The 115,343-nt window shown below is 36.1% G+C and carries 91 protein-coding genes and 5 tRNA genes (2 of these 96 only partly in view); 42 read left to right on the top strand and 54 right to left on the bottom strand.

Going from position 1 to position 115,343, the window contains the following annotated elements:
• The 11 genes from argH to RBH94_RS07880 form a co-directional block, all read right to left on the bottom strand.
• On the bottom strand, positions 1–171 hold the beginning of the coding sequence (gene argH, locus RBH94_RS07930) for an argininosuccinate lyase (RefSeq protein WP_307883112.1). The gene continues 1,104 nt to the left of window position 1, outside the view; the window shows 171 of its 1,275 coding nt (coding positions 1–171); its start codon is at positions 169–171; the stop codon falls past the left edge of the window.
• Positions 172–206: 35 nt separating this feature from the next.
• Complete coding sequence (locus RBH94_RS07925) at positions 207–1,274, bottom strand: M20 family metallo-hydrolase (RefSeq protein WP_307883111.1); 1,068 nt, start codon at positions 1,272–1,274, stop codon at positions 207–209.
• Position 1,275: 1 nt separating this feature from the next.
• Positions 1,276–2,058 carry an acetylglutamate kinase gene (gene argB, locus RBH94_RS07920; protein ID WP_188223940.1) on the bottom strand — a complete coding sequence of 261 codons (783 nt, stop codon included), beginning with the start codon at positions 2,056–2,058 and terminating at the stop codon, positions 1,276–1,278.
• Positions 2,051–2,989, bottom strand: coding sequence for an acetylornithine carbamoyltransferase (locus tag RBH94_RS07915; protein WP_307883110.1), 939 nt, complete (start codon positions 2,987–2,989; stop codon positions 2,051–2,053). The genes argB and RBH94_RS07915 overlap by 8 nt, the downstream gene beginning before the upstream one ends.
• 20 nt (positions 2,990–3,009) lie before the next feature.
• The gene (gene proB / locus RBH94_RS07910) at positions 3,010–3,774 is read right to left on the bottom strand and encodes a glutamate 5-kinase (RefSeq protein WP_307883109.1); all 765 of its coding nucleotides are present in this window, start codon (positions 3,772–3,774) and stop codon (positions 3,010–3,012) included.
• A gap of 2 nt (positions 3,775–3,776) precedes the next feature.
• Complete coding sequence (locus RBH94_RS07905) at positions 3,777–4,973, bottom strand: glutamate-5-semialdehyde dehydrogenase (protein WP_307883108.1); 1,197 nt, start codon at positions 4,971–4,973, stop codon at positions 3,777–3,779.
• A gap of 51 nt (positions 4,974–5,024) precedes the next feature.
• Positions 5,025–6,164 (bottom strand): aspartate aminotransferase family protein, encoded by a 1,140-nt coding sequence (locus RBH94_RS07900; protein ID WP_307883107.1) that lies wholly within the window; start codon positions 6,162–6,164, stop codon positions 5,025–5,027.
• 1 nt (position 6,165) lies between these two features.
• Positions 6,166–6,957, bottom strand: coding sequence for a pyrroline-5-carboxylate reductase (gene proC / locus RBH94_RS07895; RefSeq protein WP_188223935.1), 792 nt, complete (start codon positions 6,955–6,957; stop codon positions 6,166–6,168).
• 24 nt (positions 6,958–6,981) lie between these two features.
• On the bottom strand, positions 6,982–7,965 hold the full coding sequence (gene argC / locus RBH94_RS07890) for an N-acetyl-gamma-glutamyl-phosphate reductase (RefSeq protein WP_307883106.1): 984 nt from the start codon (positions 7,963–7,965) through the stop codon (positions 6,982–6,984).
• Between the two features lie 69 nt (positions 7,966–8,034).
• Positions 8,035–9,213 carry an argininosuccinate synthase gene (locus RBH94_RS07885; protein ID WP_307883105.1) on the bottom strand — a complete coding sequence of 393 codons (1,179 nt, stop codon included), beginning with the start codon at positions 9,211–9,213 and terminating at the stop codon, positions 8,035–8,037.
• A gap of 8 nt (positions 9,214–9,221) precedes the next feature.
• Complete coding sequence (locus tag RBH94_RS07880) at positions 9,222–9,839, bottom strand: GNAT family N-acetyltransferase (RefSeq protein ID WP_188224024.1); 618 nt, start codon at positions 9,837–9,839, stop codon at positions 9,222–9,224.
• Between the two features lie 649 nt (positions 9,840–10,488).
• Here RBH94_RS07880 and RBH94_RS07875 point away from each other — a divergent pair.
• The 3 genes from RBH94_RS07875 (at position 10,489) to RBH94_RS07865 (ending at position 16,754) form a co-directional block, all read left to right on the top strand.
• The gene (locus RBH94_RS07875) at positions 10,489–13,272 is read left to right on the top strand and encodes a TonB-dependent receptor domain-containing protein (RefSeq protein ID WP_307883104.1); all 2,784 of its coding nucleotides are present in this window, start codon (positions 10,489–10,491) and stop codon (positions 13,270–13,272) included.
• Positions 13,273–13,389: 117 nt separating this feature from the next.
• On the top strand, positions 13,390–15,294 hold the full coding sequence (locus RBH94_RS07870) for an alpha-L-fucosidase (protein WP_307883103.1): 1,905 nt from the start codon (positions 13,390–13,392) through the stop codon (positions 15,292–15,294).
• Between the two features lie 71 nt (positions 15,295–15,365).
• The gene (locus tag RBH94_RS07865; protein ID WP_307883102.1) at positions 15,366–16,754 is read left to right on the top strand and encodes an alpha-L-fucosidase; all 1,389 of its coding nucleotides are present in this window, start codon (positions 15,366–15,368) and stop codon (positions 16,752–16,754) included.
• Between the two features lie 78 nt (positions 16,755–16,832).
• Here the strand turns inward: RBH94_RS07865 and RBH94_RS07860 are convergent, their stop codons facing one another.
• On the bottom strand, positions 16,833–18,425 hold the full coding sequence (locus tag RBH94_RS07860; protein ID WP_307883101.1) for an NADP-dependent glyceraldehyde-3-phosphate dehydrogenase: 1,593 nt from the start codon (positions 18,423–18,425) through the stop codon (positions 16,833–16,835).
• Positions 18,426–18,715: 290 nt separating this feature from the next.
• On the opposite strand from RBH94_RS07860, the gene RBH94_RS07855 reads away from it, so the two are divergent.
• Positions 18,716–20,281: an arylsulfatase gene (locus RBH94_RS07855; protein ID WP_307883100.1), complete on the top strand. Its 1,566-nt coding sequence runs from the start codon at positions 18,716–18,718 to the stop codon at positions 20,279–20,281.
• A 54-nt stretch (positions 20,282–20,335) separates the two neighbouring features.
• Here the strand turns inward: RBH94_RS07855 and RBH94_RS07850 are convergent, their stop codons facing one another.
• From RBH94_RS07850 to ilvD, 6 genes are all read right to left on the bottom strand, one after another.
• On the bottom strand, positions 20,336–20,797 hold the full coding sequence (locus RBH94_RS07850) for a PLD nuclease N-terminal domain-containing protein (protein ID WP_307883099.1): 462 nt from the start codon (positions 20,795–20,797) through the stop codon (positions 20,336–20,338).
• A 144-nt stretch (positions 20,798–20,941) separates the two neighbouring features.
• Entirely contained in the window at positions 20,942–22,207 is a 1,266-nt protein-coding gene (gene ilvA / locus RBH94_RS07845; RefSeq protein ID WP_307883098.1) for a threonine ammonia-lyase IlvA, read from the bottom strand.
• 40 nt (positions 22,208–22,247) lie between these two features.
• Complete coding sequence (ilvC, locus tag RBH94_RS07840) at positions 22,248–23,723, bottom strand: ketol-acid reductoisomerase (RefSeq protein WP_188223927.1); 1,476 nt, start codon at positions 23,721–23,723, stop codon at positions 22,248–22,250.
• Positions 23,724–23,732: 9 nt separating this feature from the next.
• On the bottom strand, positions 23,733–24,272 hold the full coding sequence (gene ilvN, locus RBH94_RS07835) for an acetolactate synthase small subunit (RefSeq protein ID WP_188223926.1): 540 nt from the start codon (positions 24,270–24,272) through the stop codon (positions 23,733–23,735).
• Positions 24,273–24,285: 13 nt separating this feature from the next.
• On the bottom strand, positions 24,286–26,019 hold the full coding sequence (gene ilvB / locus RBH94_RS07830; RefSeq protein WP_307883097.1) for a biosynthetic-type acetolactate synthase large subunit: 1,734 nt from the start codon (positions 26,017–26,019) through the stop codon (positions 24,286–24,288).
• A gap of 54 nt (positions 26,020–26,073) precedes the next feature.
• Positions 26,074–27,759 carry a dihydroxy-acid dehydratase gene (ilvD, locus tag RBH94_RS07825; RefSeq protein ID WP_307883096.1) on the bottom strand — a complete coding sequence of 562 codons (1,686 nt, stop codon included), beginning with the start codon at positions 27,757–27,759 and terminating at the stop codon, positions 26,074–26,076.
• Positions 27,760–28,391: 632 nt separating this feature from the next.
• Here ilvD and metK point away from each other — a divergent pair.
• Together metK and RBH94_RS07815 are read left to right on the top strand one after the other, a co-directional pair.
• Positions 28,392–29,645 (top strand): methionine adenosyltransferase, encoded by a 1,254-nt coding sequence (metK, locus tag RBH94_RS07820; protein WP_307883095.1) that lies wholly within the window; start codon positions 28,392–28,394, stop codon positions 29,643–29,645.
• Between the two features lie 77 nt (positions 29,646–29,722).
• Positions 29,723–31,090, top strand: a complete 1,368-nt coding sequence (locus tag RBH94_RS07815) for a S9 family peptidase (protein ID WP_307883094.1) — start codon at positions 29,723–29,725, stop codon at positions 31,088–31,090.
• A 51-nt stretch (positions 31,091–31,141) separates the two neighbouring features.
• On the opposite strand, the gene RBH94_RS07810 is transcribed toward RBH94_RS07815, so the two are convergent.
• Both RBH94_RS07810 and RBH94_RS07805 read right to left on the bottom strand, forming a co-directional pair.
• Positions 31,142–31,223: transfer RNA gene (locus RBH94_RS07810), tRNA-Tyr, on the bottom strand.
• 137 nt (positions 31,224–31,360) lie between these two features.
• Positions 31,361–32,179, bottom strand: a complete 819-nt coding sequence (locus RBH94_RS07805; protein WP_307883093.1) for a GLPGLI family protein — start codon at positions 32,177–32,179, stop codon at positions 31,361–31,363.
• Between the two features lie 231 nt (positions 32,180–32,410).
• Between RBH94_RS07805 and RBH94_RS07800 the strand changes: the two genes are divergently transcribed.
• From RBH94_RS07800 to RBH94_RS07785, 4 genes are all read left to right on the top strand, one after another.
• Positions 32,411–33,199, top strand: coding sequence for a hypothetical protein (locus RBH94_RS07800; protein WP_188223920.1), 789 nt, complete (start codon positions 32,411–32,413; stop codon positions 33,197–33,199).
• A 4-nt stretch (positions 33,200–33,203) separates the two neighbouring features.
• Positions 33,204–33,818 carry a deoxynucleoside kinase gene (locus tag RBH94_RS07795; protein WP_307883092.1) on the top strand — a complete coding sequence of 205 codons (615 nt, stop codon included), beginning with the start codon at positions 33,204–33,206 and terminating at the stop codon, positions 33,816–33,818.
• A gap of 31 nt (positions 33,819–33,849) precedes the next feature.
• Positions 33,850–34,701 (top strand): phosphatase PAP2 family protein, encoded by an 852-nt coding sequence (locus tag RBH94_RS07790; protein ID WP_307883091.1) that lies wholly within the window; start codon positions 33,850–33,852, stop codon positions 34,699–34,701.
• A 139-nt stretch (positions 34,702–34,840) separates the two neighbouring features.
• A complete protein-coding gene (locus RBH94_RS07785) occupies positions 34,841–37,369 on the top strand; it encodes a DPP IV N-terminal domain-containing protein (protein ID WP_307883090.1) in 2,529 nt (842 codons plus the stop codon).
• Between the two features lie 66 nt (positions 37,370–37,435).
• Here the strand turns inward: RBH94_RS07785 and RBH94_RS07780 are convergent, their stop codons facing one another.
• Both RBH94_RS07780 and RBH94_RS07775 read right to left on the bottom strand, forming a co-directional pair.
• Positions 37,436–39,817: a sodium-translocating pyrophosphatase gene (locus RBH94_RS07780; RefSeq protein ID WP_307883089.1), complete on the bottom strand. Its 2,382-nt coding sequence runs from the start codon at positions 39,815–39,817 to the stop codon at positions 37,436–37,438.
• A 130-nt stretch (positions 39,818–39,947) separates the two neighbouring features.
• The gene (locus tag RBH94_RS07775; protein ID WP_188223915.1) at positions 39,948–40,472 is read right to left on the bottom strand and encodes an inorganic diphosphatase; all 525 of its coding nucleotides are present in this window, start codon (positions 40,470–40,472) and stop codon (positions 39,948–39,950) included.
• A 253-nt stretch (positions 40,473–40,725) separates the two neighbouring features.
• On the opposite strand from RBH94_RS07775, the gene RBH94_RS07770 reads away from it, so the two are divergent.
• Together RBH94_RS07770 and RBH94_RS07765 are read left to right on the top strand one after the other, a co-directional pair.
• Positions 40,726–42,954, top strand: coding sequence for a M1 family metallopeptidase (locus RBH94_RS07770; protein ID WP_307883088.1), 2,229 nt, complete (start codon positions 40,726–40,728; stop codon positions 42,952–42,954).
• A gap of 98 nt (positions 42,955–43,052) precedes the next feature.
• A complete protein-coding gene (locus RBH94_RS07765) occupies positions 43,053–43,583 on the top strand; it encodes a hypothetical protein (RefSeq protein ID WP_307883087.1) in 531 nt (176 codons plus the stop codon).
• 74 nt (positions 43,584–43,657) lie between these two features.
• Here RBH94_RS07765 and RBH94_RS07760 read toward each other — a convergent pair whose 3' ends face one another.
• The 6 genes from RBH94_RS07760 to RBH94_RS07735 all read right to left on the bottom strand — a co-directional run bounded on the left by RBH94_RS07760 (position 43,658) and on the right by RBH94_RS07735 (position 53,754).
• Complete coding sequence (locus tag RBH94_RS07760; RefSeq protein ID WP_307883086.1) at positions 43,658–45,088, bottom strand: TolC family protein; 1,431 nt, start codon at positions 45,086–45,088, stop codon at positions 43,658–43,660.
• 10 nt (positions 45,089–45,098) lie between these two features.
• Positions 45,099–48,344 carry an efflux RND transporter permease subunit gene (locus tag RBH94_RS07755; protein ID WP_307883085.1) on the bottom strand — a complete coding sequence of 1,082 codons (3,246 nt, stop codon included), beginning with the start codon at positions 48,342–48,344 and terminating at the stop codon, positions 45,099–45,101.
• A 20-nt stretch (positions 48,345–48,364) separates the two neighbouring features.
• Positions 48,365–49,450, bottom strand: coding sequence for an efflux RND transporter periplasmic adaptor subunit (locus RBH94_RS07750; protein WP_307883084.1), 1,086 nt, complete (start codon positions 49,448–49,450; stop codon positions 48,365–48,367).
• A gap of 227 nt (positions 49,451–49,677) precedes the next feature.
• The gene (locus tag RBH94_RS07745) at positions 49,678–50,070 is read right to left on the bottom strand and encodes a hypothetical protein (protein WP_307883083.1); all 393 of its coding nucleotides are present in this window, start codon (positions 50,068–50,070) and stop codon (positions 49,678–49,680) included.
• Between the two features lie 147 nt (positions 50,071–50,217).
• Positions 50,218–52,713 carry a DUF5686 and carboxypeptidase-like regulatory domain-containing protein gene (locus RBH94_RS07740; RefSeq protein ID WP_307883082.1) on the bottom strand — a complete coding sequence of 832 codons (2,496 nt, stop codon included), beginning with the start codon at positions 52,711–52,713 and terminating at the stop codon, positions 50,218–50,220.
• Between the two features lie 63 nt (positions 52,714–52,776).
• Positions 52,777–53,754: a pyruvate dehydrogenase complex E1 component subunit beta gene (locus tag RBH94_RS07735; RefSeq protein WP_188223911.1), complete on the bottom strand. Its 978-nt coding sequence runs from the start codon at positions 53,752–53,754 to the stop codon at positions 52,777–52,779.
• Positions 53,755–53,911: 157 nt separating this feature from the next.
• Here RBH94_RS07735 and RBH94_RS07730 point away from each other — a divergent pair, with 157 nt between their 5' ends.
• From RBH94_RS07730 to RBH94_RS07710, 5 genes are all read left to right on the top strand, one after another.
• Positions 53,912–54,658 (top strand): electron transfer flavoprotein subunit beta/FixA family protein, encoded by a 747-nt coding sequence (locus RBH94_RS07730; protein ID WP_307883081.1) that lies wholly within the window; start codon positions 53,912–53,914, stop codon positions 54,656–54,658.
• Positions 54,659–54,680: 22 nt separating this feature from the next.
• Positions 54,681–55,640 (top strand): electron transfer flavoprotein subunit alpha/FixB family protein, encoded by a 960-nt coding sequence (locus tag RBH94_RS07725; protein ID WP_307883080.1) that lies wholly within the window; start codon positions 54,681–54,683, stop codon positions 55,638–55,640.
• A 121-nt stretch (positions 55,641–55,761) separates the two neighbouring features.
• Positions 55,762–56,394, top strand: coding sequence for a bifunctional nuclease family protein (locus RBH94_RS07720; protein WP_307883079.1), 633 nt, complete (start codon positions 55,762–55,764; stop codon positions 56,392–56,394).
• A 23-nt stretch (positions 56,395–56,417) separates the two neighbouring features.
• On the top strand, positions 56,418–57,941 hold the full coding sequence (locus tag RBH94_RS07715; protein ID WP_307883078.1) for a NupC/NupG family nucleoside CNT transporter: 1,524 nt from the start codon (positions 56,418–56,420) through the stop codon (positions 57,939–57,941).
• 133 nt (positions 57,942–58,074) lie between these two features.
• Positions 58,075–58,899, top strand: a complete 825-nt coding sequence (locus tag RBH94_RS07710) for a thymidylate synthase (protein WP_307883077.1) — start codon at positions 58,075–58,077, stop codon at positions 58,897–58,899.
• 69 nt (positions 58,900–58,968) lie between these two features.
• Here RBH94_RS07710 and RBH94_RS07705 read toward each other — a convergent pair whose 3' ends face one another.
• Positions 58,969–59,265: an isoamylase early set domain-containing protein gene (locus tag RBH94_RS07705; protein WP_188223903.1), complete on the bottom strand. Its 297-nt coding sequence runs from the start codon at positions 59,263–59,265 to the stop codon at positions 58,969–58,971.
• 304 nt (positions 59,266–59,569) lie between these two features.
• On the opposite strand from RBH94_RS07705, the gene RBH94_RS07700 reads away from it, so the two are divergent.
• The 5 genes from RBH94_RS07700 (at position 59,570) to lspA (ending at position 64,640) form a co-directional block, all read left to right on the top strand.
• Complete coding sequence (locus RBH94_RS07700; protein WP_307883076.1) at positions 59,570–60,466, top strand: dihydrofolate reductase; 897 nt, start codon at positions 59,570–59,572, stop codon at positions 60,464–60,466.
• Positions 60,467–60,533: 67 nt separating this feature from the next.
• Positions 60,534–61,478 (top strand): DUF6807 family protein, encoded by a 945-nt coding sequence (locus RBH94_RS07695; RefSeq protein ID WP_307883075.1) that lies wholly within the window; start codon positions 60,534–60,536, stop codon positions 61,476–61,478.
• A 69-nt stretch (positions 61,479–61,547) separates the two neighbouring features.
• Complete coding sequence (locus RBH94_RS07690; protein WP_307883074.1) at positions 61,548–63,104, top strand: NAD(P)/FAD-dependent oxidoreductase; 1,557 nt, start codon at positions 61,548–61,550, stop codon at positions 63,102–63,104.
• A gap of 98 nt (positions 63,105–63,202) precedes the next feature.
• Complete coding sequence (gene fabD / locus RBH94_RS07685) at positions 63,203–64,084, top strand: ACP S-malonyltransferase (protein ID WP_307883073.1); 882 nt, start codon at positions 63,203–63,205, stop codon at positions 64,082–64,084.
• A gap of 34 nt (positions 64,085–64,118) precedes the next feature.
• Complete coding sequence (lspA, locus tag RBH94_RS07680; protein WP_307883072.1) at positions 64,119–64,640, top strand: signal peptidase II; 522 nt, start codon at positions 64,119–64,121, stop codon at positions 64,638–64,640.
• Between the two features lie 91 nt (positions 64,641–64,731).
• Here the strand turns inward: lspA and galE are convergent, their stop codons facing one another.
• The gene (gene galE, locus RBH94_RS07675; RefSeq protein WP_307883071.1) at positions 64,732–65,754 is read right to left on the bottom strand and encodes a UDP-glucose 4-epimerase GalE; all 1,023 of its coding nucleotides are present in this window, start codon (positions 65,752–65,754) and stop codon (positions 64,732–64,734) included.
• A complete protein-coding gene (locus RBH94_RS07670) occupies positions 65,747–66,901 on the bottom strand; it encodes a DegT/DnrJ/EryC1/StrS aminotransferase family protein (RefSeq protein WP_307883070.1) in 1,155 nt (384 codons plus the stop codon). Before RBH94_RS07670 ends, galE begins: the two co-directional genes overlap by 8 nt.
• A gap of 165 nt (positions 66,902–67,066) precedes the next feature.
• On the opposite strand from RBH94_RS07670, the gene RBH94_RS07665 reads away from it, so the two are divergent.
• Positions 67,067–68,302: a 3-deoxy-D-manno-octulosonic acid transferase gene (locus RBH94_RS07665; protein WP_307883069.1), complete on the top strand. Its 1,236-nt coding sequence runs from the start codon at positions 67,067–67,069 to the stop codon at positions 68,300–68,302.
• A gap of 137 nt (positions 68,303–68,439) precedes the next feature.
• The gene (locus RBH94_RS07660) at positions 68,440–68,844 is read left to right on the top strand and encodes a hypothetical protein (protein WP_307883068.1); all 405 of its coding nucleotides are present in this window, start codon (positions 68,440–68,442) and stop codon (positions 68,842–68,844) included.
• A 74-nt stretch (positions 68,845–68,918) separates the two neighbouring features.
• On the opposite strand, the gene xylA is transcribed toward RBH94_RS07660, so the two are convergent.
• The 7 genes from xylA to RBH94_RS07625 form a co-directional block, all read right to left on the bottom strand.
• A complete protein-coding gene (gene xylA / locus RBH94_RS07655) occupies positions 68,919–70,244 on the bottom strand; it encodes a xylose isomerase (RefSeq protein WP_307883067.1) in 1,326 nt (441 codons plus the stop codon).
• A gap of 12 nt (positions 70,245–70,256) precedes the next feature.
• On the bottom strand, positions 70,257–71,744 hold the full coding sequence (locus tag RBH94_RS07650; RefSeq protein WP_307883066.1) for a xylulokinase: 1,488 nt from the start codon (positions 71,742–71,744) through the stop codon (positions 70,257–70,259).
• A 1-nt stretch (position 71,745) separates the two neighbouring features.
• A complete protein-coding gene (locus RBH94_RS07645) occupies positions 71,746–72,732 on the bottom strand; it encodes a GntR family transcriptional regulator (protein ID WP_307883065.1) in 987 nt (328 codons plus the stop codon).
• Positions 72,733–72,866: 134 nt separating this feature from the next.
• On the bottom strand, positions 72,867–74,930 hold the full coding sequence (locus RBH94_RS07640; RefSeq protein WP_307883064.1) for an arylsulfatase: 2,064 nt from the start codon (positions 74,928–74,930) through the stop codon (positions 72,867–72,869).
• A gap of 10 nt (positions 74,931–74,940) precedes the next feature.
• Positions 74,941–77,553 (bottom strand): alkaline phosphatase D family protein, encoded by a 2,613-nt coding sequence (locus RBH94_RS07635; RefSeq protein WP_307883063.1) that lies wholly within the window; start codon positions 77,551–77,553, stop codon positions 74,941–74,943.
• A gap of 245 nt (positions 77,554–77,798) precedes the next feature.
• Positions 77,799–79,016, bottom strand: a complete 1,218-nt coding sequence (gene dinB, locus RBH94_RS07630) for a DNA polymerase IV (RefSeq protein ID WP_307883062.1) — start codon at positions 79,014–79,016, stop codon at positions 77,799–77,801.
• Positions 79,013–81,997, bottom strand: coding sequence for a DNA polymerase III subunit alpha (locus RBH94_RS07625; RefSeq protein WP_307883061.1), 2,985 nt, complete (start codon positions 81,995–81,997; stop codon positions 79,013–79,015). Before RBH94_RS07625 ends, dinB begins: the two co-directional genes overlap by 4 nt.
• 55 nt (positions 81,998–82,052) lie before the next feature.
• Between RBH94_RS07625 and RBH94_RS07620 the strand changes: the two genes are divergently transcribed.
• The gene (locus tag RBH94_RS07620) at positions 82,053–82,829 is read left to right on the top strand and encodes a helix-turn-helix domain-containing protein (protein ID WP_307883060.1); all 777 of its coding nucleotides are present in this window, start codon (positions 82,053–82,055) and stop codon (positions 82,827–82,829) included.
• Positions 82,830–82,874: 45 nt separating this feature from the next.
• On the opposite strand, the gene RBH94_RS07615 is transcribed toward RBH94_RS07620, so the two are convergent.
• The 5 genes from RBH94_RS07615 to mutS form a co-directional block, all read right to left on the bottom strand.
• Positions 82,875–82,958 (bottom strand) — tRNA-Leu (locus RBH94_RS07615).
• Between the two features lie 26 nt (positions 82,959–82,984).
• Positions 82,985–83,056 (bottom strand) — tRNA-Gly (locus RBH94_RS07610).
• Between the two features lie 213 nt (positions 83,057–83,269).
• Positions 83,270–83,353 (bottom strand) — tRNA-Leu (locus RBH94_RS07605).
• Between the two features lie 26 nt (positions 83,354–83,379).
• A tRNA-Gly gene (locus tag RBH94_RS07600) sits at positions 83,380–83,451 on the bottom strand.
• A gap of 119 nt (positions 83,452–83,570) precedes the next feature.
• A complete protein-coding gene (gene mutS, locus RBH94_RS07595) occupies positions 83,571–86,183 on the bottom strand; it encodes a DNA mismatch repair protein MutS (protein ID WP_307883059.1) in 2,613 nt (870 codons plus the stop codon).
• Positions 86,184–86,307: 124 nt separating this feature from the next.
• Here mutS and RBH94_RS07590 point away from each other — a divergent pair, with 124 nt between their 5' ends.
• From RBH94_RS07590 to RBH94_RS07580, 3 genes are all read left to right on the top strand, one after another.
• Positions 86,308–86,847, top strand: coding sequence for an RNA methyltransferase (locus RBH94_RS07590; protein ID WP_307883058.1), 540 nt, complete (start codon positions 86,308–86,310; stop codon positions 86,845–86,847).
• 76 nt (positions 86,848–86,923) lie between these two features.
• Positions 86,924–88,468, top strand: coding sequence for a glycoside hydrolase family 28 protein (locus tag RBH94_RS07585; protein ID WP_307883057.1), 1,545 nt, complete (start codon positions 86,924–86,926; stop codon positions 88,466–88,468).
• A 78-nt stretch (positions 88,469–88,546) separates the two neighbouring features.
• Positions 88,547–88,960: a hypothetical protein gene (locus RBH94_RS07580; RefSeq protein WP_307883056.1), complete on the top strand. Its 414-nt coding sequence runs from the start codon at positions 88,547–88,549 to the stop codon at positions 88,958–88,960.
• On the opposite strand, the gene folK is transcribed toward RBH94_RS07580, so the two are convergent.
• Entirely contained in the window at positions 88,957–90,087 is a 1,131-nt protein-coding gene (folK, locus tag RBH94_RS07575; RefSeq protein ID WP_307883055.1) for a 2-amino-4-hydroxy-6-hydroxymethyldihydropteridine diphosphokinase, read from the bottom strand. The two genes, RBH94_RS07580 and folK, sit on opposite strands and share 4 nt — an antisense overlap.
• Positions 90,088–90,157: 70 nt before the next feature.
• Here folK and RBH94_RS07570 point away from each other — a divergent pair, with 70 nt between their 5' ends.
• The 4 genes from RBH94_RS07570 to rpsU all read left to right on the top strand — a co-directional run bounded on the left by RBH94_RS07570 (position 90,158) and on the right by rpsU (position 94,952).
• Complete coding sequence (locus RBH94_RS07570) at positions 90,158–90,862, top strand: queuosine precursor transporter (protein ID WP_188223881.1); 705 nt, start codon at positions 90,158–90,160, stop codon at positions 90,860–90,862.
• A 121-nt stretch (positions 90,863–90,983) separates the two neighbouring features.
• Positions 90,984–93,641: an AsmA-like C-terminal region-containing protein gene (locus RBH94_RS07565; protein ID WP_307883054.1), complete on the top strand. Its 2,658-nt coding sequence runs from the start codon at positions 90,984–90,986 to the stop codon at positions 93,639–93,641.
• Positions 93,642–93,861: 220 nt separating this feature from the next.
• A complete protein-coding gene (locus tag RBH94_RS07560; RefSeq protein ID WP_188223879.1) occupies positions 93,862–94,725 on the top strand; it encodes an RNA polymerase sigma factor RpoD/SigA in 864 nt (287 codons plus the stop codon).
• 32 nt (positions 94,726–94,757) lie between these two features.
• On the top strand, positions 94,758–94,952 hold the full coding sequence (rpsU, locus tag RBH94_RS07555; RefSeq protein ID WP_188223878.1) for a 30S ribosomal protein S21: 195 nt from the start codon (positions 94,758–94,760) through the stop codon (positions 94,950–94,952).
• A gap of 78 nt (positions 94,953–95,030) precedes the next feature.
• Here rpsU and RBH94_RS07550 read toward each other — a convergent pair whose 3' ends face one another.
• Positions 95,031–95,825 (bottom strand): DUF2797 domain-containing protein, encoded by a 795-nt coding sequence (locus RBH94_RS07550; RefSeq protein WP_307883053.1) that lies wholly within the window; start codon positions 95,823–95,825, stop codon positions 95,031–95,033.
• 138 nt (positions 95,826–95,963) lie between these two features.
• Here RBH94_RS07550 and RBH94_RS07545 point away from each other — a divergent pair, with 138 nt between their 5' ends.
• A complete protein-coding gene (locus RBH94_RS07545) occupies positions 95,964–97,481 on the top strand; it encodes a GH3 auxin-responsive promoter family protein (protein ID WP_307883052.1) in 1,518 nt (505 codons plus the stop codon).
• 234 nt (positions 97,482–97,715) lie between these two features.
• Here the strand turns inward: RBH94_RS07545 and clpX are convergent, their stop codons facing one another.
• The 7 genes from clpX to RBH94_RS07510 form a co-directional block, all read right to left on the bottom strand.
• Positions 97,716–98,948, bottom strand: a complete 1,233-nt coding sequence (gene clpX, locus RBH94_RS07540; protein WP_188223875.1) for an ATP-dependent Clp protease ATP-binding subunit ClpX — start codon at positions 98,946–98,948, stop codon at positions 97,716–97,718.
• Positions 98,949–99,023: 75 nt separating this feature from the next.
• Positions 99,024–99,698, bottom strand: coding sequence for an ATP-dependent Clp endopeptidase proteolytic subunit ClpP (gene clpP / locus RBH94_RS07535; protein WP_188223874.1), 675 nt, complete (start codon positions 99,696–99,698; stop codon positions 99,024–99,026).
• 152 nt (positions 99,699–99,850) lie between these two features.
• The gene (tig, locus tag RBH94_RS07530; RefSeq protein WP_188223873.1) at positions 99,851–101,185 is read right to left on the bottom strand and encodes a trigger factor; all 1,335 of its coding nucleotides are present in this window, start codon (positions 101,183–101,185) and stop codon (positions 99,851–99,853) included.
• A gap of 233 nt (positions 101,186–101,418) precedes the next feature.
• Positions 101,419–101,760: a phage holin family protein gene (locus RBH94_RS07525; RefSeq protein ID WP_188223872.1), complete on the bottom strand. Its 342-nt coding sequence runs from the start codon at positions 101,758–101,760 to the stop codon at positions 101,419–101,421.
• Positions 101,761–101,867: 107 nt separating this feature from the next.
• The gene (locus RBH94_RS07520) at positions 101,868–103,169 is read right to left on the bottom strand and encodes an energy transducer TonB (RefSeq protein WP_307883051.1); all 1,302 of its coding nucleotides are present in this window, start codon (positions 103,167–103,169) and stop codon (positions 101,868–101,870) included.
• Between the two features lie 134 nt (positions 103,170–103,303).
• On the bottom strand, positions 103,304–104,068 hold the full coding sequence (locus tag RBH94_RS07515) for an alpha/beta fold hydrolase (RefSeq protein WP_307883050.1): 765 nt from the start codon (positions 104,066–104,068) through the stop codon (positions 103,304–103,306).
• A 6-nt stretch (positions 104,069–104,074) separates the two neighbouring features.
• Positions 104,075–104,791, bottom strand: coding sequence for a pyridoxine 5'-phosphate synthase (locus tag RBH94_RS07510; protein ID WP_307883049.1), 717 nt, complete (start codon positions 104,789–104,791; stop codon positions 104,075–104,077).
• A 90-nt stretch (positions 104,792–104,881) separates the two neighbouring features.
• Between RBH94_RS07510 and RBH94_RS07505 the strand changes: the two genes are divergently transcribed.
• From RBH94_RS07505 to murI, 8 genes are all read left to right on the top strand, one after another.
• Positions 104,882–105,541: an acetoin utilization protein acuB gene (locus RBH94_RS07505; RefSeq protein ID WP_307883048.1), complete on the top strand. Its 660-nt coding sequence runs from the start codon at positions 104,882–104,884 to the stop codon at positions 105,539–105,541.
• 5 nt (positions 105,542–105,546) lie between these two features.
• On the top strand, positions 105,547–106,431 hold the full coding sequence (locus RBH94_RS07500) for an NAD kinase (RefSeq protein ID WP_307883047.1): 885 nt from the start codon (positions 105,547–105,549) through the stop codon (positions 106,429–106,431).
• A gap of 99 nt (positions 106,432–106,530) precedes the next feature.
• Positions 106,531–107,217, top strand: coding sequence for a DUF6089 family protein (locus RBH94_RS07495; RefSeq protein ID WP_188223866.1), 687 nt, complete (start codon positions 106,531–106,533; stop codon positions 107,215–107,217).
• A gap of 1 nt (position 107,218) precedes the next feature.
• Positions 107,219–107,959: an isoprenyl transferase gene (locus tag RBH94_RS07490; protein ID WP_307883046.1), complete on the top strand. Its 741-nt coding sequence runs from the start codon at positions 107,219–107,221 to the stop codon at positions 107,957–107,959.
• Complete coding sequence (locus RBH94_RS07485; RefSeq protein ID WP_374047731.1) at positions 107,931–110,543, top strand: outer membrane protein assembly factor; 2,613 nt, start codon at positions 107,931–107,933, stop codon at positions 110,541–110,543. The genes RBH94_RS07490 and RBH94_RS07485 overlap by 29 nt, the downstream gene beginning before the upstream one ends.
• A 311-nt stretch (positions 110,544–110,854) precedes the next feature.
• Positions 110,855–111,811, top strand: a complete 957-nt coding sequence (locus RBH94_RS07480) for an OmpH family outer membrane protein (protein ID WP_307883044.1) — start codon at positions 110,855–110,857, stop codon at positions 111,809–111,811.
• Positions 111,812–111,848: 37 nt separating this feature from the next.
• Entirely contained in the window at positions 111,849–112,355 is a 507-nt protein-coding gene (locus RBH94_RS07475; protein ID WP_188223862.1) for an OmpH family outer membrane protein, read from the top strand.
• 67 nt (positions 112,356–112,422) lie between these two features.
• Entirely contained in the window at positions 112,423–113,202 is a 780-nt protein-coding gene (gene murI, locus RBH94_RS07470) for a glutamate racemase (RefSeq protein WP_307883043.1), read from the top strand.
• Between the two features lie 31 nt (positions 113,203–113,233).
• Here the strand turns inward: murI and RBH94_RS07465 are convergent, their stop codons facing one another.
• Positions 113,234–113,755 (bottom strand): gamma carbonic anhydrase family protein, encoded by a 522-nt coding sequence (locus tag RBH94_RS07465; RefSeq protein ID WP_307883042.1) that lies wholly within the window; start codon positions 113,753–113,755, stop codon positions 113,234–113,236.
• Positions 113,756–113,771: 16 nt separating this feature from the next.
• A complete protein-coding gene (locus tag RBH94_RS07460) occupies positions 113,772–114,776 on the bottom strand; it encodes a type IX secretion system membrane protein PorP/SprF (protein ID WP_307883041.1) in 1,005 nt (334 codons plus the stop codon).
• A gap of 147 nt (positions 114,777–114,923) precedes the next feature.
• On the opposite strand from RBH94_RS07460, the gene RBH94_RS07455 reads away from it, so the two are divergent.
• Positions 114,924–115,343, top strand: partial view of a NifU family protein gene (locus RBH94_RS07455; RefSeq protein WP_307883040.1) — the 5' end (the start) only. Its footprint extends 483 nt past the window's final position; the window shows 420 of its 903 coding nt (coding positions 1–420); it begins with the start codon at positions 114,924–114,926; its stop codon lies off the right edge, out of view.

Below are 115,343 nucleotides of genomic sequence, written 5' to 3'. Positions count from 1 at the left end.
TTGCTCTAACTCAATAGTAGTTAAAATACCAATTTTATGAAGCATCTTGGCATGTGCTTTTGATGCAATTACATCGTATTTCGCGATGTGAATATCTATTTCTCTATCGTTACCAACCGTAAACTGTTCTATTTTTTTATCGATTGATATCCCCTTATCCCAAAGTTTCATCCTTTAAAAGTTTATTTGTTTATGCGTTGAATTGTTTAAACAATGACACGGTTTAATAATTCAATGTAAATATCTATACCTTCTTCAATTTCATTTAGATAAATAAATTCATCTGCCGAATGCGAACGTGTACTATCTCCAGGCCCTAACTTTAACGACGGACAACTTAATACCGCCTGATCTGATAATGTTGGTGACCCATAAGTTGTTCTCCCCATAGCAACTCCTTCTTTTACCAATGGATGATCCACCGGAATACATGAAGAATTCAAGCGCAGACTTCTCGGTTTTATACTTGAACAAGGCGATTGGGTTTGTAAAATTTCGGCTATTTCAGCATTACTATAGGCGTCATTTACACGAACGTCAATTACTAAATCTACATGACCTGGCACCACATTATGCTGTGAGCCTCCATTAATTTGTGTTACCGTAAGTTTAACATCTCCTAAAGCTTCAGAGCTCTTTTCAAACTTAAAATCTTTAAACCATTGTAACACTTCAATCGTGTTATAAATTGCATTATTATCGTTAGGGTGCGCCGCATGACTTGGTGTTCCGTTAATAACCGCATCGAACACGACTAAACCTTTTTCGGCAACGGCCAGATTCATCAAAGTTGGTTCACCAACAATCGCCACATCTACTTTAGGAATGATAGGCAACATACTGTTTAACCCGTTTGGTCCGCTACTTTCCTCTTCCGCGGAAGCGACAATAACCAAATTGTATTTTAAATCTTCTTGATTATAAAAATAGGTAAACGTCGCGATTAACGATACCAAGCAACCTCCGGCATCATTACTTCCCAAACCGTATAATTTACCATCTTCAACAATAGCCTTAAACGGGTCTTTTGTGTAAGCACTGTTTGGCTTTACAGTATCGTGATGCGAGTTTAACAACAAGGTTGGTTTACTATCATCGAAAAATTTGTTAACCGCCCAAACATTATTTTGAGTGCGTTTGTAATCTACTTTATATTTTTTGAACCAATCTTCAACAAGCAATGCTGTCTGGTCTTCCTCTGATGAAAAAGACTGTGTTTCTATTAGTTGTTTTAATAGATGTATCGCATTGTTTTTTAATTCTACTTCCGTCATTTTATAGTGTTATGGTTGTAAAATTATCATTTTCCTGGGTCAACATCGAGGTATTTCCCATATTTATGCTAGATACCCCATTATTTAGCGCATCAAAACAATTTTCTAATTTTGGTAACATACCATCGGCAATGATGCCTTGCTCGAGTAATTCGCCATATAATTTGGTATCGATATGTTTAATTACTGAATTTTTATCCTTTATGTCTTCCAACACGCCATTTAATTCAAAACAGTAATAAATAGATGTCTCGTATAAGGCGCTCATTCCAATAGCAATTTGCGAGGTGATGGTGTCTGCATTGGTGTTTAATAACTGCCCTTTTCCATCGTGAGTAATCGCACAAAATACGGGTGTAAAATTAGCTTCAATTAATTTATTAACCGAATTATAAGCCACCGATTTTACATCGCCAACAAAACCAAAATCGACCTCTTTTACCGGGCGTTTATCTGAAGTAATACTGTTAGCATCAGCTCCTGTTAACCCAATAGCATCAATATTTAAGGCTTGCAACTGGGCAACAATATTTTTATTCACCAATCCGCCATAAACCATGGTGATGACCTCTAAAGTTTCGGCATCGGTAATACGGCGACCGTTAACCATTTGAGATTCTATCCCTAGTTTTGAAGCGATATGTGTAGCACGTTTACCACCTCCATGCACTAAAATTTTCTTTCCTTCTAACTTTGAAAACAATTTTAAAAAGGCCTCTAAAGCTGAAGCATCTTCGATAATGTTCCCTCCTATTTTTACTATGGATAGTTTTTCTTTAGGCATTTTCTAATATTTTCTTTAGTACTAATTGCGCTGCATAAGTTCTATTATTCGCCTGATGAATCACGATTGAACTATCACTATCCAACACCGCATCTTCAACAATAACATTACGTCTTACCGGTAAGCAGTGCATAAACTTAGCATCACCTAATTTTTCTTTAGTAATCATCCAACTAGGGTCGGTATTGACTACTTTCCCATAATCTTCATAACTACTCCAATTTTTCACATAAACAAAATCGGCATCTTTTAAAGCTTCCTCCTGATTGTGAATTATAGGTGTATCGCCGACAATATCAGGTGATAAATCATACCCCTCAGGATTAGTAATTACAAAATCGATATCCATTTTCTGCATGGCTTGTGTAAAACTGTTCGCTACAGCGTGCGGTAAAGCTTTAACATGAGGTGCCCAGCTTAACACTACCTTTGGTTTATCTTTTTTCTTGTGTTCCGAAATAGTAATCGCATCGGTTAGTGCTTGTAACGGATGTCCCGTTGCACTTTCCATATTCACTAACGGCACTGAAGCATATTTTTTAAAGGCTTTTAACACCTCTTCACTTTCATCTTTTACCTTATCGGTTAACGTTGGAAACGCTCTTACAGCAATAATATCGCAATATTGCGACACCACTGCTGCGGCTTCTTTAATATGCTCGGCAGTATTTCCATTCATTACCGTACCATCTCCAAATTCTATACCCCAGGCATCTCCTGAAACATTCATTACAATAGGATTCATACCTAAATTTAATGCCGCTTTTTGAGTACTTAACCGCGTACGTAAACTTGAATTAAAGAACAACAAGCCAAGGGTTTTATTTCGTCCTAATTCCAAGTGTTTTAACGGGGTTAATTTTAATGCTTTAGCTTCCTCAATCCAAGAATTGATGTCATCGATATCGTGTATGGAGGTGTAATGTTTCATTTGTGTGTGTTTTATTTATTTTATTTAATCTTGGTGAATGGCACTTTATTATCGAAAGCATTAAGTATAAAATTATCTTCCAGTCCGTTTACTATCCAAGTTTCAATATTTGCTTTTTTAGCTACTGCAGCGGCTTCAATTTTAGATTGCATGCCTCCGCTACCATGCGATGATTTTGAATTTACAACTTCACTTGTTAAGGTTTCAAAATCTTCAACTGACTCTATCGTTTCAGGCGTACCATTCTCCATAGATTCCTTAGTATAAATGCCGTTAGTATTGGTTGCTATTATGAATAAATCGGCATTTAAAAGTGATGCAGTTAAAGCGCCTAATTTATCATTATCTCCAAATTTAATTTCGTCGGTAGCGACGGTATCATTCTCGTTAATAATCGGGATGTAATTATTATTTACCAACACATTAATAGTATTAACAATATTGGTTCGGCTTTCCTTTTTTTCGAAATCGGAATACGACAATAAACACTGTGATGTTAATAACCCGTATTCTCTGAAAATTTCCTGATAGATTCTTATTAAATGTGGCTGACCTATAGATGCTAACGCCTGTTTTACAAAAACATCTTTTTGTTTGCTTTCCAATTTCACAAACTGCTTCGCCACAGCAATAGCACCCGAACTTACAATAACAAATTCGCAGCTATCTTTTAACTGCGCCATCTGACTTGCCAAGTCTTCAATTTTTCCTCTGGAAATATTATCGGTTTCTTTAGTAAGCGTATTAGAACCAACTTTAAGTAATATGCGTTTCTTTTTCTGCATGCCTATCTTATTTGTCCGTTACCGTGAACATACCACTTGTTCGTCACTAAATGCTGCAAACCTATTGGACCACGTTGATGTAATTTATCAGTACTAATCGCCAATTCGCCACCAAGCCCTAACTGTCCTCCATCGGTAAAACGGGTTGAAGCATTATGATAAACCGCTGCAGTATCAACATTTTCCATAAATACTTTAGCCTCATCTTCATTAGTTGTAATTATTGAAGAGGAATGCCCTCCGGAATATTTATTAATCATCGCAATAACATCCTGTGTTGAACCGATTTCGGCGATAGCAATTTTAAAATCTAAAAATTCTTGGTACCAGATATCATCTGATTCAATTGGCTCAACACCTTCAAACTTTACTATATTTTCATCACCTAAAATCTGAACCTCAAAGGTTTTTAATTCCGAAATTAATGTAGTTATGAAGCTTTCCTTTTTAGGAAGATTGGCATCTATTAAAACTTTATCAAGTGCATTGCACGCTGAAATTTTAGCTGTTTTCGCATTGATAATTACCTTTAAAGCAATATCCAGATCGGCTTCTTTATGCACATACACAAAGTTATTTCCGCGTCCGCTGATAATTACCGGACAGGTCGCATGCTCTTTTACAAAAGCGATAAGACGCTCACCACCACGAGGCACAATTAAATCGACTTTTTGTGTTGGTTTTTCTAAAAACGCCTGTGTTTCCATTCTATTAAATTGCAAATATTCTACCCATTCTGTCGACGCTCCATTATCTTTTAAAGCCTCATGCCATAATTCGACAATTTTTAAATTCGAATTGGTAGATTCCTTCCCTCCTTTTAGTAGAATTTTATTTCCAGATTTAAAAGCAATACCAGCTGCCTCAACAGTAACATCGGGGCGTGATTCGTAAATAATTAGCACCGTGCCAAACGATGCTGTTTTATTATACACCTGCATGCCATTATTATGCTTAAAACTAAAACGTTCTACACCAACGGGGTCTTCCTGTGAAGCCAAATGCGTTACCGAAGCAATCATTTCGTCTACTTTGGCATCGTTCACTTTTAAACGATCATACATTGAAATGTCATCGCCTTTATAAGCTTCCAAATCTCCCTTGTTTATTTCTATAATGGTTTTTCGTTCTTTTTCAAGAAGCTCAGCCATTTTTAGCAATACAGCGTTTCTAGTTTCAATTGATAATAAGGTATTCATCTTTTCCTTTCTTATGTCATTTCTTAAATACAGAAATAACAAGTTATTTTATTACACTTCAACCGCTTCAAGTTCCTTTTTTAAGGCCTTGAAAAACTGATCGATATGCTCTTTTTTAATTGTTAATGGCGGCAAAATTCTCAGTAAGTTTTTATTTGAAGCCCCACCAGTAAAAATGTGGTGATCGTAAATTAATTTCTTTCTTAAATCGCCCACTTCAAAATCGAATTCTAAACCAAGCATCAAGCCGCGTCCTTTTATATTTTTTATCTGTGGAATAGTTTTGGCAACCGAAATAAAATACTCAGACATCGCATTCACGTTGTCGATTAATTGTTCTTCCTCAATGGTATTTAAAACCGCTAAACCTGCAGCACAGGCTAGATGATTTCCACCAAACGTGGTTCCTAACATCCCATATTTTGCTTCAATACTTGGGTGAATCAAGATTCCTCCTATTGGAAAACCATTCCCCATACCTTTTGCAACTGAAATCACTTCCGGAGTCACATTATAATGCTGAAATGCGAAAAATTTCCCCGAACGCCCGTAACCCGATTGCACCTCATCGGCAATAAAAAACGTATTATTCGCTTTACAAAGAATATCCACCTGCTCATAAAATTCGGCAGTAGCCTGATCTAATCCACCAACACCCTGGATAAATTCCACGATAACAGCACAAACATCGCCTTTTTCTAATTCAGTTTTTACACCTTCAATATCGTTTAATTCCAGAATAGTTACTTCCTGTTGTGCATTGATTGGCGCTATAATATTAGGATTATCGGTTGCTGCAACAGCCGCCGATGTGCGTCCGTGAAACCCATTTTTAAAAGCCACAACACGTGACTTTCCGGTTTTAAAAGAGGCTAACTTTAAAGCATTCTCATTCGCTTCAGCTCCTGAGTTGCATAAAAACAAGTTGTAATCTTTACATCCTGAAAGGGTTTCTAATTTATCAGCCAATTCAACCTGTAAAGGATTTTGAATCGCGTTAGAATAAAACCCTAATGTTGATACCTGATTAGTAATCGCATCAACGTAATTCGGGTGTGCATGACCAATAGAAATTACGGCATGACCTCCGTAAAGATCAAGATACTCCGTGTTATTTTCATCGTAAACATGGATTCCTTTAGCTGAAACCGGCGTTACATTATATAATGGATAAACGTCAAATAATGGCATTTTAATTCTTTTTAATTTGATTAATTTTTTCGAATGAAGCTACAATTCCCTGAATCAAGGCTGAGCTTAACCCCTGGTGCTCCATAGCATTTAAACCTTCAATAGTACAACCACTTGGTGTGGTTACACGATCTATCTCCTGCTCCGGATGTTTACCACTTTCAATTAACAAACTGGCTGCGCCGTAACAGGTTTGTGTTGCTAATTCATGCGCTTCATGCGCTTCGAATCCTAATTGAATAGCACCTTGGGTTGTAGCACGAACCAAGCGCATCCAAAAAGCGATTCCACTAGCGCAAATAACAGTTGCTGCCTGTATTAGTTCCTCTGGAATAACCAATGTTGTCCCCATCTGATTGAAGATATCCTGAGCTAAGCTCACTTTATCCTGAGCTTTATCATTAGCCGCAATACAGGTCATGGATTTGCCAATTGAAATTGCTGTATTTGGCATGACCCGCATGATGTTTTTATCGCTACCAATAATACTTTCAATTCTTGGAATTTCTACACCAGCTGCGACAGAAATAACAATGTGTTTCTCAGTAATTTTATCGGAGACGTCTTCAAGAACTTTATCGATATGCTTGGGTTGCAAAGCAAAAATAACAATGTCCGACTGTTCTACAGCCAACGCATTATCATTAGTAATTTCTACATTATTCAAGTTTTTAAATGCCTCTAAGCTACTCGCTTTTCGACTACTTAAATACAACGAAAATGTGTTGCTTTTAATCAGCCCGTTTGCAATAGAGCTTCCTAAATTTCCTATACCGATAACTGCTATTTTCATCCGTTCGTTGCTAGTGATTTGTTTTTAAAAATAAGTCGCTTTTAAATTCAACCCTGTGGTCTCCTCTAACCCAAACATTAAGTTCATATTCTGAACCGCTTGCCCGGAAGCGCCTTTTAATAAATTATCTATGATACTCGTAATTAATAATTTTCCGTTGTGCTTATGCAAGTGAATTAAACACTTGTTAGTGTTAACCACCTGTTTTAAATGCAGAACATCGTCGGAAACAAAAGTAAATTCAGCATTATTATAAAACTCTGAATAAAGTGTTTTTGCTTCTTCTACTGAACCTTCAAAATCAGTGTACAACGTTGCGAAAATCCCTCTTGAAAAATTCCCTCGGTTTGGCATAAACAAAATATCAGAATCAAATCCGTTTTGTAATTGTTTTACCGACTGATTAATCTCTCCTAAATGCTGATGCGTAAAAGGCTTGTAATACGAAAAGTTATTATCACGCCATGTATAATGCGTTGTTGCAGATAGCGATGTTCCTGCTCCCGTAGCTCCGGTTACCGCATTGATATGTACATCATTATTCAATAACCCACCATTCGCCAATGGCAACAATCCTAATTGAATAGCTGTTGCAAAACAGCCTGGATTTGCAATATAATTGGCTTTCTCAATAGCTTCCTTTTGTAATTCCGGCAAGCCATAAACGAAAGTTTTCCCATCAAACACTTTATCGGCTTCTAACCTAAAATCGTTTCCTAAGTCAATAATTTTTGTGTTTTCAGAAAAGGTATTTGCTGATAAAAATTTCACCGAATTACCATGCCCCAAACACAAAAACAACACATCAACATCTGGATTGACTGTATCTGTAAATTCTAAATCTAGAGACCCCACAAGATCTTGATGCACTTTACTTATTTTATTTCCTGCGTTAGATGTACTGTATACAAAGTTTAGTTCTGCTTGCGGGTGATTAATCAATAATCTAATCAATTCCCCGGCAGTATACCCTGCACCACCAATAATTCCAACCTGAATATTTTTCATTTTTATTTGTTTTTCAACCATTTGATTGAGTTGCTGAAACGAGTTCAGTATCTCAAGACTGGGTTATATTTAGTTTGAATTTACCTGTTGATAAATTTTGTTCTGGTTTCCGAAAATTTTAATAAATCCTTTAGCCTCATCAGCTGTCCATCCTTTATTTTCTTCACCGTAGCTTCCAAATTTCGCACTCATTAAATCATGCTCTGATGAAATACCATCTAAAGTAAAGTGATAAGGTTTTAATGTTACTGTTACATCACCGCTCACTTTGTCCTGACTGCTTTGTAAAAAGGCTTCCATATCTCTCATTACAGGATCTAAATACAAGCCCTCATGTAAATGCATCCCGTAGAAACTTGCTATATATTCTTTATGTTGTAATTGCCACTTGGTAAGCGTGTGCTTTTCTAATAAATGATGTGCCTTAATAGTAATTAATGCTGCCGCGGCCTCAAAACCTACACGCCCTTTAATACCAACAATCGTATCACCCACGTGAATATCTCTTCCAATAGCATACGCCGAGGCCAAATTGTTTAAGGTTTCAATATTGATCTCTGGATCGTTTTCAATACCATTAACAGCTACCAGCTCTCCTTTTTCAAAGGTTAATTTCACTTTTTCTTCCTCGGAATGTTTTAACTGAGATGGGTATGCTTCACTTGGTAATGGTTTTTCAGACGTTAAAGTTTCTGAACCTCCAACACTAGTTCCCCAAAGTCCCTTGTTGATCGAATATTTCGCCTTTTCCCAAGACATATCGATACCATTAGCTTTTAAATAATCGATTTCTTCCTGTCTTGTTAATTTTTGATCTCTAATTGGTGTGATGATTTCAATCTCTGGTGCCAGCGTTTGAAAAATCATATCAAAACGCACCTGATCGTTACCAGCACCTGTACTACCATGAGCAATATACTCGGCATCAATACTTTTTGCGTATTCGATAATTTCAATGGCTTGAATGATACGTTCTGCACTTACAGATAATGGATACGTGTTGTTTTTCAATACATTTCCAAAAATTAAGTACTTCACTACTTTTTGATAAAAGGTTGCAACAGCATCTATATTTTTATAGGTTGTTACCCCCATTTTATAGGCGTTTGCCTCAATTTTATCTATCTCGGCTTTGGTAAATCCGCCAGTGTTTACACTTACAGCATGTACATCATATTCTTTTGATAGGCTTACGGCGCAATATGAGGTATCTAACCCGCCACTATAGGCAATTACTAATTTTTTCATCTGTTATATTACTTTTGATCTTTTTTTTTTAAGAACATGGTTTCTTTGATATGTTTTAATCTGTTGAAAACCTTTTCTTTTACTTTTTTATGTTTTTCTTCTTTTGCTTTTGGGTCGTAAAGCATACCTGTACACAAACACATTTTTCTATTAGTTCGTGTTAACACATCGTAGTTTCTACAAGTTTGACAGCCATCCCAAAACGTAGAATCATCGGTTAGCTCTGAAAATGGCACGGGCTTATACCCTAAATCGCTGTTCATTTTCATTACAGCTAAACCGGTTGTTATACTGAATACTTTAGCATCAGGAAATTTTGTTCTAGAGTGCTTAAAGATTTTATGCTTTATCTTTTTTGCCAAACCTACGTTCCTGAAATCAGGATGTACAATTAACCCTGAGTTAGCCACAAACTTACCATGCCCCCACAGCTCTATATAACAAAAGCCCGCAAACTTATCTCCTTCAAGAGCAATAACAGCGTTGCCGTTTTCCAACTTTTTTGTGATATACTCAGGAGTACGCCTAGCAATACCAGTCCCTCTAACAGCGGCTGATTCTGCAATGGTTTCGCAGATAATTTCTGCATACTTAGTATGTGATTTATTGGCAATTAATACCTCAATGTTTTTCATAAACCAATCTAGGTTATAAATAAAATATTATGATTTAAATTTTGTTGCTTGTCTTTTGAATCCGAATAAAATTAATAGAATTTAGCCTAAAATAATAATATAACACTTTGAAAGTGAGTTAAACTTAGGTAAACTAAAATGGATTCTTTTCTCTTGGAGAAGCAGGGCACACCTACCTCAAAAATATATATTAAACCCTCAAGGGGCGGCGAAAACGACGTGCAGGAATAAAAGTGTTAAATAACATGCTCAAGAAGTGAGCATTAATTTCTGTAATAATATAATTTGTCGTTTTCATAATAGTAACTCTAAATCGTCGGCCTAAGCCCCTTTCGTTAACTAGATGGTACAATATTACATAATTTTTTTAAACTAAAACAAAGCCCTTTACAAAAAGGTTAGATTTTTATAGAAAAATTATCAAAACACCCTATATTCATTTTTTTACATCACAAATAACTTACTACACGGCAATTTCATTGAAAATTCCTCAAAAAAACACATTCAAACACCCCTTAACCACCTTAAATTTTAAAGGTAAAATTGACCAAATTATCATATGGGTTTATTTATATATTTGTTTCTTGACAACTAACCACAAACTCTAACTTAAAACTACGTGAAAAACAGCATACTTTTTTTGCTTTTTGTTATTTTCTATCCCTTAAAAATAACATCTCAAAATCAAATTACTATATCTGTAAAAAACAGTAAAGGAATAGATCTTAAGGAAGCAAAAGTAGACTTTTCGCCTTCTGTATCTTCTTCTATTTTTAGTACAAAAGATGCCTATAAGTTGATAAACATTCCCAATGGAACCTATTTTCTCTCCATAAGTCATTTAGGCTATAAACCAGCAGTGGATTCCATTAAAATTAACAATAAAGATTTAAAGTTATCCTATATTCTAGAGGACGATTTACTAAACCTCGAGACTGTTGTGATTACTGGAAATTTCAACGCCAAAACCAAATTAGAATCCAGCACTTCTATTAGTTCTCTGGACCAAAAAGAGTTATCAAAAATCGCACCTCGCGGAACAGCTCAAATTCTTCAAAATATTCCAGGTCTGTTTACCGATGCTTCTGCAGGCGAAGTTTTCACAAAGGTTTACACACGCGGTATTTCGGCATCTGCTGAAGACGATATGGGCTGGTACTACGTTTCTCTTCAGGAGGACGGATTACCAATAAGCCTTGTTCAGCATTCTTACTATGCGCCTGATTTGTTTTTTAGAAACGATATAACAACATCAAAACTCGAAGTCATTAGAGGCGGAAGCTCTTCTATTACAGCTATGAATGCTCCCGGTGGTATTTTTAACTTTATCTCTCATAAAAAAAGAAATGCTTTAGGCGGAGATATTCAACTACAATCAGGCATTCAAGGGAATAACAATATGTTTTACAGAATCGATGCTTCTATTGGTAGTCCTATAGGAAACAACTGGTATTTGAACACCGGTGGACACTACAGACAGGATGATGGTGCGAGAAATACCGATTTCACATTTAGTAAAGGAGGGCAGTTTAAATTCAACCTTTTAAAAGAAAATAGTCGAGGCTATTTTAAATTCTACGGAAAACTTCTAAACGACAAAACCAATCGTTACACGGGTGTTGCAGCAACAAATTGGAGGAATCCGCAGCCTGCTTTCGGACAAAGTTTTAAATCGACTGCCTTAATGATGCCCGAATTTAACACTTCTATTCCGGATGGCAGAAACTTATCTTCATCAAATAATTTTAATCCAGGTGAAGGTTTACATGCGCAAGATTACACATTCGGTATAGACCTATCTCAAAAGCTAGGTAAGAACTGGACGATTAAAAACAATATTAAAATTTCAGCTAAAAATGCCAACTGGCAAACATCTATTAGCAATGCTTTTGTTTCTTTAAGCAATCCGTTAGCCTACTTTATAACAGGTGCACAATTCCCCATAGGTCAGATTGTTTTTAGAAATGCTCAATCTGGAAATGAATTAGCCAGAATAGACAATAGTGGCATTTTAAACGGCGAACCATTTCAATATTTAACAGAAGGTCGGCTTCCTAACGATGCCATTATGGGCACATCAACATGGCTGAAAGACAATGAAACCGATGAATTAATTCAGCAACTTACCTTAAAAAAGCAATTTGAAAACCACAATTTAAATTTCGGATTTGCCTCAGGGTTATCTAATACTGCTGTTTTTACGCAAGGTAGTTTTGCTTTCGTAACCTATGAAAACAATCCAAGAATGCTAGCTGTTACTTTAGAAAACCCAAATGAACCAACAATTGCATTGTCCGATGAAAACGGAGTTAGTAATTTCGGTGGTTTGTTCTTTGGGAATAGCAGAGCGAACATAACACAACTGGCAACCTTCGCAAATGATTATTGGAATATTTCAAATAACCTGAGCTTAGACCTCGGACTTCGATTTGAATCTATTACACACAAAGGCAGCAATGACCGCTATGAACCATTTTCGCAAGATGGCGGCTTGGACGACAATCCTAATACCGATTACGACAACAGTGTTTTAACACCAACTGGCAATATAGACTCATTCAATTACACCTATAATTACATCTCCTATTCAGCAGGAATTAATTATAAAGCTTCTAACAAAACAGCACTTTTCACTCGACTTTCAAGTGGTAACAAAGCCCCGGAATTAAATTACTATTTCAATAATTTCTCCAACACTCCAATAAACAGAAAAGGCGAAATTCAGAAAATAAATCAATTAGAACTGGGGTTAAAATCAAGTTTAACCAATTTTTCAATTGCAGGAACTTTGTTTTACAGTCAGCTTAATAAAATTGGAGCATCTAACTTTGAATTTGATGAAACTACCAATGCTGTTTTTTACACCCCTATGCAGTTTAACAGTTCAAAAACAATAGGTTTGGAATGGGAAAGTATTTACTCGCCTTTAAAGAACCTGAAATTCCTATTCAATGGAACTCTTCAAAACCCTAAAACAAAAACATGGACTATTTACAATGCCAATGGAACAGCCGATACTGAAGACGATAGTATAACCAATTACTCAGGAAATACACTTCCATGTAATCCAACCGTCATGTTTAATCTAAGCACGGAATATGAATTTAAAAACATTTCCAGTTTTGTTAAATGGCAATTTATGGGAGAAAGAGAAGCTAACGTGGCTAATGCTTTTCAACTACCTGCTTATAGTATTTTTGATTTTGGAATGACATATAAAATATCAAACAATATTTCAACCAGTTTACTTATTACCAATCTTTTTAATTCAGAAGGTTTAGCCAATTTTTACGGAGCCAATAGTTTTGGAGCCAGTGCCAACGGAATTACAAAAGAATTTATTGAAACCAATCCTAATGCCAGCTTCATTGTAGTACCAGTATTACCAAGAGGTACATTTTTAAAATTAAACTACAAAATTTAATAGATGTTTGCTCTTATAAAAAATAAGATTTAATAGTAAAAATTAAGGGTAAATACATTTAACTAAGTAATAATATTGAACCTAATACTTTAAACACTCTCGAACCAATTAAAAATTATGACAAAACAACTTATACCCCTTATCTTTCTTTTAATTTGTTCTTTCCATTCAATCAACGCACAATGGTCTATACGAGGAAATAAAACCTATAAAAATGCAAGATGGAACCACATTCAATTTTTTAGCGAAGAAGAATGGGATTCTAGTAATTTTGCTTCTGAAAAAGACATGCAATGGTTTAATGATGCTAGATACGGCATGTTTATCCATTTTGGTCTTTCAACGTATATTAAAAAAGACCTTAGTTGGGGCATGTGCTACACAAGAAAAGCGCCTGATGGAGGCCATGGCCCTATTGCAGACTCCGTTTGGGTTACCTATCCTGAACACTTTAAATTTGAAAATTTCGACGCCAAAAAGTGGGTTAAGATTGTCAAAGATGCAGGCATGAAATACATTGTAACCATTGCAAAACATCATGACGGATTTCATATGTGGGATACAAAATATTCCGATTTCAAAGTTACAAATACGCCTTTTGGTAGAGATTACCTCAAAGAAATCGCCGATGCTTGCCATGAAGCGGACATGAAATTCGGAATTTATTATTCACAACGCGATTGGTATCACCCAGATTATGCACCTATAGACACAACGTTGGTTGTTCGTCAAAAAGAAGCTCCTTATTTTCATGCTAAGCCAGGCGTTGAAAAAGTCCTTCCCGGGCCTACACACGATAAATACAAAGCATATCAATTTAATGTGGTTAAAGAATTGTGTTCGAATTACGGGAAGGTGGATGTCTTTTGGTTTGATGCTTCTTGGTGGGGTGGTATGTTTACGGCCGATATGTGGGATTCTGAAGCATTAACCAGAATGATACGTAAATTACAACCAGGAATTATAATTAATAATCGCGCTTCAATTCCCGGAGATTTCGATACACCTGAACAAAAAATTGGCATGTACCAGGAACGCCCTTGGGAAAGTTGCATTACATTAACTCACTCCTGGTCTTATTCTGGAACACCACCAAAATCAAAGGAAAAAATCATAAAAATGATAACATCTACAGCCTGCGGAAATGGCAACATGCTTTTAAGTTGGGGTTCACAATGGAATGGTGCATTTGATGATGTCGAGGTCGAACGATTGGAAGAAGTTGGCCAATGGATGAAAACCTACGGACAATCTATTTACAATACTAAAGGAGGCCCTTGGTATCCTCAAAAATGGGGAGGGAGCACACACCAAGACAAAACCATTTATTTACACATTACCGACAAATCGCTTAATTCATTAAAGCTACCTGCAATTCCTTCAAAAATAAAAAAAGCCCAATTACTTACAGGTGGAGAAATAAGTTTCACTCAAAACAAATCGGAAATTGTTTTTAATCTTTCAAAAGCAAACAAAAACGAAGAAACCATTATTATCGAGCTTACATGCAAAAAAACAATTACCGAAATGACTGGAGACGCTATGTCTAACTCGTTATTTTCAGACCCTTTATACGGTCATGTTATTTCAGATAATGCGACCTTCACATTAAGTTCACAATCACAGGAAGATGATTCCTCTTTCCATAATTTATTATTTTCAAATAAACTATTTAACAGCCCTTTTGCTTTTCATAGTAAAGAAGAAAAAGAAGCTTTTGCAATTATAGATTTAGGGAAAAATTATCAAGTTAAAGGTCTCGATATCTTTAATCAGAAACATTATTTAACAAAGAATCTTAATTTTAGTGTATCTGTTTCAATAGATGGCGAGAACTGGAACAAAATTGAAGATAAAAAAGGAAGCTTTTATCATTGGGAAGTTCCGGTAACCCAATTTAATGCCGGTATTGAATTACCAGGAATTAAAGGGCGATATATAAAAGTTTCTGTAGAGTCCTCCTCTACTGCGGCCCTTCATTTAAAAAAATTACAAGTTTACGGTTCTGAAATTAATGAATAAAAAACTCAGGAATATCTAAAATTGAAACGTATTAAAAACAAAACCAACCTTAATTCTTTAAAATATATTACATGACCCTTATAAAATCCACTTTATTTCTTTTATTTCTTTCAATACAAGTGCTGGTAGCACAAACCGAAGTTCCAATTCCAACACAAGCTCAATTAGAATGGCAAGATGCCGAATTGGTTGCTGTTTTTCACTACGATCTTCATGTATTCGATAACAAACAATACAACCAAAAAATCAACAGAATTACACCGGTTGAGGACATCAATATCTTCAACCCTGAACAACTTGATACCGACCAGTGGATTAAATCGGTTAAAGATGCTGGTTGCAATCTAGCCATTCTTACAGCTACTCATGAAACTGGTTTTGCCTTGTACCAAAGTGATGTTAACCCGTATTGTTTAAAAGCCGTAAAATGGAAAGATGGCAAAGGCGATATTGTAAAGGATTTTGTTGAATCTTGTAGAAAATATGGCGTAAAACCAGGTATTTACATAGGTATCCGCTGGAATTCGTTCTATGGTATTCACGATTTTAAAGTACAAGGAACTGGCTCATTTGCCGAGAATCGCCAAAAGCATTACAACCGTATGTGTGAAGGTATGGTAGACGAGCTTATGTCTCGTTATGGCGATTTGGCTATGGTTTGGTTCGACGGCGGGGCTCATGGTCCGGAACAAGGTGGAGCCGACATTTTACCTATTGCTGAAAAGCATCAAAAAAATATTATTTTTTATCACAATACGCAACGCGCAGATATTCGTTGGGGTGGCAGCGAATCTGGAAAAGTACCTTATCCTAGTTGGGGCACTTATCCATTTCCGTACTCGCATTCTACCAATCAAAAGGTCATTTTTAAAAACAATTTCGAGTTATTAAAGACAGGAGATCCTGATGGCAAATATTACATGCCAGCCATGAGCGATGCCCCGCTTAGAGGTTATAACGGGCGCCATGAATGGTTTTGGGAACCGAATGACGAAGAACATATTTTCCCTTTAGAACACCTAATGGAAATGTATTACAACTCGGTTGGTCATAACAGTTCGCTTATTTTAGGCATTACCCCAGACCCGAACGGACTAATTCCTGAGCCTGATGTAGAACGTCTTAAGGAATTTGGAGATGAAATCAATCGGAAGTTTTCAAACCCGGTTGGAACAACATCTGGGAACAAATCTAAACTATCTATAAAGCTTCCAAAAACTCAAAACATTAATCAAATTGTCTTAGCTGAAAACATTGCCAATGGCGAACGTGTGAGAGCCTTTATTTTAGAAGGAAAAACTAAGGATGGATGGCAAACTATTTTTGAAGGCTCTTGTATCGGACATAAATTCATCCACAAGTTTGATGGGATGAATGTTTCACAAGTGCGTTTAAAAATTACTGAATCTAAAGGAAATCCTGAAATTAAATCTTTTGAAGTTTTCAGCACTGAAAACTAAAACTGTATTCTATACAAAACAAAAAAATCGAGGGTTTAAACCCTCGATTTTTTTTTTCATCTGATTGTATCATATATTTTACAAAATATAATCAGTACTTATAAAATTAGACACTTTTTTATCTAAAAGCTCATTTAAAATAGCTCTGTTATAATCATTGTCTTTAGAAGCGACAAAAGTTCTTATAGAGAATGAACGCAAAGCATCATTTACACTTAAAGTTCCTGAAGCCGAATCCTTTCTTCCTGTAAACGGATAAACGTCTGGCCCTCGCTGACAAGAACTGTTTAAATTAACACGACAAACCAAATTCACCAACGTATCAATTAACGGGGCTAAGGTATGCACATTTTTACCAAATAAACTTACCTGTTGTCCGTAGTTCGATTCAGCCATATCATCTAAAGGTTCTTCAATATCGGAAAAAGACATCACTGGAATTACAGGTCCGAATTGCTCCTCCTGATACACGCGCATCTCTTTATTCACCGGATAAAGCACCGCTGGATAAATGTAATTCTCGGTCGTTTCACCTCCTTTTTCATTTAATATTACAGCTCCTTTTTCTTTAGCGTCATCAATCAACTCCTGAATATATGCTGGTTTTTCCGCTTCTGGTAAGGGAGTTAATTTAACACCATCTTCCCATGGGTTTCCAAATTTCAACTGATCGACTTTATACGAAAAACGTCTGTTAAACTCTTCCGCTACCGACTCATGAACATACACTACCTTTAATGCGGTGCAACGTTGCCCATTGAAAGATAGGGTTCCTGCAATACATTCTTCAACAGCTAAATCTAAATCAGCATCCGGTAATATAATGGCCGGATTTTTTGCCTCCAGTCCTAAAACCATACGTAACCTGTTCCCTTTTGGGTGTTGTGACTGTAGGGCGTTAGCCGATTTACTATTTCCTATTAATGCCAACACATCAATTTTTCCAGACTTCATAATTGGCGCGGCCAAAGTACGACCACGACCATAAACAATATTCACCACACCTTTTGGGAAACTACTTTGAAAAGCTTCTAGCAACGGACTTATTAACAAAACGCCGTGTTTAGCAGGTTTAAAAATTACCGTATTCCCCATGATTAATGCAGGGATAAGTAATGAAAACGTTTCGTTAAGCGGATAATTATATGGCCCTAGGCACAAAACTACTCCTAATGGTCCACGTCGAATATGCGCATAAACACCATCGTTCTTTTCAAATTTTGCAGAATCGCGATCAATTTGTTTATAAGCTTCAATGGTATCGTAAATATAATCTACAGTTCTATCGAATTCCTTTTGCGAATCTGGTAGATTCTTTCCAATCTCCCACATTAACAGTTTTACAATTTCTTCGCGCTTGGTCTTCATTTGCTCCACAAACTTGGTCATGCAAGCAATTCTATCAATCACTTTCATTGTTGGCCATAAACCTTGTCCCTTATCAAAAGCATCTAAAGCTGAATTTAATGATTCCATAGCTTCTTTCTCCCCTAAATTAGGCACGGTACCTAGTAAAGTTGGCTTATAATTTTCGGTTGATGATATTGTAGAATACACTTCGGCCATATCACCATGCCATTCTTTTAACTCGCCAGACACGAGATAACTATTTTGATGTGTGAGTGCAGTTATTTTATATTCTTCAGGTATTTCAGAAAATTTCGTCTTCATATTCAAAATTATTTTCGTTTAAAAACTATGATTAAAGGTACTTATATTTTGATGAAAAGCATTTCAAAATCTTCACATTACCCTTAAAAATATTGCATTATTAACATTAAATTGAAACCTCAAAAAAATAGACAGGGCTATAACGTTTTCGGCTAAAAAAAAAGCAATAAAAAGACAAAGGAAGCTCCAGAGTGTAAAAATGACTAAATAATCTACTTTTATAAACAAAACAACTAATAACTTATGGTATAAAAAAGCGTTAATTTACATTCAAACAAAACAACCACCACATGTATTTAAAACTAAGCATATATTTTTTTGCTATCATTTCATTAATATCCTGCAATTCTAAAAAGCGAACACCCGAAGAAAACAAACCTAACATTATTTACATTCTAGCCGACGATTTAGGCTATGGAGATATTGGCGCCTACGGACAGGAAAAAATTGAAACCCCAAATATTGATTTATTGGCAAAAAACGGTATGCTGTTCACACAACATTATAGCGGTGCGCCTGTCTGCGCTCCGGCACGATCATCATTACTTACCGGAACTCATATGGGACATTCCTATATAAGAGGGAATGATGAATGGCAACGTGGAGAACCTGGCGATGTATGGAACTACCGTAAAGTAGCTGCCGACTCAACCTTAGAAGGTCAGCGTCCATTACCAACAAACACCGTGACCATAGCCAAGCTTTTAAAGCAAGCCGGCTACACGAATGGTATGTTCGGAAAATGGGGATTAGGAGCTCCTCACACCCAATCTATTCCAACCACCATGGGCTTCGATTACTTTTTCGGTTATAATTGTCAGCGTCAGGCACACACATATACCCCATTACATTTATATGAAAACGACAATCGTTACCACTTAGACAACGACACCGTAGCACCAAGCACAAAACTTGACAAAGATGCCGATCCAAACGATCCTGCGAGTTACAGTAAATACAACCAACCGTATTACGCTCCTGATGTTTCTTTTGACAAAATGATTGGCTTTGTTGACTCAGTGGAAAAGGATAAACCATTTTTTATTTACTGGGCATCACCTATTCCGCACATGCCATTGCAGGCTCCTAAAAACTGGGTTGATTATTACATTACGAAATTTGGAGACGAAGAACCTTATATTGGGAAAAAAGGCTACTTCCCTAATCGTTATCCGAAAGCAACTTATGCCGCCATGATTTCCTATTTAGATGAAAACATAGGAAAGCTAATTTCACATTTAAAGGAAATAGGTGAATACGAGAACACACTTATTATATTCACTTCCGATAACGGCCCAACTTATAACGGCGGTACAGATTCCCCTTGGTTTGATAGTGGCAGACCTTTTAAAAGCGACTACGGTCGTGGTAAAGGCTTTGTTTATGAAGGCGGTATTCGCGTGCCTATGATTGCTTCATGGCCTGGAAAAATTAAACCAAACACCACTACCGATCACATCTCTGCGTTTTGGGATGTTATGCCAACATTTTGTGATATCGCTAAAATTGAAACACCTAAAAACACCGATGGTATTAGTTTCTTAAACACGTTAATTCAAAACAAAACTCAGGAAGAACATAATTATTTATACTGGGAGTTTCCTGAGTATAGCGGACAAGTAGCTGTTAGAATGGGGAACTGGAAAATGATTTGGAAAAACATTAAAAAGGGAAATACCGAAGTGGAACTGTATGATCTAAGCAAAGACATAACAGAAGAACTTAATGTAGCTGATGCTCACCGGGAAATCATTAAACACTTCTACGCTATAATAAAAGAAGAACACAGTACCCCTGAAATAGACCGATTTAAAATTGAAGCCGTAGAAAATCTAGTAAATAGTAATCATCAATAAAAAAAGAGCGGTTTTAAAAACCGTTCTTTTCTATATTGGAAATAATAGAACAAGTTAAACCTTACCATTTTTCCCGATAAAGAAGTATAATACCGCTCCTAAAATAGGCACCATAATAATTATGATTGCCCAAACTAACTTATCTATATGATTTTTAAAATTAGAATTCATCAAATTATATAAAGCTAGAATAGTAAAAAGTAGAGGAATAATGAAAATAATGATAAATGGTAGCACCCCCATAACTAAACTTTTAACTTCCCCTGTTTTTATTATGTAATTCAATGGTGGTTTATTAAACTGATGTTCTGAAACTGCCTTTAAAACTTCATGTTCATTAACACCATTTTCAAATAAAATTTGAATTTGCCTGTCTGATGGACTAAGAAATAAAAGCGCTTTGTTTTTATTTATAATTTCAATTTTACTTACCAACTCCTCAGAATTAATAATTTCACTGAATTCTTCAAGTTTAACTGTTTTAACAGAAGTCTCACATCCTAAAAAAGTTAACATTAAACAACAAAACAATGCCGTTAAAAACCTTATATGCATAATAAAAATAAATTTACGACTTCAAAGTATAAAGATTTATCCTACACAACAAGTTTCTGTTAAAATTTTAAGAAAAAAAGAGCAGTTTTTAAAACCGCTCTTTTTTTATACTAGAAACTGAAATAAATCAGGTTTGTTATTTAAGTAATCCCCAAAGAAATTACGTTGTTTCATTTTGGAAATTAAAGGTTCCAGATCCTCGGATGTTTTTAGCTGAATACCAACTACTGCCGAACCATTCTCTCGATTGGTTTTTTTGGCATATTGAAAAAAGGTAATATCGTCGTTTGGCCCCAAAATATCGACCACAAATTCTCTTAACGCTCCTGCTCGTTGTGGGAACTTGACGATAAAATAGTGTTTCAGGTTTGCATATAATAAAGCTCGTTCTTTAATTTCGGCGGTGCGGGTAATATCGTTATTACTACCACTTACTACACAAACCACGTTTTTACCTTTAATTTTTTCTGTATAGAAGTCTAAGGCCGAAATACTCAACGCACCTGCCGGCTCAACCACAATGGCATCCTTATTATAAAGTTCTAAAATGGTTTCACAAACTTTACCTTCCGGCACCGTAATAACATCATGCAAGTTTTCCTTGCAGATCTCAAATGTTAAATCACCCACACGTTTTACTGCTGCCCCATCAATAAATTTCTCAATCTCATCTAATTCGGTATTAACCCCATTTTCAATTGAGGTTTTCATAGATGGCGCTCCTTCCGGCTCTACGCCAATAATTTTTGTGTTTGGAGATAAAGTTTTAAACACCGTTGACAACCCAGAAGCTAATCCGCCACCACCAATAGCGATAAAAACATAATCAATAGGTTCTGTGGCTTGTTCTAAAATTTCAAGTCCGATAGTGGCTTGCCCTTCAATAACCTTTTCATCATTAAAAGGGTGTATAAATGTTTTTTTAAGCTCCTCACATTCTTTCATTGCGGCGTTATTAGCATCGTCGAATGTGTCACCAATAAGCTTAATTTCAATATAATCTTCACCAAACATTTTAACCTGCTGAACCTTTTGATTTGGCGTAGGCGCAGGCATATAAATACTTCCCTTTATTTTTAATAATTTACAAGATAATGCTACACCTTGTGCATGATTTCCAGCACTGGCACATACCACACCATTAGCCGATTCTTCGGCCGTTAACGAACTTATTTTATTATAAGCCCCGCGGATTTTATACGAACGTACCTGCTGTAAATCTTCACGCTTTAAAAAGATGTTAGCATCAAATTGTTTTGAATACCTAAAGGCAGGGCCTAAAGGCGTAACTGCCGATACCTTTTTAATGGTATCGGCAGCTACTTTTACATTATCAATACTAGGAAAATATGTCGTTTTCCCTTTTTCCATAAATGTTTTATTTAATATCTCGCTTTCGCGAAATTATCGATTAAACGATTGGCTTCATAGCCGTCATAGACGCTCTTAAGAACGAACCGATTTTTTCAACTGGATGCTCTCTTAACGCTTTATTAACTGCTATTAACTTCGCGTTATCTACACCTTTTCCGTTATCTTTAGCATAGGCTTTACCAATAACGTCAGTATCAATTTTTGTCATGAAATCAGCTAATAATGGCTTACAAGCATGGTCGAATAAATAACAACCGTATTCTGCAGTATCAGAGATTACGCTGTTCATTTCGTATAATTTACGTCTTGCAATTGTGTTAGCAATAAGCGGTGTTTCGTGTAACGACTCGTAGTAAGCAGATGCATCGATAATACCAGAATCTGTCATGGCTTCGAACGCTAATTCTACACCAGCTCTTACCATAGCCACCATTAACACGCCGTTATCGTAGAACTCTTGTTCAGAGATTTCAACATCTCCAGCAGGTGTTTTTTCGAAAGCTGTTTCTGCAGTAGCCGCTCTCCAAGTTAATAATTTCTCATCACCGTTAGCCCAGTCTTCCATCATACCGCTAGAGAAACGTCCTTCCATAATATCATCCATATGTTTTTGGAATAACGGACGCATGATATCTTTTAATTCTTCTGAAAGTTCGAATGCTTTAATTTTAGCTGGGTTAGAAAGTCTGTCCATCATGTTAGTGATACCTCCATACTTAAGACCTTCCGTAATAGTTTCCCATCCGTACTGGATTAATTTAGAAGCGTAACCAGCATCAATTCCTTTTTCAATCATTTTATCGAAACAAAGAATAGATCCTGTTTGTAACAATCCACATAAAATGGTTTGCTCACCCATTAAATCTGATTTTACCTCAGCAACGAACGATGATGCTAACACACCTGCTCTATCACCTCCAGTTGCAGCAGCATAAGCTTTGGCCTGATCCCATCCTTTTCCTTCTGGATCATTTTCTGGGTGAACAGCAATAAGTGTTGGCACACCAAAACCTCTTTTATACTCTTCTCTTACCTCTGAACCTGGACACTTAGGTGCTACCATGATTACAGTTAAATCTTCACGAATTTGAGTCCCTTCTTCAACAATGTTGAATCCGTGAGAATATGATAATGTTGCTCCTTGTTTCATTAAAGGCATTACCGCTTTTACAACATTAGTGTGTTGCTTATCTGGAGTTAAGTTTAATACTAAATCTGCTGTTGGAATTAACTCTTCGTATGTTCCTACATTAAATCCGTTATCTGTTGCATTTACATAAGAAGCACGCTTTTCTGCAATAGCTTGTGGTCTTAATGCATAAGAAATATCTAATCCAGAATCTCTCATGTTTAACCCTTGGTTAAGCCCTTGCGCACCGCATCCTACGATAACAATTTTTTTGCCTTTTAATGCATTTACACCATCTTCAAATTCTGAAGAGTCCATAAATCTACACTTCGATAATTGGTCTAATTTATCTCTTAACGAAAGTGTGTTAAAATAATTTCCCATTTTTAATTTCTAGTTATTATGATTATTGAATGCCATAAGCATATCGGTTACTCTCATTTCGTCTTTTGTTACTGCAATACGTCCGGCACGTACAAACTGCATAATTCCAAACACATTTAAATCTCTACGTAAAGACTCTATTTCGTGTCTTCTACCCGATTTTTCTAAAACAAAAAACTCTTTATTTACGGTAACAATTCTTGAATTGCTATCCTTAATTATATTTTGAATTTGTGGCTCTTCGAATAATAAAGCCGACTTAATTTTAAACATACAAGACTCGGTGTAAATCGTTTGCTCATCGGTATGATAGTACGCACGAATCACCTCTACTTGCTTTTCAAACTGTCTCACTATTTTCGCAGCCTGAGCTTCTGTAATATTAACAACAATAACAAATCGAAACACATCATCGATTTCAGATTGCGAGGTTGTTAAACTTTCAATATTAATATGTCTACGCTGAAAAATTGCCGAAACGCGGTTTAACAAACCAATGTTGTTTTCGGTATAAAGCGATATCGTATATGATTTTATTTCTTCGTTCATTCTTTCTGATAATTTAGCTTAAACGTACATCTGAAACCGAAGCTCCTGTTGGCACCATTGGGAATACATTATCTTCTTTTTCAACGCAAACCTCAAGGAAATATGAATTTTCTGAAGCAATCATTTCTTTAATCGCATCGGCTAACTCTTCTCTCTTACTAACACGCTTTGCATCTATATGATACCCTTTTGCAATAGTTACAAAATCTGGGTTAGTCATTTCAGTCGACGCATAACGCTTATCGAAGAATAACTGTTGCCACTGACGTACCATCCCTAAGAATTCGTTGTTTAATACCACAATTTTAACCGGTACTTTGGTTTGGAAAATGGTTCCTAACTCCTGAATATTCATTTGGTAACCACCATCACCAATAATAGCAACAACCTCACGATCTGGCGCACCCATTTTCGCTCCAATAGCAGCTGGTAACGCAAATCCCATTGTTCCTAAACCACCTGAAGTTATATTACTTTTCGTCACCTTGAAATCAGCATAACGGCAAGCAATCATTTGGTGCTGACCAACATCAGAAACGATAGCAGCTTGGCCTTTAGTTTCTTCATTAATTTGTCTTAACACTTCCCCCATAGTTAAACCTTCTTTAACCGGGTGAAGATCATTTTTAATTACTTTTTCAAACTCAATAGCGTATAAATCTTTAAACTCCTGCAACCAAGCATCATGAGATTTCGCTTCTAAAAGAGGTAATAGTTGAGCCAAACTATCTTTAGAATCACCTATTACAGCCACATCGGTTTTTACATTTTTATCAACCTCTGCAGGATCTATATCAAAGTGAATAACCTTAGCTTGTTTTGCGTAAGTATCTAATTTTCCAGTAACGCGATCATCAAATCGCATCCCTATCGCGATTAACACATCACATTCATTGGTCAATTTGTTAGGCGCATAGTTTCCGTGCATTCCTACCATACCAATATTTAACGGGTGAGACGTTGGAATAGCCGAAGCTCCAAGAATCGTCCAAGCGGATGGTATACCAGCTTTTTCAACAACAGCTTTTAATTCTTCTTCTGCCTTCCCTAAAATAACACCTTGCCCCCATACAATCATAGGTTTTTTAGCTGCGTTGATTAAATCGGCAGCAGCCTGAACATCGGCTGGATTGGTTTTAGGCACAGGAATATAACTGCGAACACCTTTACATGGTTCGTATTCAAAATCTAATTGCCCCATTTGCGCATCTTTAGTGATATCGACAAGTACTGGACCCGGACGACCGCTCTTAGCAATATAAAAAGCTTTAGCTAAAGCTTTTGGAATATCTGCAGCTTTCGTTACCTGACAATTCCATTTAGTAACCGGTGTAGAAATACCAACGATATCGGTTTCCTGAAACGCATCACTTCCTAACAGATGCGAAAACACCTGACCAGTAATACATACTAAAGGCGTAGAATCGATTTGAGCATCGGCAATACCGGTGACTAAATTCGTAGCTCCCGGCCCTGAAGTTGCCATCGCGACCCCTACTTTACCTGAAATTCGAGCATAACCCTGAGCAGCGTGAGCCGCTCCTTGTTCGTGCCTCGTTAAGACGTGATGAATCTGTTCTTGGAACTTGAACAATTCATCATAAACAGGCATAATAGCTCCTCCCGGATATCCGTAAAGGATGTCTACACCTTCTGCAATTAAGCTTCGTACAACAGCTTCGCTTCCTGAAATACGCATTGTTTTACTTGCCACTTCTTGTGTTTTGTTTTCAGTTTGTGTATTCATAATTCACAATTTATATATGTGATATTCCCGCTTTCGCGGAAACGAAATTTCTAGTTAAAATGCGTCAGTTACACAGCCTTTTGAAGCTGAAGCTACCGATCTTGCATACTTATATAATATTCCTTTTTTGTGCTTTAATTCCGGAGCTACCCAAGCTGCTTTACGCTTAGCCAGTTCCTCTTCAGAAATTAACACATTAATAGAATTATCTTCTGCACTGATTCTAATACGGTCTCCTGTTTCTACTAAACCAATAGCACCACCAGTTTGCGCTTCAGGCGTAATGTGTCCCACCACAAATCCGTGAGTTCCTCCTGAGAATCGACCGTCTGTAATTAAGGCTACGGATTTCCCTAAACCGGCACCCATAATTAAAGAGGTTGGCTTTAACATTTCCGGCATACCAGGACCACCTTTAGGACCTACATAACGGATAACAACCACATCTCCTTTAGCTACTTCTCCGTTAGAAATACCAGTATTCGCAGCTTGCTCTCCATCATAAACCACCGCTTTACCTTCAAACACTAATCCTTCTTTTCCTGAGATTTTTGCTACTGCACCTTCTTCAGCTAAGTTTCCGTAAAGGATTTGTAAGTTACCTGAAGATTTTAAAGCTTTATCGGTTGGATAAATAACATCTTGTTCATCTTCAAACTGAAGCGGCTCAACATCTTTTAAATTTTCAGCTAAAGTTTTACCGGTAACGGTCATACAGTCGCCGTGTAAATACCCTTTATCTAATAAATATTTCATAACGGCAGGTGTTCCACCAATACCGTGAACATCTTCCATTAAGTATTTACCACTCGGTTTTAAATCGGCTATTAACGGCGTTCTATCGCTAACACGTTGGAAATCTTCTAAGGTAAATTCTATATCTGCAGCATGCGCAATCGCCAAGAAGTGTAATACCGCATTGGTAGATCCTCCAAGTGCATTAACAATAGCAATAGCATTTTCAATAGATTTTTTAGAAATGATATCTAAAGGTTTTAAATCTAATTCCAATAAATTTTTAATAGCAACTGCCGTTCTTTCGCTTTCCGATAGTTTGTTTGGATTCTCAGCTGGAATAGATGAGTTGTAAGGTAATGCAAATCCCATACATTCAATCGCTGAAGCCATGGTATTTGCTGTATACATTCCACCACAAGCTCCAGCTCCCGGAATCGCGCTTTTTATAATTTCTCGGTATTCTTCCTCATCAATCTCTCCAGCTACTTTTTGCCCTAAAGCTTCGAATGCCGATACAATATTTAATTTTCTTCCTTTATAATTTCCAGAGGCAATGGTACCGCCATACATCATAATCGACGGACGATTTAAACGTAACATCGCAATAACAGCACCTGGCATATTTTTATCACATCCTACTACAGAAATAAGCGCATCGTAACTTTGTGCATTCACAACTGTTTCAATAGAATCTGCAATGATATCGCGAGAAGCTAAAGAATAATTCATCCCTGACGTTCCCATGGAAATACCATCACTTACACCAATAGTATTAAACCCTAAACCGACTAATCCCGCAATATTACACTCAACCTTGACCTCATCTTTAAGGCTGTTTAAGTGCATATTACAAGGGTTACCATCGTAACCTGTACTTGCAATACCCACCTGAGCTTTTTTCATATCCTCATCGGTTAACCCTACCGCATACAGCATAGCCTGTGAAGCTGGTTGAGATTCATCTTGCGTAAGTCGTTTACTGTGTTTATTAAGTTCTTTCATTTTTATTAAAGATATTCTACAATCTATCCTTTATTATATTTAATACTTTATATTTTTAAGATTTACTCTATAAATAATCTAACTTCTAAATTGAGTTTCGAAATTAAACCTTTAGGTTTTTAATTCTCATTTCCTTTAATTTTAAAGGTTAAATCCACTGCATTAAAAAATTATTTAAATAATTGATTTACAGTTTTTTAACAAGAAAATTTTATGATGTCCAAAAATTAAAATAATCGCATAAAAAAAGCCTTCCAAAACGGAAGGCTCTTAATATTTATACAAATGTTTTAACAATAGCCTTCCTATCCTTGCGAAATAATCACAATGACAATAATAGAAATGCTAATTAAAATCTGGTTTCTCATAATTCTTGAACAACAAATATTTAAAATATTTATTTAACCACCAATTAAATCCTTAAAAAAAACAAAACTAATTCTCTATTCCTTATTATTTTTTTACTTTTGCCCTCGAAAATTAACAGAGGAAAGATTTGACTGATTGCAACCTCTTTGTATAAATTCTGATTTATAAACATTTAAAAACGAATTATGTACAAGCAAAAATGCTAAAGGCAGTGTAAACTTCCTTCGACGTTATCCGTCAAATCTTAGTATAAAAATAGTTTTATGGCATATTTATTTACTTCGGAAAGTGTTTCTGAAGGCCACCCAGATAAGGTCGCAGATCAAATTAGCGACGCTTTAATTGACAATTTTTTAGCTTTTGATAAAGAGTCGAAAGTAGCATGCGAAACACTTGTAACAACAGGACAGGTTGTTCTTGCCGGAGAGGTAAAATCACATACCTATCTTGATGTTCAAAAAATTGCCAGAGACACCATTAATAGTATTGGGTATACTAAAGGCGAATATATGTTCGACGGCAACTCTTGTGGGGTATTTTCTGCAATACATGAGCAGTCTGACGATATTAACCGAGGTGTAGACCGTGCTTCAAAAGAAGAACAAGGTGCAGGAGATCAGGGAATGATGTTTGGTTACGCCACTAACGAAACCGAAAATTTCATGCCCTTGGCTTTAGATTTATCGCACCGCATCTTAAAAGAGCTTTCAGATTTACGTCGTGAAAATGACGAAATCACCTATTTAAGACCCGATTCTAAAAGTCAGGTAACTATTGAATATAGTGATGACAACATTCCACAGCGTATCGATGCTATTGTTGTTTCTACACAGCATGACGATTTCGGTGACGATGATACCATGTTAGCTAAAATTAGAAAAGATATCGTAGAGATTTTAATTCCTAGAGTTGTTGCTAAATTACCAGAACAAATTCAGGTCTTATTCAATGACGATATTAAATACCACATTAATCCGACTGGTAAATTCGTAATTGGAGGGCCACACGGTGATACCGGACTTACTGGCAGAAAAATTATTGTGGATACCTACGGTGGAAAAGGCGCTCATGGTGGTGGGGCATTTTCAGGAAAAGACCCAAGTAAAGTAGATCGTAGTGCCGCTTATGCGACGCGTCATATTGCTAAAAACTTAGTTGCTGCTGGTGTTGCCGATGAAATTTTAGTACAGGTTAGTTATGCCATTGGTGTTGTTGAACCAATGGGTATTTTTATTAACACCTATGGTACTTGTCCGTTTAACATGACCGACGGTGAAATCGCTGAGAAAGTTTCTGAAATTTTCGATATGAGACCATTCGCTATAGAAGAGCGTTTAAAACTAAGAAACCCTATTTATAGTGAAACGGCTGCTTACGGACACATGGGACGCACTAATGAAACCATTACCAAAACCTTTACTCAGCCAACTGGCGAAAGCGTTACTTTAGATGTGGAATTATTCACATGGGAAAAATTAGATTATGTAGATCAAGTGAAAGAAGCTTTCAATTTATAATCTGCAATTCGTTAATAAAAATTAAAAAACTCCGTAACTTTAAACTTACGGAGTTTTTTATTCCTTCAATTTTAATCATGCTACAAAAACTAACCCTCCTACTTATTTCAATAATCACCTTAACGTCGTGCGCTACGAAAAAAACATGGTTAAGCGATAACGCGCAACGAGAAATCACCTTTAAAACCCACGAATCTAAATCGCCCGTAAAGGATGTTAACGGCCATTATTTAACCATTGTTTATCTTGAAAATTTGGGATTTGAAAAGCTTGGAGGTTACACCAATTCTGAAAATGTAAAATGGTTACTTAACGAAGGCTATCGCGTTATCGAACTAAATTACAAGAAGAATCCAGAAGCCATTGGTTCCAAAATCAATAAAGACATTATAGCTATCAACAATGCTTTAGCAAAAGGTGATTTTTGTGGATTTACCGATTGCTCCATAATTCAATCTTATATTTTATTTGAAGGCTACCGCATAAAACGAAACATTCCTTATTTTAAAGACGACCCTACGGTTTATAACCGACCTGACCAATACACCGAAGGCGATATGCTGAATATGGACATCATCTACCCGGCCAACCCTTCAAAACCAGTGCCGACTATTTTATCCTTTTCATATAGCAACAGCTATGCAACGTTTGATAAAGAAAAAAACACATTAACCAACATCCACAAAAACTTCAGAACGTTTTTACCTTATACATTTGCAGGCTTTAACGATTCATTTTTGGAAGGGACACCAGCACACGGTATGGCCTGGGCAATCGCCGATCACCCCAAATACTGCTCTTGGGGAAGTGGCAAACCTGCAGGAGGTCCAAACGACACCTATAAATCTTACGAAACCAACCCAGATACAGCACAAAAAGTAAAATCTGCTATTCGTACTTTACGTAACTTAACTCATGAATTAGAACTTTCTGAAAATATTGGAATTTATGGATTCTCCCGTGGTTCTACGGCCGGTTCCATGGCAATAGGCGACAAATCGGTTCCTTTATTTGAAAATGCAGGCTTTAATATTGGAGTTTCAGACGATGTGCAAGTCGCTGCGCTTGGCCCTGGTGTATTCGATTATACTCAAATCTATAATACGCTTGACGATGGTGATGGCAATTTAGAACTGCGCTGCCCTTGGGCTTGGGGAGATTTAGAAGATAATTATGAACTATGGAAAAGTATGGGATCTGAATATCTTGTTGAAACATCTTCAACCGCTCCAGTTTTGTTTTTTTACAACACGACAGATGATGCATACTATCAAGACCAAATACAACACCTAAAAACAAAACTAGATAAACTTGGTGTACCAAACCAGACCCTTACCGATTACGGAACGGGTCATGCGGTGCCGCAAAGAGAAAAGGATTTAGAAACGTTATATACATTCTTCAAACAGTATTTAAATCCTCCGACTGTAGTGCTTAAAAATTAACAGAAGTCTATAAAATAAAAAAGCCTGCTTAATGCAGGCTTTTCAGTTTTGTGGGAAGAGCAGGATTCGAACCTGCGAAGACATAGTCAGCAGATTTACAGTCTGCCCTCGTTGGCCGCTTGAGTATCTTCCCAAAACCGGGTGCAAATATATATTAGTTTATTAAACTACACAACACAAATTTCATGCTTTTTCAAAAAAAATATTCAACCTCATAATTCACAAGGATTTAAAAATTATTTTTTTTCAAAAAATCGAAATATTTATTAATTAAAATCTACGTTGACCCTCGCGAGATCTAAATTGCATACGCATTTCGTCTGTTTTTTTCTTAACCAGTGCTTCGTAATCTGCTTTAGTGATCTCCTTTCCATCTGAAGGAATTTCAATTTCAACTTTTTCCTCTGGATTCATGACTATTTTAGAACAGTATAATGTTTTATTATCAACCGTAATTTCTAGTATTAATCCTGGTAACCCCCAATAATCTTCTGGCCCTTGATTTACCGGAATTTGCAAAGAATACCACGCTTCAATTTCTACTTCTCTGTTAGCCGGCACCTCTTCTCCTTCTTCTCCTTGCTCCGGCGGCCTTCTAAAACTTCCTGGTCCTACATTTGGAATATCACGCTTGGCAGTCGCCTTAAAACACATGTAATCCCCTATCTTTTTTGTTTCACTGCCCATAACCCAGTTATGTTTAGGTAAATCATCTTTTATTAAAAACTGTTTACCAAAAAACTCCTGATCCTGAACTAACTTTTGATCTTTAACATTCTTGTATTGTGGTCCTGGCGTAAAACTATTCATCATACCTCTCCATCGTCCTCCGCCTGAAGATTCTTTTTCAACTTCTTTATAAAAGGACTCTACTTGATTAAAGGTCAAAATAAAAGTATTATCGAAGATTTCTTTCATCCGTTCAATGCGTCGTTTAATGCGCTCAGGATCTTCATTTTCTCCAAATGCAGACGCATCTATTTCTCGGGAAGAACTATAATAAGCAATACCTTGAACATCCTTTTGCGCCCAGGATATTACTGAAGTAAGTAACACCGAAGCGAAAGTCAGAATTTTTAAATGTTTCATTTTCATAAGTTGATATTTTATTTGAAAAGTTAACAATAGACCTTAATTAAAGTTGAGTTTATTTCTTCTTAGATATCAAAAATAAGATTAAGTTTAATTACACTATGTTAAATTATAACTAAAAACTTAATAGAGAGAATGCCATATAATTTAAAATACAACCAAATAATCCTACCAAAAACCATCTGATTGTTAAAAACATTGGTCGTTTTTTGTATTTTTGATTTCTACATGAAAAATTTAATATATCTAATTGCCTTTTTATCACTCTCAATATATTCTCAGGAATTTGTTGAGACTTCGTTTATAAAAGATACGCATCTGGAAGCCGATAGATTTGTGAGCGTCTCAAGTTTTGATGCTACGTTTTATATTTTCGATAATGTTTTATTTAAAAAGGAAAAAAACTCGAAAGGCATTGATGTTGGTTACAACAACTTCCAACTAGGCGACATTACTTCTGTAAACACCTTCAACCCGTTAAAAATTAATTTGTTTTACAAAGACTTCAACACGGTTATTATTTTAGACAACCGCATGGCAGAAATCTCCAAAATCGATTTTAATGCTTTAGAAGAACAAAAATACGTGACCCATGTTTCTACGGGTTATGACAACACCATTTGGGTATTCAACCAAAACAACCAACAATTAGAGCTTTTCGACTACAAAACGAAAACCACACGTGCAAAATCAATGCCTATACAAAGTAATGTGTTAGACATAAAAAGTAATTACAACACCTGTTGGGTACTTACCGAAAAGTTTCTGTATATCTATAATTACTTTGGTAGTTTAGTTAAAAAAGTGAAGAATAAAGGCTACACCTCCTTCGAGCAAAGCAATGAAAATCTATTCCTAAAAAAAGGCAATAAACTCTTTTATTTAAAAAACGAATCTGATAATTTTATCCCTATTAAATTGCCAAATTTAATGATAAATGCGTTTTTCGTAACCAACGAAACCTTGTATATTTACGATAACGAAACCCTACATGAATACCAAATAAAAACCATCTAACGCTATGCATATTGCTATTGCCGGAAATATTGGCGCAGGAAAAACCACACTCACAAAATTACTCGCAAAACATTATAATTGGGAAGCACAGCTGGAAGATGTTGTAGATAATCCGTACTTAGACGATTTTTACAACCAGATGGAACGTTGGAGTTTTAACCTTCAGGTCTACTTTTTAAATAGCCGTTTTCGTCAGATTTTACAAATTCGCGAAAGCGGAAAAGATATCATTCAAGATCGAACCATTTACGAAGACGCTCATATTTTTGCACCTAACTTACATGCTATGGGCTTGATGACCAATCGCGATTTTGAAAATTACCGCTCCCTTTTCGAATTGATGGAATCTCTAGTTCAAGGACCTGATATTTTAATTTATTTACGCAGTTCAATTCCTAATTTAGTATCACAGATTCAAAAGCGCGGTCGTGAATACGAAAACTCGATAAGTATTGATTATCTAAGCCGACTTAACGAACGTTATGAAGCCTGGATACATGGATACAATAAGGGTAAATTATTAATTATAGATGTTGATAAATTAGATTTCGTTTCCAACCCTGAAGATTTAGGCTATGTTATTAACACGATTGACGCTGAAATAAACGGCTTATTTTAGTATTTTTGCGCCCATAATTATTATTAATATAATGTCGGCAGCAAAAACTTTAGCTCTTTTAGTTGTTTTTATTTTCAGTACAATTACAACTACTCAAGCACAGAAAGACTCAACAAATACAAAAGAAAAAGGTCACATATGGCGAAACCTTAAATACGACGGTGGCTTTGTTCTTAAAAGTGTAGGCAACGGTTTCACACAACCTTTACGTTGGCAAAAGAAAGACTTTTTAACTGCAGCCGGAATTATTGCGGGTACAGGCTTACTTTATGCAGCAGATCATGATGCTCATACCTATTTTCTTGAACAAAATGAAAATGCACCTCAAGTATTAAAAAAATTTGGCTGGTACTTTGGTAGCCCTCAAAACTTCTTTATGGTCTCGGCAGGTATTTATGGATTTGGTCTTTTAACCGATAACGAAAAAGTACGCGAAACCGGCGTATTAATTATTGGTTCGGCAGTAACTTCAGGCATTATTCAAACGCTATCCAAAAATATTGTGGGACGTGCGCGCCCGACCGATGGTGACAGAAATGATTTCGACATGTTTTCTAAAGAACCTGGATACCATTCTTTTCCTTCGGGGCACACTATTTTATCGGTTTCTATGGCACACGCCATTGCCAAACAATTTGATAATATTTGGGTGAAAGCCGGTATTTATGCCGTTGGTTCTATTGCGCCTATATCCCGTTTATGGGCCGGGGCACATTGGCTTAGTGATGTAGGGCTTGGCTACGCTATTGCTATTGTGACTGTTGATGGTGTAGACAACTTCATGAAGAAAAAATCAGCTTATTCATACGCAAATCAAAACGACAAAATTAGTTGGCAATTTAAAGCCGGTTATGGGACTTTAGGAGTTGTGGGAACGTTTTAAAATGAAAATTTTCAATTTAACTCAGCATTTCGGATAAATTATAACACTATTTATAAGGTTTTTAACATTTAATTACCACTTTTAAGCGGATTGAATATATATTTTCGTGGCTTCATAAAAAATCTGTCGATCTTAAACCATGAAAAAAATTACCTTATTTTTTATGTTAGCCGTACTTGCTAACACCTCCTTTTCCCAGGAACAAAAGGAAAACCTAACACCAACCCCCAATTACAAATTAGCCACTAAATTTTCTCCTAGAAATCTTGCCAAAATGGTGCACTCTACAGCGGTGCAACCACACTGGTTGGAAAGTGGGAATCGTTTTTGGTACCAGTATAAAACTTCCGAAGGCTCTAACTATTATATTGTAGATGCCGATAAAAGAACTAAAAAGAAGCTGTTCGATAATGCAAAAATGGCAAAGTGGTTAACCGAAATTACTAAAGACCCCTACGATGCCAAACACCTGCCTAAATTCAATTTTGAATTTGTTGATAACGACACCGCTATCCGTTTCAAATTAACATCGAATGAAGAAGTTGAAATTGTTGAAGAAAAAGACAAGAAAGAAACAGATTCTACACAAGCCGATTCTACCAAAACTAAAAAGGAGAAAAAGAAAGCTCCTAAAATGGAGAAGAAAAAATATTTTCTTGAATACAAATTAGGATCTGATGGTTTAACCATTTTAGAAAACGAAAAGGAGAAAAAAGAACCTTGGAAAAAATGGGCAAACGTATCGCCGGACAGTACCGTAGTTTTATTCTCTAAAAACCACAACCTGTATTGGATGGATAAAGAAAACTTCCTTAAAGTTGTAAAAAACGAAAAAGATACGACCATTGTCGAAAACCAGTGGACCACCGACGGCGAACGCTATTTTGGATACGGTGGTAGCGACAAGGAAGAAAGCAACCCTACGAAACCTGCAGACACTACCAAACGAGAAGCTATTCGTGGTTACTGGTCTCACGACTCTAAAAAATTCGTATTTGCAAGAAGAGATTCAAGACATATTAAAGATTTATGGGTAATCAACTCGGTTGCAAAAGGACGTCCTGAACTTGAAACTTATAAATACCACATGGCAGGCGAACCAGAGTTCTACAAAACCAGCGTTTTAATCTTTGATATGCCTTCAAAAGATGTCACTACGGTGCAGTTAGACAGCACGGTTCAACAAACTATTGGTATTTATTCACATCAATACAAAAAGACCGATAAAAGTGAACACAAACCCCGTTTATTACTATCCGAAAAAGATAAGATCTATTTCAGTACGGTAAGTCGCGACCGAAAACGCTTAGATATTCAAGTTGCCGATATCAATACAGGGGAAGTAAAAACCATAATTGAAGATCACTTTAACACCTATGTAGACAAGAAAAACATCGTATTATTAAATAACGAAACTGAGATTCTACACTGGTCTGAACGCGATGGCTGGGGACATTTCTACCTGTATGATGCTAACGGAAAATTAAAAAATCAGGTGACCTCAGGAGAATTTCATGTTGATGATTTTAAAGGTATCGATGAAAATACACGTACCGTTTATTTTGTAGCTACAGGGGTAAATAAAGATGAAGACCCGTATTACGAGCATTTATATAAGGTAAACCTTAACGGAAGTGGACTTAAATGCTTAAACGAAGGGGATTACAATAACAGCATCGATTTATCGGATTCTAATCTTTATTTTGTTAACAATTATTCAAGAGTTAACAGTACACCAAAATCAGAACTTAGAAACAGTAACGGATCGGTAATTTTAGAATTAGAAGAAGCCGACTTATCACAACTTATGGCGGCAGGTTACAAATTCCCTGAACCATTTAAATTGAAAGCAGCTGATGGCATTACCGATTTGTATGGTGTTATGTACAAGCCTTACGATTTCGATGAGACTAAAAAATATCCGATTTTAGAATACGTTTATCCTGGTCCGCAAACTGAAGCCGTAAACAAATCGTTCTCGGTAAGCATGCACAACACCGATCGTATGGCACAAGTTGGATTTATTGTGGTCACTGTTGGTAACCGTGGTGGTCATCCGGCGCGTTCTAAATGGTATCACACCTATGGCTACGGAAACCTTAGGGATTACGGTTTAGAAGACAAAAAATATGTTGCCGAGCAATTAGCTGATAAATACAATTATATAGATATTAACAAAGTTGGAATTTACGGTCACTCAGGTGGTGGATTCATGTCTACTGCCGCCATGTTAGTATACCCAGACTTCTTTAAAGTTGCAGTTTCTTCTGCCGGAAACCACGATAATACAATCTATAACAGCTGGTGGAGTGAAACACATCATGGTATTAAGGAAGTTATTGGAGCTAACGATAAAATTTCATATAAATACAACATTGATAAAAACCAATCGTTGGTAAGAAACTTAAAAGGAAAACTAATGTTAGTTACTGGTGATATTGACAACAACGTACACCCAGCATCTACAATCCGTGTAGCTGATGCGCTAATAAAAGCTAACAAACGTTTCGATTTTATGGTTATGCCAGGACAACGTCATGGTTTTGGCCATATGTATGAATACTTCTTCTGGTTGAAAGCGGATTATTTCAGTAAATATCTTTTAGGTGTTGAAGTAACCGATACCGATATTAAAGAAATGAATATCGATGTCCCTAGAAAATATTAAACAGCTTTAAAGCAATAAAAAAGCCGCATATGTAATGCGGCTTTTTTATTTATTATAAGTTGAAATTTAGTCTCCGACTTCAACCTCTACTTCTTTTACTACATTTTTTACAACAATGTGATCACCTGACTTATCTCCTAAAGCTTCCACATTTGCTTTCACCTCATCCTCAGTTCCTTCAAAAGTATCATATGATGTTGATGTTTCTCCGTTAGCAGTTGTCACTGTTGTCACCACAGCCTTCACAGAACCATCATCATTTTTGGTCATGTTTACTTTTACTTCTTTAGCAATCTCAACCTGATTCGTAACATAAGCTGTTTCTCCATCTACTGATAAGGCTATACTAGGTGCAATAACTAAGGCTACAACCGACATTAATTTCAGCAAAATATTTAGTGAAGGCCCTGAAGTATCTTTAAACGGATCTCCAACCGTATCACCAACTACAGCAGCTTTATGCGCTTCTGTACCTTTTCTTCCTTGCTCCTCTATCGTCTTTTTAGCGTTATCCCAAGCACCACCAGCATTAGACTGGAAAATCGCCATAAGTACACCACAAGTTGTTACCCCAGCTAATAAACCGCCTAACATTTCAGCTCCACCAATAAAACCAATAGCTACAGGCACTGCAATAGCTAAAAGCCCAGGTAAAACCATTTCTCTAATTGATGCCTGCGTTGAAATCGCAACACATTTTTCGTATTCTGCCACACCATCGGCTTCATCAAATATTTTTCTATCAGCTTCAGAGGCCTTGCTCATATCTGAATCGTATTTACGCATCACTTCTAAGGCCGCCTTCAACTGAGGGATATCTCTAAACTGACGACGTACTTCCTCAATCATAGCCATGGCAGCACGACCCACGGCATTCATAGACAATGCTGAAAACACAAATGGCAACATACCTCCTACTAATAACCCAGCCATAATATCCGGTTGAGACACGTCGATAGCCATTACATTCGCCGTTTTCATAAAGGCTGCGAATAAAGCTAAAGCTGTTAAAGCTGCTGAAGCGATAGCAAATCCTTTTCCAATCGCTGCTGTTGTATTTCCAACCGCATCTAATTTATCGGTACGCTCACGAACTTCGCTTGGCAATTCGGCCATTTCGGCAATACCACCAGCATTATCAGAAATAGGTCCGTATGCATCAACTGCCAACTGAATTCCTGTGTTAGCCAACATCCCTACTGCTGCAATCGCAATACCATATAAGCCTGCAAAATAATGAGACACTAAAATTGCTGCTGCTATTAAAATAATTGGAATCGCTGTAGACATCATTCCGATACCCAAACCAGCTATAATATTAGTTGCCGAACCTGTTTCAGATTGTTTTACTATAGAATTTACGGGCTTCTTTCCTGTACCTGTATAGTATTCGGTTACTTTTCCAACCGCTAAACCAGCAATTAACCCGGCGATTACAGCTATAAAAACTCCAGTTGCTCCATTTGGCAACCCTTCAGCGCCTTCAGGGATTAACGCATTAATAATAAAATACGATGCTACAACCATTAAACCAGCCGAACCAAATTCTCCAATATTTAAAGCGGTTTGTGGATTTCCGCCGTCTTTTACTTTTACAAAGAAGGTACCTATAATAGACATAACAATACCTACGGCAGCTAAAACTAACGGAAGATAAACCGCTCCCAATCCATTAAAATCAGGTGTGATAATAAAAGCACCCAATACCATGGTTCCGATAATGGATCCTACATACGATTCAAATAAATCGGCTCCCATTCCGGCAACATCACCTACGTTATCACCAACGTTATCGGCAATCGTCGCTGGGTTCAACGGATGATCTTCAGGAATTCCTGCTTCGACTTTACCTACCAAATCGGCACCTACATCGGCTGCTTTGGTGTAAATACCTCCTCCTACACGTGCAAATAAAGCAATAGAAGAGGCCCCAAGAGAAAATCCGGAAAGGACATTAAGCACTTCACTAATTCCCCAGCCCATTTCACTATAAATCATAAAAAGGCCACTTAATCCAAGAACACCAAGCCCTACAACACCAAGCCCCATAACGGCTCCACCAGCAAAAGCAACTTCAAGCGCCTTACCTAAAGAGGTTCTGGCTGCACTGGTAGTTCTTACATTGGCTTTGGTGGCTACTTTCATTCCTATAAAACCTGCTAAAGCAGAACAAATAGCACCAACAATAAATGAAACCGCAACCATACCGTTCGAACCGGCTTCTGCACTCCCTTTAAAGTAAAGCAAGATGGCTACTGCGACGACAAATATTGATAAAATTTTATATTCAGCTTTAAGGAAAGACATAGCTCCATCGGCTATATTCTTGGCTATTTTAATCATTTTTTCACTACCCTGATCCTGCTTGGAGACCCAGGCACTTTTAATAAATACAAACGCTAATGCCAAAACTCCGAAAAGCGGTAAAAAGCTCACTATTAATTCCATATTAGTTTATTGGTTTTATGTTAATATATTTTTTTATTCTGCTAAAAGTAGGAAAATATAAGTGATAAAAAAAGCCACCTTTTGTTAAAGATGGCTTATTATTTTTACGTTATATTATTAATCTAATATTTTAGATTGTAAAGGTTCTTTTTTTCTTGTGATCGCTTTCTTCGTAACGCTTCACACACTCCTGATAAATTCTAACAGCATCGTCTGCATTACCCCAACCACCAGTATCAACTTTTTTCTTTTCTAAGTCTTTATAAACCTGAAAGAAATGCTCGATTTCTTTTAAACGGTGCGGATTTAAATCACTAATATCCATCTTTTTACTCCAAATTGGATCTGAAACAGGAACACAAATAACTTTCTCATCCGGACCTTTTTCATCGGTCATATAGAAAACTCCAATAGGTCTTACTTCCATAACAACCATAGGATATGTTGGCTGATGCCCTAATACTAAAACATCTAAAGGATCCTGATCTAACGCTAAAGTCTCAGGAATAAACCCGTAATCGCCTGGATACATCATCGATGAAAACAACATGCGATCAAAACGGATTTTGTGTAATGTAAAATCGTATTCGTATTTATTTCTACTTCCCTTAGGGATTTCTATTAAAACATCAAATGTTACTTGTTCGTTACTCATTATATTTGTATTTGGTCGTGCAAATGTACTGAACACTTATGCATTTAACAACAAAAGGTTAGTATTTATAATGATAATTTAAGGTTAAACGTTTGAACTCATTTTCTTTAAATTCCAAACTTAATTTTATCTCCTTTATTTTACGGGAAAACCTCACCTAGCTCAAGTATAATGCAAAAGCTGAGAGTTTTTAACATGACAACTCAAACTATTTATTATCTTGTCATTCATTTGTGACTAACTTTAAATATTTATGCGTTTACATTACTTATTACTATTGCCTGTTTGTGCTATTTTTTCTGCACAAGCACAGACACAACCATGGCAAGGCAAATTCGAACCAATCGATAATATGATTGCTCCGCCAAACTCCTACCGAACAGCTAGTGGTGCTCCAGGAAGAGAATACTGGCAACAGCGAGCAGATTATAAAATCAAGGCTGAAATTGATGAAAAAACGAACATTTTAACTGGCGAAGAAACTATTACCTATTACAACAATTCTCCGGACGACTTAACTTACCTTTGGCTTCAACTGGAGCAAAACGTTAATAAAAAAGAAAACCCCGATTTTGGAGATGTTCGAGGCGGTGTTTCCGATGGTATGAATAGCCGACAAATGCAATTTCTCACAAGGCCTATAGAGTTTCCTGCAGGTTATTCCATTAAATACATTAAAGACACTTCTGGCAACACACTTAAAGCTTTGGTAAATAACACCATGATGAAAGTTATGCTTAACACTCCTTTGAAATCGGGTGAAAGCCTAACTTTTTCTTTAGGATGGTCTTACCCGATTACAGACCGAAGCATGTTTTTGTTAAGTCGTGAGGGCTACGAATATTTCCCTGAAGATGACAACACCATTTATTTAATTGCACACTGGTTTCCAAGAATGGCCGTTTATAACGATACCGAAGGCTGGCAAAACCAACAGTTTAGACGTCTGGGTGAGTTTGCTTTAGAATTTGGCGACTACGATGTAGAAATTACAGTTCCTGAAGACCATATTGTTGCAGCAACTGGCGAGCTACAAAACAGCGAAAGCGTTTTAACAAAAACCCAAAGACAACGTTTAGACCAGGCTAAAAAATCGTTCGACAAACCTGTATTAATTTTAACTCAAGAAGAAGCTGCGAAAAATAAAAAAACTAAAAGTACAAAAACAAAAACCTGGAAATTCCACGCTGAAAACGTAAGAGATTTTTCTTTTGCTTCATCTAGAAAATTTATTTGGGATGCTCAGGCTGTAAAATTACCAACCAATACCGTTATGGCCATGTCTTACTTCCCAGAAGAAGGGCTTCCGGTTTGGGAAGAAGAATCAACAAAAGCGATAAAAAATGCGCTTGAAGTGTATTCTGAAGCGACATTTGACTACCCTTACCCTGTAGCCATTTCGGTAAACACCTCTAATATTGGTATGGAATTCCCAATGATTAGTTTCAATGGTGGACGTCCTAAAAATGGAAAAATGAGCGACGGCGCTAAAAAAGGTATGATTGGCACCATTGTCCACGAAGTGGGACACAACTGGTTCCCAATGATTGTAAGTTCAGACGAACGAAAATGGATGTGGATGGACGAAGGATTGAACACCTTTATTCACCAACGTACTATTGAAGAGCGCTATCCACAATTTAGTCATACTACTCCTAAAAGCATTGTACCGTTTATGAGTGGTGATAAAAATATTTTGCGCCCAATAATGACCACTTCAGATAACGAATTATTCTCTCAATTCGGGAGTAACTTTTATATAAAGCCTACTGTTGGATTACAAATGCTTCGTGAATCTATTATCGGTAAAGAATTGTTCGACCAGGCGTTTAAAGAATATGCTAACCGCTGGAAATACAAACACCCAAATCCGGGCGATTTATTCAGAACGCTTGAAGATGCTACAGCTACCGATTTAGATTGGTTTTTTAGAGGCTGGTTTTTTACTGTAGATCATGTTGACATGGAATTAAGCAATGTAAAGTGGTATAAAGTTTACGAAGAGAATCTAAACATTGAAGATCAACAAAAAAAGAAAACGGTTAAAATTGAAGGCGAAAGTGCTGCTGAAAACCCAAAAGATTTTTCAAACGGACCAGAAGTAATTACCATGACCGACACACCAGACAATGCTTATGGCGGATTTTTATCCAGACTGGATGAAACCGAAATGCGTAAACAATTACAAGGCAAAAACATTTATGAAATCACCATAAAAAATGTAGGTGGTTTGGTCATGCCGGTAACCATTGAATGGGTGTATACGGACGGCACTACCGAGATTGACAAATTACCCGCTGACATCTGGAGGCTTAATGAATATGAAGTAACCAAAACCTTCTTAAAAGACAAAGAAGTAAGCACGGTAAATTTAGATCCTAATTTTGAATTTGCAGATACCGATATGAGCAATAACAGTTTCCCAAAAACGGAAACCAAGTCGGATTTTGATAGTTTTAAAGAGAAGAAAACTCAAAAATAAACAGTAATAATTTATAATTTTGACCCCAAATAATAAAGTTATTTGGGGTTTTCTTTTAAACCTCATTTATTAATGATAAGCCTTAAATTTTATTGAACATGGTAATAAAAAATATTAAATATCTTCTCGCATGCACTTACTTAATTCTCACCTATAGTTGTGATAATTCCAAAGATGATGATTGTACCAAAACTATAACCGTAAATAATGTTTATTTCGTAAATAATCAATCTTATTATTACGAAACAACCATGGAAGTTCCTTGTGACACTCCTGACCCAGAACCTATTGAAGTTAATGCGCCAATATTGGAAAACTTCACATATGAGATTATTAGTTTCAATTATACCCCTGATACTGGCAATGACACCTCTAGACTTCAGTTTGAAATCAAACTTAATAACCTAAATAATTTTCCTGTGGAAGGTATTGCTGTATTAACCATTAAATCTGATAATGTTGAATACACTTCTGGCAACTACTATGCTTCTAATGCAACAAATCATTGCTATAGTATTGATGCTAATTCTTCCTGTACACTCACTTTTGACAAGGAAGAATCATTAATTTATGGAAGTGCAAGTACAATGGAAATCATAAATGTAGAATACTATTTAACAAACCAATAATAGTTTTAATCAAAAACCCCAAAAGACAAAGTCCTTTGGGGTTTTCTCATCAAAACACTAAAACCAGGAGGGGCTTAATCCCAACCACCTCCTAAAGCACGATACATATTAACCATCGCATTCATTTGCTCCTTTTTAGTTTCGACCAACTCAAATTTTGATTCCAAAGCTTCTCTTTGAGTTAACAACACTTCTAAATAATCCGCTCTTGCCGACTTAAACAAGGTATTCGAAATATCGATAGAACGGGTAAGCGCATCTACTTTCTGCGATTTCAAATCGTAGCTTTTATCAAGATTACTAATTTTAGAGAGCTGATTAGCAACTTCGAGATACGCGTTCAACACCGTTCTTTCATAATTAAATACTGCTTGTATTTGTTTTGCGCTAGCGTTATAATACGCCGCTTTTATTTCATTTCTGTTAATAAGTGGCCCGGCAATATCGCCAACAACCGAATACAATAACGATTCCGGAGTTTCGGTTAACAATGAAGGTTTAAAAGCTTCCATGCCTACACCTGCTGAAATTCCAAGCGATGGATAAAATCTGGCTTTCGCTACTTTAATATCCAGTTTCGCTGCTTCCAGCTCCATTTCCGCTTGACGGATATCCGAACGATTTTCTAACAATTGAGAAGGCACACCAACTGCTAAATGATCAGGAATTAAATCGTAAAATGAGTCTGAACTTCTTATTACAGTCTGTGGAAATCTACCCACCAAAAAATTTATATTGTTTTCGGTTTCCACAATCTGCTGTTTAATATCGAATTGTAAACTTTTGGTATGCATCACCTCTGCTTCAAAACGTTTTACTGCCAGCTCGGTTACCCGAGCCGCCTGTTTTTGAAGTTTTACAATTTTTAGGGCGTTAGATTGAATTTTTATATTCTCTTCAACAATACGTAACTGATTATCTAAAGCCAGTAATTCGTAATAAGAATTGGCAATTTCTGAAATTAAATTGGTTACCAAAAAGTTTCGCCCTTCAACTGAAGCTATATAACGCTGGTAGGTTGCTTTTTTAGCATTACGCAACTTTTTCCAAACGTCAAGTTCCCAGCGCGCCTGAAGAGCCAAACCGTAATTAGGTAAAGGCTCAGGAAATTCTTCTCCCGGTCTGATATCGGTATTGGCATCGTTTGCCCCCTTACTGGTATAGCGCCCTACTTTTTCAACTTCAGCGCTAGCTTTAAAATCTACAAAAGGCAAATACTCTCCTTTTTTGGCTTTCACTTCGTTACGGGCAATTTCAATTTCCTGCAAGGTAATATTCAACTCCTGATTATTCTGTAATGCCGTTTCAATTAAAGCATACAAATGCGGGTCGATAAAATATTCCTGCCAATGTACATCGGCTGTATTTGTTGTATCGGTAGATTGATTTTCGAATTGTTCCGGTACATCCTTTCGCTCTTTCATGACCTCTATAGTCGGTACACAAGAATACAGACTGGTTAAAACGATAGCGCCAAGCAACCCTATTTTTTTATAGTGTAACATATGTTTTCTTTTATTGTTCATCGTCTGATCGTTTCATTAATTTTTTCACAAGTAAATTCATCTTACGTAGTTGCATTTTTAACTTACTTTCGCTTTCACTGTATTTCATGAATTCTTCTGTAATAGTAGATGTATCTTCATCTTTAATCAGACTTTTACCATCGGCTAAAGTTCCAAAAATGTAGTACAGCCCAGGAATAATAACAACTCCGAACAGTGTTCCTAAAAGCATACCTCCCATAGCAGAACCACCAATAGTTCGGTTACCAATAGCTCCGGCTCCGGTTGCGATGACCAACGGAATCAACCCAGCGATAAACGCAAAAGACGTCATTAAAATAGGACGGAAACGTGCTTTAGCCCCTTCAATGGCTGCTTCAAATATGGTTGCACCCTCGCGTCGCCTCTGTACTGCGAACTCCACAATTAATACGGCGTTTTTACCGAGCAGTCCGACTAGCATGATGAGTCCGATTTGTGCATAAACATCATTCGCTAAGCCCATACCTTTAAGCAATAAGAACGACCCGAAAATCCCAACTGGTAATGACAAGATAACAGCTAATGGCAATAAGAAACTTTCGTATTGTGCAGCAAGCACAAAATACACGAAGATTAATACCACTGCGAAAATGTAAATGGATTCGTTTCCTCGATTTGCTTCGTCGTAAGTAAGACCTTCCCATGCAATATCGTAACCACGTGGCAAGACTTCTGCAGCAACTTCTTTAATAGCATTAATAGCATCTCCACTAGTATAACCTTTCGCTGGCAACCCTCGAATAGCTGCAGAATTATAAAGGTTATAACGTGTAATCTCGTTGGGACCTAATTGTTTTTCTAAAGTCATAAATGCTGAATACGGCACCATGTCTCCTTCTTCATTCTTCACATAAAGTTTTTCTAAATCTGAAGGTATTCTGCGGTATTCCGGCGCTGCCTGCGTATACACTTTAAAGAATCGACCAAAACGAATAAACCCTTGCTCGTAAGTACTACCAATTAAAATGTTCAAGTTTTCCATGGCCTTACCAATGGTCACCCCTTTTTGCATGGCTTTTTTATTATCAATTTTTAAATGGTACTGCGGGTAGTTTGCCGAGTAGAATGTAAATAATCCGGTTAACTCTTTACGAACTGATAGTGCATCTAAAAACTCATTATTTATACGTTCAAATTCATGATAATCGGTTGAATTAGTTTTATCTAATAAACGCATAGAGAAACCACCTGAAGACCCGAAACCTGGTACTGCCGGCGGCTCGAAATACTCAATCACCGCGCCTAAATCTTTGCTTTCTTCTTCTAATTCTTCCATGATTTCGTGCACCGAATGGTGACGTTCGCTCCATGGTTTTAGGTTAATTAAACAGGTACCGGCATTAGATCCACGACCTTCGGTCATAATCTCGTAACCTGCCAAAGAGGATACCGACTCAACCCCTTCGGTTTCTTCACATATTTTTTGAAGTTTTCTCGCCACCTCGTTAGTACGCTCTAAGGTTGCTCCCGGAGGGGTTTGAATAATTGCATAAATCATTCCCTGATCCTCACTTGGAATAAATCCGGCCGGTAACGATTTATTGGCAAAAAAGATACCCACACAGAACGCGATTAACATTCCGAAAGTTAATACACGTCTGGCTACAATTTTATTTAATACGTTAACGTAGCGTCCTGTTAATTTTTCAAAACCACGGTTAAACCAGTCGATAAATTTATCGATAGGTGATTTTTTTCTCGGTTTACCGTGGTTGTTTTTCAACATCATAGCGCATAAAACCGGCGTTAATGTTAAGGCCACGACTGCTGAAATGATAATCGATCCCGCCATAGTAATCGAAAACTGACGATAGAACACCCCAACAGGACCGGTCATAAACGATATAGGTAAGAATACCGACACCATAACTAAAGTAATCGCCACAATAGCACCTCCAATTTCACTCAATGCCTTGTAAGATGCTTGATATGGTGTAAGGTGTTCTTCTTCCATTTTTAAATGGACGGCCTCCACGACCACAATGGCATCGTCGACCACAATACCAATGGCCAATACCAAGGCGAAAAGTGTAATTAAGTTTATAGATAGCCCGAACATTTGCATTACAAAAAATGCTCCAATTAAGGATACCGGTACCGCAATAATTGGAATTAAAGTAGAACGTAAATCTCCTAAGAATAAGAAAACCACAACAGCTACTAAAATAAAGGCATCTCTTAAGGTGTGAAGAACTTGCTCGATGGACGCATCTAAGAAATTAGAAACGTCGTAACTAATTTTATAATCAACTCCCGGAGGTAAATCTTCCTCTAGCTCTTTCAGTTTATCTTTTACCGCATCAATAACATCGCTACCGTTACTGCCGAAGGTTTGTTTTAACACAATAGACGCCGATGGATTTCCATCTAAGTTGGAATAAATATCGAAGAACTCACTACCAAGCTTTACTTCGGCAATATCGGCGAGTGTTAAAGTTTCTCCTTCTCCATTTGCTCGAATAATAATGTCTTTATACTGTTCTGGTTCGCTATAGCGGTTTTCATATGTCAACACATATTCTAACGACTGCGAAGCAATCCCCGAGCTACGTCCTAAACGACCTGGTCTGGCAAGAATACTTTGGTCCTGCATGGCTTCCAGAACTTCTTCTGCCGAAATATTATAGGCACGCATACGATCAGGTTTTAACCAAACACGCATGGCATACTTTCTACTTCCTAAAATCTTAGCACTGGCAATACCATTGATCCGTTGAATTTCAGGAATCATTTTGGTGTATGCATAGTTGTACAGGAACTTCTCGTCGTTATCTTTTTGCTTACTAAACAAGTTCACATACATTAACATACTGGGCTGTACCGGCGTAATAATTACCCCTTCACGTCGCACTAATTCCGGCAATAACGGCATCACCTGATCGACACGCGTTTTCACCCTAACCACCGCCTGATTCGGATCTGTACCCGGTTCGAAAATTACACGAAGTGTACCTTCACCTGCACTGGTAGCATCGGATGCGATGTAACGCATACCCTGAACCCCATTAATGGCAGTTTCTAAAGGAATAAGCGTGGAGTTTACTAAAACATCGGCACTAGACCCCGGATAGGCGATAAAAATATTTACCGTGGTAGGTGCTATTTGTGGAAACTGTGAGATGGGCAGCTGCTTGATAGCGAGCAAACCCGTAAATACGATGATTACCGAAATGACGATAGCCAATACCGGTCTTTTTATAAATTTACTAAACATAATGTTGTAAGTTTTTTAAATTACTCTGCATACATATCTAAGCTTGCCATAACCTCAATAGGTTTTTCAAACTTGGTATGAATCTTTTCGCCATTTTTCACCATTCTAATACCTTCAAGAAGTACATGATCTTTAGTAGACAATCCTTCTTGAACAATGAATAGATGTGGTAACTCGGCTTCTATAGTAATTTCACGTTGTCTTACAACATGGTCTTTGTCGATAACAAAAACATACTTTTTGTCTAAAATTTCGAAGGTCGCTTTCTGCGGAATAATCATGGCTTCGTTGTAAGGTACTTTCATAAGAATACTTCCGGTTTCACCATGTCTTAAAATCCCTTCCGGATTATCGAAAGTTGCTCTGAAAGCAATATTTCCGGTTTCATTATTAAATTCTCCTTCAATTGTTTCCACTTTTCCATCATGCGGAAATTTTTTATTATTGGCCATTAAAAGACTTACTTCTTTTGCACTTTCCTTAGAATGATTCATGATATAATCCAGATACTCGGCTTCAGGCACGTTGAAGTATACCCACATTTTACTGTTATCTGATAAAGACGTTAATAATTCACCTTCATCTAACAAACTACCTTCACGAACATTCAGGTGATCCATAATGCCATCAAACGGTGCTCGGATATCGGTAAAGCTTAAATGAGTTTCCGCCAAGGCGACTTCAGCTTTCGCTTTATCGAAATTTGCTTTACTCATATTTAATTCGTTTGCAGAAACCACATCATTATCAGCTAACATTTTTGTGTTTTTATATTCAATTTCTGCAACTTCTGCTTCAGCTTTCGCTTTTTGTAAATCAGCTTGATACACGTTAGGCATGATATCGAACATTTTCTGTCCTTTTCTTACGGCCTGCCCTTCGTCAACATGAATCGCCTTTAAATATCCTTTTTCAAGTGCTCTTAATTCAATATTTCTTATGGAATGGATTTGGCACACATAATCTTTAGTAATCGTAGTATCCATAACCACGGGGTTGGTAACTAAGAAGGCGACTTCCTTTTCCTTTTTTTCATGTTTTGATTCGCAACTAGTAGATAGTAACAAGGCGCACATGCCTGTTACCAATAGAAACTTTTTTGTCATCTGTTATAGGGTGTTTTGATTCAGATTAAAACGCACCAAAGCATAACACAGCTCACAACAAGTCTAATGTCTCGCCGAAGTGCATTTTGTAATAATTAATAAAATTTGGTTTTGCTTATTTTCGGAATATAGAAATACAAGCGGGCATTCCTTTTTTGTGATAAAAAAGAATGTAACAAGGCATAAGCATGCCATAAACAAGACAGATCAACTGCCTTATTTCAATTCTATATTCTAAATACCTGGAATAAAATGTGACGCTTACTAAAGAGCGTATAGCAAAAAAGCCCGCTAGGAATAAGGCTTTTATTATTAATATTGTAGTGATGTTCTGAAGCTAAGTAAAATACGGTAAACGCATTATCCTGCCCTATCTTTTTTGAAAGTGCCTTTTCACTCTCTTCAATTTCTATTTCAGTTACTTTTAAATCTAACGACTCATCTGAAGTCGCATGAGTAAAATTTAACTGATGATTAGCTGAAACTTGATTATCATAATGCTGCTTAATGCATAGAAAAGAATGGTCGTCTTGCCCACTTTCATTAGCATACAACTGATTATATCCGTTTAAAACGAATACCAGTAGAAAAAGAAGATATTTAAAAAACGATTTTTTCATTTAGGAAAACAAAACTATGTCGGGTTATTTAACTAAACAAAAGGTTTAACATAAAAATTTGTTAAAGTGTTAATTAATGTCGTTTTGATTTTTTGAACTAAAAAACTATCAATAAAGTATTTAACAATACCTAATAAAAATAAAATTCTAAAAATAGAAGCCAAACGTTCCTGTTATACCAAATTTTCTAGCATCAGGATTATCTAAATAATTTCCTCTGAAGTTAAAATCGATTCTAAACACTTTAAAAATATTTCCAATCCCGAAGCCATATTCATAATAGACTTCATCGCTAGGCGCCACTAGAGGAACAGCATACGGATTATCTGTAGTATTTAAAGCAATATTCTCGTCTGAAAGCTCTCCCCAGGCACTTCTAAAGCTTACAATTTCACGCAGATTCAGTTTTCTTAAGAACGGAATTCTTGAAAATAATCGGCCGTTAAAGTTATGTTCCACATGAAAAGATGCGTAGGTATCGGTTACAAACTCATAATAATCTAACTGTGAAAAGGTGTTGTAAATTGAAAAATACGACTGGTTACCCGGAACAATACTTAATAATCCCAATGGTAATTCTCCAATTGTTTTCCCTGCTTCCAGTACTGTCGTTAACCGTCCAAATCCACCAATTTGCCAAGGTTGTGTATACGAAAATTGCAGCTTGGTATAATCGAAATCACTATTAAAAAATCCTTCATCACCTCTGGTTACCTGCGCAAACAGACTTGCATAATCATCATTGGCATGTAAACGCTCTACGCCATACCCTGTCATTTTTCGCTTTGGAAAATACGATACTGATAGCGACGATTCAAATTGTTTAATTTCGGATGCCACACCGTCTTCAGTATTATAATCTAAACTAAAAGTTGGTGACGCCGATTCAAGTGTACGGTAGTTTCCTCCTATTTTAAACACCACATTCTTTAACGGCTCGGTCTCAATGTACAAACTCGTTAAATTAATGCTGGTTAGTTTATCATTTGGCCCTGTAGTAATTAACCCCGACGATGCAAAACTTCTACCCAGCACATCAGTATTAGTTGTTAAATTCACCCCGATTTGCTCTACATCTCGTCTGTTTCCTGCCGATATAATAAATCGGTTCTTTTTATCTAAAAGCCATTTCCCTGAAATGCCGTATTTAAACTTATCGTCTTTTAATCCGTAGGCCAGATAGCCTTCTAGTCGCCATAAATCGTTTTTACCAAAATAAGTTCTTCCTCCGGTTCGTATGCGCACACCTTCAACTTCATTAAATCCGAAAGTTGAAAAAATGGGTCCGTAATCCAAGGGTAAACTATTGAATTCTATATATCCTGAAGTTAAAATGCTTCCCAAATTATAAAGACGCTTAAACTTTTTAACCGTTTTTAAGGTGTCTAACATTTTATAAACTCCTTTTTCATCTTTATTTAAAGCTTCCATTCGATTTTCTTCCCAAAAAGAATCGTCTCTTTCGTAGACCTCTTCATCGTAATCGAAAACTTCGGCTTCGTAAAACTTCTTATCCTTTGCTATATCAAATTTATAATTATTGAAAAGAGTCGTTCGCTTGCCATAAATACCTCTCGCCTGTTCTTTCTTTTTAAAAGCAAAGTCAGACATCATATAATCGCGCTTCACCAAAAATATGGAATCGCTAACCACTTCAAATTCCTGTTCTATATAAATGTCTTTTACCCAATTTATATTGGCACTTTTTGAAGCCTGGAGATTAATAGACTTGATTGCATAGGTTGTATCGGCAACCCAAAAATCGCCTTTAAAAGTCAATTCGTTTTTTCGTCTCGGGTAATACACAATGTTGTAACACCACTTATTATCAATATAAGCACTGTCGCCTAAGACATAATTATAGGTATTGATTCCGGTTCGGGACAAAGGACTCACGAAGCTTTTATCGAAAAACTTCATATAGTTATCGTAAATGTTATAATCGGAATACAGGTCATCAACAAAATCAATAATTACTTGATTATCGCTAAAACCAGAATTTTTATTACCATTTAACACTTCCTTTTCCTTATTCAATTCGTTATCACCGTACACCGTTGACACAGCTTCATTAATAAAAATAGGTAAATAAGTTTTCCCGGTGACTTTAGATGTGTCGACCTCATCGAACACAAATTCCATCCCTCTAAACAGTTTACTTTTTATAAGCGCACTATCGATGGTATTAATATCAAATTCTACTTTTTCATATTTATCGTATTGATACTGGTTGTACAATCGCAAGCCATTTTTACGTTTATGTTCCCAGATTTTTCGAAGAATATCAATTGCCGGATTATCTTTTTTAGATTGTTTTCCTGATACGATAACCACCTGATCGAGCTGAGCTGCCTCTTCTTTTAATATGAACTTTAAGTTATAATTTACTTTTTTATCTAAAGAAACAATCAAGGTTTCGTAACCTATAAAGGATACAGTTAATCCATCCCAGGTGTCGTCGGATTCTAAATAGAACTTACCATTTTCATCAGTAATGGTGCCTTTGGTAGATCCTTGAAACAATACATTAGCGAATGACACCGGTTGATCGTATTCATCGAACACATAACCACTAACCTTTGTTTGGGCAAAGGCCGTAATCATTCCAAAATAAAAAAATATAAAAAGTAGTCTTAAGTTCATAATACAAAAAAACTTCACCAACAGTTATGTTGATGAAGTTTATATAACGTAAAAATAATAGTTTTATATATACAATACCTTCTTAACGGCCTTAATAACATCGTTACTATTTGGTAACCATTCTTCTAATAACACCGGAGAGTAAGGGGCTGGTGTATCAGCAGTATTGATTTTTACAACAGGCGCATCTAAGTAATCGAATGCTTCAGACTGCACAATATAAGTAATCTCAGAAGATACGTTAGCAAATGGCCAAGCTTCTTCTAAAACAACTAATCTGTTTGTCTTTTTAACCGATTCTAAAATCGCTTCTTTATCTAAAGGACGAACCGTACGTAAATCGATAATCTCACAAGAAATACCTTCTTTCTCTAATTCTTCAGCAGCTTTAAAAGCTTCTTTAATAATTTTTCCAAAAGATACAATCGTTACATCGCTACCTTCACGTTTTACATCGGCAACACCAATTGGTAATACATACTCACCTTCTGGCACTTCTCCTTTATCACCGTACATTTGCTCACTTTCCATGAAAATAACCGGATCGTCGTCACGGATAGCCGCTTTTAATAATCCTTTAGCATCGTAAGGCGTCGATGGCACTATAACTTTTAAACCTGGCGTGTTAGCAAACCAGTTCTCAAAAGCTTGTGAGTGCGTTGCTCCTAACTGTCCTGCAGACGCTGTTGGTCCACGGAATACGATTGGACATTTAAACTGTCCACCAGACATTTGTCTGATTTTAGCCGCATTATTTATAATCTGATCAATTCCAACAAGAGAAAAGTTAAAGGTCATGTACTCTACAATCGGTCGGTTACCCGTCATTGTAGATCCTACAGCAATACCTGCAAAACCAAGCTCTGCGATAGGCGTATCGATTACACGCTTAGGCCCAAATTCATCTAACATTCCTTTTGATGCTTTGTAAGCACCATTATACTCTGCTACCTCTTCACCCATTAAGTATACGCTCTCATCACGACGCATCTCTTCGCTCATGGCTTCGCAGATAGCTTCTCTAAATTGTATTGTCTTCATTAAATCTATTTTAATTCGAGTCACAAAAATAGGAATAAAAGCTATATTCTTATTAAAGAATTATTTAAAATTTATTATGCGTGCATAATAAATATTCAGAATAAAATAATTAACTTCGTAGCCGCAACCAAAATAGACTTATTAAATAAAAATTATTATGAAAATATTAGTGTGCATTAGTCATGTTCCAGACACTACATCAAAGATTAATTTTACCGATGGCGACACAAAATTCGACACTAACGGTGTGCAATTTGTAATCAACCCAAATGATGAGTTTGGACTAACTCGTGCGATGTGGTTTAAAGAAAAGCAAGGAGCCAATGTAACTGTGGTTAATGTTGGTGGTGCAGAAACTGAGCCTACACTTCGTAAGGCTTTAGCTATTGGTGCAGATGCTGCCATTCGTGTGAATGCACCTGCAACAGATGGATTTTCTGTGGCTAAACAATTAGCAAATGTGGTAAAAGAAGGTGGTTACGATTTAGTAATTGCAGGTCGCGAATCTATTGATTATAATGGCGGAATGGTTCCAGGAATGATTGCCGGGTTAACCAACGCTAATTTTATAAATAACTGTATAAAACTGGATATTGAAGGAACTTCGGCAACTGCTACAAGAGAAATAGACGGCGGAAAAGAAACCGTATCAACATCTCTTCCTCTTGTTATTGGAACTCAAAAAGGGATTGTTGAAGAAAGTGATTTACGTATTCCTAATATGCGTGGTATTATGATGGCACGTCAAAAACCTTTAACCGTTGTAGAGCCTGTTGATACAAACACAGAAACAGCTTCTGTTAAATTTGAAAAACCAGCGCCAAAAGGTGCTGTTAAATTAGTATCGGCAGATAACCTAGATGAATTAATAGACTTACTTCACAACGAAGCTAAAGTGATTTAATTAACCTTCAAAAAAGAACAACATGTCAGTTTTAGTATATACAGAATCAGAACAAGGAAAACTTAAAAAAGTAGCATTTGAAGTCGCTTCTTATGCAAAATCTGTTGCCGATCAATTGGGTACAACAGTAACTGCTATCGCAATTAATACCGATGACACTTCTGTTTTAGGAAATTATGGTGTAGACAAAGTCTTAACCGTTTCAAATAGTGAATTAGATACTTTTAACGCAAAAGGCTATGCAGAAGCTATTCAACAGGCCGCAGAAAAAGAAGCATCTCAAGTTGTAGTTTTAAGCTCGAGTGCAAACAGTAAATATTTAGCACCGCTTTTAGCCGTATTTTTAAATGCCGGATACGCTTCAAATGTTATTGCTGCGCCATCAAGCACAGCGCCTTTTACAGTAAAACGTAATGCATTTACCAATAAAGCCTTTGAAGATATCGCAATCAGTACCGATGTAAAAATCGTTGGTGTTTCCAGCAATGCTTTCGGAGTAGTTGAAGCATCTGGAAGTGCTACTGAAGAAGCCTTCACGCCTTCTATCACCGATTTAGGAGTAAAAGTGGAATCTGTTGATAAAGCTTCAGATAAAGTAAGTATCGCCGATGCCGACATCGTGGTGTCTGGTGGTCGCGGACTAAAAGGCCCTGAAAACTGGGGTATGATTGAAGAATTAGCCGATGTACTTGGTGCTGCAACAGCCTGCTCAAAACCAGTATCCGATTTAGGTTGGAGACCACATGGCGAGCACGTAGGTCAAACCGGTAAACCAGTAGCATCAAACTTATATATTGCTATCGGAATTTCAGGAGCTATTCAGCATTTAGCTGGTGTTAACGCTTCTAAAGTTAAAGTTGTCATCAACTCCGATCCGGAAGCACCTTTCTTTAAAGCAGCCGACTATGGCGTAGTAGGTGATGCCTTTCAAGTTGTACCTGAACTTATCGAAAAATTAAAAGCGTTTAAAGCTCAACAATAAATTATTTTTTATAAATTGTATAGTTTTAAAGAACTGCTTAAATTGGCATTATATTCGTAAATCTGCCCTAGGCAGTTGGTAAAGTCCTAATTTAAACAGTTCTTTGCGTTTTTTATAACATATGAGTTTAGTAAAATTAAATATAAAAGGAATTTCTTATAGCCAGACCCAAAACGGTGCTTACGCACTGATTTTAAATGAAGAAGACGGCGACCGAAAATTACCTATCGTTATTGGTGCTTTTGAAGCGCAGTCTATTGCTATTGCATTAGAAAAAGAAATTCGTCCTCCAAGACCATTAACACACGACTTATTTAAAAATTTTGCCGACCGATTTGATATTGTTGTAAAACAAGTAATTATTCATAAGTTGGTAGATGGTGTTTTTTACTCAAGTTTAATCTGCGAACGCGATAACATTGAAGAAATTATAGATGCCAGAACCAGCGATGCGATTGCTTTAGCCTTGCGTTTTGATGCTCCTATTTTTACCTATAAAAATATCTTGGATAAAGCCGGAATTTATTTAAAAGTAAATCCTAAAAAAGAAGACGAAGAAAACGAAGAGTCTCAAGACAGTATTCTTGTAGATGACCTGTTAGCAGACGAAGTAGAATCGACAAGCTCTACACCTCGCGAAAGCTATAAAGGAAAAACTCTAAAGGAATTACAAAATTTACTCGACGAAGCAGTCGCTAACGAAGACTACGAAAAAGCAGCGCATATTCGGGATGAAATTTCTAAACGCGAATAACCCTCAAATAACCTAAGCATACTATGAAACACGTATTTTTGTCTCTTGCCCTAATCCTGTCATTACTTACATCAACAGCCTTAGCGCAAAACAAAAATACAACACCCGATAGCATACAAACAGAGGTATCTGAACCGATTTCCACTCAAACCGATTCTCTAACGTCTATACCCTCAGTTTCCGAAGAGGTCATTATCATTGAAGAGTCTAAAGCAACTGTTAGTTCCCCTATCGTTCCAAGTCAAGGCTTTACATTTAATAGTCTATTGCGTGGTGCCTTGGGTATGTTGTCCTTAATCTTCATTGCTTTTTTATTTAGCAGTAACAGAAAAGCCATTAATTGGAAAATTGTTGCTATTGGATTGGCTTTTCAATTATTAATCGCCTTTGGAGTATTAAAAGTTGATTTTATAAAAACCATATTTGAATTTATCGGTGGATTATTCGTTTCAGTACTTGAATTCACCAGAGCAGGAAGTAAATTTTTATTCGAAGGATTAGTTGTTGACATGGATACCTTCGGCTATATTTTTGCTTTTCAGGTATTGCCTACTATTATATTCTTCTCAGCGTTAACCTCTGTATTATTTTATTTAGGTATCATTCAAAAAGTTGTGAAAGGCATGGCCTGGTTACTTTCAAAGGCTCTGAAAATTTCAGGAGCAGAAAGTTTAAGTGTTGCCGGAAATATCTTTTTAGGACAAACCGAGGCACCACTTCTAATCAAGGCGTATTTAGAAAAAATGAATAAATCTGAAATGCTTTTGGTTATGATTGGAGGTATGGCAACTGTTGCCGGTGCCGTACTTGCTGCATACATTGGCTTTTTAGGAGGCGACGACGAAGTGATGCGTTTATTCTATGCTAAACACTTATTGGCAGCATCGGTTATGGCGGCACCAGGAGCTATTGTTATTTCTAAAATATTATACCCGCAAACCGAGGACGTTAAAACAGATGTATCCGTTTCTCAGGAAAAAATAGGTGCTAACTTTTTAGATGCTATTGCCAACGGAACCACCGAAGGTCTAAGACTAGCCGTTAATGTAGGTGGTATGCTTTTAGTTTTTGTAGCCTTCATTGCCATGTTTAATGGTATTTTAGGTTGGATTGGAGATATAACAACATTCAATTCATGGGTTACCGATAATACAAGTTATCAAAGCTTATCCATTGAGCTTATTTTAGGATACGTTTTCGCACCATTAATGTGGCTTATTGGTGTTGCCCAAGAAGACATGATGATGATGGGGCAATTACTTGGTATTAAATTAGCCGCCAGTGAATTTATTGGTTACATCCAACTTCGCGATTTAAAAGATGCTACTAATGGTATTCATTTAACTTATGAAAAGTCTATTATTATGGCAACGTATATGCTATGTGGTTTTGCTAACTTCGCTTCTATCGGAATTCAAATTGGAGGCATCGGGTCATTGGCTCCAGGGCAACGTAAAACTTTATCAAAATTCGGAATGAAAGCTTTAATTGGTGGTACCATCGCATCTTTAGTTTCTGCAACTATCGCTGGTATGATTATCGGTTAAACAATTTCAGTTAATAACTTTAGAATAAATTAAAAGAATTTCAGGTCTTTAGCTTACCGCTTTTTTCTATTTTTATGCCTTGAAAATACAGCGCTACTTTCAGCTGAATTTATTTTCATAGACCAATAACATTATGAAGCAATACCACGATTTAGTAAAACATGTTTTAGAACATGGAAATGAAAAAGGAGATCGTACCGGAACTGGTACGAAGAGTGTTTTTGGATACCAAATGCGATTCGATTTAAATGAAGGGTTCCCTATGGTAACCACTAAAAAATTGCATTTAAAATCTATTATTTATGAACTACTTTGGTTTTTAAAAGGCGATACCAATATTAAATATTTAACCGAAAACGGGGTACGTATCTGGAACGAATGGGCAGACGAAAACGGCGATCTTGGTCCTGTTTACGGTCACCAATGGCGTAACTGGAATAGCGATGAAATCGATCAGATTAAAGAAGTTATCGACACCTTAAAAAACAATCCGAACAGCCGACGCATGCTGGTTTCAGCGTGGAATCCTTCGGTGTTACCTGATACATCAAAAAGTTTCAGTGAAAATGTAGCTAATGGGAAAGCAGCTTTACCGCCATGCCACGCCTTTTTTCAGTTTTATGTTGCCGATGGTAAATTATCATGTCAATTGTACCAACGTAGTGCCGATATCTTTTTAGGTGTACCTTTTAACATCGCTTCGTACGCGTTATTCACCTTGATGATGGCACAGGTTTGTGGCTACCAACCAGGGGAATTTATCCACACTTTTGGCGATGCACATATTTACAGCAACCATTTTGAACAGTTAGAATTACAACTGTCACGCGAACCAAGACCATTACCAACCATGAAATTAAATCCCGAAATCAAAGATATTTTCGATTTTAAATTTGAAGATTTTACTTTAGAAAATTACGATCCGCATCCGCATATTAAAGGTGTGGTTGCCGTATAAAAAAATAAAAAGGCTTTCTTTTAATAAAGGAAGCCTTTTTTAATGTATTTTTTATCGATAAGCATTTTTTTACACGGTTACAACACTATTATCTGCAGCAGCAAAATCGCTCCATACATACGCATCGGCAGCATCATCATTCACGTAAGTTCCGTCTACAACGTATTTAAATTCGTAAGATCCGTCTTTATCTAAATCAACAACACCTTTAAAGGTTCCGTTTTTCAATTTTTTTAATGGAGTTGCCTTTGTATTCCACTCATTAAAGCTTCCCACTAAGGATACTTTTTTAGCGTCTTCAGCAAGAATAGAAAACGTTACTTTACATACTGGTTTACTTTTTAAGTACTGTTTTGAAATAGCCATAATATAAGTTTTAGTGATTGTTATACTAACAAAAATAACAAAGAATTTAACATAGGTTACATTCTAACATGCTTTAAGGCAAAGAATTATCAATTTATTAATAATGACCTATTGTAAATTTAATCCTCCTATTTTTCACCCAATGAATTTTAGATAATTATCAGTTTAAAACGAATATTAATAACTGATTTTCAATCACTTTTTATTTGTCATTTATAAAAACCGCTCCGTATTTCTACTAAGAAAATAAAGTAAGGGATATCAACAAAAAGCTTTAACTTTACTGCTGTGTAAAACAAGTATTATGTTTGGAAAAAAGTCATCAAAACCACAAATAGACAAGGAACAACTAGAGCTTATTGAAAATGCACAGCGACGCATTAAAAAGAAAAAAGGGCTATACCGACACTTTGTATTTTTCTTAATTGCATCAGTGTTTTTTATAATTGCCAATATTGTTTTGGGTATTGGCGCCGAGTTTAAAATTTTGGGGCAAGACTGGTTTGTTATGGCTATTCTTATCTGGTTTTTCTTTCTAACATATCATTTCTTTTCTGTATTTGTAACGCACCGATTTATGGGTAAAGAATGGGAGAAAGCACAATTAAACAAACTTGTAGCTAAGCAACAGGAACGTATTGAAAAGCTTAAAGCCAGCCTTCCCTCTGACGAAAGTTTATTAAAAAAATTAAATCAAAAATTGACAAAAAACGACAACCTAACCATTATTGTTGCTGCAGCTGAAAACAATGCCATTGGAAAAGACAACAAACTTATCTGGCACATTAGTGATGATTTAAAGCGCTTTAAAAGTTTGACCAGCGGACACCACGTTATCATGGGACGTAAAACTTTTGAAAGTTTCCCAAAACCTTTACCCAACCGAACACACGTAGTTATTACAAGACAAAGTGATTACGAAGTTCCTGAAGGAGTTATTGTGGTAAATAATTTAGAAGACGCTATTGCTATCGCTAAAAACGATGAACAGCCTTTTATTATTGGCGGTGGTGAAATTTACAAACAAGCCATGGAAGTTGCTGACAAAATTGAAATTACTCGCGTTCATGCCGATTTTGAAGCCGATACCTTTTTCCCTGAAATAGATTCTGAAACCTGGCAAGAGACCGCACATGAGTTCCACCAAAAAAGTGAGAAAAACGAATACGATTTTACATTTTTAACTTATCAGAGAAAATAAACTCAGCATAATGGCTTTAACAGGTTACAGTAATTTTACGTAATTTGTTAAGGCCATATTTTTTTCAATGCGACTAATACCATTATTCATTATTTCATTACTTTTCGCTTCTACTACAGAAGCCCAAACGGTGTCTGTTGCAATAAATAAGGATCAAGCTTATTTTACTCAAGGTGAAGACAGCATTCTTGTTTATCAAATTTCCGATAAGTCCATAAACGGGAATTACAAAAGAGCCAATTACATTCATCCACTTTACAGTTTAGATGGCGAGATTTTAACCGAAGATTTCCCTGAAGATCATGTCCACCACCGCGGCATTTTTTGGGCTTGGCATCAACTTTACATAGGCGATAAGCGCATTGGCGATGGTTGGGAAATTGAAAATTTTAGTTGGAATGTAACTTCGGTAAAAGAAATCTATACAAACAATAAATCTAAAACGATACAAACCGAAGTCTTCTGGAAATCGAATTTATGGTTAGATTCCGCAGGTAACGAAAAACCCTTTGTAAAAGAAACTACAAGTATTACCGTTCATCCTAAAACCGAAAATCACCGTGTCATTGACATTGAAATTCAGTTATTAGCTTTAGAACCAGAAATGCGTATTGGCGGTTCGGAAGACGAAAAAGGGTACGGCGGATTTTCACCAAGAATAAAACTTACTGAAGATGTTATTTTTACAAGTTACAAAGGTAAAGTGACTCCTAAAAACCTTCCTGTGAAAGCTGGTAACTGGATGGATATTTCTGGTACTCTAGGTAAAAACGAATCAATGGCTGGACTAACCATTTTTTGCCATCCCTCAAATCCAGGAAAACAAAACCGTTGGATATTACGTCAAAAACGAAGCATGCAGAATGCAGTTTACCCCTTCCCTGGAAAAGAAACCGTTCCTTTATCAAATACCAAACCTACTATTTTACGTTACCGGTTAATGGTTCATAATGGTAATGTAAACACCTTAAACCTTTCTAAACTTTATAAAGCCTATAAAAAAGCATACTAAAAAGGCCCTTTAAAACCTTTAGAGTATACTTTTTAATAAACTCATGGCTATTTTCACTAATTTCGCAGCATGGTTAAAGAATTGCAACTTCGTGTCACTCTTAAGGAAGAGGAACACCATGATATTTTAGTTATTAAATCGGCTCAGGCACTTGATATCGACAAGGAAGATATTACAGGTATTAAAGTACTTCGTAAATCTATTGACGCGCGTAAACCTAAAATTATCTTTAACTATAAAGTGGCGGTTTATATACGTGAGGTGATGCCAAAATCTTCAGAATATCAATTTGATTATAAAGATGTATCGAAAGCCAAACCTATTCATATTATTGGTTTTGGACCTGCCGGAATGTATGCGGCCCTGCGCTGTATTGAATTAGGTTTTAAACCTATTGTTTTAGAACGCGGTAAAAATGTTCAGGATCGTCGTCGTGATTTGCGCGCCATTAACCAACAGCATTTTGTGAATGAAGACTCTAATTACTGCTTTGGTGAAGGTGGTGCCGGAACCTATAGTGATGGTAAACTCTACACGAGAAGTTTAAAGCGTGGTGATGTGCGTCGTATATTTGAAAATTTAGTATATCACGGAGCTACCGATCAGATTTTGGTTGATGCGCATCCACACATTGGAACGAATAAACTCCCAAAAGTGGTTCAAAATATTCGTGAAACCATTTTAAAATATGGTGGCGAAGTACATTTTGAAACGCGCGTAACCGATTTCATTATTAAAAACAATAAAATACAAGCCATTCAATTAAATGGGAAAGATGAAATGTCTGCCGACCGTGTTATTCTGGCAACAGGACATTCGGCTCGCGACATTTTCTATTTATTACACGACAAAGAAATTGCCTTAGAAGCAAAATCGTTTGCTATGGGCGTTCGTGTAGAACATCCTCAACATATTATTGATAGTATTCAGTACCATTGTAGTGGCGAGCGTCACGAATTATTACCTGCTGCTTCCTATAGTTTGGTTCAACAAGTTAACGACCGCGGTGTATATTCATTTTGTATGTGTCCTGGCGGATTTATTGTTCCTGCTGCAACCGCAAACGGTGAAGTTGTTGTTAACGGGATGTCACCATCTAAACGTAATAACTTATTTGCCAATTCTGGTATTGTAGTTGAAATTGATGTGAATCGTGATTTACCAAAATACGAACACTTTGGTGCCTTAAAAGGGTTGGAATACCAAAAGAATTTAGAGCGTATGGCATTTACGGCTGGTGGCCGAAGTCAGGTAGCTCCTGCACAACGTTTAACCGATTTTGTGGAAGGAAAACTATCGGCAGATTTAAACCCGACGTCTTACCAACCCGGATTAAATTCGAGCCCGCTACACTCTTTAATGCCAAAATTGATTGGTAGTAGATTACGAAAAGGCTTTGCGGCGTTCGGACAAAAAATGAAGGGGTATTATACTGCTGAAGCTAATATTGTTGGCGTCGAATCGAGAACCTCATCACCGGTTTGTATTCCCAGAAACGAACGTTTGGAACATCCGCAAATAGGAGGTTTATTCCCTTGTGGTGAAGGCGGTGGTTATGCCGGTGGCATCGTATCGGCTGCCATGGATGGTGAGCGCTGTGCTGAGGCAGCAATCGCCGGCTTATAACGGCAACTTATTGTTATTCAATAAGAAAACAAACAAAAGTATCTTAGAAAAAATATTCCTATTTTTGCACCACTAAAAAATCTAATAAAAATAAACAGATGAAAGCTTATATATTTCCTGGTCAGGGCGCACAATTTACAGGTATGGGGTTAGATCTTTACGAGAACTCTCCTTTAGCTCAAGAATTATTCGAAAAAGCCAACAACATTCTTGGTTTCAATATTACGGATATTATGTTCGAAGGTTCTGCCGAAGACCTTAAAGAAACTAAAGTAACACAACCAGCTATCTTTTTACACTCTGTAATTTTGGCTAAAACTTTAGGTGATAGCTTTAAACCAGATATGGTTGCCGGACACTCTTTAGGTGAATTTTCAGCATTGGTTGCTAACGGTGCTTTAAATTTCGAAGACGGCTTAAAATTAGTTTCTCAACGCGCTTTAGCGATGCAAAAAGCCTGTGAATTACAACCAAGTACCATGGCTGCTGTTTTAGGATTAGAAGATGCAATCGTTGAAAAGGTATGTGCTTCTACAGAAGGTGTTGTGGTTGCTGCAAACTACAACTGCCCGGGTCAGTTAGTAATCTCTGGAGAAATTGAAGCGATTAACAAAGCTTGTGAAGCTTTAAAAGAAGCAGGTGCACGCCGTGCCTTAGTATTACCAGTTGGTGGTGCTTTCCACTCACCTTTAATGGAGCCAGCTCGTGAAGAATTAGCAGCGGCTATCGAAAATACGACTTTCAGTAAACCAAACTGTCCGATTTACCAAAACGTAACTGCTAATGCCGTTATCGATGAGAATGCGATTAAAACCAATTTAATCTCTCAGTTAACAGCTCCTGTACGCTGGACACAATCAGTACAACAAATGATTACCGATGGTGCAACTTTATTTACCGAAGTTGGCCCAGGTAATGTTTTACAAGGATTAGTTAAAAAAATTGACAGACAGGCTGAAACAGCTTCTGCAACCGTATAAGTCTATAATAGACCTTTAGAAAAATAATTAATACATGAAGTTTACTAAGCGTACCTTATACATTATTTTAGTGATTGTGATTACCATTGCAGTCGATCAGATTTCTAAAGTTATTGTAAGAGAGAGTATCGAACCACGAACCGAAGTAAGTCCCGGAGAACGTATTCCTGTTATTGGCGATATGTTTGTCATGATGAATGTTGAAAACACTGGTGCCTTTTTAGGAATGGGTAGCGATTTAAACCCGACGCTTAGACTTATTGTATTACTTATTTTACCGATTGTGGTTTTAGGTTTTGTATTACGTCATATCTTAAAAGATAAAACTATAGACCCTTGGTCGTTATTTGCTTTTGCCAGCATTATTGGTGGTGGTATCGCTAATGTATACGACCGCATTGTATACGGTTCGGTAACCGATTTTTTCTTTATTGATTTGGGCGGCGTTTTTAGAACCGGAATTTTTAATATGGCCGATGTCTCGGTAACAGCGGGAATGTTTATCCTATTGTTTGCCAGTTTTAAAAACAAGAAAAAAGTAACAATCACCGAATAAATTAGATTCTGAAATAAGTTCAGAATGACAATAAATAAAAAAAGGCTGCAATAAATATTGCAGCCTTTTTTTGCATCTAAACGATTAAGAATTATTTACTTCTAACCTTCTTTTCCCAATTCCATGCCGAACGCATCGCATCGTCAAGAGTTAATTCAGTTTTCCAACCTAATTCATTATTTGCTTTATTGGTATCGGCATAAGCTGAAATAATATCACCTTCACGACGACCTACAATTTTATATTTTAATTTTTCACCTGAAACGCGTTCAAACGCCTGAACCACTTCTAAAACAGAACTTCCTTTTCCTGTTCCTAAGTTAAAGGTTTCGTAGTTCTCTTTATTCTTACCTTCTAACAAACGTTTTAAGGCAACAACATGCGCTTTTGCTAAATCGACCACATGAATATAATCGCGAATACATGTTCCATCTGGTGTTGGATAATCATCACCAAAAACAGATAACTCTTCACGAAGCCCTATAGCGGTTTGTGTAATAAAAGGCACTAAGTTTTGAGGCACCCCGATTGGAAGTTCTCCTATTTCAACAGACTCATGTGCTCCTACCGGATTGAAATAACGTAACGCAATCGCTTTTAATGATGGTGTTACTTTGCAAGTATCTCTAATAATTTCCTCACCTATTTGTTTGGTATTTCCGTAAGGTGACTCTGCTAATTTAACCGGTGCATTTTCGGTAATAGGTAATTCGTCTGCCTGGCCGTAAACGGTACATGATGAGCTAAAAATAAATGCTGCAGATGGTAGTTTCTTTAATTCTTTAAGAATATAAACCAATGTACTAATATTGTTTTCGTAATACAATAAAGGCTCCTGAACACTCTCACCTACCGCTTTACTAGCTGCGAAATGAATTACGCCTTCTACGTCGTTATGTTTCTTAAAAAATGCTTCAACTCCAGCCTTATCTTTCAAATCTAATTTTTCAAAGATGGGCGTTGTTCCAGTAATAGCCGTAATACCGTCTAATACGTTTTCAGATGAGTTTGATAAATCGTCGATAATTACGACCTCGTAGCCTTCGTTTTGCAATTCTACAACAGTATGGGATCCGATAAACCCTAATCCACCTGTAACTAAAATTTTACTCATTAATGTAGTTTATTATTGTTGATGTTATGTGTGCAATTTGCTCATCATCCAACTCGGTGTGCATAGGTAAAGCAATCACTTCCTGCACCAATTGATTTGTTACTACAAAATCAGCTTCATTATATCTTTCATCTGCATAGGCCTTCTGCTTATGAAGCGGAATTGGATAATAGACGCCGCAAGGTATAGAATTTTCATTTAAATGCTTCACTAAACCATCTCTTTTTGTGCTATTTACACGTAAGGTATATTGATGAAATACGTGACAATCACAGGTATCGCAAATCTCTGTACAACCGTTAGATAATTTTGGTGTAATTATATTTTCAACACCTTCAAAAGCGGCCGTATATTTTTTTGCTGCAGCTTGACGTTTTTTGTTATAGGTGTCCAAATTTGGCAACTTAGCATTTAACACCGCTGCCTGAATACTATCTAAACGAGAATTTACACCAACTACATCGTGGTGGTAACGTTCGTACATTCCATGATTTACAATCCCTCTAATGGTATGTGCTAAATCGTCATCGTTTGTGAATATGGCTCCACCATCACCGTAACACCCTAAATTTTTTGAAGGAAAAAATGACGTTGCTCCAACATTCCCAATAGTTCCTGCCTTTGCTTTCGTTCCATCTTTATAAGTGTAGTCTGCGCCTATAGCTTGAGCATTATCTTCAATTACATATAAATTATGCTCCTTAGCTAGTTCCATAATAGCTTCCATATTGGCACACTGCCCAAATAAATGCACAGGAACAATAGCTTTTGTTTTTGGTGTAATTGCCTTTTTTATCGCTTCAATATTAATATTGAAATCGTCTTCATTTACATCTACTAAAACTGGTGTTAATTGCAATAAAGCAATAACTTCAACTGTTGCTGCAAAGGTAAAGTCGGCCGTAATTACCTCGTCACCTGGCTGTAACCCAAGACCCATCATAGCTATTTGCAAAGCATCGGTACCGTTAGCACAAGGGATAACATGCTTTACACCTAGATATTGCTCTAAGTTCTTTTGAAATTCATGAACTTTCGGTCCGTTAACAAATGCTGTGGTTTCTAAAACTTCTTGTATTGAAGTATTTACCTCATCTTTAATCTCATTATATTGACCTTTAAGATCAACCATTTGAATACTTTTCATCTAAAAAAATTGTAACTATTTACAAGCTTTAATAAAATTTAGAAAGACACTTTTTTACTAACACTTGTATTTGGAGTTAATAGACTACGAAATTACGAAATTAGTAAGCGGTAACCAATGAATTTGCATTAAAGAAATGTATTTTAGCACCAAACAAATAACGCATTGAGTTTTATTTACAATACAGGCATTACATTAGCGCAGTTCGGACTGCAATGTATCGCTCCTTTTAACGATAAAATTAAAAAAGGAGTTGAAGGGCGACACGAAACACTTTCTATTTTAGAAAAACACATATCGCCAAAAGACAAAACCCTATGGTTTCATTGTGCTTCTTTAGGTGAATACGAACAAGGTCTTCCTGTTTTTAAAGTGCTACGTGAACACTACAAAGATCATAAAATTGTTCTCAGCTTTTTTTCACCTTCAGGTTATGAGATTAGAAAAAATTCACCGATTGCCGATGCGGTGGTTTATCTTCCTTTGGATTCAAAACATAATGCCAAACGTTTTATCGACTTCGTAAAACCAGAACTTACCGTTTTTGTTAAGTACGATATCTGGCCTAACCTATTGAATGAACTTAAGAAAAAACAATTACGTGCCATTCTTATATCAGCTGCATTTAGACCTAATCAATCGTATTTTAAATTCTATGGACAACATTTGCGACAAGCCTTATTTGCTTTCGAACATATTTTCACTCAAAATGAAGCTTCTAAAAAACTACTTAAATCAATAAACTACAATAACGTTACAGTTTCTGGCGACACCCGTTTTGATCGTGTTTCAAGTCAGTTAGAAATTGACAACACTTTAGAATTTATTGAAGATTTTAAGCAAGATAAACTTTGTGTTGTTGCCGGAAGTACCTGGCCAGAAGGTGAAGGTTTATTGATTAATTATATCAACAATCATACTTCACAAGATGTTAAATTCATTATTGCTCCACATAACATCAAACCGAACCAAATAAAAAATATTCAGGAAAAACTTGAAGTTGAAAGTGTTTTATTCTCGGAAAAAGAGCAACGCGATTTAAAAACCGCAGAGGTTTTTATTGTGAATACCATTGGTATTTTAACAAAAATCTACAATTATGCCGACATCGCCTATGTTGGTGGCGCCTTAGGGAGTACAGGACTTCACAACACTTTAGAACCTGCTGTGTTTGGTGTACCAATTATTATTGGAAATATTTATGATAAATTTCCAGAAGCTAAAGCCTTAATTGATAATAATGGTATGTTTTCAATTGCTAACCAAACGGAATTCGATACTATTTTAACCGAACTCATTACGGATAAAGCCAAGCGCGAACTTACCGGAAACAACAATGCCACTTACATTAAAAACCACAAAGGTGCCGTAAATAAAATTATTAACTATCTAGGTCTTTAATTTTAGCTGTTTTATAAAGAACGTCTATACTATTCATTTAGTCGTATATACATGTAAGCATTTAATTTATAGAGAGTAAACATACTTCTACAATTAAATTTAGTATATTTATAATCAACACCTAAAATCAAAAACTAATGAAAAAACTATTGTTAAGCACTGCCCTTCTACTCACCTTAAGTTTAAGTTTCATCTCTTGTCGAGATACCAAAAAATCGGATTCTGTTGAAGAAACTATGGAAAACGTTAGTGACGCCGTAGAAGATGCTGCAGAGGACGTTGAAGAAGCCACAGATGATGCTATGGAAGCTGCTGATGACGCTATGAAGGAAACAGAAAGTACTCTTGAAAAAGCTGCTGACGACATAGACGATATGGCTAACGATGCTGTTGATGCTACAAATGAAGCACTTGATAAAGCAGAAAAAGCTGTTGATGATGCGGCTAAATCTACTGGAAAAGCTTTACAAGATGCCAGTGATGCTGTTGAAGCAGAAGTACAAAAAATTACTGATGAGCACTACGAGAAAAAGAAAGATTAATTTCTAAAAAATATTAAAGAATAAAAAAAGACTGCCTTTCAGCAGTCTTTTTTCATTCAGATTGTTAGCTAAACTTAAATATATTGATTAAGTATATTTTCGAACAATTCTTGCTTACCACTTTGTAACTTCAATTCCCCGTTATCCTGAGCAATTTGATAAAGATCTTGAAGGTTTAATTTTCCTTCTTCAAACGCTTTTCCTTTGCCTGAGTCAAATGACGCGTAACGTTCTTGTCTTAACTTATCGTAAGGTGACGAGGTAATAATTTTATCAGCAGTCAATAAAGCTCTTGCAAAAGTATCTGCCCCACCAATATGCGCATGGAAGACATCTTCTAAATCGGTAGAATTTCTTCTTATTTTAGCGTCGAAATTCACACCTCCACCTTGTAAGCCTCCTGCCTTTAAGAAGACAAGCATCGCTTCTGTAGTTTCTAAAATACTATTAGGGAATTGGTCGGTATCCCATCCGTTTTGGTAATCGCCACGGTTAGCATCCATACTTCCTAGCATTCCTGCTTTTGCAGCCACTTCCAGTTCATGCTGAAAGGTGTGTTGTGCCAAAGTAGCGTGGTTGACTTCAACATTTATTTTAAAATCTTTATCTAAACCATATTCTTTTAAAAACCCAATAGCAGTAGCGGTATCAAAATCGTACTGATGCTTCATTGGCTCCATTGGTTTTGGCTCAATAAAGAAATTACCTTTAAATCCTTGAGCTCTGGCGTAATCTCTTGCCATGGTTAAAAACTGCCCCATATGATCTAACTCACGCCCCATATCGGTATTTAACAAACTCATATAACCTTCACGACCTCCCCAGAACACATAGTTCTCTCCGTTTAAAGCGATAGTTGCATCTAAAGCCAATTTAACTTGTCCTCCAGCACGAGCCAGCACATTAAAATCTGGATTGGTTGCCGCTCCATTCATATAACGAGGGTTAGAAAAACAGTTGGCAGTTCCCCACAATAATTTTACTCCTGAAGCCGCTTGCTTTTCTTTTAAATAGTCTGTAACAGTTGCCAATCTACTTTCTAATTCACCAAATGAATTACCTTCACGTACCAAATCTACATCGTGGAAACAATAGTACCCGAATCCCATTTTTGTAATGAACTCGAATGCGGCATCCGCTTTATCTTTTGCAGCCTGAATTGGGTCCGAAGATTTATCCCATTCAAAACTCATAGTATCTGTACCAAAAGGGTCGCCTCCTTTTGCACAGAAGGTATGCCAATAGGCTACCGAAAATTTAAACCATTCTCTCATGGTTTTACCCGCTACAACCTGATCTGGGTTATAGTATTTAAACGCCAACGGGTTATCTGACTCTTTACCTTCGAACTTAATTTCTGGAATACCTTTATAGTATTCTTTATCTCCTATTAATGCCATTGTATCTATTGTTTATTTGTTCTTTAAAATAATTTCTAATTCTTTTTTCCAATTGTTGTACGCCTCTTGGTAAGCGGTTTTATCTTCAAGTGGTTTATAGGTCATCACATAATCGTTTTCCATAATACGTTTACCAAAACTTTCAAAATCACCTTTATGCAAATCGGCCGCTCGGGCAGCTCCTATAGCTCCCGTGGTATTATAAATTTCAATATCCTGATTGATTAAAGTGGCAACGGTATTAGCAAAAATCTCGGAACGGTACAGATTATCATTCCCTGCACGGATAACGGTGGGCTTTATACCATCGGAGGTTAAAATTTCCATGCCGTAAACAAACGAAAACGCAATACCTTCAAGCGCAGCTCGACATAAATGCCCTTTATGATGGTTATTTAAATTGAGATTTAAAATGCGGGTACCAATGTCTTTGTTATTCAGCATCCGTTCGGCTCCATTACCAAAAGGAATCAAGCAAACACCATCGGAACCCACCGGAATTTCATTAGCCAACGTATTCATCTCTTCATAAGAAGAGACATCTAAATTATTTAATAACCAACGGTACTGAATTCCGGCGCCATTAATACAAAGTAATTTACCAATCCTAGCTTCTTCTCCCTCTGTATAATTTACATGAGCGAAATTATTAACCCGCGAACTTTCCTTTACTGAAAGGCTATCGGTTATTGCATAAATTACACCCGATGTTCCTCCTGTTGAAGCGACTTCTCCTGGATTAAAAACATTTAGCGATAATGCATTGTTAGGCTGGTCTCCCGCACGATAAAAAATAGGCGTTCCAGCGGAAATACCACTTTCTGTTTCGCCTTGTTTAGATACAATCGATTGTATTCCGAAAGTTGAAACAAGATCGGGAATCAGGTTTTCATCTATACCATAATGACCTAAAAGCACATCGGCTATATTATCATTTTTAAAATTCCAAAAGACACCTTCAGACAAACCTGAAATAGTTGTGTTAATAGTATTCGAAAACTTATAAGCAATATAATCTCCTGGTAACATGAATTTATAAATCTGCTTATAAACCTCAGGTTCATTATCCTTAACCCATTTTAATTTTGACGCTGTAAAATTCGCCGGAGAATTCAATAAACTGCTAGTACAAACTTCTTCTCCAATGGTTTCATAAGCCTTATTACCAATATCTACCGCCCGACTATCGCACCAAATAATACTTTTTCGAAGTGGCTTTCCGTCTTTATCGACAACTACCAGGCCGTGCATTTGATAAGATATACCAATGCCTTTTATTTGATTAGCCTCAATATTATTTTCTGATTTTAATCGTGAAATTGCTTTACAAACATGCTGCCACCAATCGTTGGGATGTTGCTCTGCCCAGCCATTTTTTTCAGCATACATGCTCATTTCATCTTCAGGTTCCTGAACAACAGCAATACTTCTTCCCGTTTCAGTTTCTACAAGTGCAGCCTTTATTGAAGAACTTCCTATGTCTAGTCCTAAATAATACATGTTATAATGATTCTCTTAATATTAGTTTTGTTGGTATATATTTTTGTATTGTTTTATCCTCATTTACAAAATCTGCTGCCGTAGCTCCCATGGCTTTAAAATCTGTCGATACCACCGAAATACCTTTATAAATAAATGGCTTCATTGGGGTTTCGTTATACGACAAAAAGCCAACATCGGTTCCCGGCTCAAAATTATTGTTGCGACATTGCTCTAAAAAGTTTCCCAAAATACGGTCACTAACGCTAATGTATGCTTCTCCTTTAGTTACTTTAAAATCATTAACCTCTGTAATGACTTTATAATTCAATTTATGAGTATCGCAAAACCTTTTAAAATTGGCTACCGTTTCTGGAGGGTGACTTGTAAACGCAGGATAAACGAACACCACACGTTTATACTTTTTAAATGCTAAAACGGCCTGTTCTAAAGCTTCTTGAAACGCCTGACCGAAATCTTGAAACACATAATTATTATCATCTTCTGAATGAATATTCCAATCGATTAGCAATAATTTATCTTTCTCAAACTCCGCCAAAACAGTCGGGACTTCCTTATGATTAAAACTCATCACCACATACTTATAATACTTTCCTTTACTGTTCTGTAAAATAGTTTTAAAATTATTAATGTTATAGTGATGAAACTGCACATCGACAATCACATTTTTAGGTAAATCATTAACAAATGAATGATATAACACTTCTTTGTAAGCCTTAAATGTATCTAAAACCAAAAGTACCTTTCTGGTATCGTTAGCAACAAAATACCCTTTATTAGGAACCGATTCAATCACGCCATTTTCCTTTAAAATAGAATAGGCCTTAAATACCGTATCTCTCGATAAACTATAGTCTTTACACATCACATTAACAGATGGCAACGGATCACCACTACCTAACGTATTGTTGGACAAAGCATCATTTATAGCATTAACAAGCTGCTGGTATTTTGGAATATCACTATTAAAATTTAACTCAAAAAGCATTAACCGTTCTGTTCTGTTCTGGTTTGTAAAAGTAATTATTTTTTCAATATGAAAACAAAAAAGGGAACTAATTTTTACATAGTTCCCTTTTTTTGAATGATTTAAACCACCTTTCTAATCAATTACGAATAAAATCACTGAACAGATTTAATACTTTCGCTACTCTTCAATTTATAAGATAACTGAAATGGTTGTTGTTCTTTCCCTTTATTAGAAAGATAAATTTTAATAGGATGCGTTCCTTTCTCAAGAACCATAGATGTTTTTTTAACCGTTCCGGATGTATAACCATAGTCTGCATCAAATAAAATGGCTTCATGTATTCTTACAACGCCTTTTTCAACAGTACTAAATTCAAATGTGTACATTCCTGTTTTTGGAATATCAATGTTTCCTTCCAACAAAAAGAACTCTCCTAAACCTTTACGATACTTCAGTTTACTTAATTTTGAAACATGACCTTCCTTTAATGGTTCCATTGTTGATAAATTAGGCAACCAAGGAAATTCCCCTTTAAATGACTTCCAATTCCATCCTGCTTTAAATGCTTCGTTAGCTAATGCAGGCACAGGCGCATCATCATAAGGACGTTTAGCCTTGTCATCGGCACGGCGAATACGAAGCACCTTAACTTTCATTTGTTGCTGAACCTCAACTAACGAATCAGCTCCTGCTAAATTATGGGATTGATGTGTATCATTAATTACATCGTAAATTTCGAAATCATCATTGGCAGACTGAATATTGTAACGAATACCTACCAAGTCTCCTAATCGAATCATTTGCATCTGCTTACGAAGTCGGTTTCGATTGTTCGGCGAAAAATCTTTGTAACCTGGTGTTTTTCCGGGAAAAACATATTCGGAATAAATCAATGATTTTTCCTGAGACTCTCTTCCTGTTAAAGCTGGCAAAATAGAAACACCATCGCTAATAACAGGGGCTGAAAAACCTGCAACATCAGTAAATGTTGGCAACCAGTCATATGAAATACTAGGTTCATCTACCTTTACATTTTCCGGAATATGACCTGGCCATCTCGCTATTAAAGGCATACGTTCTCCACCTTCCAAGACATCACGCTTTATTCCGTCAAACGGACCGAAACTATCAAAAAATTCGGGATTATTAGCTGCATAACCTTTTGGTAAATACGATTCATTAGACGGGCCATTATCGGAAGTAAAAATAATCAAGGTATTATCATCAATATTTAAATCTTTAAGTAATTGAATAACATCACCCACAGCATCATCAATACGCCTTACACTGGTAGCATACCGTTTATAAGTTTTAGGCCACGCTACCTCAGGCGTACTCTTATCATTATCATCGTCATAAGTGGCATTAACATATTCCGGATGCATATATGAATCTGGCATTCCGGATGCTGTATTAATCATTCGTCCAGATGTTCCCGTCCATTGCAAACCCCCATTTAAACCACCTCCATTAGGGTATGCCTGTGTTGGTAATTCTAATACAGCATGCGGTGTATCGTAAGCCAAATACATTAAAAATGGTTTTTCAGCTTTTGTTTGCTCGACAATCCACTTTTTAGCAACTGCAGTCCATAAATCGGTCGTATAACATTTATCAAGACCTTGAGACACTTCTTTATTGTTTTCCCAAACTTCTTTCTTGCCTCGATAAATTCCTTCTACAGGATAGTGTTCATGACCATCGGAATGACGCATATACCCATAAAAATAATCGAAACCTCTTTTATTGGGAGCACTTGGCCAACCTTGAGCATTACTTCCTTGTAGTCCCCATTTACCAATGGCTGCTGTAGTATACCCCATTTTCTGAGCTACATTAGCAATAGTATAGTTATCGGCTAGTGCTTTATCAAATTGATTATCTCTTACATTAGCATGTCCTTGTGACAACCCTGTTAACAACGAACTTCTTGAAGGTGCACATACCGGTGCTGCCGTGTAATGCTGTGTGAGCATAACTCCTTCGTGAGCCATTTGATCTAGGTTTGGAGTACTTGTCCAAGGTTCTGATCGCTCTGCTTTAGCTTTACGTTCGTTTTGATAGAAGACACCGATATCTCCATAACCTAAATCGTCTGTTAGAATAAAAATGATATTAGGTTTGGTTGATTTTGTTTCCTGCGCTTTCATCGAAAACGGTAACAACACAGACAAGCCAACACTTACTAATACACTTAATTTATTAATGTTCAGCATTTATAATATTTTAAATCCAAATAGAAATAGCTTCAACATTTCCTACTGAAGATTTTACTTTTATCTCCTTTTTCAACTCATTATCTACTAAAAATTGCATGGTGTAATTCCCTTCTTTATAGACTTTAGGTAAAAATGTTTTTTCGGCTAAAGGTAATGAATAGACTAAATCTCCTTGCCCATCAACTACTCTTATTACCGGTAAAACATCGGAAGAAATAGTAACCTTAGGGAGCTTGTATTTCGCTTTTTTAAACAATTGATCTTCCTGAGTTACCGTAATAGGCCATCCCGGGTACTGGGCATCAGTTTCATTAACATCTTTAAAACGCTGATAACACGAGCTGGTAATAGTTCGTTTCTTCTTATTCACCGAAACCATACCAAAGCCAGTTGATCTGTTATACAAAATTGCAGGTTCTTTATGATGGTTATATGGATTGGTTACTGCATGAACTGATATTTTATTTCCGAAGCCATCTTCATAATCTCCTGTATAAGCCGGATTTTCAACAGAGTGATTTGCTGCATTTACCGGCGGCCAAAAGCGGCGTGGCCAAATATTATTAAGAGCTGGACCTGTAAATGCAAAACCGCTATCGCCGTGTTCCTCAACTCCATACTGTACAAAAGTTCCCAAATGCTGATCTCCGGCAATATGAAATGTAAAGCCTTTTCGAATAATTTCAAGTGTTTCATCTCTTTTCTTTTGCGGCCATCCGTTAGAATCCATATCTACAGTAAAGTCATCTCCCTCAACATACTCTCCCTTTTCCGGCATAGTTAATTTAGGTACAATTGAGTCACTGGTTTCTCCTTTTGGTAAGGTTGCAATAGTTGCAAAATTTGTTTGAGATAATAAGATTTTCATCTGAGTATCGTTAGACCAGTCGTCTACCCAGTTTTTAAGGAAGGTTTCCTGACGCTCTCCTAACAATTCGGCATCAATATCTCTATGCTTTTTTATATCAAAATCTGTATTTCTAATGAATCCATTAAAGACATCAGCTTCTTCAGGTAATACCGTTTTAGGTGCCGATTTAAATTTTCTATCTTCTAAAATCGCAAAACTTACTCCTGCATAATCCCATTGGGTATAATACACATTAATGCCTTGTTTTACGGGCGTCGCATCATACGGATCTGGAAGGTGCCCGGTTTGTGTAAACTGAGCCATATTAACCCAGTCGGCATCCATTTTATATCCACCAGTATCTTGAGCTGCAGATTCAAAACCTAAACTTGTGTCGGCATGAGTACCTCCGCATCCCCAGAGGTTCCCATGAAATACATCGTGATCATCGGTAATGATGCTACAAGGGTGATGACGGAACACCTCACGGTAAGACCATCCAAACATCATCCACTTTCTTAAGAAATCTAAACAACGTTTATCATATTCTCCTTCGTATTGAACACCGTAGCCCCCTGTTCCTTCATAAAACTGATCGCCTAAAAACACACAAACATCGTACGACAATTTATTTAAATTATCTACAATATCCTGATCAGGAAAACCATAGTGCATGTTACAGTTTAGGACCGCAATATTTAAATCTTCCTTATCTTTAGGCTCGGCTTTAATGGTTCCTTCGTAATAATACCTTTTTACTCCATCGGACTGTGGTAATTCTACACAAACACGGTAAGGCACATCGCTTATTTCTCTCCAGTTTTCAACTTCAAAAAGTTTGTTTCTTCCATCGTTAACCAACTCTCCTTTAGATATAGTTTGCCACGCACCATCTTTAAAAATTTCAAGTCCAACCGAATGTCCTGATAAACTTTCAAAAGGCGAACACTGCGCCATCAGTTTTAACTTCTCTCTATTCAAAGAATACTGTGCAAAACAAACAGGCCCGAATAATTGCGTTTCATTTTCCTGAAGTGCATTACCTTCAATTACCCAATCGCTAAAAGAACACGTTGGTTTATCTTCTACTTTCCATCCTAAGTCTATATTAGACAGTAAAGCAAATGTACCGGCTAAATCCTGATTTTTAACTTCTAGCTTTGGGCTTTCGAATAGTTCTTTATTATTCTCAGGATTTAAAATACGAACGATTAAACTTTGCCCTCCGTTTTTTGAAGGCTTTGCTTTAATCTGTAATTTAAAAGCATCCGGGATTTTAGAAAAAGGTGTTTTTATTTCTTGTTCACCAACCTGAAGTTGACCTTTAGTATTCAATCCAACCTCTAACCCTTTACCAAACACCGCTGCAGAACGATAATCATCAAATTTTCCTTTTGACCCCAACAGCATCCCTACACAGCCTTTTTTATAACTATCTAAATTAGGATGTTTCACAGCTATGGTTACTTCTAAATCTAAAGCTGAGTCCCCATTTTGGTGCATAACTGTTAACAAATGCAGGTTTCTGTTTTTTCCGGACACCACACACTCCACAGCACCATTTCTAATTTCCCAGTCCTGTAAACGGTTCCCCCAATATTCGGGTCCAGCCCATTTCATATCCTGAAATTTATCCCACTGACTTTTAAATTTCACCTTCTTCTTAGCATCCCATAACTCTTCAATATATGGAGACAAACCATAACTGGAAAACGCCATTGGTAAAACAGACCCCAAAACAATGGTTTTTAAATATTCTCTACGTTTCATAACTATATATTTTTATAAAATAAATTTTAATTCCTAAGGTTTACGCACCTCTAACAAATCTGCATAAATTTTCAAAAAAAAGATACTAGTTTTTATGCGAATACCGGGGACATATTTATCAACCGCCACTTATAAAAACCGACATAAACCTAATTCACAACACATTATAATTCCCTTTAAATTTTAAAGCAAAAGAACATCTTGTAATATAATAACGTTGCAGAAAATTAAAACCCTTAATTTTTTTACCGTCTTCTATTTGCCAATAGTGGCGGAGCATCACCATTAAACGGATTCCATCGACTTATACTTTTGGCTTCCATACCTGAAGCGCGAACAACAGCTCTATCGCCATAACGCTCGCGCATATTATCGAGTGCCTGATAAAGCCTGATGGCTTTATCGTCGTCTTCAAACAAATCAATTTGATGCCCACCCTCAACTAGATGACTAAACTTTACACCTATTAATCTTACTAACAACCTACGTTGATACAGTTTATTATAAAGCTCCATAACAACAGGAATAATATGATGATCGGCAGCGCTGTAAGGAATACGTTTTTGCTGGGTATAAGTTTGAAAATCAGAGTATCGAATTTTAAAAGTGATACAGGCCGTTAACTTATTACCTCGACGCAATTGATAGGCTAAATTTTCAGCCATGGCACTAATAATACTTTTAAGCTTCGCAACATCAGTGGTATCTTTATCGAAGGTACGTTCGGTAGAAATCGATTTTCGTTCGCGGTATTGTATTACAGGACTATTGTCTATTCCATTAGCCTTTTTCCAAATAGTAATACCGTTTTTCCCAAACACCTTAAACATCATTTCCATAGGCATTTTTTGAATGGTTTCTATTTGCTTAATTCCCAAATCGCACATGGCCTTATAAGTCACATCGCCTACCATTGGAATTTTCTTCACCGATAGCGGCGACAAAAACGTTTTTTCATTCCCCTGAAGAATTTGTATTTGATTATTAGGCTTCGCTTCACCTGTAGCTATTTTAGAAACGGTTTTATTAGCAGACAATCCAAAGGAAATAGGCAATCCGGTTTCTTTAATAATTCTTGACCTGATTTCGGAAGCCAACTGCAGACATCCAAAAAACTTATCCATTCCGGTTAAATCTATATAAAATTCATCAATAGACGATTTCTCATAAAGCGGCACGCTCTCCTTAATAATTTCGGTAACCGCATTGGAAAACTTAGTATATATACCTGAATTCCCTCGTAAAACAATAGCTTCAGGACACAACTGTTTTGCCATGCGCATAGGCATGGCAGAATGAATCCCAAACTTACGAGCCTCATAACTACAGGACGCCACCACACCCCGATCGGATGTACCTCCAATTAACACCGGCTTACCAACCAGCCTGGTATCTAACAAACGTTCGCAGGATACAAAAAACGTATCTAAATCCATATGAACTATCGACCTGTCGTTTCTCATGATGCTAACGGCGTATTTGAATATCTCGGGTCTTCAATAATAGGCAAGCGCTCCATTTTAGACACCTCAACGGTTATACAATCAAACTCTTCGATAACTTTACCAGTAATACTATAAATGCCTTTCCCCCGAAACGGATATTTTAAGGCTGTCGGCGGAAAATGAACCGTATCTATAAAATCGCCAGACACATCTAAAAACGTTCCGAAATACATCATCTTACCGTTAGATGTTTTTGTGCGTTTTACAGTGACCAGATACCCTTGAATAGTTATAACACGGCCAATATTATTAATCAAATCGAATGCACGCATCGGGTCTGTTAAAGGTTCTCGCAACAAATGAAACGGACTGCATAATGAAAACCCTAACAATTCAATTTCATCGAAAGCGTCTTCTAAAGGGTTTTGTGGTAATTCGGGAATGACAAAAGCTTTTCTATTAGGTTTAAACAAGGTTATTTCATGGTCGTTAACTACAGATTTACTCACTTTCATATGCGCTTCCCATAGTAATTCTCTTTTATTTTTTCCCGTAAAACGGAAGGCATTAATCTTAATAAGAATGATAAGCTGCTCTATACCGATATTCACCCGATCTATAAAATCGTCTAAATCGAAAAAAGCCCCGTGTGCTTGTCGTGCTTTGAGTATTTTTATTCCCATTTTATCTTCAAAAGCATGTAAAAACTTAAACCCAATGTATATTGATTTCCCTTTAATAATCGTATTAATACCACTATTATTAACACAAGGTGCTTCAATAATACCGCCATGCATTCGCGCTTCATGCACATAATATTCCGTTTGATAAAATCCGCCATAATTATTAATGGTTGCGACCATATATTCCAACGGATAATACGCTTTTAAAAACAAACTCTGATAACTTTCTACGGCGTAAGATGCCGAGTGCCCCTTGGCAAAAGCATAGCCCGCAAAACTTTCAATCTGTCGCCAGATTTCCTTAGTCAGATCTAATCCTTTATTCGACTTTTTACAGTTTTCAAAAAATGCATCCTTCACTTTTAAAAACTCCTCTCTCGATCTGAATTTTCCAGACATACCCCGACGCAACATATCAGCTTCCCCTAAATTTAAACCTGCAAAATAATGCGCGACCTTAATAACATCTTCCTGATACACCATAACACCATAGGTTTCAGGCATAATATTAAGTAATACCGGATGCGCATCGCGTCGGCGTTCAGGATACCGATACCTTAAAATATATTCGCGCATCATCCCCGACTTTGCCACCCCAGGCCGAATAACCGAACTCGCAGCTACCAACCCCAAATAATTATCTACCTGAAGTTTTTTTAACAGCATGCGCATGGCTGGCGATTCGACATAAAAACAACCAATGGCTTTAGCATTTTTCAACAGATATTTAATATGATTATCTTCTTTAAAACGTTTAATATCATGAATATCGATAGGTACATCATCCGGATTATTATACTTTACGATTTCGACAGCATCTTTAATTTTTCCTAATCCACGCTGACTTAAAATATCGAATTTATACAAACCAACATCTTCGGCGACCACCATATCAAACTGCGTTGTAACATAGCCTTTAGGTGGCATAAACGTGGCCGTATAATAATGGATTGGTTTTTCAGAAATAAGAATGCCTCCCGCATGAATCCCTAGATAATTAGGAAACCCTTGAATGCGCTTACTGTACGTAATAACCAGTTTTGACAATTCATCTAAAGCATCAAAATTGAAACTTCCGGAAGCCAGCACATCTATTTCATGTTTTGGTAAACCAAAAACCTTTCCCAACTCACGAATAGACGCTTTGTATTTAAAGGTATTGTAAACCGTAATTAAAGCTGTATGCTCAAACCGATTAAAAATGAATTTAGTTATATCGTCTCTGTCGGTCCAGGAAAAATCAATATCGAAATCTGGTGGATTGGTTCTGTACAGATTAATAAAACGCTCGAAGTATAAATCTAATTCTATAGGATCTACATCAGTAATACGTAGTAAATATGCGATAACACTATTGGCACCACTACCGCGCCCTACATAGAAGCAACCTTTACTACGTGCGTATTTCAAAATCTTCCAGTTGATTAAAAAATAAGAAACAAATCCTTTTTCTTTTATAATCTTAAGCTCTTTTGCAATACGATCTAACAACACATCGTTAACTTCGGCATATCTATAAGTCACCCCTTCATAAGCTAGTTTTTTAAGCAATTTAAAATCCAAATCGGTATTACCCGTATATGCTTTTTTATTGTTTGGTTTTTGTTGTGAAAAATCGAAATCAATATTACAAGCATCCAGTAAGCGTTCGGTATTCGTTATTATTTCAGGAAATTCTTCGAATGCTTTTACAATATCGTCTGCCGATTTTACAATGTCGTGTATTGTTCCTTGCTGTTCTAACGGAAGTTTACTTAATAGGGTGTTATTATCTATAGCCCGTAATAGGCGATGCGTGTTAAAATCTTTTTTATTTGTAAACGACACCGTTTGGAGAATCACAACCTTATCTAAATGATTTATGTATTTCGAAAACCGAAACCGATTAAGATCTTTTATAGCAACACCTATAAATTCATTCTCTCGCAAGGCTTCAATTTCTATTTCATTTTGAAACGGATAAATAACAAAGGTGTCAGACATCTTTTGAGTCCTATTTGAGAAAGGCAAATCATGACATAAATGATGCGACAAATAATCATTTATATTCTTAAACCCATTATTGTTTCGCGCTAATACCACAAACTGCTGCTGCGCAGCATTTCTAAAATCGACTCCAATAACTGGTTTAATATTATAATTAACAGACAATCGCACAAAATCCAGACAAGCCGATGTGTTGTTAATATCGGTTAAAGCCATAGCACTAATACCATAATACTGCCCTATTTTCAACAGATTTTCGGGAGTAATAGTACCATATCTTAGACTATAATATGAATGACAATTTAAATACAACGTTTTCTGCTTTATCAATTATTTCACAAAATTAACTACAATATGTAGTAAGTATTGCTTAATTTTGTAGTATATGAGTTATTTCGCAGTCAACTTTAAGTACCTGAGAACCTTAAAAGGGTTTTCGCAAGAGCAAATGGCAGAGGAACTGAGCATTACACGTTCCCGAGTAGGATCGTATGAAGAAGGCCGATCTGAACCACCTTTAGAGTTATTGATTAAAATATCGGATTACTACAAATTGCCTATTGATGCCTTAGTAAAAAACAACCTGACAAAAGTTTCAGATACGTCTTTTATTAACATTGGTAATCACCGCATTTTGTTTCCTATTACAGTAAGCGAAGACAACGAAGATCTTATTGAAATTGTCCCAAACAAAGCTACAGCCGGCTACTTAAATGGCTATGACGATCCGGAATATATCGAGCAGCTCGAAAAAATTAAACTGCCGTTTCTTCCGTCAGGAAAACACCGCACCTTTCCTATAAAAGGAGATTCTATGCTTCCGGTAAGGGATGGATCGTATGTTGTAGCGCGTTACATTGAAAATATTCAAGATATTAAATACGGAAGAACTTATGTTATTTTAACGCTAAACGAAGGTATTGTTTATAAACGTATAAAAGCAACCGAACAACCAGAGCTGTTAACATTGCATTCTGATAACAGAAACTATCAGCCTTACGACATACACAAGAAAGACATTTTAGAATTATGGGAATTTACCTGTTGTATCAATACTCAGGAATACGATGAAAGCGAACTAAAAATAAGCAGTATTATACAAATGTTTCAGGAATTGGGCGTAGAGCTGGAACAACTAAAAAAGACCAACATAATCTCCTAAATTTTAAACATAAAAAAGCCTTTACGAAAATCGTAAAGGCTTTAGTACTGAAGGCGGGACTTGAACCCGCACGAACTAATGTTCATTGGATTTTAAGTCCAACGTGTCTACCAATTCCACCACTTCAGCATGGTATATTTTTTTGAAAGTATCAGAGCGAAAGACGGGATTTGAACCCGCGACCCTCACCTTGGCAAGGTGATGCTCTACCCCTGAGCTACTTTCGCAGTCATTTATTATGAACGTGCAATATTGCTATTGCGGGTGCAAATTTACTATAATTATTAAAACTACAAAGCTTTTTGTTTCATTTTAAAAAAATTTATTTCAAAATACAAAAAACACATCTGTTAAAACACACAAATACAACTAATTAAATACAAATAAATCCTAAATTTTAAGCATAAAAAAAGCCTCTACGAAAATAGTAAAGGCTTTAGTACTGAAGGCGGGACTTGAACCCGCACGAACTAATGTTCATTGGATTTTAAGTCCAACGTGTCTACCAATTCCACCACTTCAGCATGGTATATTTTTTTGAAAGTATCAGAGCGAAAGACGGGATTTGAACCCGCGACCCTCACCTTGGCAAGGTGATGCTCTACCCCTGAGCTACTTTCGCAGTCATTTTTATGATCGTCACTTGTTTTCAACAAGCGTGCAATTCGTGATTGCGGTTGCAAATTTAGTACATTTATTAGAAGTACAAAGCTTTTTTTACTAAAAAAATTAAAAAAAGTTTTAAGCCTGCTTCTTTTTAACCAACATACGCTTAATTTCATTTAATTTCATCAAGGCCTCAACAGGTGTAAGCGTATCGATATCAGTCTCTAGTATTTCTTCTTTTATATTTTCCAGCAACGGATCGTCTAAATTAAAAAAGCTTAACTGCATTTCATTTTCCATCGATTTCACCTTCTCGGTAAGCTCTTCACTAGAGTGCGACTTCTCCAATTTCTTCAAAACCTGGTTCGCGCGACGTAAAACCTGCTGCGGCATACCTGCCATTTTCGCCACATGAATACCAAAACTATGCTCGCTTCCACCTTCAACAAGTTTTCTTAAGAATAGTACATTATCTTTTAATTCCTTAACCGACACATTAAAGTTTTTAATACGTTTAAACGTTTCGGTCATTTCATTCAACTCATGATAGTGCGTCGCAAATAAGGTTTTTGGTTTCGCCGGATGTTCGTGTAAATATTCACTAATAGCCCAGGCAATAGATATACCATCGTAAGTACTGGTACCACGTCCGATTTCATCTAATAACACCAGACTTCGTTCTGAAATATTATTCAAAATAGAAGCTGTCTCATTCATCTCTACCATAAACGTCGATTCGCCCATCGAGATATTATCGCTCGCTCCTACTCTGGTGAAAATCTTATCAACCAAACCAATTCTTGCCGATTGTGCCGGAACAAAACTGCCCATTTGCGCCAACAATACAATAAGAGCGGTTTGACGTAAAATGGCCGACTTACCAGACATGTTTGGTCCGGTAATCATAATAATTTGCTGAGTAGTTCTATCTAAGAACACATCATTCGCAATATAAGCTTCCCCAATAGGCAATTGCTTTTCAATAACCGGATGGCGACCATCTTTAATTTCTAAATCAAATGATTCTTCAATGGTTGGATATACGTAATTATTATCCTTTGCCAACTGTGCAAACCCGCATAAACAATCTAACTGACCAATTAAAAAGGCATTCTGCTGAACAGGTTTAATATACTGATTCATCCAACCCACCAACTCAGCAAACAACTGCTGTTCGATAGCCAGAATACGATCTTCAGCACCTAAAATTTTAGCTTCGTATTCCTTTAATTCTTCAGTAATATAGCGCTCAGCATTAACTAAAGTTTGCTTTCTAATCCATTCTTCAGGCACTTTGTCTTTATGCGTATTGCGTACTTCAATGTAATACCCAAACACATTATTAGATGCAATTTTTAAAGAGGTAATTCCCGTGCGTTCGCTTTCGCGCTCCAGCATAGCATCTAAATAATCTTTCCCTGATTTAGATAAATTTCTCAATTCATCTAACTCCGCAGAAAAACCAGCTGCAATCGTATTACCCTTCAACACATTTACTGGCGCATCTTCGTTAAGCATCTCCTTAACTTTTTCACGAAGCACGTCGCAACTTTGCAGATTATCACCTATAATTTTTAACGATTCATTTGAACTGTTAGCCGCAATAGATTTTATAGGCACAATGGCTTCCAACGAATTTTTAAGCTGAATAACTTCTCGCGGATTAATTTTCCCGGTAGCCGTTTTAGAAATTAAACGTTCTAAATCGCCAATATGCTTAATTTGATTCTGTATTTTTTGATGTACCGAAGTTTCCTTGGTTAAATAATCGACTACCTCATGACGCTGTTTAATTTTGCCTACATTTTTTAAAGGTAAGGCCAACCAGCGTTTTAACATACGGCCACCCATTGGCGAAATGGTTTTATCGATAATATTTAAAAGCGTTACCGCATTATTATTGGTAGAATTGTAAAGCTCTAAATTTCTGATGGTAAACTTATCCATCCACACATAATCGTCTTCGGCAATTCTTGAAATGGATGTAATATGCTGTAATTTGTTATGCTGCGTTTCGGCCAGATAATGCAAAATCGAACCTGACGCAATAATACCTTCATATAACTCTTCAACCCCAAATCCTTTCAAGGTTTTTGTATCGAAATGTTTGGTTAAAGTTTCGTAGGCGTAATCGGTTTGATACACCCAGTCTTCTAAATAAAAGGTATGAAAATCGTTTCCGAAAGTTTCATTAAACAACATACGCTTCTGCTTCGACACCAACACTTCACTCGGACTAAAATTCTGAAGCAATTTATCTACATACTCGGCATTTCCCTGTGAGGTTAAAAACTCCCCTGTTGAAATGTCTAAAAACGAAACTCCAATCTGCTTTTTATCGAAATACACCGAACACAAAAAGTTATTCGATTTCGATACCAAAACCTCATCATTTAAAGCGACCCCTGGTGTTACCAATTCGGTTACACCTCGTTTTACAATGGTTTTGGTTTGCTTCGGATCTTCCAACTGATCGCAAATAGCTACCCGTTGCCCGGCTTTTACCAATTTCGGTAAATAGGTATTTAACGAATGGTGTGGAAATCCAGCCAAAGCCGTTTCTCCTTCACTTCCTGCACCGCGCTTTGTTAATATAATCCCTAATATTCCGGCTGCTTTTACGGCATCATCTCCAAAGGTTTCATAAAAATCGCCCACACGAAATAACAATAAAGCATCTGGGTATTTTGCCTTAATGCTATTATACTGTTTCATTAACGGGGTTTCTTTTTTTGCTTTTTTAGCCAAGGGTAAGTAGTTTTTTAATGTTATTTTTGCATCAATTGTAGGATTGCTAAAGTAGCATAATTTTAGTGGTTTTTGAAATGGAAACACTATAAGTTATCTACAGAATATTGACATTAAAACCACCATGCGTAAATTAAAAAATAGCGAGTTAGATAGATTAAGCGTTGAAGATTTTAAACAGGTTGAAAAAACACCCATTATTATTGTATTAGACAACATTAGAAGTTTAAATAATATCGGATCTGTTTTTAGAACCAGCGATGCCTTTTTAATTGAAAAGATTTATTTATGCGGTATCACGGCAACCCCACCACATAAAGACATTCATAAAACCGCATTGGGAAGCACCGATACTGTTGACTGGGAATACATTGAAAACACCTTGGATTTAGTTGACCAACTTAAAACTGAAAACGTTAAGATTTGTTCTATCGAACAAGCTGAAAACGCGACCATGCTCAACGATTTTACTCCTGAAGCCAACACAAAATACGCCTTGGTTTTTGGCAACGAAGTAAAAGGTGTAGCACAAAAAGTGGTATCAGCAAGCGATACGGTGATTGAAATCCCGCAATATGGCACAAAACACTCTTTAAATATTTCAGTAAGTTGTGGTGTTGTGGTTTGGGATGTGTTTAGTAAACTAAATACTATTACAAAATAAACCACTGAACAAAACCAACAGCACTGTAATTTTTAAATCTATAGTTTTACGTTAATTATTACCAATAAAAACTAAAATGAGATCTTTTATCACCATACTATCTTTAGCTTTATTTATCAGTTGTAAAACTGAAATCAAGGTCGGACTAGATTACAGCAAACTGGAAACTATCCCAACCAAAGAACAGGTAGGCCGTACCGTATTACCAGACACTATTGCTCCGGTAACCGCTCCATTTGCGATGCCTGAATTTGTAAAGCCTAGTTTCCCTGATAGAAGTATCAATATAAAAGATAACATTGAAGATCCAAATGGTTTAATTACAGAAATCATCCAGGGCGCCATTAATAATACAAGTACCCAAGGTGGCGGAACAGTAATTATTCCTTCCGGGGAATGGCACACCGGCCGTATTACATTAAAGAGCAATGTAAATCTTCATTTTGAAGATGGCGCTGTACTTCGTTTTAGTACCGACGTTAAAGACTATCAACCAGCCGTTTTTACGCGGGTTGAAAGTTTAGAAGTGATGTCGCTTGCTGCTTGTATTTACGCAAACAATCAGGAAAATATCGCTATTACCGGAAACGGAAAGCTTATCGGGCCATTTGACGGAGAAATCAAAGCGCGCTCTTACATGAAGCCTATTGAAACTTTAGTAGATTTAAATAAACCTGCTGAAGAACGTATTCATGATGGCTCGAAAGAAGACTGGATTTTTCCTCCAAAATTCATTTCACCTATCAACTGTAAAAAAGTATATATTGAAGGCGTTTCATTAGAAAATACAGCCTTCTGGAATATCGTACCAACCTATTGTGACAATGTGATTATTCGAGGTATTTATGTGAATTCTTATGGTATTCCGCGTGGCGATGGTATCGATATCGAATCGTCTAAAAATGTACTTATTGAATACTCAACATTAAATACCGGAGACGATTGTTTCACCATGAAATCCGGTCGTGGCGAAGACGGTATGAAAGTAAATAAACCAACCGAAAACGTGGTGGTTCGTTACTGTCTGGCACAAAAAGGACATGGTGGTATTACCTGCGGAAGTGAAACCGCCGGCGTGATAAGAAATTTATATGTTCACGATTGTGTTTTTGAAGGCACTGTTGTTGGTATTCGCTTTAAAACCCGCAGACCACGAGGCGGCGGTGGCGAACACCTGTATTACGACCGCATTCGTATGAATTTAGAAGCCACAGCCATAAAATGGGATATGTTAGGCACACCTGCCTATGTTGGTGAATTGGCAGAACGCTTACCAGCCAGACCTGTTAATAAACTAACACCGTTTTACAAGGATATTACTATGACCAACCTGATTATAGAAAACAGCACGCATTTTTTAAAAGTGTATGGTATTCCTGAATCGCCATTAACCAATTTAACCGTTGATAATGTTGACGCAAAAAGTTCAAACCTAATCATCATTAACGACGGAAAAAATATAAATATTTCCAACACAAAAATTGAAACTCCTGATCATGTAATTGATATTCTTGGGGGTGAAAATATCTCGTTAGAAAACGTTGAAATAAAAACTGAAGCTTCAGCATTAGAGTTTCCGAATGAAAAAGCGACTTTAAATAACATGAAGTTGTTAAAATAATATTTTTCTTACTTATGGATTTTGATTTTCCTCAATGAAATGGTATGTTTGATTTTCAATCAAAAATCATCATCAATCATGAAATTATTAAAATCAATCTTCCTTGTTTTAGCCATCGTTTTATTTTCAAACTGTAAAATTGAAAAAGAAACTAAAGACACAACAATAACAGTATCTGAATTAATTGGAAACTGGAGACTATCAGAAGATTCAGAAACTGAAAATAAAATTAAAAACGTAATATTTAAAGATGATTTCTCTGCTGAAATTACTTTTAATGACGGTTCTTCAACAAAAATTATTCAAGGCACTTGGAAATTAGATGAACCTAAACAAATAGAGAAGGATAATTTCAATCTCACAATGAAATCGGACGTTAAACTCAATTTCGACGAAAGCAACACTAATAATGTTACCGTTTTTCTAAACGCCGAAGAGCTCGACAACAAAACAATTCTAACGTCGCATAACTTAACACTTTCTAAAAGTTAATTAGAAAAAATCTCGTGTAACACCCACAAATAATCTTCACGATTATTCACAAAGTCTTTATTGGAGACATCAATGATTTTTACATTAAAATCACTTTGAGTTTTTAAAAATTCCAGATAACCTGCGTTTATTTTTTCAAGATAATCATCGGCGATATTCTGTTCATAATCACGGCCACGCTTTTTAATGTTTTGCTGTAAACGTTCGGTATTCTGGTAGAGATACACATACATATCGGGTTTACGCAACTCTTTATACATGAGGTAAAACAATTTACGATACAAATTAAACTCGTCTTCCTGCAAGGTCACTTTCGAAAAAATAAGCGACTTAAACACATCGTAATCGCTAACAATAAAATCTTTAAACAACTCGAGTTGCGATAAATCATCACTAATTTGTTGATAGCGATCGGCCAAAAACGACATTTCCAAAGGAAATGCATAACGACTGGCATCCTTGTAAAACTGTGGTAAAAACGGATTATCAGCAAAGCGTTCTAAAATCAATTTAGCATTAAAATCATTCGAAATTTTGGTTGCCAAACTTGTTTTTCCTGCACCTATATTCCCTTCTATAGCAATATAATTGAAGGTTGTAAAATCGAAATCCGCGCTCGGGTTATGCAACACCTCAGCAATAGGCTCTAAAACTGATTCATCATTGCATTCGTTCAACAAGACACTAATGTCCTTTTTTAAAACAGGATGCTCGACCTTGGCTGCAATATCATTAAGCGGCAACAAGACAAATTTACGTTTTTGCATTTCTGGATGAGGAACAACTAAAGTTTCAGTAGAAATAATGTCATCTTCAGCCAGAATAATATCTAAATCTATAGTTCGTGCCTCGTAAGCATTAGGATTTGTTCTTACCCGTCCCAAATAAATTTCAATAGCCAATAAAACATCTAAAACCTCTTGGGGTTCTAAATCGCTTTGCAACACTAAACAACAATTATAAAAATCGTCGCTTTCAAAACCAAAAGCTGGCGATTGATAGACTTTAGATATCTTCTTAATCACACCAATACGCTGATAAATTAAATTTACCGCCTGTTGTAAGTGATTTAATTTATCACCTTTATTACTTCCTAAAGCTATATGAAATGTTGTGGGTTGTACCATAAGTACGGCAAAATAACTAAAACAAATTTTATTACTTTATATTTACTATTCCTATTTATTCACAAATTGCATGACTTTAAAAGATAAACTCGCCGCCCAACGTATTTATATGCTTTTAGGAGCTTTGTTTATAACCTCTTTGGTGGTTTCAAACTTAATATTTCAGAAGTTTTTTTATTGGTACCCGTTTGACATTGAAATCTTCGGATCTAAACTTTTTGAAATTTCGGTAGGTATTTTACCTTACCCAATTACCTTTCTAATCACCGATTTAATTAGTGAAATCTACGGTAAAAAAAGAGCCAATCAAGTCGTTGTTGCCGGCATATTTGCTTCGGCATTTTCATTGCTTATTGTTTACGTATCGAGTATTGTACCAGCCACAAGTTGGTCTCCTGTTGACGACAAGATGTTCACCACGGTTTTTGGGAATACAGTGCTAGCCGTTTTTGCCAGCATGATGGCTTATCTTTTTGCACAGTTTATTGATATACAGATTTATCATTTCTGGAAAAGCCTAACCAAAGGTCAACACCTGTGGTTACGCAATAACTTTTCAACGTTTATCTCACAATTTGTAGACACCTTTACCGTTGTTGGTTTACTTTGTGTTTTTAATATTATCCCTTGGGAAAATTTTCCAGGCTTAATTCTATCTGGATTCCTTTTTAAAGTTTTAGTCGCACTTTGCGATACACCTTTTATGTATTTAGGTGTTTACCTGTTTAGAAAACGCTTTGATTTAAAAGTGAATGAAGAAATATTACTGCTTTAATTTTATAGAAAACTTAACGAAGGAAATACTTAGTTTCAAACTTTTCTTATGAAATTTGCGTATATAATGTAACTCATTATTAAACCAATAACCTACTCATAAAAATATAAACCCCATATTTATGAAGAAAGCTTTAAAAATTTTAGGCCTATCAATACTTATTATTTTAGTGCTTTTAATAGCTCTACCCTTTGCTTTTAAAGGTCAGATAAAAGACATGGTTAAATCCTTTATTAACCAGAACATCAATGCCAATGTCGAGTTTAGCGATGTGAGTTTGAGTTTACTTAAAAGTTTTCCGCAAGCGAATGTTGAAGTTAACGATTTGGTGATTACTAATTTTGAGCCCTTCAAAAACGACACCTTGGTAAGCACGAAGAATATTGCCTTCACCATGTCTGTTAAAGAATTATTTAAAAGTGCCGAAGATGGTCCCTTAACTATAAATTCCATAACTATTGATGACGCTTTAGTTAACCTAAAAACAAACGCCGAGGGTAAAAGTAATTACGATATTGCAAAAGATGATGGTTCGACTTCGGAAACCGAAAAAAACAGCGATAGCGGCTTTGCTTTCGATATTGAAAACTACAGCATTAACAACAGTACATTTCACTATTTAGATGAAGGCTCTAAAATACAATTCAGCATCAATGAATTAAACCATATAGGAAAGGGAACTTTCTCAGGAACAGTTTCTGAGCTAGACACTAACACCGAAGCCCTTGTTAGTTTTAGTATGGATAGCACGGCGTACCTAAGCAACAACCACATTAAGTTGGATGCTTTAATCGATTTAGATTTAGAAAACAGCAAATACACCTTTAAAGACAACAAAGCACTTATTAATCAGCTGCCTTTAGAATTTCATGGTTTTGTTCAGCTTATTGAAGAAGGTCAGGATATCGACATTACTTTCGAAAATCCGGGCTCAACCTTTAAAGATTTCTTAGCGGTTATTCCTTCCAATTATTCAAAAAGTATTGAAGATGTGCAAACCACCGGCGATTTTAAAGTTAAAGGTATCATAAAAGGAAAAGTCACCGAAAAAACCATCCCGACTTTAGATATTAGCATCACTTCCAACAACGCCTCTTTTAAATACCCAGATTTACCCAAATCGGTTGAAAATATTGTTATTAATACTGAAATTAAAAATGAAACAGGATACGTAGATGACACCTATGTAAACATCAACACCCTTAATTTTAGCATCGACAAAGACGTCTTTAAATCGTCTGCAACCATTAAAAATTTAACCAAAAACATGCTGGTTAATGCCAATGTTAATGGAACTTTGAATTTAGACAACCTAACCAAAGCCTACCCTCTAGAATTGGACCAGGACTTAAGCGGTATTTTGAAAGCCAACATTCACACCGCTTTCGATATGAATGCCATTGAAACCAATGCCTACGAACGCATAAAAAGTTCAGGAACCATGAGTATTTCAGACTTTAAATTTGATTCGGAAGATATGGTTAATCCGGTAAGTATTTCAAAGGCTGATATGACGTTTAATCCGTCTACGGTAACTCTAAATAACTTTAATGCAACCACTGGAAGTAGCGATATAAATGCCAACGGTTCCATAAACAATTTACTTGGTTTTATTTTGACCGATGGCACCTTAAAAGGAAACTTTAATGTAAACTCAAATAACTTTGTATTGAGTGATTTTATGAGTTCAACTGAAGAAGCTCCAGCTTCAGAACAAACTGAAACAACAACTTCAAGCAACTCAGAGACATTAAAAATCCCTGCGTTTTTAGATTGTACTATTAATGCGAATGCCGCAAATGTTACTTACGACAATTTAAATCTGAAAGATGTGAAAGGCGCATTGGTAATTAAAGACCAGCAAGCCACCCTAAACAATTTAACCTCCAAACTATTTAATGGTAATTTAGCCGTTTCGGGCAACGTCTCGACTAAAAACGAAACCCCAACATTTAATTTAGATTTGGGTGCCGAAAATTTCGATATCGCCCAATCTTTTGCTGGCTTAGATATGTTTCAAAGTATTGCACCTATTGCGAAAGCTTTACAAGGAAAATTAAACACGAAACTAAATTTAAAAGGCGATTTAACACAGGACTTCACACCGAACTTAAACACCCTTTTTGGTGACGCGGCCGCGGAATTATTAACCACTAAGGTAGACCCTCAAAACGCTCAAGTTTTAAACAAACTGGAAAGCTCGTTAAGTTTTGTTGATTTCGACAAGTTCAGCTTTAACGATTTAAAAGCCTATTTAGAATTTGCAGATGGAAAAGTTACCGTAAAACCATTCACCTTTAAATATCAGGATATAGCCATTGAAGTCTCAGGTTCGCATGGCTTCGACAAAACAATGGCTTACAACGCTGTGTTTGATGTCCCTGCCAAATATTTAGGAAGTGATGTTAACAAGTTGATAAACAGTATTAACGACAGTCAAACAAATGATATTACCGTTCCTATCACGGCTAATATTTCCGGAAGCTATACAGAGCCGAAAGTGTCTACCGACTTATCTAGTGGAGTTAAAAATTTAACGAGTCAGTTGACCGAGATTCAAAAACAAAAATTAATTGGTCAAGGTAAAAATGAACTTAATAACTTACTTGGAGGCCTAACTAAAACAAGTTCAACCACAACAGAAACAAATACAGATTCAACATCAACTAAGGAAACAGAAACTAAAACTTCTTCCGAAGAACAAATAAAAGAAAATGTAAAAAATGTTTTAGGTGGTCTTTTAGGAGGAAACAAGAAAAAGGCAGATACCGTGAATTAAAATATTAGAAAAAACACCTTCAAAAAAAGACAGGCTTATAAACCTGTCTTTTTTATTGAATAGCTAGAAAACAGCTAGAAATGTATTCTATTTTAATCAAAATTGGAGTATTTCACTCAAAATGAAGGGTTTTATGTTAAAGAAATGTGAGTTTACTTGCTTTTCTCAATTAAAATATTATAATGTGGTTTAGATATATTTTTAAACAGAAAAAAGATAAATGAGGCAACTTAAAATCACGAAACAAGTAACCAACAGAGAGTCTAAATCCCTTGATAAGTACTTGCAAGATATTAGTAAAATTCCACTAATCACAGCTGACGAAGAAGTGGAACTGGCACAGCGTATCAGACAAGGGGATCAAGTGGCTTTAGATAGGTTAACAACAGCCAACTTACGTTTTGTTGTTTCGGTAGCTAAACAATATCAAAATCAAGGACTTACTCTACCCGATTTAATAAACGAAGGGAATGCCGGATTGGTAAAAGCTGCCAAACGTTTTGATGAAACTCGAGGATTTAAGTTCATTTCGTATGCCGTTTGGTGGATTCGTCAAGCAATTCTTCAAGCTTTAGCCGAACAATCTCGAATAGTTAGATTACCTTTGAACAAAATTGGTTCAATCAATCGAATTAATAAGGCTTATTCGTTTTTAGAACAAACCCACGAGCGCGCTCCGAGTGCTGAAGAAATTGCTCAGGAATTAGATTTAACGGTTAGCGACGTTAAACAATCCATGAAAAATTCCGGACGCCACCTATCCATGGACGCACCATTAAAAGAAGGTGAAACTTCTAATTTATATGATGTGGTTTCAACTGGTGATTCGCCAAACCCGGATAGAGAATTAATAAACGAATCGTTAAGTACTGAAATAGAAAGAGCCTTAGATACCTTATCGCAAAAAGAAAGCGACATTATTCGTTTAAACTTTGGGTTAAGTAATCAACCACCAATGAGTTTAGATGAAATTGGAAAAACATTCGATTTAACCAGAGAGCGTGTGCGCCAAATAAGAGAAAAAGGTATTAGACGATTAAAACATACATCGAAAAGTAAAATTTTAAAAACTTATTTAGGATAGACCTAAATATACTCACACTATAAATAAACTATATGTTAAGAATTGAAATTAAAGAAGGAGAAAACATTGAACGCGCACTAAAACGTTACAAGCGTAAACACAGAAACGTTAAGGTGATGCAAAATTTGAGAGATAATCAATTTTTCACAAAGCCATCAGTAAAAAGAAGACGTCAAATTCAAAAAGCGTCTTACATCCAAGGATTAAGAGATCAAGAAGATATATAAATCGCTCCTACTTGGATATGAAATAAAAAAATCACGCTCTGTTAGCGTGATTTTTTTTGTTCTATATAGCCTAATCTATTATTGAATAGTAATATTTACCACCAAACCTTCATTGCTTCGAACATTAAAAACAGTCTGATCTTCAAAAATCAAATATTGCCCTTTAACCCCTTTTAACACGCCTTGATAGCTTGGTGTTTTACCTAAATTCAAACTTTTAGGTTTTAAAGGATATTGATGTACCGGATACTCCAAATTGGTTTCAGAATTACTTTCTATAAAATATTCCATAACCTCATCAGGAATATATTGCTTTAAACGTTCGCGCCATTCCACCAAATTCTCATCCTCTATATCATTTTTAAGCATGGTACGCCAGTTTGTTTTATCAGACACATGTTCTTTTAACGCAACCTCAGTTATACCAGCCAGGTAACGATTGGGCACCTCAACAATTTCTATAGCTTCATGCGCCCCCTGATCTATCCATCGTGTTGGTACCTGAGATTTTCTGGTAACCCCAACTTTAACGCTACTTGAATTTGCTAAGTACACAATATGTGGTTGCAATTGCATTTTCTTTTCATACTCTAAATCGCGATCTTCTTTACCCAGATGTGCCGTACTTAATTCCGGACGCATAATCCAATCGGCTGCCTGAGGCACATCAAAAAAACAACTCTTACAAAACCCTTGACGATAAATTGGTTTATCTAATCCACAATTCAAACATTGATATCTTACAAACTCTATGGATATGTTTTTTTCCAGCAACTGATTCATATTTATAAAGTCGTTTTCAAACACTACATAATATTGAATAGGCAATGCATATTCTGTTTGCATTTTTGTTAATACCCCTTGGTAAGTCATCCGTTTTCTGTTTTTAGATTTTTGTATTTCACCTCAAAATTACAAACATTTAAACAATAAATCTAAATGTGAAATTTGCTATTACTTTTCAGCAAAAAAAATGTTATTTTAGACTTTTAAAGATAGTAGTATAAAAATATGCCAATCCCTATAGTTAATTCCGTTGCTGCCTGGTTTTTAAAAAAACGATTCCAACAAATAGATTTGTTTTTAAAATACCCAAACGAGGTACAGCATGAGTTACTTTTTAGTCTTTTAGATTTTGCAAAAGACACTGAAATTGGCAAACAATACGATTTTGCTTCTATTAAGAGCTACAAAACCTTCACCGAGCGTGTCCCAATAAAAAACTACGACGGCTGGCAGGATATTATTCAGCGCTCCATGAAAGGAGAACAAAATCTCTTCTGGCCAACACCTATAAAATGGTATGCAAAGTCAAGCGGAACCACGCGTGCAAAGAGTAAATTTATTCCGGTTAGTGAAGAATCTTTAGAGGAGTGCCATTATGCAGCTAGTAAAGATTTACTGTCCATGTACCTTAACAATAATGAGGAATCTCAGCTATTTACAGGAAAGAGTTTGCGCTTAGGCGGAAGCAAACAATTACACAAACAAAACGGCACAGCATTCGGCGATTTATCGGCGATTTTAATTGACAACATGCCGTTTTGGGCAGAGTTTAGCAGTACTCCCTGCAACAAGGTCTCTTTAATGAGTGATTGGGAACATAAAATGCAGGCGATTGTAAACGAAACACGTTACGAAAATGTAACGAGTCTTGCAGGTGTTCCTTCATGGATGCTAGTGCTTTTAAACAACGTATTAGAGACTACGGGAAAAGGCAACCTACATGAAGTATGGCCTCATTTAGAAGTCTATTTTCATGGCGGCGTAAGTTTTACCCCTTATATTGATCAGTACAAAAACATCCTTCCTAAGAGCGGGTTTAAATACTACGAAATTTATAATGCTTCGGAAGGCTTCTTTGCTATTCAAGATCAAAACGATTCTAGCGAATTGTTACTTATGCTTGATTACGGCATTTTTTATGAGTTCATCCCTATGGATGTTTATGCTACTTCCGAAGAAAAAGCTATTCCTTTAAGTGAAGTTGAACTTCACAAAAACTATGCAATTATCATTACAACCAATGCTGGTTTGTGGCGTTATAAAGTTGGAGACACGGTTAGATTTACCTCCCTGAGTCCGTATCGCATAAAAATTTCAGGCAGAACAAAACATCATATTAATGTCTTTGGAGAAGAGCTTATAATTGAAAATGCTGAAAATGCTTTAAAACAAGTTTGCAAAGATACCGAAGCCGAAATTGTAGATTTCACTGCTGCCCCTGTTTTTATGGAAGGCAAAGAAAAAGGTGCACATGAATGGCTTATTGAATTCAAAAGACTACCCAGAAATATAGATGAGTTTAACGAACTTTTTGATGATGCCTTAAAAGCATTAAACTCCGATTACGAAGCCAAACGTTTTAATAATATTACACTTAACAAACCAAAGATTAATGTAGCTCGTGAAAACCTGTTTTATGACTGGTTAAAACAAAACAATAAATTAGGCGGACAACACAAAGTACCGCGTTTATCTAACACGCGTGATTACCTGGAAGAACTCTTAAAATTAAACGCCAGTTAAAACCTGTCAAAATCTCCGATGAAAGACTTTACCAAAAGTCTTTAGTCGAGTATTTCATCTTATAATCTAAAAGAACAAAAAGGGTTTTGCACAGGTTGTTAATAAGTCTATATTTAATTAAAATTAGAAAACAAAACAGTACAAAAGTATATACCCTTATATTAATTAATATCCATAAAAAATAAAAAACCACGCTAATAGCGTGGTTTTTTTATCTATAAACTTTATTAGAAATTAAGACACGGCCTTTAATTTCTTTAAAGCTGTTTTCGATAGTTTTTCCTGAGCATAAGCTTTAGTTACATTTAAAACTTTTTCGTCGCTACTTGGCAATTCAAACATAGCATCTGTTAAAATTTCCTCACACAGCGAACGTAGCCCTCTGGCTCCTAACTTGTACTCGATAGCTTTATCTACAATATAACCCAAAGCACCATCGGTAATAGAGAAATCAATTTCATCCATTAGGAACAACTTTTTATATTGCTTGATAATGGCATTTTTAGGTTCTGTTAAAATCGCTCTTAAAGTTTCTGCATCTAACGGATCCATGTAAGTCAGCACCGGTAAACGACCAATAATTTCAGGAATTAATCCAAAATCTTTTAAATCCTTTGGAATAATATACTGTAATAAATTATCCTGATCAATCACCTCATCAGACATAGACGCGCTATACCCTACTGCCTGCATATTTAAACGTTTAGAAATAACACGCTCAATACCATCGAAAGCCCCACCGGCAATAAATAAGATATTTTCTGTATTTACTTCAATGAATTTTTGATCCGGGTGTTTACGTCCGCCTTTTGGTGGCACATTAACTACGGTTCCTTCTAACAGTTTTAATAAAGCTTGCTGAACACCTTCGCCAGACACATCACGTGTTATAGATGGGTTATCACTTTTACGTGCAATCTTATCAATTTCATCAATAAAAACGATTCCTTTTTCTGCACGTTCTAAATTATAATCGGCCGCCTGCAATAAACGTGTTAAGATACTTTCAACATCTTCACCAACATAACCAGCTTCGGTTAAAACGGTTGCATCAACAATAGCTAAAGGCACATTTAACATTCTGGCAATAGTTTTTGCCATTAATGTTTTACCTGTACCTGTTTGCCCAACCATAACAATATTACTTTTTTGAATATCAATATCGTCATTTGTTGTTGGTTGCAGTAAACGTTTGTAATGGTTATAAACCGCTACAGACATTACCTTTTTCGTTGTATTCTGACCAATAATATATTCGTCTAAAAACGCTTTAATTTGCTGCGGCTTACGTAATTTAAGTTCTGCCGACAAATCGCTGGTATCACTCTGTTTAGATTCTTCTAAAACAATACCATGCGCCTGCTCGATACATCTATCACAAATGTGAGCATCTAACCCAGCAATTAATAAATTGGTTTCTGGCTTTTTTCTACCACAAAACGAACATTCTAATTCTTCTTTTGCCATTAATCTTACAATTTTCGGGAGAAAAACATTTCATAAATCCCTCTATAACAATTCTTTAAAATTACAATTTTTATTTTAGTTACGAACTAAAATCTCATCTATCATACCGTACTCCTTGGCCTTATCAGCCTTCATCCAGTAATCTCTATCACTATCAGCATACACTTTATCGTAGTCTTGCCCTGAATGCTTACTGATAATCTTGTAAAGTTCTTCTTTTAAAATCAAGATTTCACGCGCAGTGATTTCAATATCACTAGCCTGACCTTGAGCGCCTCCTAAAGGTTGGTGAATCATAACGCGAGAGTGTGTTAATCCGCTACGCTTACCTTTAGCTCCTGCGCATAATAATACTGCCCCCATAGACGCCGCCATACCTGTACAAATAGTAGCAACATCTGGTTTAATAAACTGCATGGTATCGTAAATACCTAAACCAGCATAAACGCTTCCTCCTGGAGAGTTGATATATATTTGAATGTCTTTATTAGCATCGGTACTTTCTAAAAACAATAATTGTGCTTGAATAATATTAGCAACCTGATCATTAATTCCTGTACCCATAAAAATAATACGATCCATCATTAAACGCGAAAACACGTCCATAGCTACCGCATTCATTTGGCGCTCTTCTATAATGTTGGGCGTTAAATTTGTTGGATACATACTACTCATAATCTTATTGTAGTACGTACTGCTAATTCCTTGATCTTTTATCGCGAATTTTTCAAATTCTTTTGCGTAATCCATAGTGTACTTTGTTATTGAGGTTAAATCCTTAAGTTCTAAAATGATGACTAACTCACAGCTTCAAAAAGCTGTATTTAATCAACAAATTAGGCTCTAGAATTCTTAAATTCTAGAGCCTAAATATACGCATTTATTCTTTATAAGATAAATGATTATTTATCTCCGTATACTTCTTTTACGAAGTCTTCGTAACTTAATTCTTTAACCTCGATATTAGCCTTTTCTTTGTAAAGTTCTAATAATTTTTGAGAGATTAATTGCTCTGAAATACGACGTGCTTCATCTTGGTTAGATAATACACGAGCAGCAATATCGTCTAGTTCTTTATCTGAAGGATTCATTTGACCGAATTGAGCCATTTGACCTTTAATCATTTCTTTAGCGTGATTTTTGATATCATCCATAGTTACTTTGATATCGTTATCAACGATTAATTTACTCTCGATTAACTGGTAACGAATGCCTTTTTCAGACTTTTCGTATTCTTCTTTAGCTTGATCGTTATCTAATGATTGCTCTTCGTTTGATGTTTGTTGAATCCATTTTTGCAAGAACTCAGCAGGTAAATCAAATTGTGTATTTGCTACTAAATACTCAGTTACATCATTTAAAAGTTTTTGATCTGCTTGTTGCGCGAATTGCTTTTCAGCATCTTCTTTAATCTTTTCTTTTAATTCAGTTACGGATTTTACAACGTCTTTACCAAAAAGTTTATCAAACAACTCTTGATCTAACTCTGCTAACTCACGTGTGTTGATTTCTTCGATAGTAAAAGTTACTTCGATATCTAAACCGTGAACCTCATCATGACCTAATTTTAAAGCGTGCATTAATTCGTGCTCGTCATCAAAAAGTCCTTTAGTTTGTAATGTAATAACATCACCAGCTTTAGCTCCTAAAAATAATTTTTCAGTTGCATCACCAGCAAATTTATCTAAAGTAAGAGATACTTTATTTTCAATTTCGCGTTCTTCGTTTCTGTAAACACCAGTAATTTCACTATCTGCAACAACCTCGTTTTGAGAAACTAATTTACCATATTGCTTTTGGATGTTAGCTACTTGTTCGTCTAACATTTTATCATCAGCGATAATGTTGTACTTAACGATAGGCTCTTTACTTGCAACGTTAACTTCAAATTCTGGAGCTAATCCTAATTCGAATTCAAAAGAAAATGTATCAGCATCCCAATCAATATTATCTTGTTGCTTTGGTAGTGGTTGCCCTAAAACATCTAACTTCTCTTCAGTTAAATATTTATTTAACGCATCTTGTAATAATTTGTTTACTTCATCAACTAATACAGCTTTACCATATTGCTTTTTTACCATTCCCATTGGCACGTGTCCTTTTCTAAATCCTGGAATGTTAGCTGTTTTACGGTAATCAGATAATATTTTTTCTACTTTATCGCTATAATCTTCCTTTGCGATATCTACTTTTACTACAGCATTTAATGCATCAACGTTTTCTCTTGTAATATTCATTTTTAAATGATATAAAGCCTTATCAGGCATTTAACAAAACAGGTTTTTATTAAAACCTGAAATTATGTAACTAAAATCGGGTGGCAAAAATACAATATTTTTACCACCCGACAAAGTTTTTAATTGCTTGATTTTATGCGATTTCCTTTATTATTTTTCTAAAGTGTCAAGTTGTTCGTTTTTAACACATTTACTCTTATAAATTTTAGAAATCGACAGCTGTTTCTGTATGTTTAATCGTCCTTTAAAACCGACTGAAGTATAGATTGTAATATGGAAAGGAGTAAACTAAAGAGTACCGCCCACCAAAAACCATCCAGACTAAACCCGGAAACAAACTCTCCTGCCAGATAAATGATTAAACCATTAATAATTAAGAGGAATAACCCCAAAGTTAAAATGGTTGCCGGTAATGTAAATAACACCAAAAGCGGTTTCACAAATAAATTTAACACCGCTAATACAATAGCTACGATAATCGCGGTAACATAACTATCTATATGCACTCCAGATAAAATTTGCGATATTACCAATACCGCGATTGCGTTAATTAAAAGTCTGATTATTGTTTTCATAATTAATGAGTTAGTTATGAAATATACGAATTATCTGAGAAATAACTAAAGTGTTAATCTGAAAAGATATAGCAATATTATTACATAACCCCCCGGTTATCAAGAAATTAATTCACTCGAACTCTCTTAATTAGACCTTCTTCTAATCGCCTTTTCATTCCCTCATCATAAATAATCCATTCGACTGGTTCAAACTTCGAATCATCCTTGATTATATGTTCATATATATCATTACTATTATCATTTGCATTATTTATGAAAAACCCACCATTATTCATGGTTAAACTACCATCAATTACTACCGGCAAACTATAAGGTATCGTTACCGGTTTCCCTAAATACATACCAGGTTTCATTTTAGGCAACAAATTCAAAACCCGAACAGCTTCTGTTTCTAAAGCAGGGTGAGGCGCTCTGGCTCTAACACCAGTAACATTTCCTTCATCATCGATTTTAAAAATAATATTAATTCTAGCTCTGCTTTGCAATACATCTTTTGCGACAACACCTGTATTAAATTCGAAATCAATAAATTTTGAGATATTATCTGCCATACATTTTTTCAACCCTAAATTATCGGTTTCATTTTCACACCCTGGATAGATTGCTGACCTTGTAGTAAATGAATCTTCTGGAATTTTAGTTATTTCAAGATGGATGTTAGCCTTAGACTTTTTTAATTGACCTTCTTTAAATTTTAATACGTTTAATTGATTTCCTTCACTATCATAATTTATCCATTCTCCAGTAAAAAGACCTTTTTCGTAAGCACCTGACCAAATTAAATTACCAAGTTCATCATAACGGTTTTCTGTACCCTCTGGAAAACCGTAACTGACATTACCCTTTGTTTTTAATGTTCCATTTTTAAAAAACTCTTTGTAAACACCATGCATAGTTCCCTTAGTATACTCTACTTCCCAGGCCAACTCTCCTGTTGCATAAAATTGCTTCCAAATACCCAAAAGCTTATCATCCTTATAAAAACTTTCTACTTTAATTCCACCATTTTCATAGTATTCTCTGCAACTCCCATTTTTATAACCTGATTCACTATTCTCCGGAGGGAAAAAGGCATATAATGCCCTTAGGTTTCCACTATCATAATAATGTTTAGCCACTAAACTACCATTTGAAACTTTCAAGGTCTCCTTCTCCAGGCCACCTTCTTTAGAATATTGTTTTTCAACCCCTGTAAACTTACCCTTTCCATCGTATAAGTACACTCGTTTTAGAGCTCCTGTTTTGTAATAGTCTTTCCAGGCTGCGATTTTATGTAAACCTCTATAAAATCCTTCTCGTTTTAATTGACCATTGCTATAATGTTCTTTATATGGTCCGTCTTCATGATTGCTTTGTGAAAACCCAATAGACGAGCATAAAACAAGTAGAAGTATAATTCTTTTCATGGTATGTGAAATTGGTTAAAAGGCAAAACTCAAATATAAGATTTTTCCTTAACGACAAACATAACAAATAAAAAAAGGCTTCCATATACCAAACCGGTATCCAGAAGCCTCAACTATATTGAATTACTAATTTTCTAATTTAAAAATCGCATCACGGCATCAAAGAAGTCTGTTGGATTTTCGGCATGTAACCAGTGCCCTGCATTTGCAATAGTTACAATATCAGCCTTTGGAAAATGACGTTTTATTATAGATTCATCACCAACACCAATATACTCTGAGCGATCGCCACGTAAAAATAATGTATCTCCATTAAAAGTGGCATAGCTTGGCAAGGGCTCACCAACTTCAGCCACTTCTTCTTTAAGCACCTCAATATTCATACGTAATGCTAATCGCCCTTTTTCAATCCAATACAGGTTTTTTAATAAAAACTGTCGTGTTCCTAAATCGGAAACATATTCTGCTAACACTTTATCGGCTTGACCGCGACTTTTTATCTCATCAAAATTCAATGCACTTAACCCATTTAAAATAGTATCATGATGCACCGGATAAAAACGAGGAGATATATCGGCAACAATTAATTTAGAAACCATTTCCGGGTATTTGGTTGCAAACAACATGGCGGTTTTTCCGCCCATAGAATGCCCTAACAACACTATTTGCTTTAAATTATGAACGTCACAATAATGTTTTAAATCTTCAACTAAAACCTCGTAACTAAAATCGTCGTGATGAAAACTATGCCCGTGGTTGCGCTGGTCGACCATGTGCACTTGAAATCCTTGTTCGCTAAACTGCATACCAAGTGTTTTCCAGTTATCACCCATACCTAAAAACCCATGTAGAATAACAAATGGTTTACCCCCACCTATTATATTTGAATGTAATACCATGCTTATTTATTTTTTCAGCTTTCGTAAATACATTTGAATCACGTTTTCTACCCCCAGATACAAACTCTCAGCAACCAAGGCATGCCCTATAGACACCTCTAACAACCCGGGAATATTATCGCTAAAGAACTTAATATTATCTAACGACAAATCGTGCCCGGCATTAACACCCAAACCTAGTTTATTGGCCATTTCGGCACAATCGGCATAAGGTTTAATCGCACTTTCGTTGCCTAAACCGTATTGATGCGCAAATGCTTCAGTATACAACTCGATTCTATCAGTTCCTGTTTCTTTAGCGCCTTCAATTTGCTCTACAACCGGATCAACAAAAATAGAAGTACGAATACCGTTTTGTTGAAACTCTTTAATCACATCTACTAAAAAATCTTTGTGTTTAATAGTATCCCAACCCGCATTACTTGTAATTGCATCTTCGGCATCAGGCACTAAAGTAACCTGCGTTGGCTTTACCTCCAACACCAAATCAATAAACGATTTTATTGGGTTTCCTTCAATATTATATTCGGTATACACTACAGGTTTTAAATCGCGAGCATCCTGATAACGAATGTGGCGTTCGTCTGGCCTTGGGTGTATGGTAACCCCTTCGGCACCAAACTCCTGTACATCTTTTGCAAATTGCACTACATTAGGCACATCGCCACCTCTGGAGTTTCTTAACGTTGCTATCTTATTTATATTTACACTTAGCTTTGTCATGTATTGCTGTTTTAAAAGACAAAAATACAAAGTAGAACAGGCTATTGTACTTTTTTTTTGATTAATTTGCATAGGTATAAACGCAGGATAATGAAATTATCACAATACATAATAAACGATATAAGACCGCTAAACAGCAGTAGCAAAATTAGTGAACTACAAGAGTTGTTTAACCAATTAACCTTATCTCACCTTCCTATTGAAGATGATAATAAAACCTATTTGGGCTGTTTTTCTGAAACCGATGCGCATTGCGTAGACAGTAACAAAACGGTGAACGATTACAAATACACTTTAGAAGATTTTTATGTTCGTGACACCACACTTTGGTTAGATGTTTTAGAGGCTTTTGCTGTAAAATCTACAAATATTATGCCTGTACTTAATAGCGATAACGTGTATTTAGGCTATTATGAATTGAATGATGTGATTAGCTTATTTAACGAATCGCCGTTCTTCTCTGAAACGGGTGGCGTTATTGTTGTTGAAAAAGGCATCAACGATTATTCTTTTAGCGAATTGAGTCAGATTGTAGAATCGAATAACGGCAGACTTCTTGGTGCATTTATTTCTAAAATGAATTCAGATTTAATACAGATTACTCTTAAAGTTAGTACCGGCGGATTGAGCGACATCATTCAAACCTTCAGAAGATATAGCTATAATGTGATATCAGGTCATGATGAAGATCGCTATATTGAAAGCTTAAAAGAACGATCGGATTACCTTAATAAATACTTAAATATTTAACCTTTATGAAAGTTGCTGTTTTTGGACGCTTTTACAACGAAACTACGACAACTTCGGTTGAACGCTTATTTGCTTATTTATTAGAAAAAGATGCTGATGCCTATATTGAAACCGAGTTTTTTAACCTTATAAAAGAAAATTCACCTCACATAGACGAATACCAGTCGTTTAAAACCTTCGACACCCTTGATAAGTCATTTGATTTACTAGTGAGTATTGGTGGCGATGGGACTATCTTGAGAGCTATCATCTTTGTAAAAGATTTAGACATACCTATTATTGGTATTAACACCGGACGCTTAGGATTTCTGGCAACCATTCAGGTTGATCAAATTGAAAGTGCTATTCAAAATATTATTGATGGTAAATACAAAATATCAGAACGTAGTTTGCTTTCAGTAGAAACCTCTCCTGAAAGCAAAGAAATTAGCACTTTAAACTTTGCCCTTAACGAAGTAGCCATCAGTAGAAAAAACACCACCTCGATGATTACCGTTGAAACGTTTTTAGATGGCGAATACCTAACCTCGTATTGGAGCGATGGTTTAATCATTTCAACACCAACGGGATCTACAGGCTATTCATTAAGTTGTGGCGGACCTGTAATTACACCTAGTAATAATAGTTTTGTTTTAGCTCCAATTGCGCCGCATAACCTTAGTGCTCGTCCATTAATTATTCCGGATTCTACCGAAATACAACTCAAAGTGGAGGGGCGAGAAGACAGTCATTTAATATCTTTAGACTCCAGAATTGCAACTTTAGAAAACGGCACAATTATCACTATAAAGAAAGCCGACTTCACCATTAAAATGATTGATCTTTTAAATGAAAGCTTTTTAACGACACTTCGAAAAAAACTACTTTGGGGAGAAGACAAGCGCAATTAGACAATAATTTTACAGAAATGTTGTTTTAGACTAATACAATTTATATCAAATTGTTATTGGCTAATCTTATTTATTATATTTGCAATCTTTCGAACATTTATGAGGTATTTAACCGTATTGATAATAAGCATTTTAAGCATTCATGTTAGTTATGCTCAAATACACGAATTAGGAGTTTATTTAGGAGGAAGTAATTTTATTGGCGATGTTGGAGCTACCAATTACATCTCTCCTAATCAACTGGCAATAGGTGGAATTTATAAATGGAACCGTAGTAAGCGTCACTCCTATCGTGCTTCTGTAATCTTTAGTGATTTAGAAGGTTTAGACTCAAAATCTGATGACCCCAGACGTCAACAGCGAGGTTACGAATTTTCAAACGGCATATTAGAAATTGCTGCCGGTATGGAATTCACCTTCATAGATTTCGATTTACACACAGGACGTAGACTAACAACACCGTATTTATTTACGGGATTAAGTTTAACCAACCATGACGACACGTATTTTGTTAATGGTGTTCAAACTGATGAAGGCAGTTCAAGCTGGACCTTTGGAATCCCGATGGCATTGGGTGTAAAAACTACGTTTATTGAAGGACTAGTATTAGCTGTAGAAGTTGGAGCGCGCTATACCTTTACCGATGGTTTAGATGGTAGTACACCTGCCAGCAGCGATCTGCAACCCTACAGATTTGGAAATATAAATAATAACGACTGGTATGTCTTCTCTGGTATCACCCTAACGTATACCTTTGGAGAAAAGCCGTGTTATTGTACGAATTAAAATGAATTTAAGAGAAAGCATACAACCTAACAAATTACCAAAACACATTGCTATTATTATGGATGGTAATGGGCGTTGGGCAAAACAAAAAGGCATGATTCGTGCCATTGGTCATGAAAATGGCACAAAGGCTGTAAAAGAAGCTGTTGAATGCTGTGCAGAACTTGGCGTAGAAAATTTAACCCTTTATGCCTTTTCTACCGAAAACTGGAATCGCCCTAAATTAGAAGTCGATACTTTAATGAAATTATTAGTTAATTCATTAAAAAAAGAGATAAAAACACTTCAAGATAATAACATAAAACTCTCTGCTATAGGCTGCTTAAACAACTTACCTAAAAAAGTGCATGCAGAGCTTCAGGAGGTCATAGAACAGACAAAAAGTAACAGCAGAATGACTTTAACGCTGGCTTTAAGCTATGGTTCGCGCGAAGAATTACTAAATACTGTTAAAGAGATTAGTATTAAAGTTAAAAATAACATAATTTCGCCGGAAAAGATTGATGAATCGATTATAAATGAGCATCTTTACACGCATGGTTTGCCAGATGTAGACTTGCTTATTAGAACTAGTGGAGAGCAACGTATAAGCAACTTTTTACTGTGGCAAATCGCATATGCAGAACTGTATTTTACTAGCGTTTTATGGCCAGATTTTACAAAAGAGCATTTGTATGAAGCTATTATAGAATATCAAAAAAGAGAACGACGATTTGGGAAAACAAGTGAACAACTTAGCTAATAAACTACCTTTGACAAATTATATTAAACACTGCCTTGCAATATTACTTTTTGCATGTAGCTTTAGCATTGAAGCACAACAAATACCTTACAACCAAGGTAAAGAATACACACTGGGTGATATAACCGTATTAGGAAACACGGCATTCGAAGAGCAAACTATCATTACTTATTCCGGATTAAGAAAGGGGCAGGAAATCACAATACCTGGTGAAGATATTAGCGCCGCTATTAAAAAATTGTGGAACTCGAAATTATTCAGTGACATAGAAATTTACATTAATAAAGTAGAAGGCGACATAGCATTCCTTGAAATCAGATTATCAGATTTACCACAGCTTAACGACTTAAAAATTAACGGCGTTAAAAAAGGTAAAGTTGAAGGCATTATAAAAGAAAATAAACTTAATAAAGGGGTTAAGGTTACAGAGAATTTAGTTACCACCACTAAAAACTACCTAACCAATAAGTATAAAAAAGACGGCTTTTTAAACACCAAAGTTTACATTAACACCATCGATGTTCAGGATTCATTACCTACGGCCAGAGTAAATATGGTAATCAACATTGATAAAGGTGAAAAAGTAAAAATAGATCATATCGTATTTAATGGTAACGAAGTTTTAAACGATAAAACACTTCGTAAAAGCATGAAAAACACGAAACAAAAAAACCCGATTCGTGTTCTAAAACGTTCTAAATTTATTGAGGCCGATTACAAAGAAGACCTTGTTAGCTTGGTTGATAAATACAAAGAGAATGGTTATCGTGATGCCCGAGTTTTATCGGATAGCATCATCATTAACAACGATAAAACCATTTCTTTAAACATTAATGTTGAAGAAGGTGAAAAATACACCTTTGGAGACATTACATTCATAGGTAACACGGTGTATTCAAACGAGCTTTTAAACCGCGTACTACGTATTAGAAAAGGAGACACCTACAATGGTGTATTACTTCAAAAACGTATTGCCGACGAAACCAAACCAGATGGTGACGATATTACCAACTTATACCAAAACAACGGATATTTATTCTCACAAATCAACCCAGTTGAAGTTAGTGCCGATAACAATGTAATCGATATGGAAGTAAGAATTACTGAGGGAAAACCTGCTTACTTCAACAGTGTTTCGGTGGTTGGAAATGATAAAACAAACGACCACGTTATCTATCGTGAAATCCGTACGCGTCCAGGACAGCTATACAGCAAGGCCAATGTGGTTCGTACCGTTCGAGAACTTGGTCAGTTAGGATTCTTTGATGCTCAGGAAATCTCTCCGGACTTTAAAAATGCAAATCCTAATGAAGGAACCATAGACATGGAATACTCTGTAAAAGAAACCGGATCTAGCCAGATTGAGCTTCAAGGTGGTTACGGTGGAGGAGGTTTCATCGGTACCCTAGGGTTATCTTTTAACAACTTTGCAATTAAAGACATCTTTAAAAAAGAGGCTTATAAACCTATCCCAATGGGAGACGGACAAAAATTAGCCTTACGTTTACAAGCCAGTCGTTTTTACCAAACGTATAGTTTTTCATTCTCAGAACCTTGGATGGGAGGTAAACGCCCAGTACAATTTTCATCATCATTATCACATACCAAACAGTTTTTATACGACTACCAAACAGGTAACGCTGATAAATCGAGAAGTTTCAATATTACAGGGATCACTTTTGGTTTAGCAAAACGTCTACAAGTGCCTGATGATTACTTTACATTATCGCAGGCTATCAGTTACCAACGTTACGACTTAAATAACTATAACACTGGTTTATTTACCTTTGGTGACGGGTATTCTAATAACTTGTCATATACGGTAGGTTTAAGTAGAAATAATACTAGTGTAGATCCTATTTATCCAACCGGAGGTTCCAACTTTGCTGTTACAGCAAAATTATCGTTCCCTTACTCTTTGGTTAACGGTGTTGACTACTCTGCTCTAAAAGATGAAAGAGATGATAATGTAGCCGTTTTAACTGATGCGAATTCAACTGAAGTAGAAAGATCAGATGCGAATAGCAGAATTTCAGAAATCGACCAAGAGCGTTACAACTGGTTAGAGTTTTACAAGGTTAAATTTAAAGCAGACTGGTATACACAAATCGTTAAAGATTTAGTATTAAAACCAAGTGTTGAATTCGGTTTCTTAGGCGCTTACAACCAAGATCGTGGGGTTATTCCATTTGAAAGATTCTTCCTTGGTGGTGATGGTTTAGGTACTTATAGTTTAGATGGTAGAGAGGCTATCGCGTTACGTGGTTATCCTAACCAATCGTTATCAACAAACGATGGAGGTACCATTTATAATAAATTCTCTTTAGAGTTACGCTACCCGATTACTTTAAAAGCATCGGCTAAGATTTATGGCTTAACATTTATCGAAGGTGGTGCTTCATATAACGAGTTTACAGATTATAATCCTTTCGACTTAAAACGTTCTGCGGGTCTTGGACTTAGAATCTTCATGCCTGCATTTGGATTATTAGGTATCGATTTCGGTCACGGATTCGACCCTATTCCAGGAGAAACTGAAAAGAGTGGATGGCAAACACACTTTATCATTGGGCAACAATTTTAATTTTGGCACGATATTTTCTAATAACTTAATAAGTATTTGAAGTAGAATTAAAATTTTTGAGATTAAATTTCGTTAATTTTGAAATGAGCATTCTAAAATTTTTCAAACCAAGGAAAATGTTTATTTTGCGACAACCATTTGATAAATTGAATAACGAAATATAACCTAAAGAAAATTCAGTTCTAATCGTGGCAGAAACAAAACAAATACCATCTGTCTTTTTAGAATTTATAACCAATAAATTAAAAAAACTTAAACAGATGAAAAACAACGTTCTTTTTTTACTGATACTAGTTTTTACGCTAAGCTTTATGGCTAACGCACAACGCGGTGTTCGTATTGCTTACATCGATACAGAGTACATTTTAGAAAACGTTCCAGAGTACCAGGAAGCTACATCGCAATTAAATGATAAAGCCGACAAATGGAAATCTGAAATTGACGCTAAGCTTGGTGCTGTTGAACAAAAGCGAAAAGACTTGAGTAACGAAAAAGCACTCTTAACAAAAGAGCTTATCGAAGAACGCGAAGAAGACATTACTTTCGAAGAACAAGAAATATTAGATTATCAACAAAAGCGTTTTGGGCCTAATGGTGATTTGTTTATTCAAAAGCGTCAACTCATGCAACCTATTCAAGATCAGATTTTCGCTGCAGTTCAGGATATTGCAGCCAGCAGAAAATATGATTTCATCTTCGATAAATCATCTGAAGCTACCATGCTGTATTCAGCAAAACAATATGATTTAAGCGAACAAATTATTCGCAGCATCAGCAGGACTGCAAAACGTACTCAGGCACAATCTCGTGCCGAAAGACGCGCTGCCGAACAAGAAGAGTTAGTTCCTGAAATCAACGAAGAATTAGAAGCTCGTGAAAAAGCGTTAGAAGAAAGACAAGCGGCGAGAGAAAGTGCTGTTGAAAAACGCCGTCAAGAAATTTTAGCGGCTCGTGAAGCAAAACAAAAGGAAGCCGAAGAACGTCGTCAGCAAATTTTAAAAGAACGTGAAGAGGCTAAACAAGCAAAATTAGATGCCAGAAAAAAAGCAACTGAAGAAACCGATGATGCATCAGATGCAACATCTGATACAGATTCAAAAACAGAGGAAGGCACCGAAGAAGTAAAAACTCAGGCTCAACTTATAGAAGAAAATAGACAAAAAAAATTAGCCGAGCGCGAGGCTAGAAAAAAAGAGTTAGAAGAAAGAAGACAAAAAATATTAGAAGAAAGACAACGCGTGAGAGATAGTATAAATAACAATAATTAATTAAACAATTTAAAACACACTTAATACTTTTTTAAAAATGAAACAATTAAAGAACCTTTTATTAGCAACTGTACTATGTGTTGCATCTGTAACTTTATCAAATGCACAAAGTAAAGTAGCTCATATTAACACTCAAGAGTTAATTCAGGCGATGCCGGAGATGAAAGCTGCACAAACTCAACTTGAGACGTTAAGTAAAACATATCAAACAGATATGCAAGCTTCAATTACAGAATACCAAAATACAGTAAAACAATACGACGCAGAAGCTGCTACTAAAACAGAGGAAGAGAACGCTAAAAGAATGCAAGAGTTACAAGAAAAACAAATGCGTATTCAACAGTTCCAGTCTGATGCTCAAAAAGATTTACAAAAGAAAGAAATGGATTTATTAAAACCTATTACTGAAAAAGCTAAAACTGCTATCTTAAAAGTAGCAAGAGCTCAAGGTTTTGATTACGTTTTAGATTCTGCTCAAGGTGTAACTATTTTAGCAGATGGTAAAAACTTACTTGACGATGTTAAGAAAGAATTAGGTATCTAATCTACTTAACAAATAAAATTAACTTAAAGCTGCTTTTCACAAAGCAGCTTTTTTTATTTTTGTTAGTATGAGTAAACAACCTATTGGTATTTTCGATTCCGGTGTTGGAGGCACCTCTATATGGAAAGAAATACACGCACTTTTACCTCACGAAAACACCATCTACCTTGCCGATAGTGCAAACGCCCCCTATGGTTTAAAAGGTAAAGACAAGATTATTGAATTAAGTATTAAAAATACCGAATACCTAATCGATCAAGATTGTAAACTCATTGTTGTGGCTTGTAATACAGCTACCACCAATGCTATAAGTATTTTAAGAGCAACTTATCATGTTCCGTTTATTGGTATAGAACCTGCTATTAAACCCGCAGCCTTACAAACCGAAACAAATAGTGTTGGTATTCTAGCTACTAAAGGCACGTTAAGTAGCGAATTGTTTTCTAAAACCTCAGGACTCTTTGCGAGTAATATTAAAGTTATAGAGCAGGTAGGAGAAGGAATAGTTGAACTTATTGAGGCCGGGAAAGTCTATTCTGAAGAAATGCGACAACTCTTAACAAGATATTTAAAGCCCATGATTGAGGCTAAGATTGATTATCTTGTTTTAGGCTGTACACATTACCCCTATTTAATGCCCTTGCTTATAGAACTGCTTCCAAAGCATGTGAAAATTATAGATTCAGGTGCTGCTGTAGCCAGACAAACTAAAGCTATTTTAGAAAAGCATGAACTGTTAAACATGCAAACCGATAAAGCAGAAAACACATTTTTCACTAATGGAAACCCCAAAGTGATGGCTAGCTTATTAGATGATAAGTTTGAAGTGAAATATCTAAATTTCTAACACTCTATTAGAAAATAATTATAATACGCGATTAAGACTCCTCTTTAAACCAGCTAGAATATTTCACGTAATTATTTGCTATTCTATCGATTTGCCCTGAGATTAATTCCTGACTGATATCTTTTATCTTCTTTGCGGGTACACCTGCATAAATACTACCGGACTCGACATGGGTGTTTTGAGTTAATACAGCTCCCGCAGCAATAATGCTATTGCTTTCAATCACGCAGTCATCCATTACAATACTCCCCATACCTATTAACACATTATCATGAATCGTACAGCCGTGCACCAAGGCATTATGTCCAATAGACACGTTGTTTCCTATGTTTGTTGGTGCGGTTTGATAAGTTGCATGTATCACAGCGCCGTCCTGCACATTCACCTTTTTTCCCATCTTAATATAATGCACATCACCGCGTATTACAGCATTAAACCATACACTGCATTCTTCTCCCATGGTTACATCACCAACGATAGTAGCATTTTCAGAGATATAACAATCTTCAGGAATGTGAGGTGATTTTCCGTTTACTGGTTTTATTAAAGGCATATTGATTTTTGAAAAATTAATTTACAGCAGGACAGTTACAATCGTAGCGTTTACGTCGGCATCCAAAATTATATCCTAAAGTAATTTGATGAAATCCACCATTAGTATAAACTACCGAGTTACTTTGGTAAGTATATGTGTAGGCAAACATAAACTGATTATAGTTGATCCCTAAAATAGGAGTGAATTGATTTAGGCGCTGGCTATTAACATCAGAACCTGAATTGGTATACTCGGCTCCATCGAAACTATTTCTGTACGACAGACCTCCCCAAATGGTTCCAAAATCCATCGTTTTATAAGCTTTAGCATTAATATCTATTGCGGCTTCTTGGGTGGCTTCACGATATTGAAACATTACCGAAGGCTCAAAACTCCACTCACTACCAAATTTACTATACACATATCCCGTAGTTAATAAATAACGTCTCAAGTTACTTGTTATGTTAATATCCCTATTTATTCCTGAATTGTTCAAAAGGTTTTTAACAGTTCCGTGTAAATAGAAATCTAAAAACTGATATGAAAAACCAAAATCCATATTAAAGTTGGTTTCATTCTGCACAGTTCCGTCAATTATAGGATCAGGTCCATCAAATAAAAACGACGTTTCATCTAAACGATACTGAATAATTCCAGCACTTAACCCAAAAGACAACATATTTAAATCGACTTCACTTCTCGAAAACATTAAGTGGTGTGCGTAGGTGGCATAAGCGCCGTTTTGCGAATGGTAACCATTCTTATCTTTAAACAAAATTCCTCCTACTGCAGAAGAGGACTCTCCTATGCGTCCATTAACACTTAAAGTCATTAAACGTGGTGCATCTTCATGACCAAACCACTGCTGGCGTCCCGTTAATCTAACCTTAGCACAGTTAGCCACCCCAGCCATAGATGGATGTATTAAATAATAATTATCAGTAAGGTAATCGGTATATATAGGCAAACCTTCTTGAGAAACAGCGACTTGAACAACAAACAGACTAACGACTGCAATAAAAAATCTTTTAAATTCCATATAAGTTTACACTATAAGTTCAGATGATTTATGGTCACCACTACTAACGATTCTTTTATTTTTAATCAGTTCAATAAGAGGCAACAAAACTCAAATATATGGATAACTAAAGTTTTCTTTTAGTATTTTTGTAAAAAATTAGCTAAAATGAAAACATATAAAGTTTCCGTAAGAGAAACAACAAATAATGCCATAGTAAAATTCGAATTAAACGAATTCATAACACAACATCAAAGTTTCGAATTCAACAATATAGATGAAGCTAAATCATCTCCCTTAGCTCAGCAATTATTCTATTTACCATTTGTAAAAAAGGTATACATTTCAGGGAATTTTATTGCAGTAGAGCGTTTCAGCATTGTCGAGTGGAGTGATGTACAGGATGAAATAGCAGAACAGATAGAGTCTTACTTAAATGATGGCGGTATTGTTATTGAAACAACCGCTGAAGCTAAAAAAGTACCTGTTACTGTTTATGCAGAAAGTACACCGAATCCTTCCGTAATGAAATTTGTTGCTAACAAGAAAATTGTAACAAGCCTATTCGAATTCACTTCTATTGATGAC

It is taken from the genome of Aestuariibaculum sp. YM273, from assembly GCF_030908365.1.
GTDB lineage: Bacteria > Bacteroidota > Bacteroidia > Flavobacteriales > Flavobacteriaceae > Aestuariibaculum > Aestuariibaculum marinum.
This window is presented reverse-complemented; position numbering and strand designations above follow the sequence as displayed.

Coding starts and splice junctions, on each gene's coding strand:
- RBH94_RS07735 (WP_188223911.1), bottom strand. CDS start 53,754: ATGAAGACAATACAATTTAGAGAAGCTATCTGCGAAGCCATGAGCGAA.
- RBH94_RS07705 (WP_188223903.1), bottom strand. CDS start 59,265: ATGGCTATTTCAAAACAGTACTTAAAAAGTAAACCAGTATGTAAAGTA.
- RBH94_RS07850 (WP_307883099.1), bottom strand. CDS start 20,797: ATGTTAACTTTTTTAGGATGTGAGACTTCTGTTAAAACAGTTAAACTT.
- clpP (WP_188223874.1), bottom strand. CDS start 99,698: ATGGATTACGCAAAAGAATTTGAAAAATTCGCGATAAAAGATCAAGGA.
- RBH94_RS07475 (WP_188223862.1), top strand. CDS start 111,849: ATGAAACAATTAAAGAACCTTTTATTAGCAACTGTACTATGTGTTGCA.
- RBH94_RS07525 (WP_188223872.1), bottom strand. CDS start 101,760: ATGAAAACAATAATCAGACTTTTAATTAACGCAATCGCGGTATTGGTA.
- rpsU (WP_188223878.1), top strand. CDS start 94,758: ATGTTAAGAATTGAAATTAAAGAAGGAGAAAACATTGAACGCGCACTA.
- metK (WP_307883095.1), top strand. CDS start 28,392: ATGGCATATTTATTTACTTCGGAAAGTGTTTCTGAAGGCCACCCAGAT.
- RBH94_RS07460 (WP_307883041.1), bottom strand. CDS start 114,776: ATGGAATTTAAAAGATTTTTTATTGCAGTCGTTAGTCTGTTTGTTGTT.
- tig (WP_188223873.1), bottom strand. CDS start 101,185: ATGAATATTACAAGAGAAAACGTTGATGCATTAAATGCTGTAGTAAAA.
- clpX (WP_188223875.1), bottom strand. CDS start 98,948: ATGGCAAAAGAAGAATTAGAATGTTCGTTTTGTGGTAGAAAAAAGCCA.
- RBH94_RS07765 (WP_307883087.1), top strand. CDS start 43,053: ATGGTAATAAAAAATATTAAATATCTTCTCGCATGCACTTACTTAATT.
- RBH94_RS07800 (WP_188223920.1), top strand. CDS start 32,411: ATGAAAAATTTAATATATCTAATTGCCTTTTTATCACTCTCAATATAT.
- RBH94_RS07620 (WP_307883060.1), top strand. CDS start 82,053: ATGAGTTATTTCGCAGTCAACTTTAAGTACCTGAGAACCTTAAAAGGG.
- RBH94_RS07900 (WP_307883107.1), bottom strand. CDS start 6,164: ATGCCATTATTTGACGTTTATCCATTATATAATGTAACGCCGGTTTCA.
- ilvN (WP_188223926.1), bottom strand. CDS start 24,272: ATGAACGAAGAAATAAAATCATATACGATATCGCTTTATACCGAAAAC.
- murI (WP_307883043.1), top strand. CDS start 112,423: ATGAGTAAACAACCTATTGGTATTTTCGATTCCGGTGTTGGAGGCACC.
- RBH94_RS07745 (WP_307883083.1), bottom strand. CDS start 50,070: ATGAAAAAATCGTTTTTTAAATATCTTCTTTTTCTACTGGTATTCGTT.
- RBH94_RS07585 (WP_307883057.1), top strand. CDS start 86,924: ATGAGATCTTTTATCACCATACTATCTTTAGCTTTATTTATCAGTTGT.
- RBH94_RS07725 (WP_307883080.1), top strand. CDS start 54,681: ATGTCAGTTTTAGTATATACAGAATCAGAACAAGGAAAACTTAAAAAA.
- RBH94_RS07780 (WP_307883089.1), bottom strand. CDS start 39,817: ATGGAATTAATAGTGAGCTTTTTACCGCTTTTCGGAGTTTTGGCATTA.
- RBH94_RS07645 (WP_307883065.1), bottom strand. CDS start 72,732: ATGCTTTTTGAGTTAAATTTTAATAGTGATATTCCAAAATACCAGCAG.
- RBH94_RS07590 (WP_307883058.1), top strand. CDS start 86,308: ATGCGTAAATTAAAAAATAGCGAGTTAGATAGATTAAGCGTTGAAGAT.
- RBH94_RS07640 (WP_307883064.1), bottom strand. CDS start 74,930: ATGCTGAACATTAATAAATTAAGTGTATTAGTAAGTGTTGGCTTGTCT.
- ilvA (WP_307883098.1), bottom strand. CDS start 22,207: ATGGAAAAAGGGAAAACGACATATTTTCCTAGTATTGATAATGTAAAA.
- RBH94_RS07855 (WP_307883100.1), top strand. CDS start 18,716: ATGTATTTAAAACTAAGCATATATTTTTTTGCTATCATTTCATTAATA.
- proC (WP_188223935.1), bottom strand. CDS start 6,957: ATGAAAATAGCAGTTATCGGTATAGGAAATTTAGGAAGCTCTATTGCA.
- RBH94_RS07465 (WP_307883042.1), bottom strand. CDS start 113,755: ATGCCTTTAATAAAACCAGTAAACGGAAAATCACCTCACATTCCTGAA.
- RBH94_RS07905 (WP_307883108.1), bottom strand. CDS start 4,973: ATGAATACCTTATTATCAATTGAAACTAGAAACGCTGTATTGCTAAAA.
- RBH94_RS07550 (WP_307883053.1), bottom strand. CDS start 95,825: ATGACTTACCAAGGGGTATTAACAAAAATGCAAACAGAATATGCATTG.
- RBH94_RS07670 (WP_307883070.1), bottom strand. CDS start 66,901: ATGAAAAGTATTCAAATGGTTGATCTTAAAGGTCAATATAATGAGATT.
- proB (WP_307883109.1), bottom strand. CDS start 3,774: ATGCAGAAAAAGAAACGCATATTACTTAAAGTTGGTTCTAATACGCTT.
- galE (WP_307883071.1), bottom strand. CDS start 65,754: ATGAGTAAAATTTTAGTTACAGGTGGATTAGGGTTTATCGGATCCCAT.
- RBH94_RS07495 (WP_188223866.1), top strand. CDS start 106,531: ATGAGGTATTTAACCGTATTGATAATAAGCATTTTAAGCATTCATGTT.
- RBH94_RS07650 (WP_307883066.1), bottom strand. CDS start 71,744: ATGTATTATTTAGGACTAGACATAGGAAGTTCTTCAATAAAGGCTGCA.
- lspA (WP_307883072.1), top strand. CDS start 64,119: ATGAAGTTTACTAAGCGTACCTTATACATTATTTTAGTGATTGTGATT.
- xylA (WP_307883067.1), bottom strand. CDS start 70,244: ATGGCATTAATAGGAGATAAAGAATACTATAAAGGTATTCCAGAAATT.
- RBH94_RS07520 (WP_307883051.1), bottom strand. CDS start 103,169: ATGAAAAGAATTATACTTCTACTTGTTTTATGCTCGTCTATTGGGTTT.
- RBH94_RS07925 (WP_307883111.1), bottom strand. CDS start 1,274: ATGACGGAAGTAGAATTAAAAAACAATGCGATACATCTATTAAAACAA.
- RBH94_RS07795 (WP_307883092.1), top strand. CDS start 33,204: ATGCATATTGCTATTGCCGGAAATATTGGCGCAGGAAAAACCACACTC.
- RBH94_RS07565 (WP_307883054.1), top strand. CDS start 90,984: ATGAAGAAAGCTTTAAAAATTTTAGGCCTATCAATACTTATTATTTTA.
- argB (WP_188223940.1), bottom strand. CDS start 2,058: ATGCCTAAAGAAAAACTATCCATAGTAAAAATAGGAGGGAACATTATC.
- RBH94_RS07860 (WP_307883101.1), bottom strand. CDS start 18,425: ATGAAGACGAAATTTTCTGAAATACCTGAAGAATATAAAATAACTGCA.
- RBH94_RS07815 (WP_307883094.1), top strand. CDS start 29,723: ATGCTACAAAAACTAACCCTCCTACTTATTTCAATAATCACCTTAACG.
- RBH94_RS07715 (WP_307883078.1), top strand. CDS start 56,418: ATGAAACACGTATTTTTGTCTCTTGCCCTAATCCTGTCATTACTTACA.
- RBH94_RS07505 (WP_307883048.1), top strand. CDS start 104,882: ATGAAATTATCACAATACATAATAAACGATATAAGACCGCTAAACAGC.
- fabD (WP_307883073.1), top strand. CDS start 63,203: ATGAAAGCTTATATATTTCCTGGTCAGGGCGCACAATTTACAGGTATG.
- RBH94_RS07885 (WP_307883105.1), bottom strand. CDS start 9,213: ATGAAAAAATTAGTAATTGCCTATAGTGGCGGGTTAGATACCTCATAT.
- RBH94_RS07710 (WP_307883077.1), top strand. CDS start 58,075: ATGAAGCAATACCACGATTTAGTAAAACATGTTTTAGAACATGGAAAT.
- RBH94_RS07690 (WP_307883074.1), top strand. CDS start 61,548: ATGGTTAAAGAATTGCAACTTCGTGTCACTCTTAAGGAAGAGGAACAC.
- RBH94_RS07500 (WP_307883047.1), top strand. CDS start 105,547: ATGAAAGTTGCTGTTTTTGGACGCTTTTACAACGAAACTACGACAACT.
- RBH94_RS07560 (WP_188223879.1), top strand. CDS start 93,862: ATGAGGCAACTTAAAATCACGAAACAAGTAACCAACAGAGAGTCTAAA.
- RBH94_RS07730 (WP_307883081.1), top strand. CDS start 53,912: ATGAAAATATTAGTGTGCATTAGTCATGTTCCAGACACTACATCAAAG.
- RBH94_RS07865 (WP_307883102.1), top strand. CDS start 15,366: ATGACCCTTATAAAATCCACTTTATTTCTTTTATTTCTTTCAATACAA.
- RBH94_RS07750 (WP_307883084.1), bottom strand. CDS start 49,450: ATGACAAAAAAGTTTCTATTGGTAACAGGCATGTGCGCCTTGTTACTA.
- RBH94_RS07635 (WP_307883063.1), bottom strand. CDS start 77,553: ATGAAACGTAGAGAATATTTAAAAACCATTGTTTTGGGGTCTGTTTTA.
- RBH94_RS07790 (WP_307883091.1), top strand. CDS start 33,850: ATGTCGGCAGCAAAAACTTTAGCTCTTTTAGTTGTTTTTATTTTCAGT.
- RBH94_RS07720 (WP_307883079.1), top strand. CDS start 55,762: ATGAGTTTAGTAAAATTAAATATAAAAGGAATTTCTTATAGCCAGACC.
- RBH94_RS07545 (WP_307883052.1), top strand. CDS start 95,964: ATGCCAATCCCTATAGTTAATTCCGTTGCTGCCTGGTTTTTAAAAAAA.
- ilvD (WP_307883096.1), bottom strand. CDS start 27,759: ATGAAAGAACTTAATAAACACAGTAAACGACTTACGCAAGATGAATCT.
- RBH94_RS07700 (WP_307883076.1), top strand. CDS start 59,570: ATGTTTGGAAAAAAGTCATCAAAACCACAAATAGACAAGGAACAACTA.
- RBH94_RS07660 (WP_307883068.1), top strand. CDS start 68,440: ATGAAAAAACTATTGTTAAGCACTGCCCTTCTACTCACCTTAAGTTTA.
- RBH94_RS07740 (WP_307883082.1), bottom strand. CDS start 52,713: ATGAACTTAAGACTACTTTTTATATTTTTTTATTTTGGAATGATTACG.
- ilvC (WP_188223927.1), bottom strand. CDS start 23,723: ATGGGAAATTATTTTAACACACTTTCGTTAAGAGATAAATTAGACCAA.
- RBH94_RS07785 (WP_307883090.1), top strand. CDS start 34,841: ATGAAAAAAATTACCTTATTTTTTATGTTAGCCGTACTTGCTAACACC.
- RBH94_RS07695 (WP_307883075.1), top strand. CDS start 60,534: ATGCGACTAATACCATTATTCATTATTTCATTACTTTTCGCTTCTACT.
- RBH94_RS07570 (WP_188223881.1), top strand. CDS start 90,158: ATGACTTTAAAAGATAAACTCGCCGCCCAACGTATTTATATGCTTTTA.
- RBH94_RS07490 (WP_307883046.1), top strand. CDS start 107,219: ATGAATTTAAGAGAAAGCATACAACCTAACAAATTACCAAAACACATT.
- RBH94_RS07870 (WP_307883103.1), top strand. CDS start 13,390: ATGACAAAACAACTTATACCCCTTATCTTTCTTTTAATTTGTTCTTTC.
- RBH94_RS07515 (WP_307883050.1), bottom strand. CDS start 104,068: ATGGTATTACATTCAAATATAATAGGTGGGGGTAAACCATTTGTTATT.
- RBH94_RS07915 (WP_307883110.1), bottom strand. CDS start 2,989: ATGAAACATTACACCTCCATACACGATATCGATGACATCAATTCTTGG.
- RBH94_RS07760 (WP_307883086.1), bottom strand. CDS start 45,088: ATGTTACACTATAAAAAAATAGGGTTGCTTGGCGCTATCGTTTTAACC.
- folK (WP_307883055.1), bottom strand. CDS start 90,087: ATGGTACAACCCACAACATTTCATATAGCTTTAGGAAGTAATAAAGGT.
- argC (WP_307883106.1), bottom strand. CDS start 7,965: ATGAAAAATATTCAGGTTGGAATTATTGGTGGTGCAGGGTATACTGCC.
- RBH94_RS07775 (WP_188223915.1), bottom strand. CDS start 40,472: ATGAGTAACGAACAAGTAACATTTGATGTTTTAATAGAAATCCCTAAG.
- RBH94_RS07755 (WP_307883085.1), bottom strand. CDS start 48,344: ATGTTTAGTAAATTTATAAAAAGACCGGTATTGGCTATCGTCATTTCG.
- RBH94_RS07480 (WP_307883044.1), top strand. CDS start 110,855: ATGGCTAACGCACAACGCGGTGTTCGTATTGCTTACATCGATACAGAG.
- RBH94_RS07805 (WP_307883093.1), bottom strand. CDS start 32,179: ATGAAACATTTAAAAATTCTGACTTTCGCTTCGGTGTTACTTACTTCA.
- RBH94_RS07510 (WP_307883049.1), bottom strand. CDS start 104,791: ATGACAAAGCTAAGTGTAAATATAAATAAGATAGCAACGTTAAGAAAC.
- RBH94_RS07770 (WP_307883088.1), top strand. CDS start 40,726: ATGCGTTTACATTACTTATTACTATTGCCTGTTTGTGCTATTTTTTCT.
- RBH94_RS07580 (WP_307883056.1), top strand. CDS start 88,547: ATGAAATTATTAAAATCAATCTTCCTTGTTTTAGCCATCGTTTTATTT.
- ilvB (WP_307883097.1), bottom strand. CDS start 26,019: ATGAATACACAAACTGAAAACAAAACACAAGAAGTGGCAAGTAAAACA.
- dinB (WP_307883062.1), bottom strand. CDS start 79,016: ATGAGAAACGACAGGTCGATAGTTCATATGGATTTAGATACGTTTTTT.